Raw genomic sequence first — 115,343 nt, 5'->3', positions numbered from 1 at the left:
TAGCGCCATATTGTCAGGTATGGAGTGGTTAGGCTTAAACTGGGACGGCGCTGCTGTTAGCCAATTTGAGCGATCAAACCGTCACCGGACTGTTGCAGAAGAAATGCTGGCCAAAGGGAAGGCTTATAAATGTTTCGCTACTCCTGATGAACTGGCGGCCCTGCGCGAAGATGCACGTGCGAATGGAACACAGTTCCGCGGTGATATATGGCGCGACCGCCAAGATGAAGCACCTGTGGACACACCCTTCTCAATTCGGATAAAAATGCCGCGTGATGGTTCCGTTACTATTGAAGACCAAGTGCAAGGATCTGTCACAGTTCAAAATAATGAACTTGATGATATGATCCTCCTACGCTCTGACGGTAACCCAACCTATATGTTAGCAGTTGTTGTTGATGACTATGATATGGGTGTTACTCATGTTATTCGCGGCGACGATCACCTGAACAATGCTTTCCGGCAAATCCAAATATACAAGGCGATGGGCTGGCCTGAACCAATATACGCTCATATACCACTCATTCACGGCCCTGATGGTAAAAAGCTATCAAAGCGCCACGGTGCACTCGGTGTGGATGCATACGCAAATATGGGTTTTTTGCCTGAAGCTATGCGTAACTATTTACTACGCCTTGGCTGGAGTCATGGCGACGATGAAATTATCACTACAGAACAAGCTATTAGCTGGTTTAATCTTGAAAATATTGGTCAAAGTCCATCACGATTTGATTTTGACAAGATTGACCACCTAAATAATCATTATATGCGCCAGTTAAGAGGCGAGGATCTTTTGGCACTTATAAAAGATAATCTGGAAAATAGCTTGCAGCGCCCTATTAATACTGAGGAGGCTGCACGCATAGTTAAAGCTTTACCTGCTTTATCAGAGCGCGCCAAGCGTCTGGACGACCTTTTAGAAGGAGCTTCGCTTTTCTGTAACACTCGGCCGTTAACCATGACCGATAAAGCATCAGAACAGTTAACCAGTGATATCCGCGTGTCACTTGGAACTGTTGCAAAAAACTTGGCCGCCCTTCCTGTATGGAATGGAGCCGATATAAAATCAGCTATCATGAAATTTGCCGAGGCAAATGACATGAAAATTGGTAAAATAATGCAGCCAATAAGAGCTGCAGTAACCGGGGGCAAGCAATCCGGTGACCTTGTTGAAACTCTGGAAATTCTAGGCCAGAGTGAAGCCGTTGAAAGACTGCAAGACCAGGCCACTGCTTGACGCGACAATTCACGAAAGTGAATTGATTTTAATATAAGGAGTAAGGACCATGTCAAATGACACTCTCAAACTGACCGGTAACGGGCTAGATTTAGATCTGCCGATAATGAACGGCTCAGTTGGTCCGCAGGTAGTTGATATACGCAGGCTGTATGCTGAATCAGACATGTTTACGTTTGATCCAGGCTTCACTTCTACAGCCAGCTGTGAATCCAAAATCACCTATATTGATGGTGGCAAGGGCGAACTTCAGTACCGCGGGTACCCTATCGAACAACTTGCTGAAAAAAGCGACTATATGGAAGTATGTTACCTACTTCTTTATGGAGAACTGCCTAATAAAGCTGAACGAGCGAAATTTTCTCATGATATTACCCATCACACGATGGTACATGAGCAACTGCATCGCTTTTTCACAGGTTTCCGCCGGGATGCTCACCCAATGGCCATTATGGTGGGTGTTGTTGGGGCACTAGCGGCCTTCTATCATGATAGTACAGATATTAATGACCCGCACCAGCGTATGGTTGCGAGTTATCGCCTGATTGCAAAAATTCCTACAATCGCAGCAATGGCTTACAAATACTCTGTTGGCCAGCCTTTTGTTTATCCTCGGAATGATCTTTCATATGCGGGCAATTTTCTCAGTATGATGTTCTCTGTTCCGGCAGCACATTATGAAGTAAGCCCAACACTTGAAAAAGCGATGGACCTTATTTTCATTCTGCATGCAGATCATGAGCAAAATGCATCAACGTCAACCGTTCGCCTTGCAGGCTCATCTGGGGCTAACCCGTTTGCTTGTATCGCAGCTGGTATTGCATGCCTTTGGGGCCCCGCACACGGCGGCGCTAACGAAGCATGCCTCAATATGCTTGAGGAAATTGGAACAGTTGACCGTATTCCTGAGTTTGTTGCGCGTGCAAAAGATAAAAATGACCCGTTCCGCTTAATGGGCTTTGGTCACAGAGTTTACAAAAACTTTGACCCAAGAGCCACAGTTATGCGCAAAACTGCCCATAAAGTTCTTGCGGAACTTGGTGTGGATGATCCACTTTTTGATGTTGCCATGGAACTTGAAAAAATCGCCCTTGAGGACGAATATTTCGTGTCCAAAAAGCTGTATCCAAACGTGGATTTCTATTCAGGTATTATCCTGAAAGCCATGGGCTTCCCAACATCCATGTTTACAGTACTATTTGCACTGGCACGAACATCTGGCTGGATATCTCAGTGGAAAGAAATGATCGAGGACCCAACCCAGCGTATTGGCCGCCCTCGTCAGCTTTACACAGGCTCACCAGCACGAGATTATGTCCCTGTTGAAGACAGATAAAACCATAAATGACAGATTAAAAACAAAGCTGGCGAGATATTTCGCCAGCTTTTTCTATAAGTAACAATAAAGCCCGCAAGTTATTCCTGCGGGCTTTATTGTTTATTCTGTACTTAGAAGTTTATTCTGCCGCCATCATTGCTGTAAGTTTTGCTTCAGCAACAACCTGTTCGTCCACTTTCGCCACTGCTTGAAACTTCCACACAGCACCCCGCCCACGAATAGTGGTGATATGCATACGTAATTGATCACCAGGCACAACCGGCTTTCTAAACTTAGCCTCATCGATCGCCATAAAATAGACGACCTTACCTTCAGCATCAGCACCTAGCTTGCTTATAGCAAGGATACCCGCAGCTTGCGCCATAGCTTCAAGTATAAGCACACCGGGCATAACCGGTTTTTGCGGAAAATGCCCCGGGAAAAATGGCTCATTAATAGTTACATTCTTAATACCAATAGCACTTTCGCCTGGTACTAAATCAACAACTTTATCAATAAGCAGAAAGGGATACCGGTGCGGTATCGCCTTCATTATATCTGCAATATTATATTCCATAACGGCTAAACAACCAGATTACTGGCCGCCTTCACTGCCTTCTGGAGCTTGCTGTTGCACGCGCTGTGGCAACGTAAGCTTAACTGATGGTAGTTCAGCATCCAGAAGTTCGATAAACTCAGTTGTAACGTCAAGGCCTGGAGCACTATCCATTACAAGGCGTTTTGGCAAAATAACCTGTGCTTTACGTTCCGTCAGGATTTTTTTCAATACCGGCTGACGGGCACGTTCTACCTGAACAAGCGCCTCTTTACGAATTTTATCGAAAGCATATTCCAAAGCCTGCAAAGACTGATTGATCTGCATATAATTTTCCTGAAGCTTTTTCGCTTCAGCTTCGTATTTATCATTCCCGATAATAGACTTTTGCTTTTCAAGTTCTGCCAGTTTTTGCTCAAGCAGGCCGCCACGACCAATATAATTACGATACTGCAAAATTTGGTCACGAATGTCAGCCGTTTGAAGGTTGAAATCCTTGTGAGCTGCTGCCTCGTTTTCTACACGGTCGTTATCAATAGTTAAAATTTGCTGTGCCGCGACAGTGAGTGTCAGCCCCATTGCTGCAACGATGCCTGTAGCCATCAGGCGAAGTTTTTTACGTAACGTCATTATATTATCCCGTTCCCTATGTATAAATCTAGAATGTGGTTCCAACATTGAACTGCAACGTCTGAGACCTGTCGCCCAACTGCTTTTTAACTGTTTTAGCCAAATCAATCCTGAATGGACCAAATGGTGACTGCCAAGAGAAACCAATACCAACTGCAATCCTTGGTGATGGAGAGTTCCCAGATAGACAATCAGTATCATAACCAAATGTGGTTGTAGAATCATCTTCCAGTGCCAATTGATACGAATCATAGTCAGACTGACTAAATTGACACTCGGCAAGAGAATCATCTTTTGCACGGAACAAGGAGCCAACATCAACAAAGGTTGAAGCGCTGATCCCGCTTTCGAGTGCCATATCCCCAAGTGGGAAGAATAGTTCCGCACGGCCAATATAGAAGGCTGTACCCCCAAGTGAGCCACTATTACTGGTTGAACCACCGTTAAAGTCACGAGGGCCAATACCTGAAGTATCAAAACCACGCATACGCGGTCCACCAATATAGAATTTATCGTTCAAACGAACATCCTGACCCAGACCCATAATCATGCCAGCTTCACCGCCCAAACGGAAAGTCCAACCAGACCAAGGTGTCCAGTAGTTATCAAAGTTAATCCGGTTTCTAAGGTAGCGTACATCGCCGCCAAGGCCAGCAAAGTCTTGGTGGAAGTAAAAGCTGCTGCCCCGCGTTGGCCTAATATAGCTATTACGTGTATCAAAACCAACAGAATATCCAAGAATTGACTGATAGCGCTTACCAAGAGATTCCACGAACGAACGACTAAGGCTAACGCGCTCCATTTCACTGATGCTTGTATCGCCGTCATTATTGATATCAAAGTCATCAAGGTCGATATCACCGTCGCCGTCAAGATCATATTTGTCAAAGGCTGCCTGATCATTATTGGGATTATCATCCGTCAACAAGGATTGTGCATTTGTTAAATAGCGATCGAAAACACCTGAACCCAAAGAGTTTGTAATAACACTATCAGGAATTGTTACGTCGTCCTGACGCAGCGTGTAGCGTGTGGACAGTGTCCAGAACTCATTCAGTGCCATCCCTGCCCTCAACGAGAAGCCGATAGACTTGGTATCAAAGAGTGAACCATAGCTTGAGCTATCAACCCGACGGGCAAACAGATCAAAGCCTGCAGCAATGCGGCGGCCCATGAAGTAAGGCTCTGTAAAGCCAAGGTCAATTTCCTGACGCGTGCCAGACATCCGAAGGCCAAGGCGCAAGTCCTGTCCTTTCCCCATGAAATTGCGTTCTCTGATCGAGAAATCGAAAATAAAGTTCTCTAAGCTCGAGAAACCAGCACCAAGGTTAAGTTCACCCGTTGCTTGTTCTTCAACCGTTACATCCAGTACCATGCGGTCAGGTTCTGAACCTTGAACACGCTCAATCTCCGCTTCACGGAAGAAACTAAGGCGTTTAACACGATCTTCAGAGCGTGTTACCAGCGCCGAGTTAAAAGCATCACCTTCCTGCAAGCGGAATTCACGGCGAATAACCCGATCAAGGGTGCGCACGTTTCCTTTAATGTTGATGCGCTCTACATATACGCGCGGGGCATCAAGCACTTTAAACGTGATATCAATTTTACGCGTTTCACGGTCGCGTTTGATCTGAGGACGTACATCCACAAACGCATATCCCAATAGGCCAGCTGCATTTGTCAGGGATTCGATCGTCTTCTCAATTGCTTCGGCGTTGTATGTCATGCCTTCACGCATTAACAAAAATGCCTTTAACAGAGACGGCTCAACATCACGAATTTCGCTTTCAACATCAATTTTGCCAAACTCATATATCTCACCCTCCTCAACAGAGAATGTGATAAAAAAATCTTCCCTGTCTGGGGTAAGCTCAGATACCGCAGAGACAATTCGGAAGTCTGCATAGCCTTCGTTTAGGTAATGATTGCGCAGAACCTGCTGATCATAAGCAAGGCGATCGGGATCAAAAGTGTCGTTTGATGTAAAGATTTTCCACCAACGCGCTTCTTTAGTAGCGAGAACATCCCGCAAATCACCGTCACTATATACCTTGTTCCCCATAAAGTTAATGCTGCTAACCTTGGTTTTTGGACCTTCTTGAATTTCAAAAATCACATCAACGCGGTTTTGCTCAAGCTGTACAACTTTTGGTTCAATAATCGCAGCAAAACGGCCCGACCGACGATAAAGCTCCATTATACGCTTAACGTCTGACCTGATTTTTGCGCGCGTAAAGACCATACGAGGACGAATACGCACTTCCTCAAACATATCATCCCGGTCAAGTTTCTTGTTACCTTCAAAAACAATCCGGTTGATAATGGGGTTTTCAACAACTTTAACAACAAGCCCGCCGTTGTTTTCAATAAACTCAACATCCGAAAACAAACCGGTTGCAAAAAGATTCTTCAAACTTTGGTCAAGTTGCGTCGGATCAAAGGGATCTCCTGCCGTTACCGTCAGGTAAGATGCAATGGTTTCAGGTTCTACCCGCTCATTACCGCTGATGCTGATTTGCCGAATTACCGGCATTTGACGCCCATCTGGAACTTGTTGTGCGGCCACAACACCAGAAAGAACGGTTCCCCCAACAACAAGCGTTACAAATGAACGCACTATCAAACGCAATATAAATAAACGCAACTTTTCAGCCCAATCTTATAAACAATAAAAGGCACTTTGGCGGTGAAATTGACCTAGAGTGCCATAGATTGCAAGTCATTCAGTGTTACAAACACCATAAAAATTATCATTAACGCCGCTCCAGCGACAAATCCGGCCTCTTTTGCCTTCACACTTAATGGTGATCCTTTAATACCTTCAAGCGCATAAAACACAAGGTGTCCACCATCTAAAACAGGAATTGGCAAAAGATTTACAATTCCTAAATTCAAGGACAAAAGTGCCAGCATCCAAAGAAAGCTTTGAAAGCTGACATGAGCCGCTTCACCAACCATATTGGCGATACGAACCGGTCCACCCAACTCTTTAACGGAGCGAATCCCTAATATCATCTGCCCAAGTGTTGTAAACATGGTTTTACCCATTTGCACCGTTTGGCGGGTGCCTTCAGACAGCGCACCAAAAACACCAAGGCTTTCTTTTTTAGTCGGAGGGGAGCCAATCCCTAAAAAACCATAAGGGTACTGGTTACCAAATCTGTCTTCCATATACTTTGTGCCAAGCCGAACAGGTATCATTAAAGCTTCCCCTGCACGTACAAGCTCAACATCCACTTCTTTACCGGGATAGAGACGAACAACAGCACCGATATCAGTAAACCTATCGATAGATGTACCATTAACTGAAATGATCCTGTCGCCGATGTTGAGCCCGGCCATGTCAGCAGCAGACTGCTCGCTGATAGATTCTACAATCGGCTCTGATACAGAAAGGCCATATGAAAAATAAAATCCAGCAAAAACCAATGACGCCGCAATAAGGTTCACAGCAGGCCCAGCAAACACAACAAGCGAGCGTTGCCAAAGTGGCTTGAAATGAAAACATTCTGCCTTTTCCTGCTCCGAAAGCCCTTCCGGAATTTCACCCGGATTGCTCGCTGCAGAAGCATCGCCAAAAAACTTCACATACCCACCAAGTGGAATAGCGCTCACACGCCAGCGCGTACCGGATTTTGCTGTCCAGCCAAAAATTTCCTTGCCCATACCGATTGAAAAGGTATCGACACGTATCTTAAAAAACCTTGCAACAGAATAATGTCCAAGTTCATGAATGAAGACCAGAATGCTAAACCCGCCAATAAAAGCAGCCAAAGTAAACAGTAGTCCGGGGCCCGCTGCTTCCATAAATCACTCCATGTCGTTCATAGATACGATCAAGGCTTGCGCTGTGCGGCGCGCCTCCTGATCAATTTCAAACACATTTGCCAGCGATTGTGGCGCTTTCATGTCGGATTTTGCAAGTGTTTGCTCAACAACCGCCGGAATCGCATCAAAGTTTATATTTTCCTTCAAAAAGGCCTCTACGGCAACCTCATTTGCAGCATTTAACACGGCAGGTGCTGCACCGCCTGTTAGCAAGGCATCTCTCGCAAGTTTCAAACACCGGAATTTTTCATAGTCAGGCTGCTCGAATGTTAGAGTGCCAATTTGCGCAAGATCAAGTGGTGTCGCCGGTGTTGGCATCCGTTCAGGCCATGCAAGGCAGGAGGCAATTGGAATACGCATATCGGGGCTACCAAGCTGGGCCAATGTACTACCATCCACATAATCAACCATTGAGTGAATTACAGATTGAGGATGCACCAAAACATCAATTTGAGTAGCTTCTATAGGAAAAAGATGAAAAGCTTCAATAACCTCTAACCCTTTGTTCATCATAGTTGCAGAATCTACCGATATTTTTGCTCCCATATCCCAGTTGGGATGGGCCACAGCCTCAGCGGGCGTAATTGCATTAAACCGGCTTTGGCACAGCCCTAAAAACGGCCCTCCTGATGCTGTAAGAACAATGCGGCGAATTGCTTTTTCTGCATGGGTTTCTAACACCTGAAAAATAGCATTATGTTCGGAATCAACAGGTAAAATACGTGCATGGTGCTTATGCACCTCTTCCATCATCAAGTCACCTGCACAAACAAGGCATTCCTTGTTCGCAAGAGCAATAGTTGCGCCGCGCCGCGCCGCAGCTAGTGTCGGCATCAAACCTGCAGCCCCAACAATAGCCGCCATAACCATATCAGAAGGTATTTCAGCAGCATCAACCAGAGCACTTTCCCCTGCGCCACACTTTATGCCCGTACCATTAAGGCCATCTTTTAAGGCTGTAAAACATGAAGGATCAGAGATAGCAACAAAGTCAGGCATAAATTCTTTTGCCAAAGCCACCAGTTTTTTAACACTGCTATGAGCTGTGAGTGCAGTTACCTTGAACATGTCAGGGTTTCGCCTGATCAAATCTAGCGTGCTATGCCCTATCGACCCTGTAGCCCCAAGAATGGATATTGTCTTATAGTTCATAAGGTCTCTATCCTGCCCCAAGAAGTAAGGGAAAATTATTTACAAGGAGTGCAACAGCAGGGGCCACAAATACAAGCCCGTCGACCCTATCAAGAAGGCCGCCATGACCAGGAATAAGACCGCCAGAGTCTTTGACACCAAATGACCTTTTAATACCGCTTTCTACAAGGTCCCCAATTTGAGCCCAAACCGCCAGCCCTGCAGCAGCAACTACCACCGGTATAGCGTAAGGTAAAAAAGGGTAAAGAAGCCACAAAACAAAAGAAGCCAACGCCGCAAGCGACATCCCCCCCAACAGACCTGCCCATGTTTTTTTTGGGCTAATTCTGGGAGCAAGCTTTGGTCCACCTATAGATTTTCCAGCAAAATAACCGCCAATATCAGTGCCCCAAACAATCAAAAACACCCAAAGAACCAGCAAAGGGTTAACTGTATGGAGCCACCACATAGCCATCACAGGCAAACTAACGTAGGCAACACCAAGTAACCACCATCCCAGCGTTTTTGCAATGCCTGTACGAATGACAGCATACGACACCAGCGCCACAAGAAGCCCAGCAATGATAAAATCATGCGCTTCAATGGCATACTCCTTTATCACAACCAAGGCACCAATAACAACGAATCCTAAAAGACTTCCAACCATTATTGAGGGTGAAATTACGAGTTTCGACCATTCAGCCGCCATCAGAAAAGCACCTAGCGCCAACAGGCCAATAAACCACCAGCCGCCAAAGTAAACTGTTGCCAATACAGGTGGTAGCAACAGGACAGCAGACACAATACGCTGCAACAGGTTATTTGACATATTCAACAGCATGGATAAATGCTTTACCTTCTGGCTACTTGCGCCAATATCTTGCGCTTAGGGCCGCGCACCGAAGCGCCTATCTCTATCAAGATATATATCGACGGCGTCAATAAAGTGCTGACGCGAAAAGTCGGGCCACAATACATCAAGGAACAGAAATTCTGAATAAGCAGCCTGCCATAGTAAAAAGTTTGACAGGCGCTGTTCACCACTGGTTCGTATAATAAGGTCTGGATCAGGGATATCGTGGGTATATAGCGCATTATTTATGCGGCTTTCCGTAATATCAGCTAACCTTTCTCGACCAGCGGCAACACTTTCTGCGATAGTCCGCACCGCTTCGACCATTTCATCACGAGACCCATAACTTAACGCAATGATCAGTGTTAGCCGGCTATTATTTTCTGTCATTTTTTCCGCCCACTCAATACGTGAACGGATATCAGAGGCCAACTTAGTTCTATCACCAATTACCCGAAGTCTAATACCTTGTTTGTGCAAGGTCTCAACTTCTTTATTCAGGTAATTTTTAAGAAGGCCCATCAGGTCCTTCACTTCTTCCACAGGCCTATTCCAGTTTTCACTGGAAAAGGCATAGAGTGTCAAAAAATCAACCCCAGTTTCAACGGCCCCTTCAATGGCCGCTTTTACAGCCTCAGCACCACGCTTATGTCCCATTGAACGGCTTATTAGGCGTCTCTCAGCCCACCGGCCGTTACCATCCATAATAATGGCGACATGGCGTGGGCCGGAAACACCTTCGGCTGTTTCAGTGGTTGGGGCTGACAAAACCATCCTATACCTGCATGATTTCTTTTTCTTTACCGTCCAAAGTTTGGTCGATAAGGCCCACAAATTTATCTGTTAGTTCCTGCACTTCATCAGCATACATTTTATGATCATCTTCGCTGATGGATTTATCTTTTTCCATACGCTTAAGCTGATCCATACCACCCTTGCGAACATTGCGGATAGCAATACGTGCTGTCTCAGCGTATTTTGCTGCAATACGGGCCAGTTCCGCACGACGCTCTTCATTAAGCTCAGGTATTGGAATGCGTACAAGCTGACCGTCCATCATAGGATTAAGACCAAGACCCGCCGTTCTGATCGCTTTTTCAACGGCAGAGGCATTTGCCTTATCCCACACTTGAACAGAAAGCATCCTTGGTTCAGGAACAGAAACAGTACCAACTTGATTAAGCGGCATGTTCGAGCCATACACCTCTACGGTAACAGTATCTAAAAGGCTTGTTGAGGCACGGCCTGAACGTAGGCCAGAGAACTCATGCTTAAGGGCATCAACAGCGCCTTTCATGCGCCTCTCAATATCACCCAGATCAATATCTTCATCACTACTCATTATATTTACTCCTCTCCCACTACGGTACAAGTTCCATTACCTTGCAGAACTTGCACTAATTCGTTTTGGGTATGTATTGAGAAAACAACAATTGGAATGTTATTTTCCCGGCTCAAGGATATAGCCGAGGCATCCATAACCTTAAGGTCTTGCCTCAACACATCCATGTAACTTAATGAAGTATAACGTTTTGCTGAAAGGTTTGTTTTAGGGTCAGAATCGTACACGCCATCAACTTGCGTCCCCTTAAGAAGCGCATCACAGTTCATTTCAGCAGCTCTTAAAGCCGCAGCCGTATCTGTTGTAAAAAACGGATTACCAGTACCTGCTGCAAAAATAACAACACGGCCTTTCTCAAGATGGCGAATAGCCCTGCGCCGTATATAAGGCTCGCTAACACTTGCCATCGGAATAGCGGACAAAACACGCGTGTCAACGCCAACCTTTTCCAGTGCATTTTGAAGAGCAAGCGCATTCATAACTGTTGCTAGCATGCCCATGTAGTCAGCCGTAGAGCGGTCTAACCCCTCAGCAGCCCCTTTAAGACCACGAAAGATGTTACCGCCGCCCACAACAACACATACTTCAGTGCCAATTTCACGGGCATCTTTTATTTCCAGAGAAACACGGTTAGCCGTTTCAGGATCAATTCCATATGACCCACTACCCATAAGGGCTTCACCAGATAACTTTAAGAGCACTCTTTTATATTTAGGCCCAGATGACATGCTCTAATTTCTCCCCCTGAGACAGTATAAGCTGCTGCAGCTTATAGTCTTCAAATTCATATTACCAGCTAGTTTTAGCTAAATATTCTACATCATAGTTTTAACCAGATAACAGACAACAAAAAACCCAGAGGAAGTGCCTCTGGGTTTATTTGTTTAATGCTATCAGAACTTAAGAACCTGCAACCGCAGCAACTTCGGCAGCGAAGTCTTCTTCTTTTTTCTCAAGACCTTCACCGATTTCCATGCGAACATAAGAAACTAGCTCAATTGAAGTGCCTGCGGCTTTAGCTGCTGCTTCAATAACCTTAGATATTTTAGTTTCGCCGTCGATCACAAAAATCTGGTGCAATAGAACAACCTCTTCCAGATACTTGCGCATACGGCCAACAATCATTTTTTCAATGATTTCTTCCGGCTTACCAGATTCACGAGCTTTATCCATCTGAACCTGTTTTTCACGCTCAACAAGTTCAGGATCAAGCTCTTCCTCTGTCAGTGATGCAGGGTTTGCAGCAGCAATGTGCATAGCAAGTTGTTTACCAAGTGGCAATAACACGTCAGCACTTGCAGAAGACTTCAGCCCAACAAGAACAACAATTTTACCCATGTTGTCAGAAACAGCACTGTGAATGTAAGAAGCAACAACACCCTCTTCCACTTCAACAACAGCTGCGCGGCGAATGCTCATGTTTTCACCGATTGTCGCAATATTGTCTGTAAGAACATCAGCAACAGACTTACTGCCACCTGGGTATGTTGCAGCCTTAACTGTTTCAATATCTGTACCGTTATCAAATACAACAGTTGCTACATCAGAAACAAATTTTTGGAATTTTTCGTTACGCGCCACAAAATCTGTTTCAGAGTTAACCTCAACAACAGCAGCTTTTTTAGCATCACCTTTAAGGGCCACCAAACCTTCAACCGCGACACGGCCAGATTTTTTTGCAGCAGCAGCAAGACCTTTTGTACGGAGCCAATCAACTGCAGCCGCAACATCACCATCAGTTTCAGCAAGGGCTTTTTTACAGTCCATCATACCTGCGCCAGATTGATCACGCAGGGATTTAACGAGAGCGGCAGTAATTTGTGCCATAGGATTTCTCCTGAAAAACTTTTAAAATCAAGCAAATAACTATCGAGTAGATAAAATCCACCCGATAGCATTACTCGCTAATTGTTACTCTGATTTTGCAGTTGCAGCTTCTTCTGCAACTTCCGCAGGTGCTTCTTCAGCCACAACTTCTTCAACCGGAGCTTCAGCTACAGCGCCGAGATCAACACCCTGTGCAGTAAGATCTGCTTGAATGCCATCAAGAACGGCATCTACAACCAGATCACAGTAAAGACGGATAGCACGTGTTGCATCGTCATTACCAGGAACTGGGAAATCAAGGCCATCAGGTGATGAGTTGGTATCAATAACACCAACAACAGGAATACCAAGGCGCTGTGCTTCAGCAATTGCCAAATCATCGCGGTTAGTATCAACCACAATAATAATATCTGGCAGACCGCCCATATCCTGAATACCACCAAGCGACAGTTCAAGTTTGTCGCGTTGACGAGTCATTTGAAGAGTTTCTTTTTTGGTCAGGCCAGTGTGCTCTTTACCCAAAACTTCATTCAGCTCTTTCAGGCGCTTGATTGACTGGCTAATAGTCTGCCAGTTTGTCATCATGCCGCCAAGCCAACGGTGGTTTACATAATACTGACCACAGCGTTTTGCAGCTTCCGCAATTACAGGAGAAGCCTGACGCTTTGTACCAACAAAAAGAACACGCCCGCCGCCTGCAACAATATCGCGGATAGCTTGCAATGCCCGTGTCAGATACGGAACTGTTTGTGAAAGATCAATAATGTGAATCCCATTACGTGCACCAAAGATATAAGGTGCCATTTTAGGATTCCAACGGTGGGTCTGGTGACCAAAGTGCACGCCTGCTTCTAAAAGCGCACGCATATCTACAACTGGCATAGCCATAATACTACTCCTTTTCCGGTTAAGCCTCCGCGGGGGTGCGTATAACCAACCATTGGTTAAACACCGGATGGCGGCAAGCCATGATCAGCAAGCAACCTTCCCCACGTGTGAAGTCGCGCATGCTATAGGCGTTAACGAAAGCGATATCAAGTAAAATATGGCTGTAAATCAACAGAAATGGACAATTTGGAAGAGCCGATCAAAAAATCATCGCTCATTCAACAGTTTTACACCAGTTTCAAGGCTTAGGGTTTACCTGTAACATCATCATATCCGTGGAACTCCGCAGCCTCTTTCGAAATACTAACACGGCCATCTTTCCAAACAGGCATTGTTCTTACAACCGGGTCTTTTGTCGCAAATTCAATTGCCTCCTCAACCGAATTTGCTCTTGAAAGCTTAATCAGGTTAAGCCGTGTGGGAAACATTAGAAAAACATCATCAGCCTCAGCTTCTTTCAAAACTTTCTTTGGCGAAACCCAGCAAAGGGAAACAGCTTCATTTCCATCATGCTGAAATGTGTCTCCATTATAGGCCGCCAAATAAAAGTGTGTATCAAACCGAAGCTTCATATTTTCAGGCGTAATCCAGTGTGCAAAGAATACAAGTGAGGAAACATTCAAGCGGTTTTCTGAAGTTAACACACATTCGCGGAAGCCAAGGCCTGATGTATTAGCCGGGCACAGGCCTTCTGTAAGTAAAACAGATGTTTCTTCATAAAGCTCGCGTATTGCTGCCATTTTATAGCTAAAATCACCAGTTTTAGTCTTTTCTGTTACATTTACATAATCGGCCCATAGAGCATAATTTGTATCGGCTTCTTCCACCTTGCCACCAGGAAAAACAAGCGCACTTGGCGCAAAAGCCATGCTTTTTGCGCGCTTGGTCATCAATACTTCAATGCCATTGCTACCATTCCGCACAAGAAGGATGGATGCCGCAGGCTTTGCAACAGGAATGTGCATATTTGGCTCGCCCGCCATCTTAAATTTCCTCGACCGAGAGTACACCCATCTCCGCAGCAATTGCCTGCCTCAGTTCTGGCGTTACCTTATAGCGCCCTGTCATACGAAACTCGACAAACCTTGCTCCCTCTGAAACGGGAAGTCGCACAGTTACTTTGCCTTTACCACCAGTGCGCCTGCTTAGCGCAGACTGTATCGACGGAAACGCATTCTCAGATTCCACCTCAATGAACAACCCCTTGGAAGACTGTGCAGCAACCTGTTCAAGTGATTCCATCCCTCGACAGCTCAAGCCAATCGTATCATCTTCATCGCGCTTGCGAATTTGTACAGAAACCACAAGGGGAGCGCCCTCTTCCACCAGAGTTCTCATATGTTCAAGATCATCATCAAAAACCATGACTTCAAAGGCATCCGTACGGTCAGACAAGGTCAGGCGCCCAAACCGTTTACCGCGCTTTGTGGTTCCCTCCCGCGTACCAAGAATAGCCCCCGCCATTCTTATAACCTGATTTACAAGCCCGCTATCTGCATAAACTTCCCGCGCTGGTACAATACGCTCGCGTTCAAGTACTGTTTCATAGCTATCAAGCGGATGAGCTGAAATATAAAAACCCACAGCTTTGCGTTCTTCGTCCAGCATTTCAGTGTCGGTCCATTGCTTGACGAGGGGGAGCGAAGGCCGGTCAACCGTTGTCGCCATATCTCCACCAAAAAAGCTTACCTGATCACTTTCGCGTTCTTTTGCCTGCATCTGCGCAACCCGCATAATAATTTCTGCGGCGGCATATACCTGCGCTCGGTCTTTCACTAAGCAGTCGAAGGCACCAGCCGCAGCCAAACGCTCTATTTGGCGCTTATTAAGATGGCGCGGCTCTACGCGCTCGGCAAAATCAAATAAATCCTTAAAAGGGCCATTCTTTTCACGTTCCGCAATGATAGATTCCATTGCCTTTTCACCAACACCTTTAATAGCCCCAAGCGCATACCGCACACCCCTGTTCTGGCGCGGATCATCAGGATTTTCACAATATTCCTCTGCAGTTCTCTCGACGGTAAAGGGCACAAATGACTTGTTAATATCTGGTAATAATAAAGGCACATCCATACGCTGCAGTTCCATTTTAAATGCTGCAAGCTTATCAGTATTCCCCATATCAAGCGTCATGATTGCCGCCATAAACTCAACTGGGTAATTCGCTTTCATATAGGCAGTATGGTATGCAACCAGTGCATAGGCAGCCGCGTGCGACTTATTAAAGCCGTAGGATGCAAACTTGGTTACAAGGTCAAATATATAGCTGGCTTTTTCGCTATTTATACCCCGTTCAACAGCACCATCACAAAAACGGCCACGCTGCTTGTCCATTTCTTCCTTGATCTTTTTACCCATCGCACGCCTAAGGATATCGGCTTCACCAAGGCTATAGCCAGACATAACCTGCGCAATCTGCATCACCTGTTCCTGGTAGATGATAACACCGTATGTTTCTTCCAAAATCTCTTTCAGAATTGGGTGGGGATATTCCACCACTTCGCGGGCGTGCTTACGGTTTACATAGGTCGGAATATTATCCATTGGGCCGGGACGATAGAGCGCCACAATCGCAATAATGTCTTCAAATTTATCAGGTTTCAGACCCTTTAGAACCGAGCGCATGCCCGTACTCTCAAGCTGAAAAACACCAGCAGATTCACCAGCTTGTAAAAGTTTATAACTTAACTGATCATCAAGAGGAAGCGCCGCCAGATCAATAGTAATATCACGCTCTTTTACATATTCTACAGCCCGGTCAAGCACAGTCAGAGTTTTAAGTCCCAAAAAGTCAAACTTAACAAGGCCCGCCTGCTCTACCCATTTCATGTTAAACTGGGTTACGGGCATCTCTGATTTAGGATCACGGTAAAGCGGCACCAGTTCATCCAGTGGCCTATCGCCAATTACAACCCCCGCCGCATGCGTTGAGGAATGCGCGTAAAAGCCCTCAAGCTTCAAAGCACGCTTCATAACACTAGCCGTTAGTTCATCCGTATCAATCTCGCGCTGCAACCTTGGCTCACTGTCAATTGCCTCTCTGAGCGTCATGGCATTACCCGGGTCATTCGGGATCATTTTTGACAAACGGTCAGTGGCGCCGTGGTGCTGCTGCAAAACACGCCCGCAAGCTTTTACCACGGCGCGCGCCTGCAATTTACCAAAGGTAATAATCTGGGCTACATGGTCATACCCATATTTATCCTGCACATATCGGATTACTTTTTCACGCTTATCTTGGCAAAAGTCGATATCAAAATCAGGCATAGAAACCCGTTCAGGGTTCAAAAAACGTTCAAAAAGCAGGGAAAAGCGCAGCGGATCAAGATCTGTAATTTTGAGCGCCCAAGCAACAACAGAGCCAGCACCCGAGCCACGACCCGGCCCTACCGGGATATTATGATCTTTCGCCCACTGGATAAAGTCAGCAACGATCAGAAAATAACCGGGAAAGCCCATTTGGTTAATAATACCAAGTTCATAATCAAGCCGGTCCCAATATTCCTTTTCCCATTCTTCTTCTCTGCCGGCTTTTCGGCTATTTTCTTTCGCGATAAAATCTAGCCGCTCTCTCAGGCCCAGCGCAGATTCGTCCTTAAGCATATCCGCTTCAGATACATCAAGGCCGCTCGTGAAATTAGGCAGCAGTGGGCCAATACTATCAACCTTCGTGCAGCATCTTTTTGAAATATTAATTGTATTTTCAATTGCTTCAGGAAGGTCCTTAAACCTATCTATCATTTCTTCCGCTGTTTTAAAACGATAGTCAGAATTAAGCCGCCTTCGCTCTTGCACCGCAACATAGGTGCTATCTGCCATACACATAAGGGCATCATGAGGTTCATACATGTCAGGCCCAACAAAATACGGCTGGTTTGTCGCGACAATAGGGAGAGAATGCTTATATGCAAGATCGAGAAAAGCTTCTTCTGTTGCCTGTTCTTGCGGTTCGTCGTGGCGCTGTATTTCAACATACAGCCTATCCCCAAAATAGTCTTTCAGGTCCAAAAGGCACTTTTCCGCTCCCTCCATGTTGCCATCCAGAATTAGCTGGCCAATAGGACCACGTGCGCCGCCAGTAAGGCAAATCAAGCCTTCTGAATACTGTGCAAGATCTTCAAAGGGGTACTTAACGCCAACTTGAACATCACTTTCAAGGTGTGCTTTTGACACAATCTTCATGAGATTGCGGTAACCCTTATCTGTCTGGGCAAGTAGAACAATAGCCTCAGGCCATTCAACCTTTTTGATTTTATCGCGTTTGCCCCGGTATGGGTTGTTCACAAAAAGCGTAACACCAACAATAGGCTGAATACCCGATGAAGCAGCCACGCTTGAAAACTCAAGAGCAGCAAACATGTTATTGTTATCCGTCATAGCAACGGCTGGCATTTTAAAACCAACACACTGCTTAACCAGATCCTTAACGTGTATAGCGCCTTCTGAAAGGGAATAAGCTGTGTGCACCCGTAAATGAACAAAATTTGCGTAGCCCATAAACTGTGTCACCAGCCTTTCTGGAGAAATAAATCGGAAGGTATATTATGTGTTAAGAGTAGCGCGAGCAGCTTTGATACTCAAGCATCAGAATCACAAAGTTAAGCTGTTACAAGCTTGCCGTCACGCAGAACATATTGGCGCTCAAGCTTGGCAGCAAGCGCACGGTCATGCGTTGCAATAATGGCAGAAAGCTTGTTTTCTTTCATAGTATTCAGAAAAAGATCAAACACTTTTGCGGCCGTTTCTTCATCCAGGTTTCCAGTTGGCTCATCGGCAAGCAACACCGATGGTTTGCCAACTACCGCGCGCGCAATAGCTACACGCTGCTGTTCACCACCAGAGAGCTTTGAGGGAACATGGTCCATTCGTTCTGCAAGGCCTAACTGATCAAGTGTTTCTGCGGCCCGCGTTCTCGCTTCTTTATCAGTAACACCTGCGATCTTTAAAGCGATCGATACATTTTCTAAAGCCGTGAAATCGGGCAATAAATGATGAAACTGGTAAACAAAACCTAATGCTTCACGGCGCACTTTGCTGCGCGCATCATCTTTCAGACCTGACATAGGTTTACCTGAAATTTTAATCTCGCCGTCAAAACCGCTATCCAAAAGTCCTGCGACCTGTAGAAGAGTAGACTTTCCTGAGCCAGATGAACCAATGAGCGCAACTAGTTCACCCGGTTCAACAGAAAGGCTAATGCCCTTCAAGATATCAAGGGTTTTAGAGCCTTGTTGAAAAGAGCGTTTAATATCAATTAGTTCCAATACTGGCATATCAACGCTTTCTATTCATGACGCAGTACAGCAACAGGGTCTAGCCTGCTGGCACGGATAGCAGGAATGACCGTTGCCAAAAAAGACATAACCACAGCCACAACAACAGTAAGCATCACCTCCACCCAGTCGACATCCGCTCTAATCTCAGAGATCCAGCGTGTTTCTGGGTCCCAAACGTTCAACCCAAAAGCCCACTCAATAAACACTTTTATTTCAACAATATAGGTAATGAACAAGCTGGAAAGAACACCTCCGGCGATAATACCTGTAAGACCAACACTTAAACCCACAATCAGGAAAACCCTTCTAATCGATCTTCGTGTAGCCCCCATTGTGCGCAGAATAGCAATATCCCCTGACTTATCTTTAACAAGCATAACTAGGCTGGAAGAAATGTTAAACACAGCCACAAGCACTATAAGGGACAGGATCATAAACATCGCCACACGCTCAGTTTGCAAAGCACCTATCAACGCAGGGTTATAGGACCGCCAGCCCTGAATAATCGCTTTTCCGTCTACAACATCTGTTAGTATCGGCAATACAGCATCAATATTTTCAGGGTCATCAAGAAAAATCTCTATATTGGAAATAGTATTTTCATCATAACGGAAGAAGGTTTGGGCTTGATCAAGCGGCATTCCAACAAAAGTTTCGTCAAACTGATAAAGCCCTAGTTCCACCACAGCCTGTACAGGAAAGGCAAGGTACCGAAGAGTGGAACCAAACGGCGTTGAAACACTATTTGGGCTAATGATTGTGACAGTATCCCCCACCCTTACACCAAGCTTCCGTGCCAGCATGTATCCCAAAACAATGCCACCTTCACCCCGCAGTATGTTAAGGGAACCATCAATAACTTTAGCATCCCCCATACTGGCTTCGGTTAAATGCTCATCTGGCAAACCACGCACAATAGCGCCGTAAGACCTGCCATTCTGAGTTACCATAACCTGTGCTTCAATATAGGGCCGCACCCGCTTAACATGTGGAAGAGAAGCAACCTTTTCAGCAAGCGGCTGGTAATTATCTATTTTCGCACTGTACCCATAAATAACAGCGTGCCCTTGGTGGCCAAGAATGCTTTCCATCAAGCCAGCCCTAAAGCCATTCATAACCGACATAACAGAGATCAGAGCTGCAACACCTAACATGATCGCAACAACAGAAAGGATAGTGTTCAGCGATATAAAGCCATCACTGGGAGGGCGTAGCAAATAACGCCGCGCAACAGTCCATTCAAAGCCCTGACCTGACAAATAAGCCCCCTATTACACTTTCAGCTTTGCAAGCGCATCTAGTGGGTTAAGTTCCACTTTTTCGCCTGTTGCCCGGTTTTTCAGCTCAACAACACCGTTTTGAAGGCCACGTGGTCCAACCGCAATTTGCCACGGCAATCCAATAAGGTCCATGTTGGCAAACTTTGCACCAGCCCCAGCACTGGTATCATCATACAGAACCTCAATGCCAGCTGCTTGCAGGTCATTATACAGTGTATCGCAAAAGCTTGTGCATTCTTCACTTTTTGTACCAAGATTAAGCAAGCCCACACGAAACGGCGCCACAGATTCTGGCCAAATAATGCCATTATCATCATGGCTCGCTTCAATAATTGCACCCACAAGCCGCGATACCCCAATACCATATGACCCCATTTGCACAGTAACCGTATCACCGTCAGGGCCTTGCACCGTTGCATTCATCGGGGCAGAATATTTTTCACCAAAGAAAAAGATATGCCCCACTTCAATACCGCGTCCTTTAATAAGCTTTTCACTTGATACAGGGCACGTTGCAGGGTCATATTTCTCTTCTGTCGCCGCATACGGTGTAGTCCAGCTATCAACAATAGCCTGCAAACCAGCACTGTCTGTATCCAGTGCTTCTGGTGCGCTCATTGTTGTAAAGCTTTCTTCAAAATACACTTCACTTTCGCCGGTATCCGCAATAACCAAAAACTCATGCGACAAATCACCGCCAATTGGTCCTGTATCGGCCTGCATCGGAATTGCCTTAAGGCCAAGGCGCGCGAATGTGCGCAAATAGGCTACAAACATGGCATTATAGGAATTTACGCCGTCTTCTGCTGTCAGGTCAAAACTGTAAGCATCTTTCATAAGAAATTCACGTCCGCGCATAACACCAAAGCGTGGCCTGATTTCATCCCGGAACTTCCACTGGATATGATAAAGGTTTTTCGGGAGATCGCGGTATGACCTTACTTCGCGCCGGAAAATATCTGTGATCATCTCCTCATTTGTCGGGCCATATAACATTGCCCTGCCATGCCGGTCTTCAATACGCAGCATTTCCTTGCCATAATCATCATAGCGGCCGCTTTCCATCCACAACTCAGCTGACTGGATTGTCGGCATCAGCACTTCAAGTGCCCCCGCACGGTCCTGTTCTTCGCGCACAATCTGCTCGATCTTTTTCAGCACACGCTGACCAAGAGGCAACCATGAATATATACCGGCCGCACCCTGGCGGATCATCCCTGCACGGAGCATAAGGCGGTGTGATGCAATCTGTGCCTCAGCAGGTGTTTCCTTCAAGGTAGGCAAAAAATAGCGACTTAAACGCATGGTAACTTCTCTTCCAGTAACAGCAATGATACAAAGCTTTCGCTTGCCATGTTTTGCAAGGCTGGCGCTTTATTAGCAATCTCTTTATGGTTTTCCTGTGTGTTTTTTTGAAAAAAAAACCGAAAAACATAGAGCATTCGCTACCCCAACCTCCATTATGTTGCATAGACGCAACAAATCACATTTTCGTGCACATGTAGGTAACATATCTGCACATTAGGCTAATGACATTTGCATTCATTGTAGCATACGGTTTTTCAGCGCAGAGCGAAAGCTGCAAGAGTGGCCCACGCTTAGGGAGGAACAGCACACAAAAAAATTCAGGCCCAAAAAAGAGGCCGACATAAATACAAAAAGCAGAGCCACCGTGCTCTGCTTTTTTTATTCGTCATTGTGTAAAAAGGGTATTCAAGTTTAGTCGATATGCTGTCTAAAGTTTACAAGGCCTGAATCCTGAAAGAAATAATAACCAACTGTAATGAAGGCAGCAATCACCGTTGTATAGAGCATCTTCTTCTTCAGGTTCGGATTTGTCGGCGCACCCGGCTCTGTACCATTAGTAACGCCCTCTTCACTTTCATGCTGCGACCGAACACCAACAGGCAGTGCCGCAAAAAACACCAGCCACCAGGAAACTACATATACTAATATAACTGTTGCAATATTCATGAGATCAAACCTGTTCTATTTCAACGAGTGTTCCACTGAAGTCTTTTGGGTGTAGAAATAAAACCGGTTTACCGTGCGCACCGGTTTTAGGCTCACCATTACCAAGTACACGTGCGCCTTCTGCTATCAATTTATCCCGCGCAACCAGAATATCATCCACCTCGTAACAAACATGGTGCATTCCACCACTTGGGTTATTCTCCAAAAACTTGGCAATAGGCGAGTTTTCCCCAAAAGGCAAAAGCAACTCAATCTTGGTATTAGGCAGATTCACAAATACTGTCGTCACACCGTGGTCTGGTAAATCAAGAGGGGAAGAGACATCAGCCCCCAGTACATCCCTATACTGTTTTACCGCAGCATCCAAATCTGGTACAACAATAGCAACATGGTTTAATCTACCAATCATTTTCTATCCTACTCTTAAATCGCCATATCTTCATAACGTGTAATAAGGGTTGCAACCCCGGGGTTTTTACCAATTTCTTTACGGCAAAACCGACGAGCCGCAATACGTACGACTTCTTCTACATTTGTATCATCTTGCCTGTCTCTTGCCCGCATTCTATCGATGCCAGTTTCCACCTCAGCCAGCAACCCGTCATAAAAAACATCATCATGACCCTGCGGCAAACCTAATATAGCAATAGCAGGCTCTGCTGCCAGCGCATCTTTCCGGTCAAACACCAAGCTAACAGTAATAAAGCCATTACTGGCTGCACGCCTGCGTTCCGTAATGGCCATATCATCAATATCTATTACCCTATTACCATCAAGCACTAGCCTACCAACAGGCACTTCATCTATCTTCAAAAGGCCTGATGTTGATATGTCTATAATATCACCATTTCTCGGTACTATTGTGTGTTTAATACCTTTTTCTTTTGCAAACTTTGCTTGGCGCATTAAATGCCGACCCTCACCGTGCACCGGAATAACAGCCATTGGCTTGGTCCATTCATACATCTGCGCTAGTTCAGGCTGCCCTGGGTGGCCAGAAACATGAATAAATTCATCTTTTTCTGTAATAATATTTATTTTCTTTTCCGCAAGCTGGTTAAACAGCTGTCCAAGCGATAAATCATTCCCCGGAATAATTTTCGATGAAAAAATCACATTATCACCAGCAGCAAGACGCACATTTCGGTGATCATCTTTTGCTATTCGCGCCAAGGCAGCTCTTGGTTCACCCTGACACCCAGTGCATGCAATTAAAACCTTATCAGCTGGCAGGTCGTCGATATATTCTTCGCCCACAAGATTAGGCATATCTTGCAGATACCCTGTAGCACGGCCTGCTTTTAATACACGCTGCATTGAGCGCCCCATAAGCGCCAGCGAGCGCCCTGTTGCCTTGGCAACCGCACCAATGGTATCCATCCGCGCCACATTAGAAGCAAAAGTCGTTATAACAACCCTGCCCTTCAGGCCAGAGACAAGCTCAATAAGGTTATCTCTGACCGTTGCTTCAGAGCCAGATTCACTTGTATTAAAAACATTAGTCGAATCGCAAATAAGGGCCAGCACACCATCAGTTCCTAAATCGGTCAACAAGTCTGATGGGCAAACAGGGCCTATAAGAGGGGTTTTATCAAGCTTCCAGTCGCCAGTATGAAATAGCGTCCCGACCTCGGTTTTAATTACCAAGCCATGGCCTTCAGCAATAGAATGCGCCAAAGGCACATACCGCACACTAAATGGCCCTACCTCTATATCAATATGAGGTTCAACAATTGTCAGGGGCACTTCATCTTCAATACCCGCTTCTTTTAGCTTATCAATAATAAGCTCTGCGGTAAAAGCTGTTGCGTAAAGTGGGCATTTAAATCGTTTCCAAAGATGAGGAATAGCGCCAATATGGTCTTCATGACCATGTGTCAGCATCATGCCTGCAAGCCTATTGCCTTCGCTCTCAATAAAACCGGGGTCAGGAAATACCAGATCAACACCTGGGCTATAACTGTCGGCAAACATCATACCGCAGTCAACCATCAGCCAGTAACCCTTGTGACCGTATAGATTAAGGTTCATGCCTATTTCACCGCAACCGCCTAGTGGCAGGAACAGCAAACGGTTGTCATTTTTTTTCATATAGGCCATGAGAAGCCGTTACTTGTTCTTTTCATAAATAATTCGAAGACCTTCAAGAGTTAATTCACTCGACACCACATCAATAGCGTCGGTTCTATCAGAAAAAATAGAGGCAAGGCCCCCTGTAGCAATTACCTTTAAATTGGGAGAGTGCTCTTTTTTCAAGCGTGTTATCAGCCCTTCAATCATCCCAATATAGCCCCAAAAAACACCAAACTGCATGGCTTCCAGTGTAGACTTCCCTGTTACACGATCGTCCGTTGGCGCGGCAACGGCGATGCGCGGCAATTTTGCCGCTGCCTGATGCAGAGCCGAAAGTGACAGGTTAATTCCCGGGCAAATCAGTCCGCCAAGATAAGCGCCGTCAGTACCAACCACATCAAAATTTGTTGCAGTACCAAAATCAACAACTACAAGAGGCCCACCGTATTTAGCGTTTGCGGCTACCGCATTCACAAGGCGGTCAGCACCCACTTCAAGAGGGTTATTGATCCTGATATCAATACCTAGATTAACCGTTTTACTACCGACAATTAACGGATCACACTTAAAATATTTTTTGCACAGTTCAACAAGTGGTCGGTCAACTTGTGGCACCACGCTTGCAATAATAGCCCCTGTTACATTTTCAGGCTTTCTTCCATGCAGCGTCATCAAATGACTTATCCAAACCATATATTCTTCAACAGTTCGCTGATCAACAGTCGACAGCCGCCAGTGCTCCTTAATTTTATCTCCATCAATCAAAGCAAAAACTGTATTTGTGTTACCTGCATCAATCGTCAGCAACATAGGAATATCCTTCTGCCTGTAACCGGGTTATTTGAATCCCGGAAAAATGTCCGCTGCATATATAGTGCGTTCCACACCATTCACCAACTTTACTTTAAGGCCACCATCCTCGGCTAAGTGGAGAAGCGTTGCACTGAAAGTCTCGTCAATAGACCGCACCTGCACCGGTTTGCCAATTCCCCAAGCGTGGTCTGTCCATTCTTGCTGTATTGGCTTAAAGTCACTTACACGCCACTTATCAAGGCGTTTTTTAACATTCGCAGCAAGCACTGTTAACGCTTCACGCGGATCAACTTTTTTGCCTATATGGGCAAAAAAGTTTGTTGCCGGGAACTGCGCCGTGTCAGGGCTATGCAACAAATTCATGCCAATACCAACGATAATATGCCCGACAGTATTACCAACTACACCGCTTGTTTCGATCAAAACACCTGCGGCTTTTTTACCATTGATTAATATATCGTTCGGCCACTTACACTGAATATCGCCGTCCAGCCCACCTAGGGTTACAAATGTTTCCCTGATAGCAAGAGAAATAATGAATGGTAACCCTGCAAGGTCAGAAAGCTTTAAGTCAGGAGCAAACAAAAGGCTGGTATATAAATTACCACTTCCTGAAACCCAGTTTCTACCACTTCTGCCTCGCCCCTTGCTTTGTTCACCCGCCACAATCCACATAGGCTGCGCAGACTTTATGCTAGCTAAACGTGCAGCTTCTTCGTTTGTGCTATCACAAACGGGAATAAATCGGGCCCCAACACCTTCCGGCATTGAGGCCCCCCAATCCTGATAAGAGACACTATCCACTAGAAAATAAGCGAACGTGCTGCCCAGCCTGCTGCAGCAACCAGTGGCATAATCAGCAGGAAATAACTTACTGGTGAATTGATAAGCGCCGCAACACCAATAACTACAGATATTGATTTACCGTGACCGCCATCAAAACCTTGTGCAGGCTCGTCAAAGAACATGATCTTAACGATCCGCAAGTAATAATAAGCACTCACGACACTAGATAGCAGACCGATAAGCGCAAGTGGCCATAGACCAGCCTGAACGGCAGCAAGGAAAACAAACCACTTACCCCAAAAACCAGCAAGTAACGGAATACCGGCAAGCGAGAACATGAAGATTGCAATAGCCAGTGCCATAGGCAAATTATTACGCGACAAACCTGCAAGATCTGTAATCTTCTCAACCATGCTTTCATTACGGCGCATAGTAAGAACAGCCGCAAATGTACCAAGTGTCATTGTCAGGTAGATCGCAATGTAAATTAAAAGTGCTTCAATGCCTTCTTGAGTACCGGCCGCCAAGCCCACAAGAGCATAACCGATATGACCAATGGACGAGTAAGCCAGCAGGCGTTTAATATTTGTTTGTACGATCGCTATAAACGCCCCAACCAGCATTGATGCGATGGAAATGAAGATAATAACCTGCTGCCATTCAACAACAAGTCCAGGAAATGCTGTTACCATTACCCGAACAAACAATGCTAGTGCGGCCACCTTTGGTGCTGCTGCAAAAAATGCTGTAACTGGTGTCGGCGAGCCTTCGTAAACATCTGGGGTCCACATATGGAAAGGCACAGCAGAAACCTTGAATGCCAGACCTGCCATTAGGAATACCATGCCAATAATAACACCTACATGGGCATCAGTACCTGTCCGTAGGCTATCTGCAAGGTAGGTAAAGTCTGTTGTACCCGCAAAACCATAAATCAAGGAAATGCCATACAGCAGCATACCCGAACTAAGCGCGCCCAGTACAAAATACTTGAGACCAGCTTCTGTTGAGCGAATACGGTCACGGTTCATGGCAGCCAGAACATAAAGCGATAGGCTCTGCAGCTCAAGGCCCACGTATAGGCTCATCAGGTTGCCGGCAGAAATCATAACAAGCATGCCAAGGGTTGCGAGCAGTACCAGCACCGGATATTCAAACCGGGCAATATTGTTATCTTTCATGTATGTGCCAGAAATCAGCAGCACAACCGCCGCCCCTGTAAACACCAGTGTTTTGGTGAAAACAGCAAAGGCATCGGTAACAAACATGCCACCAAATGTTTCCTGACGGTCACCGCCTACATAACTGATCATCACAAAAGCCGCGAGGATCAATACTACAACAGACAGATTTGTAATCTGGTTATAGCTTTTATCGCCTTGAAAAACACCTAGCATCAATAACGCCAAGGCACCAATTGCCAATATCAGTTCAGGCAATATAGGAAGAAGGCTCGGAAGTTCGCCGTTCATTGGTCTATGGCTCCTTATTCAACTGCGTCAGCCATGCCGCTTTCGGCATGGTCTGCAGCAGGTGAAGAAAAGTGTGTTTCAATCAGGCTGGATACAGAAGTGTGAATTGGCTCAAGGAAGCTGTTGGGGTAAATACCCATCCACAGCACAACTGCAACCAGTGGTGCAAATATCAGCTTTTCCCGTAAGCTTAGGTCAGGCATCGCTTTCACATCATCTTTATCAAGCTCACCGTATATAAGGCGGCGTACCAGATAGAGCATGTAAGCAGCACCAAGTATCACACCACTCGCCGCACCAAATGCAATCCAGCTATTATAGGTGTATGCACCGTTCAGCACGAGAAATTCGCCGATAAAACCGCTAGTGCCGGGCAGGCCAACAGAGGCCATAGAAAACAGCACAAACAGTACAGCATATATTTTCATGTTAGTTGCCAAGCCACCGTACCGGGAAATTTCCCGTGTGTGCAAGCGGTCATAAATAACACCAACACAAAGGAACAGTGCGCCAGACACAATACCATGACTAAGCATTGTGAAAATCGCACCTTCAACACCATTGGTGTTTACAAGGAAAATACCGATTGTCACAAAACCCATGTGAGCAACAGATGAATAAGCAATCAGCTTTTTAATATCTTCCTGCACAAGAGCAACCAGTGATGTATAAATAATTGCAACGACAGAAAGCGCAAAAACAAGCCATGCAAAGTGCACTGTTGCCTCTGGAAACATAGGCAAGCTGAAGCGCAGGAAGCCATAGCCTCCCATTTTCAACAGAACACCTGCCAGAATAACCGAGCCACCTGTTGGCGCTTGCACGTGCGCATCCGGCAACCATGTATGCACAGGCCACATCGGCATTTTCACAGCAAAGGAAGCAAAGAAAGCAAGCCATAACCAGTTTTGAACATTGGGATCAAAATGCTGGGTCATTAGTGCAGGAATATCAGTCGTGCCCGTTTCAATGTACATATAAAGTACAGCAACCAGCATTAAAACCGAGCCCAAGAGCGTGTATAGAAAGAATTTAAAGCTGGCATAAACCCGGTTAACACCACCCCAAATACCAATAAGCAGGTACATGGGAATAAGGCCGCCCTCAAAGAACACATAAAACAAGAAGATATCAAGGGCTGTAAACACGCCGATCATCAGTGTTTCAAGCACCAAAAACGCGATCATATATTCTGCGACCCGGTTCTCGATAGATTCCCAGCTAGACAGAATAACGATTGGCATCAAAAAGGCTGTCAGCACCACAAACAGAACCGAAATTCCGTCAACACCAACATAGTATTTTATGTCTTCACCAACCCAGTTGTACTGTTCAACAAACTGAAAGTCTGCCGTTGATCCATCAAACCCAGCCCACAATACCAGCGACATAATAAAGGTAACAATCGTAGCAAACAGAGCCACAGAGCGGATATTCCGCTTTTCAATTTCCTTATCTTGATGATGAATGAGCAAAATAATGCCCGCGCCGATAAGCGGCATGATCATCATGAAGGAAAGCAGGTGATTTTCTAGAAAAAACATATCTTGTGTCCCCTGCCCTTAGTGGCTGCCGCCGGTGTTGACCATAAACCAGGTCACAACAGCCGCCAAGCCAACTATCATGGCAAATGCGTAATGGTATACATAACCGGTCTGAAGTTTTCTTACCTTTGTGGCAATAACAGCAACCGCATGCGAAACACCGTTTGGCCCAAAGCCATCAATGGTTTGCTCATCACCCCGTTTCCAGAGTTGACGGCCCAACCAAAAGGCAGGACGCACAAAGATAAGGTTATACAGTTCGTCAAAGTACCACTTATTGAGAAGAAACTTGTAAAGACCGTCCCACGTTTCAGCTGTACGTTCAGCAATATCGCTTTTTCTGAGATAGAAGAAAGTCGCGAGTACAAAGCCAAGAACCATAGCGACAAACGGTGCAAACTTAACAGCTGCTGGCACATGGTGTGCTTCATCCATCACATCACCTGCTGCTACAACAAGAGCATTGTTCCAAAACTCTACCTTATCGTGACCAATGAACTCGCCTGCAAAAACACCCCCCGCGAACACAGCACCAACTGCCAGCAAAAACAGCGGAATACGCATAACCCAAGGGCCTTCATGAGCATGATCAAATGTATGATGGTCCGCCCGCGTTTTACCAAAGAAGGTCATATAAATCAGGCGCCAGCTATAAAAACTTGTCATTAGTGCCGCTGTCACACCCATCACAAAAGCAAACTCTGAGCCTGCACTGTGAGAAGCATAAGCAGCTTCAATAATCATGTCTTTCGAGAAATAGCCAGACAGGAACGGAAATCCTGTGATGGCCAGTGTGCCCACCAGCATAACCCCGAATGTGAAAGGTATCTTTTTGTAAAGACCGCCCATATTACGCATATCTTGCTCGTGGTGCATTGCGTGGATCACGGAACCCGCACCAAGGAACAGAAGCGCCTTAAAGAAAGCATGCGTAAACAGGTGGAAAATGGCGCCGCCGTAAGCTCCAACACCAAGTGCAAAGAACATATAGCCAAGCTGTGAACAGGTTGAGTAAGCAATTACCCGCTTAATATCGTTTTGTACGAGGCCTACACTCGCTGCAAAGAAAGCAGTCATGGCGCCAACAACAGTTACAACAGCAAGTGCATCAGGTGAATACTGGAATACCGGGCTAAACCGCGCCACAAGGAACACACCAGCCGTCACCATTGTTGCTGCGTGAATAAGAGCAGAAACAGGTGTTGGGCCTTCCATTGCGTCAGGTAGCCATGTGTGAAGGCCAAGCTGAGCAGATTTACCCATGGCACCAACAAACAGCAGCAAACAGATAACTGTCAAGGCGTGATAGTCATGCCCTAAGAAGTTAAGGGTCGCGTCCTGATAGTTCCCTGCATTTGCAAAAATCGTTTCAAACTCAACCGAGCCAAACAGCACAAACACCGCATAAATACCAAGAGCAAAGCCAAAATCACCAACACGGTTCACAACAAACGCTTTGATAGCCGCCGCATTAGCACTTGGTTTTTTATACCAGAAACCGATCAACAGATATGAAGCAAGGCCCACACCTTCCCAACCAAAGAACATCTGCACAAGGTTATCACTTGTTACCAGCATAAGCATGGCAAAGGTAAACAAGGACAGGTAAGCAAAAAAGCGTGGTTTATTAGGGTCTTCGCTCATATAGCCCATAGAATACCAGTGCACGAGTGCAGATACACTATTCACAACCACCAGCATAACAGCTGTAAGCGTGTCTATTTTCAAAGCCCAGTTAAAGGAAAGCGTTCCAGATGTAACCCAGTCAAGAATGTGGATATCATAGGTATTATGCACCATGGTGACATCCGCAAACACAACCCACGAGAAAACAGCCGCCACAGTTACAAGTGACGCTGTTATAATCTGGCTAAGCTTGTCACCTAGTTTACTACCCAGAATTCCGACGATCAAAAAGCCGATAAGCGGCAGGAAAACGATTGCCTTAGGTATCACTGTCCCTACCCTTTCATCTGGTTAATATCTTCAACGGCAATAGAACCTCTGCCGCGGAAGTAAATTACAAGGATGGCAAGACCAATCGCGGCTTCAGCAGCCGCGACAGTCAAGACGAACATGGCAAACACCTGCCCTACAAGATCATGCAGGAAGGTAGAAAACGCCACCAGATTGATATTGACAGCGAGTAGCATAAGCTCAACCGACATAAGAATAATTATGACGTTTTTCCTGTTAAGGAAAATCCCGAAAATCCCGAAGACAAACAGGATTGCCGCAACCGTCAGATAATGTCCTAACCCAATAACCATGGACTTGGCCCTATCCTTTCTTTGTTGGCATGGAAACACCTTTGCCAACTTCAACATCAACCAGTTCAAAAGCATCTTCCGGACGACGCGCAACCTGCGCTGCAATATTCTGACGTTTAACACCAGTACGCGTACGGTGTGTCAGAACGATTGCCCCAATCATTGCCACAAGCAAAATAAGGCCAGATGTCTGGAATATGAAAATATAATCAGTGTAAATTACACGGCCCAAAGCCACTGTGTTCTGAATCTCTGATCCCGCAACCGTTGGCGATGCAATATTTGCAGCTACATCAGGGCCAAACTGCCATGCAACACCAAGTGTCACAAGTTCAGCAAGAAGAATAAGGCCAATAAGGCCGCCAAGCGGTAAATACTGTAAAAAGCCCTGCCGAAGTTCGACAAAGTTAATGTCGAGCATCATCACAACAAACAGAAACAGAACCGCAACCGCACCCACATAGACAATAACAAGCAACATGGCGAGGAATTCAGCGCCGAGCAAAACAAAAAGCCCTGCTGCACTGAAGAAAGCAAGAATAAGCCACAGCACACTATGCACAGGGTTACGCGCAGAAATAACAAGCGCGCCAGATGCTACCGTCACAAAGGCAAAAATATAAAAAGCTACAACTGAAAGGCTAATCATTTTATTTACCCTTCCCTAGCGGTACGGCGCATCGGCAGCGATATTTTGCGCAATTTCGCGCTCCCATCGTTCGCCGTTCGCCAGTAGTTTATTTTTGTCATACATCAGCTCGGCCCGTGTCTCGGTTGCAAACTCAAAGTTAGGCCCCTCAACAATTGCATCAACAGGGCACGCTTCCTGACAAAACCCACAGTAAATACATTTTACCATGTCAATGTCATAGCGTGTTGTGCGGCGCGAACCGTCAGCGCGAGGCTCTGCCTCAATTGTAATAGCCTGTGCTGGGCATATCGCCTCGCACAGTTTACAGGCGATGCAGCGTTCCTCACCGTTCGGATAGCGGCGCAGGGCATGCTCTCCCCTAAACCGAGGGCTAAGCGGGCCTTTTTCATAAGGGTAATTAATAGTTACTTTAGGCCGAAAGAAGTATTTCAAAGACAGCCAGAAAGCAGCCAGAAACTCCTTTAAAAGAAGACTTTTAGCAGCTTGTACAAGTGCAGACATCATCAAGCCTTTCTAACCGTGTGTGGGCAACAGACCAGCATAAACCATGATGCCAGCGTATAAGACCACAAAGAATAAAGATAAAGGAAGGAAGACTTTCCAACCAAGGCGCATAAGCTGATCATAGCGGTAGCGCGGTACAAAAGCCTTTACCATGGCAAACATCCAAAAGCCGATAGCTGTTTTAATAAACAGCCAAATAGGACCAGGAATGAAATCAAGTGCAGGGATTGGCGCATACCAGCCACCAAAGAACAGCACTGCCATCACGGTCGACATCAGCAAAATGTTTGCATATTCACCAAGGAAAAACAGCGCAAATGCCATTGAGCTGTATTCCACCTGATACCCAGCCACAAGTTCGGCTTCTGCTTCTGGCAGGTCAAACGGGGGCCGGTTCGTCTCGGCAAGTGCCGAGATAAAAAAGATAACAAAGATGGGCAAAAACGGCCAAACATACCAGTTAAGGATACTACCCGCCTGTGCTTTCACCACATCTGTAAGGTTCAAGGAACCCGCGGCCATAAGAACACAGACCAACACAAAGCCAATCGAAACCTCGTAAGATACCATTTGAGCTGCAGACCGAAGACCACCAAGAAAAGCATACCGGCTGTTAGATGCCCAACCCGACATAATAATGCCGTACACCCCAAGCGATGAAATGGCGAGAATGTAGAGAATCCCCACATTGATATTGGCCAGAGCCATGTTTTCATCAAAAGGAATAACCGCCCATGCCAATAAAGCAAGGGTGAAGGTTATCATGGGTGCCAACAAAAAGATTACTGTGTTGGCACTGGATGGAATAATGGTTTCTTTAAGAAACAGCTTAATGCCATCTGCAAATGATTGTAGCAAACCAAATGGGCCAACCACATTCGGGCCACGGCGCATTTGCACAGCCGCCCAAATTTTACGATCAAAATAAACGGCAAAGGCAACGGCAATTGTAAGCGGTAAAACAACCACTAAAATCATTGCAACGATAGTAAAAAAATAAAACAGCGGCGACTGCTCAATTCCAAAGAACATCCCAATCCATGTTGTTGGGAACCAGCTAAAAAATGCCTCAACCATTGATCGCCCCCCCAACTTTCACGGTTTCATCTGCAACACTATCTCGCGCCGTAATACAAGCAGTCATCACACTACTTGCCCTCGCGATCGGGTTTGTTTGGTAAAAATTCTCAATAGCGGGTGCAATACCACCTGTTTCGATCGTGCCATCACTACCAAAATCACCCCAAGCCTCATTAGGCAGCGTATCAAGGGTTTTAACAGCAGGAACGGCAGCTTCAAGCGCAGACCTGAGTTCAAAGAAAGTGTTATAAGGTAAGGTTTCACCTACAACATCAGACAAAGCCCTTAATATTGTCCAGTCTTCACGTGCATCACCCGGCGCATGTGAGGCTTTTTCAGCCTGTTGCACCCGGCCTTCAGTATTGATGTAAGTGCCCGGTTTTTCAGTATAGGTAACGCTCGGCAAAATAACGTCAGCATTTTTCACGCCCTCATCACCGTGCGTACCAATATATACTGTGAAGGGTTTTGCCAGCGCACTGCTATCAAACTCATCAGCACCAAGAAGGAAAACAGCTTTCACCTTACCTGCTTCGGCATCATCCAGAATTTTATCAATACCGCCGTCTGCAACCAAACCAAGATCCAAGCCTCCAACACGGCTTGCTGCTGTGTGTAGTACATTAAAGCCGTTCCAGCCTTCTTTCACACAGTAACGATCAGCAATATCATGAGCAGCTTTCAGAATTGCTGCACCATCAGCACGAGCAAGCGCTGCTTGCCCCACCAGTATCATGGGTTTTTTCGCAGCTTTCATTGCCTTGGCAATATCATGGCGCCCTGACTTAACAGATTTCAGGATTGCTGCATCATCGCCGAATTCATCAACCTTATATGTCAGATCTTCTGCACTACCAATATTCGCAACTTTAAGGCCTTTTTTCAAAACTGTTTTTCGAATACGCGCATTAACAAGCGGCGCTTCAATCCGTGGATTTGTGCCAATCAGCAGCAAATAGTCTGCTTCTTCAATGCCCGCAATACCTGTGTTCATCAGGTAGGCCGCCCGCACCGATGTATCAAGCGCAGCACCGTCCTGGCGGCATTCAATACGCTTTGAGCCAAGGGAGGTTAGCAATCCTTTAAAAGCAAACATAGCTTCCATGTCGGCCATATCACCAACAAGGCCTGCAATCTCAGAACCTTTTAGGACCTTCATCTTTTTCTTGATCAGCGCAAAGGCATCGCCCCATGTGGCTTCTTCAAGTTTTTTATTCTTACGAATATAAGGCCGATCAAGACGACGCTTTTTAATGCCATCGTAAGCAAAGCGCGTTTTGTCAGAAATCCATTCTTCATTCACATCATCATGAATGCGCGGCAGAACGCGCATGACGGATCCATCTCGCGTATCGACTGTAATGTTGGAACCAACCGCATCCATCACATCAATCGAGGCTGTCTCACGAAGTTCCCAGCTACGCGCTGTAAACGCATACGGCTTTGATGTCAGCGCACCAACTGGGCAAAGATCAATAACGTTACCGGAAAGCTCACTATCCAGCAAATCATCAAGATACGTCACAACCTCAGTGTGTTCACCGCGCCCAAGTGCGCCCATGTCTGAAACGCCAGCAACCTCTTCACTGAAACGCACACAGCGCATACAGTGAATACAGCGGGTCATGGTTGTCGCAATTAGCGGGCCCATGTGCTTATCTTCAACAGCGCGTTTGTTTTCATCAAACCGACTAGAGTCTGTACCAAAAGCCATGGACTGGTCTTGCAGTTCACATTCGCCGCCCTGATCACAAATGGGGCAATCAAGCGGGTGGTTAATCAGCAAGAACTCCATCACCCCTTCGCGGGCTTTTTTCACGCGCTCAGTTGTGGTGTGGATAACCATGCCCTGCCCGGCAGGCATGGCACAGCTTGCAATAGGTTTGGGCGACTTTTCCATATCTACCAAACACATGCGGCAGTTACCCGCAATAGAAAGGCGCTCATGATAGCAAAAACGTGGCACAGTAACGCCAATTTGCTCGCAGGCCTGCAAAACGCTGGTACCCGGATCAACCGTTACTTCAATTCCATCAATCGTTAGCGTGGGCATTAATTTCTCCTGACCTCGCGTACGTTATTCAGCAGCTACGGCGTGATAGCTATCAATCCGGGCCTCTACTTCGTGCCTGAAATGACGCATCAAACCCTGAATTGGCCATGCAGCCGCATCACCAAGGGCGCAAATCGTGTGCCCCTCAATCTGTTTTGTAACCTGCAAAAGTGTATCTATCTCTGATTTTTCGGCTTTACCAATCACCAGACGTTCCATAACCCGCCACATCCAGCCGGTGCCTTCGCGGCACGGCGTACACTGGCCGCAACTTTCATGCTTGTAAAACTCTGAAAGACGCGCAATCGCCTTTACAATGTCGGTCGATTTATCCATCACGATAACAGCCGCCGTACCAAGGCCTGATTGCTGCTCGCGCAAGCTATCAAAGTCCATCAATACAGTATCGCAAATGCTTTTTGGCAGAACGGGAACAGATGAACCACCCGGAATAACCGCAAGTAGATTATCCCAACCGCCGCGCACACCACCAGCATGCTTTTCAATCAGCTCTTTCAGGGAAATACCCATTTCTTCTTCCACGTTACACGGATTGTTCACATGGCCAGAAATAGAGAAAACCTTGGTGCCGGTATTGTTTGGCCTGCCAAGGCCTGAAAACCAGCCCGCGCCGCGACGAAGAATGGTCGGCGCAACGGCAATTGATTCAACATTATTAACAGTAGTAGGGCAGCCCCAAACACCAACATTTGCTGGGAATGGCGGTTTCAAGCGTGGTTGGCCTTTTTTGCCTTCCAAACTTTCAATCAGTGCCGTTTCTTCACCGCAAATATAGGCACCTGCTCCGCGGTGAACAAATATATCGAAAGCATAGCCTGAACCGCAGGCGTTATCGCCCAGAAAACCTTTGGCACGTGCTTCATCAATTGCTTTATTCAGAACCTCGGCTTCGCGGTAAAATTCCCCGCGAATATAAATGTAGGCCGCTTTCGCGCGCATAGCAAAACCCGCAATAAGGCAGCCTTCCAGCAGCTTGTGTGGGTCATGGCGCATCAAATCCCGGTCTTTACAGGTGCCTGGTTCGCCCTCATCCGCATTAACAACAAGGTAAGATGGCCGACCATCTGATTCTTTTGGCATAAAAGACCATTTAAGGCCGGTTGGGAAGCCCGCACCGCCGCGCCCACGCAGGCCAGATTCTTTCATTTCACTGATGATCCAGTCTTGCCCTTTAGCAAGCAGCTCTTTTGTGCCATCCCAATCACCGCGCTTAAGCGCAGCTTCCAGATAGGGGCTTTCAAAACCATACAGGTTTGTAAAGATGCGATCCTTATCAGCAAGCATTATGCATCCTTCCCTTTTCCTGAAGCTTTTTTCAGTGTAGTTGGGCCACCAAATGGCGCACTATTCTGACGGTCAATTTGTGGACCCGGCTTTGCATCCTCACCCTTAGACAGCTTTTCAAGCAGTGCCACCATTGTTTCTGGTGTCAGATCTTCATAATAATCATCATTAATAGAAACAACCGGCGCATTAACACAAGCCCCGGCACACTCAACCTCACCCAGCGTAAAGACGCCGTCAGCAGTGGTTTGCCCCATATTAATGCCCAAATGCTTTTTACAGGCTGCCATTACATCATCAGCGCCCCTAAGCCAGCACGGCGTCGTACCACATACCTGCACATGGTATTTACCCACAGGCTTATGGTTATACATGGTATAAAATGTTGCCACTTCTTCCACGCGGATTGGAGCCATACCGAGGTAACCTGCGATATATTCCATAATTTCGCGTGTCACATGACCACCGTTCTGACGCTGGGCAATATCCAGAAGCGGCATTACAGCGCTTTGCTGTTTGCCTTCTGGGTATTTGGCAACATGCATTTCAGCAAGTGCTTCGTTCTCTGGTGTCCATTCAAATTTGGCTGCTACAGTCATCGATCTACCTCGCCAAACACTATATCCATTGCACCAAGTACTGCAGGCGCATCAGCGAGCATGTGCCCTTTACATAAAAAATCCATTGATTGCATGTGTACAAATCCGGGTGCCCGAATTTTACAGCGGTACGGACGATTACTGCCATCTGACACCAGATAAACACCAAACTCACCTTTAGGGGCCTCAACGGCTGCGTAAACTTCACCCTCTGGCACATGGAAACCTTCGGTATACAGTTTAAAGTGGTGAATAAGGGCTTCCATAGAGCGCTTCATGTCTGCGCGCTTCGGTGGTGCAATCTTTTTATCAAGTGACATGATCGGCCCGGATGGTATCTGCTCAATACACTGCTTGATCAGCTTTACAGACTCGCGCATTTCCGCAAGCCTCAACATAAACCGGTCATAGCAATCGCCTGCATTACCAATCGCAACCTTAAAATCTAGCTTGTCATACACTTCGTATGGCTGTGATTTCCGAAGGTCCCAGGCAAGGCCGGTGCTTCTCAGCATTGGCCCTGTCCAGCCCCATGCCAGTGCATCTTCAGCAGTTGCTGTTCCGATATCAACATTACGCTGTTTGAAAATACGGTTATCAATCAGCAATGTTTCCATATCTTCCTGCACTTGCGGGAAGGTTTCCGTCCATTTCATAATATCATCAAGCATGCCTGCAGGCAAATCTTGGTGAACACCACCCGGGCGGAAATAAGCTGCGTGTAACCGCGCGCCACAAACCCGCTCGTAAAATTCCATAAGTTTTTCGCGCTCTTCAAACATCCATAAAATCGGCGTAAGAGCCCCTACATCCATCGCATGCGTTGTAAGGTTCAAAATATGATTAAGTACACGACCAATTTCACTGAACAGCACTCGGATATACTGGGCACGCTCTGGCACCTCAGCACCAAGAAGTTTTTCAACCGCCAGAACAAAAGCATGTTCCTGATTCATCGGTGCTACATAATCAAGCCGGTCAAAATATGGCATCGCTTGCAGATACTGCTTTTGCTCGATCAGTTTTTCCGTACCACGGTGCAACAAGCCAATATGCGGATCAACCCGCTCGATCACTTCGCCGTCCAGCTCCATAACCATACGCAGAACACCGTGCGCCGCAGGGTGCTGCGGGCCAAAGTTCAGGCAATAGTTCTTGATATCTACTTCAGCCATTATTTGCCCTCCTTAGCGGCAGCATCTGCCTTTTCATCGCCAGGCAAAATATATTTGGCTGTTTCCCAAGGGCTTAAAAAATCAAAGTTGCGGTTTTCTTGTGGTAATTTAAGCGGCTCATAAACCACGCGCTTCTCTTCTTCAGAGTAACGCACCTCAACATAACCAGAAACAGGGAAATCTTTCCTAAGCGGGTGCCCCTGAAAGCCATAATCTGTCAACATACGGCGAAGATCTGGGTGACCTGAGAAGAAAATTCCATACATGTCCCATGCTTCACGCTCAAACCAGCCCGCGCTTGGGAACACATCAATAACACTTGGAACGGGTGTATCTTCATCAGTTTCCACTTTCACGCGGATACGCTGATTAAATTCAAGACTTAAAAGGTGATATACAACATCAAAGCGCTTTACGCGCTCTGGATAGTCAGCACCACACACATCAATGAGCTGCTTGAAAAAACAATCCGGGTCATCGCGCAGGAAGGTTAAAACCTTCTGGATATGCTCGGCTCTTGCAGTCAGCGTCAGCTCGCCAAAAGCCACATTACTGGAAGTCACCTCATTTTCGAGGCGCTCTGCAATAGAATTTCCCAAATCTTTTAAGGCTGTTTCTGTCATGCGCTTTCGCGCTCCTTTATTCAGGGCAGAATCTTGCTGCCATACTTCAGTCAGGCAACCCCGCCTGTTATTAACGAATCAGAGTTCCTGTGCGGCGAATTTTGCGCTGAAGCTGCAAAATACCATAGATTAAAGCCTCTGCTGTTGGCGGGCATCCCGGCACATATATATCCACAGGCACAATACGATCACAGCCACGCACCACAGAATAGCTATAGTGATAGTAACCGCCGCCGTTCGCGCAGCTTCCCATAGAGATAACGTAGCGAGGCTCTGGCATCTGATCATAAACCTTGCGCATCGCTGGTGCCATTTTGTTTGTGAGCGTACCAGCTACAATCATCACGTCACTTTGACGCGGTGATCCACGCGGCGCAAAACCAAAACGCTCCACATCATAGCGGGGCATACTTGAGTGCATCATTTCAACTGCACAGCAAGCCAGACCAAAAGTCATCCACCACAAAGAGCCGGTTCGCGCCCATGTGATAAGATCTTCAAGGTTTGCAACAACAAAACCCTTATCATTCAGATCTTCATTCAGACTCTGTAGATAGGGGCTTACTGCCACATCAGAGCCTGATGGATTGCTTGTTTGAACTACTCCCATTCCAATGCTCCTTTATTCCACTCATAAATAAACCCGACAGTTAAGACGCCAAGGAATATCATCATTGACCAGAAACCATATAAGCCGATATCCCCAAGGCTAATTGCCCAAGGAAAAAGGAAGGCTACCTCTAAATCAAAAATGATAAAGAGAATTGCAACCAAATAGAACCGCACATCAAACTGATGCCGCGAGTCCTCAAAGGCTTCAAAGCCACATTCATAAGCAGAAAGTTTTTCCTCGTCTGGATTTTGCCGTGCTATAAGCACCGCCGCCCCTACGAAGATGACTGAAAATGCAATTGCAATCCCTAAAAAAACAAGGATTGGAAGATATTGGATCAGTAACGACTCCATGGGAGTCCCTTTTTTGTTATTGGCCCGAAAACACAGCGCTCTTTTATCGACCGAAAAACAATCCGTAAAGGGTTAATTTTCCTCAAGAGCCGTTATGCATCTTATAGAGCCTTAATTAAGTAAAGAAAAGCTTACTGGCTTAAAAAATGAAGGTTTTTATTGTTTATGTCCAGAAATAATAAAAGCGTGTAACCAAAGAGGTTACACGCTTTTATAAGAGCAAGTGGCGCGAGTGACGGGACTCGAACCCGCGACCTTCGGCGTGACAGGCCGACACTCTAACCAACTGAGCTACACCCGCGCATCGCTTGCGTGAGGGGTGTTTAAGATTTAAGGCTCCTTCTGTCAATCACAGAATACAGATTTTTTGCATTTTTTATTCACCACACATAAAACCCCGCAGAAACACCAGCGGAACTGCGGTGCCTGACCTTATTCAATATACAAAAAAAATGTGATAAGCCCGATAATTACCCCCCATAACAGCAGCGCACGCACCCAACCCATTTGTTTAAAGGAATCAAAAACCAAAACGGGAATGTTCATAACAGGGTGAAATGAGGCAATGATCCTGTAAAGTGACATAGACTTTTCACTATGCGTTGCAGAATCATCAAATAATTTATCGCGAGGATCTTGGGGCGCCCAACTTGCTTCAATAACAAGCGGCTTGTCTTCATTATCCTGGTTACTGGATGTCATGCGTGTAACCACTTGTAAAAGGAAGGGTATGGTGGGCGATGACAGGCTCGAACTGCCGACCCTCTCGGTGTAAACGAGATGCTCTACCAACTGAGCTAATCGCCCACATCATATTCTAACCGCTCTAACCTGTGTAAAGGAAAGAATGGTGGGCGATGACAGGCTCGAACTGCCGACCCTCTCGGTGTAAACGAGATGCTCTACCAACTGAGCTAATCGCCCACGAACTTTGTGGTGGAGGCGCTTTTAGCCTCATATGACAGCCCCTGTCTAGCCCTATTTTGAGAATTTTTTTACGAACAGCCACATCCACTCAAGAAAGACCTTTTTACAAGGCTGAAAAATTAGCTCATTGCTAAACGCTTTACCTTAAAGGAACTAAGATTTTATAATATAGCATCCGTTTCAGTTCACCTGCTCCACCAACGTGAAAACAGGATTCGCTCAAGCCCGGCTTACATTAAGCGCTCATAGTGTTTATTTGATTTATATGTGCAGGATTATCAATGAAGGCCTAACAAAACAGCCCTTCTCAATATTTTTTAAGAATTTATAGTATATTCTGTATGCCTAATCGATAACGCTAAGAAGATCATCTAGTGCAAGTATATTTTACTATAGCAGTATTATTTTAAATAAGACCTGATCACAGTAATAACTTGGTCCATATCCTCCTTACGCTGTTCAGGGCTTACATTATCAGCCCCTAAATGTTCTCTCATGTGCTCCTCCATAAGTTCTGCCATCAAGCCTGTTACAGCCCCACGAATGGCAGCAACTTGCTGTAATACAGCAATACAATCAGTGTTTGTCTCTAGTGCGCTTTCAAGAGCAGACGCCTGCCCCTTAATACGTCTAATTCTGGTTAATAGCTTTTTCTGACTCTTCATAACATGGGACATGGCTTGCTCTCTTCTGAATTATACTATACTGGAGTATAGTATATAAGTAGAAGGAGTATCATACATGAACACCTCTGTGTCTATAAAGAAATGGCAGCATAGCCATGTTTTTGACGAAGGTAATCCGCTAGCAGAACGCAATACCCGTTGGGCTGTAGCCATAACTTTCATAACCATGATTGCTGAAATTGCAGGTGGTTGGGCTTATAACTCCATGGCGCTTTTAGCTGATGGCTGGCATATGAGCTCACATACCCTAGCTTTGGGGCTATCCGTTTTAGCTTATAGCGCAGCGCGGCATTACGCGAATGATATCAGGTTTACATTCGGTACATGGAAGATCGAAATACTAGGAGGCTATACAAGCTCTATATTTCTTGTAGGTGTCGCGGCCCTTATGGTTTTTCAATCGATTGACCGCCTTTTATCCCCAAGCCCCATACACTATCAACAAGCCATTATGCTTGCTATACTGGGCCTACTGGTAAATCTTGCATGTGCGTGGTTGCTAAAAGATGACCACCACCATGGTCATGACCATTCGCATTCGCATCATGACCTTAATTTACGTTCAGCGTATTTACATGTCATAACAGATGCTGCAACTTCTGTTCTGGCGATTATTGCCTTAATCGGAGGTATGCTATGGGGCGCAAATTGGCTTGACCCAGCTATGGGCATACTTGGAGCTTGTCTCGTTTCACTATGGGCATATGGTTTACTGCGTGATACCTCTAAAGTATTACTGGCAGCAGAAATGGACATGCCATTAACGACAAAAGTTCAGCAAGACATCAAATCGTTCCCCAATATTTTAGCCATCACCGACTTACATATCTGGCAAGTAGGGAAAGGTAAATATGCAGCTATCATCTCTGTGGTATCCAATAGCCCCCTCACCCCTGACAATGTGAGACAGCATCTATCACGCTACCCTGAGCTTGTTCACATTACAGTCGAGGTCAATAAACCAGATATTATACACACTTAAACCAGTGATTGGATTCATCGTTCCTTACCGCCTATGGCTTTTTACCAATTATAACTAGACATATAAAAATGCAGATATATAAAGCTGCCATGTCATTGGGGAGTAGCCTCCTAGCGAATACGACTGGGGTTTACGTCAACATACTTAGCCTAACAGCTATGGCGTAAACATGCTCTTGAGCTTGGCGAGACCATTGACTATGCCGCACCGGACGGGCCGGGGCGCGGTATAGTCATTGGATTCTACCGGCCCAAAGGACAAAACTATGGAAGCTTTCTTCATTTCAACCAGCGTTGTAGCCTTAGCTGAGATTGGTGACAAAACCCAACTACTTGCTTTCCTTCTTGCTGCGAAGTTCCGCAAACCCATACCGGTCATTCTTGGTATTTTTGTAGCAACCCTTGCAAATCATGGCTTGGCTAGTGCTATTGGGGCATGGGCCACAGATTACATCAGCCCTGATACAGCCCGGTGGGTTTTAGGCATATCATTTCTAGCTATGGCGCTATGGGTATTAGTACCAGATACAATTGACCAAGAAGAAGCTACCATTGGCAAATACAATGCTTTCATTTCCACTCTCATAGTATTCTTTCTTGCAGAGATGGGCGACAAAACACAGGTAGCAACCGTTATTCTCGCTGCAAAGTATACGCCTATTGTTGCCGTGATAGCCGGAACAACCCTTGGCATGATGATTGCCAATGTGCCAGCTGTGTGCCTTAGCGATCAGATTATACAGCGCGTTTCAGTGCGATTAATGAACAAACTAGTTGCAGCTATATTTGCCATACTGGGTATCCTTACCCTCGTTGGCATAGATACTTTCTTTACTGTTTAAACGATAATATCGCACGGCAGCCCCATAAAAAAACGGCCGAGGAATTATCCCCGGCCGAATTCCTATAGGTACAAAACCGTCTATTAGCTGTTAACAGCGTCTTTAAGACCCTTGCCCGCCTTGAATTTTGGCTGCTTGGATGCAGGAATATCAATTTCCTCACCAGTGCGTGGGTTACGGCCTTTGGTAGCAGCACGCGCTGCTACAGCAAAAGTACCAAAACCAACGAGACGAACTTCGCCGCCGCCAGCTAGAGCACCAGAGATAGAATCGAATACAGCGTCTACTGCTTTACCAGCATCTGCTTTTGAGAGATCAGCTGCTTCCGCAACTTTCGCGATCAGATCGTTTTTGTTCAAGGTTTCCCCCTCTAAGTTGAAGAGCTTCTTTCGGACTAGTTCCGAAATGCGCTCGCAGTTTAAGCGTCAAAAAAACATAATGTCAAAGTAAAAAACCCCAGAATACTGCGGTTTTTTTGTTTTTTTTACTTGAAATTACTAGAAATTTCCCCAAGGGCCTAATGAGTCGTTATTTCTGCACTGTCAGAACTGTCATCTTTAGACACTTCTGCAAGCTCCTGCTCCTCATCCCACTCAAGTGGCTCAAGCTTACCAACAAGAGCATGCTGCAAAACCTCATCAACAGTAGAAACTGCAATGATTTCAAGGTCTTTCTTAACATTCTCTGGAATTTCAGCCAGATCTTTTTCGTTATCCTTGGGTATCAAAACCTTGGTTATTCCACCTCTGTGAGCCGCCAAAAGTTTTTCTTTCAGGCCGCCGATTGGTAAAACCCGACCCCGCAATGTCACCTCACCTGTCATCGCAATATCTTTACTCACTGCAATGCCTGTAAGCACAGAAACGATAGAAGTACACATCGCAACCCCCGCAGATGGACCATCTTTTGGTGTTGCACCCTCTGGAACGTGAATGTGAATGTCCTTTTTATCAAAAGAACGCGGATGGATTCCGTAATCAAGGCACCGGGAATGCACATAAGAGCGCGCAGCCTGAATTGATTCTTTCATTACGTCACCAAGCTTACCAGTTGTTTTAATAATACCCTTACCCGGCACCATAACAGCCTCAATAGCCAGCAGTTCCCCACCCACTTGTGTCCAAGCAAGGCCTGTTGTCAGACCGATCTGGTCTTCTTCTTCTGCCAAACCGTAGCGATATTTTTTAACGCCTGCATATTGGCCTAGATTGCGTGATGTAACCGCAATTTTCTCTTTCGAGCCTTCAACAATCTCTTTCACGGCTTTCCGAATCAGCTTTGCCAGCTCGCGCTCCAGCGAGCGCACGCCAGCTTCCCGTGTATAATAGCGGATAACATCCTTGATAGCGCCGTCGGAGATCGACCACTCATCGTCTTTCAGGCCGTGGTCTGTTATCAATTTCTGGATCAGGTGATGTTTGGCAATTTCCAGTTTTTCATCTTCCGTATAACCAGAAAGCTGAATAATCTCCATCCGATCAAGAAGAGGCCTCGGCATATTCAAAGAATTTGCTGTTGTCACAAACATCACATTTGACAGATCGTAATCTGCTTCAAGATAATGGTCATTAAACTTGCTGTTTTGCTCAGGATCCAGCACCTCGAGAAGTGCAGATGCCGGATCGCCCCTGAAATCTTGGCCCATCTTGTCAATTTCGTCAAACAGGAACAATGGGTTAACAGTTCCAGCCTTTTTCATGGACTGCATTATCTTACCGGGCATAGAGCCAATATAGGTGCGCCTATGGCCCCTGATTTCGGCTTCATCACGAACACCACCAAGTGAAAAGCGGATAAACTCGCGGCCCGTTGATTTTGCAATCGACTTACCAAGTGATGTTTTACCAACGCCTGGAGGGCCAACAAGGCAGAGAATCGGGCCTTTAAGCTTTCTTGTCCGCTGCTGAACAGCTAAATATTCAATGATCCGCTCTTTAACTTTTTCAAGCCCGTAATGGTCCATATCCAGCACTTGCTGCGCCAGCTTTATATCTTTTTTAACCTTGCTTTTTTTGCTCCACGGCACAGAAAGCATCCAGTCAAGATAGTTCCGCACGACAGTAGCCTCGGCTGACATCGGGCTCATAGACTTTAATTTCTTAAGCTCACCAAGGCATTTTTCGCGCGCTTCCTTCGTGAATTTCGTTTTAGCAATACGATCTTCAAGCTCCTGAATTTCTTCGCGGCCATCATCACCCTCGCCCAGCTCTTTCTGAATCGCTTTAAGCTGTTCATTCAAATAATATTCGCGCTGGGTCTTTTCCATCTGTCGCTTAACGCGACCACGGATTTTCTTTTCGACCTGCAACACACCAATTTCGCTTTCCATAAAGCCAAATATACGCTCAAGCCGATCCACAACAGATACAGTTGCAAGCAGTTCCTGTTTATCATCAATTTTGAGAGCCAAATGGGAAGAAACCGTATCAGCAAGCTTACCAGCATCATCTATTTGATTAACAGTAACAACGACTTCCGCCGGTATCTTCTTGTTTAACTTTACATATTGGTCAAACTGCGTAACCACAGAGCGCATCAGCGCTTCAAGTTCTGATAGATCACCTTCTGTCCCAGCAATAAGCGTTGCACGGGCAGCAAAAAAGTCATCCTCTTTCACAAACTCATCAATCACAGCGCGGTTAAACCCTTCGACCAGCACCTTTACAGTGCCATCTGGCAACTTCAAAAGCTGTAGAACAGAGGCAACCGTTCCTACATCAAACACGTCTTTGGTTGTGGGCTCGTCTTCACTTGCATCCTTCTGGGCAACCAACAGGATTTGCTTGTCTTTACCCATCACTTCCTCAAGGGCGCGGACAGATTTTTCACGGCCAACAAAAAGTGGCACAATCATGTGCGGAAACACAACAATATCACGCAGCGGCAAAACCGGCAGAATGATACTATTGTCGTTATCGTCTGTAAAATCGGACATAAAACAGGCCCTATCTGGTAAAGGATGAGTATTTAACCGCTAGATTACGGCAAACTCACCTAATTAAGAAATGAAAAGCGTCGTTTCAGGCTATTAAAGCCAAAAATTGCTGCTTTACTATAAAAAATAAGGGCTGAACCATCAGATTCAACCCCTATACATCTATTTATTAACGAATTCAGGCTGGCTGGTCAGCTTCTTCCCGCTTTTCAGCGTATATCTGCAAAGGAGTCGATTTACCATTCACGACATCAGCATTGATCACGATCTCTTCAACACCGTCAAGAGTTGGCAAATCAAACATCGTATCGAGAAGCGTATCTTCCATAATCGAACGAAGACCGCGTGCGCCGGTTTTACGCTCGATAGCCTTTTTCGCAACAGCAAACAATGCGTCTTCTGTATATGTAAGCTTCACGTCTTCCATATCGAACAAGGTCTGATACTGTTTCAGAAGTGCATTTTTCGGCGTTGAAAGAATTTCAATCAAGGCCCCTTCGTCCAGATCTTCAAGTGTTGCAATAACAGGCAAGCGCCCAACAAACTCTGGAATCAGGCCAAACTTTAGCAAATCTTCTGGCTCAGTTTCCTTGAAAAGCTGCCCAACACCGCGCTCATCAGGGCCTGCAACAGAGGCACCAAAACCAATGGATTTCCCCTGAAGTCGGTGTGTAATAACTTTATCAAGCCCGGCAAAGGCACCGCCACAAATAAACAGAATATTTGTTGTATCAACCTGCAAAAATTCCTGCTGCGGGTGTTTCCGCCCGCCTTGTGGTGGCACACTTGCAACCGTGCCTTCCATAATTTTAAGAAGCGCCTGCTGAACGCCCTCGCCCGATACATCGCGCGTAATAGAAGGATTATCAGACTTGCGACTGATTTTATCGACCTCGTCGATATAAACAATGCCGCGCTGCGCCCGCTCAACATTATAGTCAGCAGACTGCAAAAGCTTCAGGATGATATTTTCAACATCTTCACCCACATAACCCGCTTCTGTAAGCGTCGTGGCATCGGCCATTGTGAAAGGCACATCAAGAATACGTGCCAAAGTCTGTGCAAGAAGCGTTTTACCGCACCCTGTTGGCCCAATAAGCAAAATGTTCGATTTAGCAAGCTCAACATCTGATTTGCCGCTCGACGCATGGTTAAGGCGTTTATAGTGGTTATGAACCGCAACAGACAAAACTTTCTTTGCTGCAGCCTGGCCAATCACATAATCATCAAGCACTTCACGAATATGAAGCGGAGAAGGCACACCGTCGCCGCCCTTCGAGAGCGCGCTCTTGCTTTCTTCCTTGATAATGTCGTTGCATAGCTCAACACACTCATCACAGATGAAGACCGTAGGGCCAGCAATCAGCTTCCTCACTTCGTGCTGGCTTTTGCCGCAGAAGGAGCAATAGAGCGTATTTTTAGAATCAGTATTACTCAAATTTGTCACCGCTTGGTTCTTTTATTTCTTTATCGTAACCCTGTTCTTCAGAAGCACAACAAAAAAACTATAATTACAGTTCCTTTTAACTTTATTAACAAGCCTTACGCTTCTACCTCTTCGCGCGATGTATAGACATTGTCAATCAGGCCAAATTCTTTTGCTTCGTCGGGACTCATAAACTTATCCCGGTCCATAGCAGCCTCAATCGCAGTTAGGTCTTGCCCTGTATGTTTTGCATATATTGCATTCAGGCGCTCCCTAATCTTCAGAATCTCTTTTGCCTGAATTTCAATATCAACAGCCTGACCCTGCGCGCCACCTGATGGCTGATGCACCATAATGCGGGCATTAGGCAGTGCATAGCGCATGCCCGGCTCGCCAGCTGCTAAAAGCAGCGATCCCATAGAGCATGCCTGCCCTATGCAGATTGTAGCGACCTTTGGTTTTATATATTGCATCGTGTCATACATGGCGAGGCCACTTGTAACAGCACCGCCCGGAGAATTAATATAAAAGGACACATCCTTTTTTGGATTTTCTGCCTCAAGAAACAAAAGCTGCGCCACTATCACACTGGACACATAATCATTCACCGGCCCTGTCAGAAAAATGATCCGTTCTTTCAAAAGCCGGGAATAAATATCATATGAGCGTTCACCCCGGTTTGTCTGTTCCACAACCATTGGCACCAGGGTGCTTGCGTATGTATCCATAATATCGCTCATGCAGTGCTCCAAATAATCTCAAACAAGTGACCCAAATACTCTCTGGGCGTAATTTCCACAAAGCTGTAGCAAAGTCTTACTGCCTGCGGCAAGGGAATATCCGCCTTTTCCTCAAATAGATAAGCCTTATTTGCCGAATGTGAAGGGCAATGGCAAAAAAGGCTGTATCAACATGATTAAAATCACATCATTGTTACCCTGACTATACCCATATCAAGGTAATAGAGGATTTATTAGTGATGAGCATCACTCATGAAGCTAGGATTCGCAATTTCCAGCATAGGTGCAGGCTTAGAAACACTATGCCAAGCCTTCCCTGGTTCAGGTATCATATCCCATCGCACTTCCTTATCGCCACATTTTTGCACAACAGGAAAATAAAGAGTTTGAGCTTCCTGCGGTAACTTTACCTGCACCCCAAACTGGTCAAACATACTGTCGTCCAACACTCCGCCCTCCCATGTAAGGCTGGCAACCCGCTTTGTTTGGGTTTTACCGTGGGGTCCTGCTACTGGCTCCGGCAGTGCCTGCCATTCGATGATAGTTTCCCATCCAGCTTTTGGCTGGGGCTTTGCTGCATAAATGCCTTCCGGTATCTGCACCGTAACGGCAGTAGTTGCAGCGCCTTCACAGCCATGCCCAACCCTTAGAAAGCCAAAATAATAAGCACCCGTTTTTGCGGTTGTCTCTGCAAACACCACATGGGCATTTACAGACGGGGCATAAACAAAAGCACCCAGTGCGGCATAGATAAAGGCAATTTTTTTTAGATGAATCATTTTTCTACTTCTCAAAAAGTGGGCAGCCCATCACAAGCTGCCCTATTCTGCTAAAAACGGTATAACACACCCGCATAAACCGAACGCCCCTCACCGGGGTAGAAAACGGCAGTATTGGCAGCCACAGCACTTGCGTCTGTAATTGCCCCAAACTCTGGCACATAAGCTTTATCAAACAGGTTTCTGGCATCGACAAACAGCGTGATACCATTCTCCATTTCCCATCCTGTATTCACGGAAACAATGGCATACCCTGGAGCTTTCAATGTGTTTGCATAATCCACATAAACATCCGCTGGGCGCCACTCTAGCTGCGGTGACAAGAAAAGTCCTGACGCATGTTCATAATTTAAACCAAGTCGTATCTGGTGCTTCGGCACCACAGGAATTTGGTTATCACCATAGAGAATATCCCCGTCAAACTTGAAGTCTGAATAGGTATAGCTTGTCTGTACAGCAAGGCTGCCATCCGCAACCCCTTCTGACGCCACTTGCCAGTTAAAGGCAGCCTCCAAGCCTTTGTGGGTAGTATCCTCAGCCCCGGCAACCGCACTTGGCAACCCAAAAGTATTAGAGAATGACAGTAATTCGTGCTGCAGCCATGCCTGATACAGCGTTATATCCCACGTAAGAGCATTTACACGGCCTCGCGTACCAACCTCGGCTGTTACAGCCTCTTGCGGTTTATTCGGTACAAAACCGGGGTACGGTGCCTGTACCAGCGCCCCAAAATGCGGTGGTTCAACTGAGCGCGTGACATTGGCATAAACCTGCGTGCCAGTTTCTGACTGCCACAAAAGCCCCACTCGCGGCGCAAACCAGTCAAATGTTTTCTCTGCATTGTTCACGGATGCCAGATTATTGACATAGTCACGTGTCGCGCGGCCATAAGATGCCCCAGCAACAAATGCCAAACTGTCTGTTACAAAGAAACGCCCTTCAGAGAACACATCAAGCGCTGTTGCTTTTTGCCGGCTATCCCCAAACTGAAAGCCATTTTCACCCGCGTTATTACCGTAAAGCTGTTGGTCTAACTGGCCTTGCCGGTAAGAAACACCCCAGAACAGGTCAGCCTTATGACCCAACAAGGTTCCGGCCCAATCAAACCTGCCAAACGCACCCTGATTATCTGCCTGCTGATCAATCACAATAGATATCGGGTGGTGCAGGTCTGTTGTAGTGGCATAAATACCTCCTTCAAACACCAGATTACCGTTCAAACGCCAATGTGTTTGCAGCGATACCCGGCCTATTTCCTGATCTCGTGCCCACTTACCTGCCTTAACAGTATCGGTTGATAATTCTGGTGTTGTAAGAGCTGTATCAAGATCTAGTGTACCTGGTACTTGCTGATTAATGTCTGCACCGTATACAATGAGGCGCACTTCACGTTCTTCACCGAATCTATAGCCAAGGTTTAGTGTGCCGCGCACTTGGTCTTGCTCTGCATACTCCCTAAAGCCATCAGCCTGCATAGCATTTACAGAGGCATAAACATCCCAGTTACCCATAACTTTTGCCACAGCAGCACTTATACGCTGTGTATCGAACGAGCCACCCTCAAGCCTAAGCATATAATCAGATTCTGCCGTGTAGCCTGTGGGTGTTACGAGGTTAATAGCGCCGCCAAGCTGTGCGCCGCCAAAGCGTAGCGCATTGCCGCCTTTGTAAACCTCAATAAAACGGGCACTCAACGGATCTATCTTCTGAAAATCGGAAAAACCGTCTGCATCAGCAAATGGCACGCCGTCCTGTGCAAACATAACACCGCGTTGGTGATAAGATTGCCCAATACCTGAGCCACGAATAGACAGGCGCGATTCTTCGCCGTAGCGTTTTTGCGCCATAACGCCCGGCACGCCTTGTAACATATCTGAAAAACCCTGCGCTGTTCGCTTTTCGTAAGCTTCGCTCGCCACAATAGCGACAGAACCAGGTGTGCGAGACAGGCGTGCACGGTTTTCTGCAATAACCGGGGGTTCGTTAGGGTCACGTGTTGCCGTTACAATGATTGTTTCTACAAAATCACTATCTACCGATTCGCCCGCAAAAGCAGGAACGGCTACCATCAGCGCAGCAACAGAGCATGCACCTTTCAATATAGATTTCATTCTATTTCTCCAGAATATAGGTAAAGAAGCGTCAAAACGAATCGAACGCTTTAGATGTCTTTAGGCTGGAGAAAAAAAGGCGGGGCACGGCTACCAACAGCCCCCACAGATGTGCCTTTCGAAGCATTGAGTACTGACAGTATGGTAAAGGGGGCCTGTGACACAGAAAAAGCCACCACACTCAAAACAGAGGTCCCCGCAGGATGTGCAGCAACGGCGCAGCCAACAACACAGTCACAGGCATGACCTGTATGGCTATCTGTATCCGATGCTGTGTGCTTATCAAGCGGGGCAATCGAACACCATGTATCATCAGTAAGGCTAAAATTATCAGAATCTTGAGGAATACAGCACGCAAACGCGAGCCAAAATTGTGCCAGCACCGCAAAAAAAGCGATATCATGGGCAATTGACGTAGGTTTGCGAAATAATCTCATGCCCGTCACCTACAGGCCCTAGCAGACGTTGGCAAGGGCATTATTGTCGCAGCATAAACCAAATATTAAAGGCTGTAAAAGCATGAAAAAAGGGGCCATTAAGGCCCCTTATCCAATATTCAAAAGAATATAATATCTTATTTTTTAGCAGCCGCTTTTTTGGCAGGTGCTTTTTTAGCCGCAGGCTTTTTAGCTGGTGCTTTTTCAGCCGTATCCGCTTTTTTCGCTGCGGGCTTTTTAGCCGCTGCTTTTTTAGCTGGCTTCTTCACCGGGTTTGCATCTTCTTCATCAATAGCACGGACAGCAGCATCCAACTCTTCGCGGGTTACTGTCTTATCAGTGACTTTTGATTGCTCAATCACAAAGTCTACAACTTTTTCTTCAAAAATGGGCGCACGGAGCTGTGCACGAGCTTCCTCATTCTTTTGGTAGAACTCAAAAACCTGTGCTTCCTGACCAGGATACCGGCGGGCTTCTTCGATAATGCGGCGGTTCACTTCTTCCTGTGTAACCTGCACTTCGTTTTTCACACCAATTTCAGAAAGCAGTAGACCAAGACGCACACGGCGCTCTGCAATCGAACGGAATTCTTCTGCTTCGGCAGCATCTTCAGGCCCATCTTTGCCTTCAAAGTCTTCAGGTTTTGCTTCACCAGACATCAACGCATCGCGTTTAATCTGTTCCCAAATCTGCTTATACTCAAGGTCAACCATACCGGCCGGCACTTCGAAAGAATATTCATCAGCAAGAGCATCAAGCAGTGCACGCTTCATGTGTGCGCGCGTTAGGCCATTGTTGTCATTTTCCAACTGGCTTTTGATAGTCTCTTTCAGTGCAGCAAGGTCATCAAGGCCAAGGTTTTTAGCCATTTCATCGTCAACTTTAGCTTCAGTAGCCGTACGAACTTCCTGTACTGTCACTGTAAACTCAGCTTCTTTACCGGCCAGATCAGCAGACTGATACTGCGCAGGGAAGGTCACTTTTACGATTTTTTCTTCGCCAGCTTTAGCGCCAATCAACTGATCTTCAAATCCCGGAATAAACGTACCAGAACCAAGTTCAAGCTGGTGGCCTTCTGCAGTGCCGCCGCTAAAAGCTTCGCCGTCAATACGACCGACATAATCAATCAGCACAGCATCGCCGCTTTTCGCCTTTGCTGTTTTGGCAGCCGCTTTGAAGGATTTTTGCTGTGAAGCAATACGCTCAAGCGTTGTCTCAATATCAGCATCACTCACTTCTGCGATCCAGCGCTCAAGGGCCGGGGCTTTGAATTTCTCAACGTCTACTTCTGGCAGAAGTTCAACTTTCAGAGTGTACTCAAGGTCGCTACCGTCTTTATAGTCGCCCATTTCAACTTCTGGGCGCAGCGCTGGGCGCAAAGATTTTTCCTCAAAAAGCTTGGTTGATGTTTCCTGCATAGTTTCAGAAATCACCTGACCTTTAGCGCGCTCGCCGTGCATCTTGCGAAGCAGCGAAATCGGCGCTTTACCCGGACGGAAACCCTTAATACGAGCTGTCGCACGGAATTCTTCCAGAATTTTATCAAGACGGGCATCAAGGTCGGATGCAGCAACGGTTACTTTAAATTCGCGCTTCAGACCTTTGTTCAGCAGTTCTTCGATCTGCATGGCTTTTCCACTCTCTTTATATTTTATCTTATTTTTGTCTTATCAAAACTGTTTCACTTTTTGAGTGGTACGGGCGGAGGGACTTGAACCCCCACGTCCTAGGACACCAGAACCTAAATCTGGCGCGTCTACCAATTTCGCCACGCCCGCATACCATTCAAAACAGCTGATACCATAAAGGTAACAAAAAGCCGTTATACATACCTTGTGAAACAGTCGGCTATATCAGCCTCATATGACTGTTCGTGGCGCTTATAGCAGGCGTAAACAGGAGTACAAGTATTTTTGTGCCTCATAGGGCTAAAAAAATGACATACTATATAAAAATCATACAGGAAGGCGCAAAATGGCACAGATTTGGCTCAATGGCACAAAACCGGGTGCACAGTGTGCCAAGCATGATATTAGTGCTACAATATGGCTGTTAGCCGGGTAAAATGGAAGGAATGGCATTTACCAGATCAGAGGCTATCATGCCCCTACCTGCTTTCATTCCTGCCTCGCCGTGCATCCACACCGCCGCTGAAGCAGCCTCAAAAGCGGGCATCCCCTGTACCAATAGGCTGCCTATAATGCCGGAAAGTACATCACCTGTCCCGCCCACAGCCAGCCATGACGGCGCGTTTGTAGCAATAGATACCCTTCCCGTTTCATCAGCCACCACCGTTGAAACACCCTTTAGTACCACTGTTGCACACGCCCGCTTGGCAGCAGCCCGAACAGCAGCAAGCCTGTCTTTTTTATAATCAAGATCAGGGAAAAGCCTTATAAATTCGCCCTCATGCGGCGTTAGAACAACCGCGCAGTTTTTAATGTCAGATATAATTTCGATCCGGCCAATCATGCTGGACAGCACATCAGCATCCAACACCATGTTACGCTCTTTCCTGCCTGCTTGCTGAACCATGTCCACCGTTTTTTCACTGATTCCCGAGCCCGGCCCCAGAATCACTGTTCCAATTCTGTGATCCGCCATGATGCCAATAAAACCAAATACAGAATCAAAGCGCCTAACCATTACATCAGTGAGCGCTGCCGCCTGTACCCCATATGTTTCGCTAGGTGCCGCAAGTGTAACGAGGCCAGCGCCAGCCCTTAGCGCTGCCATGCTTGCAAGCCTTGACGCTCCTAAGGTTGGCTCTTTACCGCCTAATACCAGCAGGTGCCCTCTGTCATATTTATGAGTCTCAGGCCCCTGAAACGGAAAACACCAGCCCCACAAAGAAGGCTCATTGGAAAAATATTGCGGATCAAGTTCACTCAGTGATTCTTCCGGTAAACCAATATCTGCCACATGCACATGGTCAGCGCCGCCACAGTAAAACCGACCCGGTGCAATAAGGTGGGCAGGCTTTCTATATGAAAAAGTAACGGTAGCATCGGCTTGAAAGCACGCACCAGTTGGTAGTCCGGTTACACCATCAAGCCCGCTCGGCAGATCAACAGCCAGTTTGAAAGCATCAAGCGCATTCACTTTATTGATCAGGTCTGCGATAGGCTCCTCAATCGGACGTGAAAGGCCTGTACCAAACAAGCAATCCACAACAACAGATACGTTTTTTAAGCGAGCCGCGTCTATTTTATCAGTCTGTCCGCGCCAAATTTCAGCCATTTCCGCCGCGTCTGATGTCATTTCATCTAAGGACGAAACAGCAATTACACGGACAGGATAACCCCAATCATCAAGATACCGCGCGGTGACAAAGCCATCACCGCCGTTGTTCCCTGGGCCACAAAGAACGATAATTTCGCCACCCGTTTCAAGGGGCGTCCCGATGTATTCTACCAGCATTTCTGCGGTTGCGCGGCCGGCGCTCTCCATTAAATCGAGGCCAGACACACCACTGTTAATTGCCCATGCATCAGCAGCACTCGCTTCTGCAGGTGTTAGTAAAACGTGTTCATTACTTGACCAAGAAACCGCCATCAACTCCCCCTATGGAATCGGCGCAGTGTAGCAAAAGAAAAAAGCCCCGAAAGGGGCTTATTCAAAAAAATGCAAAATGGGGCGAGTGACCGGACTTGAACCGGCGGCCTCCAGAATCACAATCTGGCGTTCTAACCAACTGAACTACACCCGCCACAAGCATTTATGGTGGGCCTGTTTATGCGCATGCAGCCTCATTCGTCAAGCGCGAATTTAAGGATATTGAGGATTACTTTAAACAAATATAAAACAGCGCTTCCCTGAAGAATTGAAAACATCTATAAATTACACCCCTTATCAGGCCATCACTTGTCTTTATCTGCTTACACCATACTATCACCATAAGCATTTATTTAGCCCGGTCTGTGCAGTGATAAGGCAATTGCCTATTTTTTAAGCAATCTACTGAAGCACCAAAACGGAGTAAATTGAAAAAAATATACCAATCACTTGATATATATAACCTTTTAATTTTGCAGACTAACTGGCATGTTCTATGCAGTACGCGCTGCATCACCTTAATAGCGGTAAAAAAGTATGAAAAAAATTGAAGCAATAATAAAACCTTTCAAACTCGATGAAGTTAAAGAAGCACTTCACGATATCGGCATTTCCGGCATAACCGTTACCGAAGCCAAAGGTTTTGGCCGCCAAAAGGGCCATACTGAATTATACCGCGGCGCAGAATATGTTGTAGATTTTGTGCCAAAAGTAAAAATTGAGGTGGTGATTGAAGCATCACAAGCAGAACGTGCCGTTGAAGCAATCAAAAATGCAGCACATACAGGCCGCATCGGCGATGGCAAAATATTTGTCAGCCCTGTTGAAGATGCCATACGGATTCGCACAGGCGAAACTGGGCCAGACGCCATATAATCATAACGGAAACATTATTAGTGTTTCACAAACAATTGTCAAAAAAGGGAATTTGAAATGGCTAAGTATACCAACCTCAGCGTCGAGGACTTTCTTGCTCTTGTAAAAGAAGCAAAAGCCGAATGGATCGATCTTAGGTTTACAGATCCAAAAGGTAAATGGCAGCACCTTACTATGTGCGCTGATGTTGTGGATGACGACATGCTTTCAGATGGCATCATGTTTGATGGCTCATCTATCGCTGGCTGGAAAGCAATTAACGAATCAGACATGGTTTTAAAACCTGACCTGAACTCTGTAACAATTGATCCCTTTACTGCCGATGTAACAATCGTTGTTTTCTGTGACATTCTAGACCCGATCACGGGCCAACCTTACGAGCGTGACCCACGCGGTACAGCTAAAAAAGCCGAGGAATTCCTGAAGTTTTCCGGCCTTGGCGACACAGCCTTCTTTGGTCCTGAGCCTGAGTTCTTTGTATTTGACGATGTAAAATTCAAAGTAGACTATAGCGGCGCAATGTACGAAATTGACGACATTGAAGGCCCTTATAATACTGCCAAATCATACGACGAAGGCAACTATGCCCACCGTCCACGCGCTAAAGGCGGTTACTTTCCAGTAGCTCCTGTGGATAGCTGTGTTGATCTGCGCGGCGAAATGGTCAAGGTCATGAAAGAAATGGGCCTGCCAATGGACAAGCATCACCACGAAGTGGCTGCTTCTCAGCATGAGCTAGGTGTTACCTACTCAACACTTGTAGATACAGCTGATAATGTTCAGATCTACAAATTTGTAACGCACCAAGTAGCACACACATACGGTAAAACAGCTACGTTCATGCCAAAACCCGTTGCTGCGGATAACGGCTCAGGTATGCATACGCACATGTCTATCTGGAAAGATGGCCAGCCAACATTTGCAGGCTCTGGTTATGCAGGCCTTTCTGAAACTGCCCTATACTACATTGGCGGTATCATTAAGCACGCAAAAGCAATTAATGCTTTCACTAACCCAAGTACAAATAGCTACAAGCGTTTGACACCTGGTTTTGAAGCACCTGTTCTGCTGGCATACTCTGCTCGCAACCGTTCTGCATCATGCCGTATTCCTTTTGGTGCCGGTCCTAAAGCGAAACGTGTTGAAGTTCGCTTCCCAGACCCAACAGCAAACCCATACCTTGCTTTTGCAGCTATGTTGATGGCTGGCATTGATGGCATTAAAAACAAAATTCACCCTGGCGAAGCTATGGACAAAGATCTTTATGCTCTGCCGCCAGAAGAACTTGCAAATGTTCCAACTGTTGCTGGTTCACTGCGTGAAGCACTTGCTAGCCTTGATGCAGACCGTGAATTCCTGAAACAGGGTGACGTATTCTCTGATGATCAGATTGATGCTTATATCGAGCTAAAAATGGAAGATGTGATCCGTATGGAACTCGCACCTCATCCTGTTGAGTTTGATATGTACTACAGCTCATAAGCTTTATTTTACATACAATTGAAGGGGCCTTTGTTATTTTAACAGAGGCCTCTTTTGTATTTATGGTTATTTACTTTTTAACAACTAACAAAATATATAGTGTCTAAACTGGATTAATAATTAGGTCATAAAGGTGCATGTGGGCGGCAACTATGCAGATTGAGTACACAAATGAACAGAAGGCTTTACAGCCAAAGTTAGCCGATGCCAATATTAACCCTGAGAGCTTTTTAGCGACCGACTATTTGAATCACTTTAATGAAATTGTCATGTTGCTGGAGATGATTCCCGACATGCCCGAGCTTGTGGAAGACGCTTCAGACTGGCAGCCTAAAAGCTACAATCAACACTTTGAAGACAGCGGCTTTCAAGCTAAACATCTTGCTATCGACGCCTTCAATATCGCGCCAGAATCTATAAGATCTGCTTTTAATGCCTTATGCACTGATTTAAACGAACTCATTAGCACCACCCTTTTAGGTCTTTTACAGCTAAATGTAGTTGAAAGAGGCTTATCACAAGCTGCACGTGGGCTGGTAAAACAGCGTGTTGGGCAGATACAAGGCATGCTATTGAAATTAAATCAGGTGATTCACGGTAAAATTGATGAGAAGCCTGTTATAGAAAAAATAGTTAATAACGAAAAATCTTCCGCAACAGAGAATCTTCAAACACAAGAAGATATTGATAAACTCTTCGACTAGGAATGCACTGCCTACATTAAGGCCAATAAATTCTCGTTTATTGAAGAGTAGTGGGCCTAAAATCCTGACCTTCTTCTAGCACAGATAATGATAAAATCTTTTTCAAGTCAGGCCGGCCTTCTCTTACAAGGCTTATAAGAGGAAAGCTGCTCATGCTAACCTTGCTAATACGCTCCACAACCCAGATAGAGACACCCTGCCCCATATGTTCATAACGATCACCAACAGCAATATTGCTCATAGGTGGTGGCACCTCAATGCCGCCAACCATACGCCTAAAAACGCTCATGGGACGAAAACTGGTCATCGGTTTCCCTTTCTGGTGAATGCTAACTAGCTAATATTAAAAACAAATCAGTTAACAGAACGTCTACTGTAGAAAATCAAGCCCTCAAGAACTCTTATATATACAATATATGCATTAACGGCGCAATACTAATACTATATATTGATCGTATTGACGAATCCTCAACACTAGTTTACCCCCTGATATAGTGATATTTTATGAAGGTAACCCAATGACCGATCTGTTTGAGGTTCAGCAAACAAAAACTGACTATTCTGCAAAAGATATTGAGGTTCTTGAAGGCCTCGAGCCTGTTAGACAGCGGCCTGGCATGTACATTGGCGGCACTGATGAACGGGCACTCCATCATCTGGTTGCAGAAATCCTTGATAACTCGATGGATGAGGCAGTGGCTGGGCATGCAAATATTATTCATGTTTCCCTAAGTGCAGACGGTTATATAACAATTAGCGATAATGGACGGGGTATACCAACAGACCCTCATCCGAAATATCCCGGCAAATCTGCCCTTGAAGTGATTATGACAACGTTGCACTCAGGTGGAAAGTTTAACTCAGATGCTTACGCAACATCAGGTGGCCTTCACGGTGTAGGGATTTCTGTTGTAAATGCTTTAAGCGAATCGATGACAATTGAAGTTGCACGAGACCGCAACCTTTGGCGCCAATCTTATTCACGCGGCAAAACAACGAGCCCTCTCGAAGACCTTGGCCCTGTTCAAAATAGGCGTGGCACTAAGGTGACCTTTTTCCCAGATCATCAAATTTTTGGTAAAAAAGCGACATTCAAGCCTTCACGACTCTATAAGATGGCAAGGTCAAAGGCTTACCTGTTTAGAGGCGTTGAAATCCGGTTCAAATGTGATCCGTCACTCATTGAAGCTGACGATAAAACACCAGCAGAGATCAGCCTTCACTTTCCCGGTGGCCTTGCTGATTATTTAACAGAAACCATGAAAAATCGTACCTGTGTTACAACAGAACCATTTTCAGGGTTTGTGAAGTTTCCTGATTCTGCCGGCCAAGTTGAGTGGGCTGTGCAGTGGCCTGAGTTCGGCGATGGCTCCTCCAGCAGTTACTGTAATACCATTCCAACACCTCAAGGCGGCACCCACGAAAATGGTTTTAGAAGTGCCTTAATGCGCGGATTAAAAGCATATGCTGACCTAACGAATAACAAAAAGGCAGCACAGCTAACATCTGATGATATATGTGGTTCTGCGTGCACTATGCTCTCTGTATTCATTCGCGATCCACAGTTTCAAGGCCAGACAAAAGATAAACTCTCAACGCTGGATGCTCACAGGCTAACAGAAAATGCGATTAGAGATGCCTTTGACCACTGGCTTGCAGACCACCCTGACCGCGCAAATGGCCTGCTGACATGGGCGCTTGAGCGCTTGGAAGACAGACTCCGCAGAAAGCAAGAACGTGAGATAAAAAGGGCAACAGCCGTTGGTAAACGAAAGTTGCGCTTGCCCGGAAAGCTTACTGATTGTTCAAGCGAAGATTCTGAAAATACAGAAATTTATATTGTGGAAGGTGATTCTGCCGGTGGCTCTGCCAAACAAGCACGCGACAGAAAAACGCAGGCTATCTTGCCAATTCGCGGTAAAATTCTGAATGTTGCCTCTGCAACCCGCGATAAAATTGCGGGTAATCAGGAAATAAAAGACCTTACGCAAGCACTTGGATGCGGTGTACGTGATGGCTATGACGGCGCAGCACTCCGGTATGAAAAAGTTGTTATCATGACCGATGCCGACGTGGATGGTGCCCATATTGCTACCCTTCTCATGACATTCTTCTTTCAGGAAATGCCGCAACTTGTTCGGGATGGGCATCTATTTCTGGCACAGCCCCCACTTTACCGCCTCGCAAAAGGCGGCAAAGTTTTTTATGCCCGTGATGATGCCCATAAAGACGAACTGATGAAAACAGAGTTTTCTGGTAGTGGTAAAGTAGAGGTTAGCCGTTTTAAAGGCCTTGGTGAGATGCCTCCGGCACAGCTGAAAGAAACCACAATGGCCCGTGCTAACAGAACTCTTTTACGGGTGACACTGCCACAAGAATATGCCGCCCGTGCCGACGTAAACAGACTGGTTGATGACCTAATGGGCAAAAAACCAGAAAAGCGGTTTGATTTCATCCGCGACAATGCCGCAAATATTGACCAGTTGGACATTTAAACAACACATATCAGATGAAAAAACCCGGATTTCCAATCCTTCATTGACATTCAACATTTGGGACCTATTCTGCGCCCATTGAATTTTGTCGAAAAGTGGTAGTAATTGAATGGGTTTTGACCAACTGGGACTAAGCGAAAAGCTGTTATCCGCTGTCAGCGATGCTGGCTACAGTGAACCTACCCCCATTCAGGCTCAGGCCATACCGCAGTGCCTTATGGGCAGAGATATCCTTGGCATTGCCCAAACGGGCACAGGTAAAACAGCATCCTTTACCTTACCAATGATCGATATTCTATCGGAAGGCCGTGCTAGAGCACGTATGCCGAGGTCCCTTATTCTAGAGCCAACCCGTGAGCTCGCAGCACAAGTTGCAGACAGCTTTGAAAAATATGGTAAAAACCATAAACTTACGATGGCCCTGCTTATTGGCGGCGTAAATTTTAGCGATCAGGAAAAGGCACTGGAACGAGGCGCCGATGTTCTCATCGCAACACCAGGCCGCCTTTTAGACCATTTTGAGCGCGGCAAGCTGCTGCTCAATGGCATTGAGATACTTGTTGTCGATGAAGCTGATCGCATGCTCGATATGGGGTTTATCCCTGATGTTGAAAAAATTTGCGAACGCATCACTAAAAAACACCAAACCCTGTTTTTCTCGGCAACCATGCCGCCTGTCATACAGCGGCTCACAAAACAATTCCTCGATGATCCTAAAAAGATCGAAGTGGCACGCCCGGCGACTACCGCAGATACTATTGAACAGTTTCTTGTAGAGGTTGGCCCTCGGGAAAAAAGACACGCCCTAAGGCAGCTTTTGCGAACCGAAGAGATTAAGAACGGTATTATTTTCTGTAATCGCAAACGCGATGTGAATGAAGTTTACCTATCATTAGATCGTCACGGCTTTAGCGTCGGTCAATTACACGGTGATATGGAACAATCTGAGCGTATGGACGTTTTAAAGCAATTTAAAGAAAATAAAATACAGCTGCTCTGCGCTTCTGATGTAGCTGCGCGCGGACTTGATGTGCCTGATGTGAGCCATGTTTTTAACTTTGATGTACCGGGCCATGCCGACGATTATGTGCACCGCATTGGCAGAACAGGCCGCGCAGGTAGAAAAGGTAAAGCTTTTACTATTGCCACAAAATCAAAGATCGACAACAAACTGCTTGAGACTATTGAAAAACTAACAAAAAGTCCTCTAAAGAAGATTGATAATCTCAAATTAGAGCCCGAAAGCAGAGCTGGGCAACAAGCAGAAAAATCTTCAGAGCCAGAACCCAAAGCTGAGACACGCAGTGCAAACCCAAGGTCACAGCGCAGCAGTACTCCGCGTGAAAACACACGGCAACCGCGCCAACGTGCAGATTCGTCCCCACGCAGGAATGAACCCACACAGCGCAGGAACGATGACAAGCTTAACTTTGCCCCAGATGACATGCCTAAAGAACCTTTTGTTGGCTTGGGCCCGCATGTTCCTGCATTTTTGAAGCGTGAAATTAAACCTAGCAAATAATTACGCTGTGCCAGCCTTGCTTGCACTCAACTTTGCTCTAGTCTCATGTACCTGAACGGCAAGCTCAGACAGGTAGGTTATGATGACAAATTTCAAGGCTATTACATTCGAGAAAACGAATAATCTGGCTATTATTGCTTTAAACAGGCCGGAATGCCTAAATGCCCTTAATGCAACAATGAAGCTTGAGCTGCTAGAAGCCATCCGGCATGTAGGTGCTAAACACTCAGGCATCAGAGGCTTGCTGATAACTGGCACTGGCCGTGGTTTCTGTGCAGGCGCGGACCTGATAGAAACACCTGAAAACAAAGATGCGGGCAGTGACTTAATAGATACCTTCCATCCCTTTTTACAGGAGCTAATGGCGCTTGATATCCCTGTTGTTACCGCCGTTAATGGCATCGCGGCAGGAGCTGGTATGAGCATTGCCCTTTCTGCTGATATTGTGTTTGCCTCAGAATCAGCAGAATTTTTGCAAGCTTTTGTGAAAATAGGCCTCGTACCTGACGCTGGTAGTAGCTATATTTTACCCCGCCTTATTGGCGAAGCCCGCGCAAAAGCCATGATGATGCTGGGAGAGCAGCTTCCCGCACAAACGGCCTATGATTGGGGTATGGTCCATAAAGTAGTATCTGCCGAAAACCTTATGACAGAGGCTTTGGATACTGCACAAAAGCTGGCATGTGGCCCAAGTATTGCGCTTGCAGGTATTCGTACCCTTTTGAAGGAAAGCTGGAGAAACAGTTATAGCGAGCAACTACAGCTGGAAGCTCTCATACAGCGCACCTCCAGCCAAACAAAAGATTGTGTTGAAGGGGTGACAGCTTTCGCCCAAAAAAGGGTGCCACATTTCAGCGGTCAATAAATTGACACTTTTTATGTTGACAAACAGGGCCTGTCAGTGTGTTTAACTGATGGAACATATAGGAAACAAACAGGCATTTTTTGTGTATAATCCTCTTGCTATTACAGGCCGGGTATTTCTGGCTGCTCTTGCCGAGATAGGTAGGTTAGCTCTTTTTGCGGGTCACGCCCTACGGCACCTTGTAAGCCCACCTATATACTGGCGCCTTATTGCCCAGCAAATGTGGCTCATTGGCTACAATAGTTTGCCTGTTGTTGGTCTAACCGCCCTCTTTACTGGTGCCGCCCTTGCCCAGCAGATATTTGTAGGTGGCAGCAGATTTAATGCAGAATCGGTAGTGCCGGGCGTTGTTGTAATCGCAATTGTTCGGGAACTAGGGCCTGTTCTTGGCGGCCTTATGGTGGCAGGCCGTGTTTCTAGTGCGATGGCAGCAGAACTTGGCACCATGCGTGTTACCGAGCAAATAGACGCTCTTTACACACTTTCAACCGATCCTTTTAAATATCTGGTAGCACCACGCCTTTTAGCATCTGTCCTTACACTACCGCTTTTAGTGTTGGTCGCTAATATTATTGGCGTACTGGGCGGTTTTCTCATTGGCACAGAACGGCTAGGCCTCAACGGCTCTACCTATTTGCAAGTTACAGCTGACTTTCTGGAACAAACCGATATTGTTTCGTCTCTGGTTAAAGCTGCTGTTTTTGGCTTTTTCATTGCACTGATGGGCAGCTATCATGGCTATAACAGTAGTGGTGGTGCCCAAGGTGTAGGGAAAGCAACAACAAACGCTGTCGTATCAGCCTTCATTGCTATCTTGATGGCAAACCTGATTATCACCGTGATTGTATTTGGGGGTAAAGCATGACTTCCACCCCAATGATAGAACTATCTGACGTTCAAAAATCTTTCGGTTCTAAAACCGTATTAAATGGAGTTGATCTCTCAATTCCTAAAGGCCAATCCCTTGTCATCATTGGAGGCTCTGGTACTGGAAAATCCGTTACGCTTAAGTGCATCTTAGGCCTTTTGAAGCCTGATAGCGGTGTTATTACAGTTGATGGGCAAGATGCCACCAAACTTGGTAGCCGCGACCGTAAAGCGCTTTTACAAAAGTTTGGTATGCTTTTTCAGGGTGCTGCCCTTTTTGATAGCTTGCCCGTTTGGCAAAATGTTGCTTTTGGTTTGATCCAAGGGCAAGGCATGAACAAAAAAGATGCACGGGAAATCGCTACCGAGAAATTGCGCCGCGTAGGCTTATCGCCCGATGTGGGGCTGCTTTCCCCTTCCGAGCTTTCTGGCGGCATGCAAAAGCGTGTTGGTCTTGCCCGTGCCATAGCCGCAGAACCGGAAATAATCTTTTTTGATGAGCCCACAACCGGCCTAGACCCGATCATGGCAGATGTTATCAATGATTTGATTGTAGAGTGTGTGCAGGATTTAGGGGCAACAACACTGTCAATCACCCACGACATGGCAAGTGCACGCAAAATTGCTGATCGAATTGCCATGTTGTATCAGGGTAAAATTATTTGGGAAGGCCCAAAAGCGGATATTGACCGCTCAGGAAATGACTATGTTACCCAGTTCATATCAGGAAGTGCGACAGGTCCCATTCAAATGGAGCTGTTGAAAAACTGATGGCTAAGCCCCCTAAATCCTACGTTTGCAACAATTGCGGTACTGCATATCGCCGCTGGCAGGGCAAATGTGAAGAATGCAACGAATGGAATACCATCTCTCTTGAAGATGCCGTTGTTTCAGGCGCCCCAAAAGGCCTTAGCGGCAAAAAAGGCCAAACTGTCGCCCTTGTATCCCTTGATGAACCAATACCGGATGCTCCGCGCCTCATGACAGGTATTAGCGAACTTGACCGCGCTTTGGGTGGTGGCTTGGTACCCGGTAGTGCCATTCTAATTGGCGGCGATCCGGGCATAGGGAAATCAACCCTTTTACTGCAGGCAATGGGCGCACTAGCCTTAAAAGGCGAAGACTGTGTTTACTTCTCAGGGGAAGAAGCGACCGCACAAGTACAAATGCGGGCAAACAGGCTCGGCCTCAGAGGTGCTCCCTTAAAGCTTGGCTGTGAAACCAGCCTACGCGATATCCTGACAACACTAGATAGCAGCAAGCCACCCAAAGCCGTGGTTATTGATTCTATTCAAACCCTCTATGCGGACCATGTTGAATCTGCCCCCGGCACAGTTAGTCAGGTTCGTGTATGTGCTCATGAATTGATCAGCTATGCCAAACGGCGCGGCACTATTGTTTTGCTTGTTGGTCATGTTACAAAAGACGGCCAGATTGCCGGGCCTCGTGTTCTTGAACATATGGTTGATACTGTGCTTTATTTTGAAGGCGATAGGGGCCATCAATTCAGGATTTTACGGGCTGTCAAAAACCGTTTTGGCGGCACAGATGAAATCGGCGTTTTTGAAATGACCGGCATTGGCCTTGAGGAAGTGCCAAATCCCTCTGCCCTCTTCCTTGCAGGCCATAACGCCCGTGAACCCGGCAGTGCCGTTTTTGCTGGCATTGAAGGAACACGCCCAGTTCTTGTTGAAATACAGGCCCTTGTTGCACGATCCAGTGCCGCTAACCCACGCCGCGCAGTTGTAGGCTGGGATAGTGGTAGGTTAGCCATGGTTCTTGCAGTGCTTGATGCCCGCGCAGGCCTTGGTCTTGCAGGCTGTGACGTATATCTTAATGTGGCAGGCGGGCTTAAAATATCAGAGCCCGCAGCCGATATTGCTGTTGCCGCCGCCCTTGTTTCAAGCCTTTCTCAAATCCCTCTGCCTGATGAAACGGTGGTCTTTGGCGAACTAAGCCTATCTGGTGATATTAGAAGTGTTGCCCAAACAGAAGCACGCCTGAAAGAGGCCGCAAAACTTGGCTTTGTAAAAGCGATGACCCCACCTTCACAAAAAAAGACAGACAAGGACATAGGCATCGAACAGCAGACCCTCGCACGCGTTAGCGATCTGGTTGCTCACTTTTTTCCTGAAGGCATTAACTAATATAGGTAGTGGAAACACACCGTAATAGCGCTTATATAGATAAAAACACTAAACCGGGATACCTAAAAATGGATGCAGGAAGTCTAACAGCATTTGATATTGGCGTGCTGATTATTGTGGCACTTTCAACCCTCCTTGCCTTTGGCAAAGGCTTTGCCACTGTTGCTCTTAGTTTGGCAGCATGGGTTGGGGCCATTCTCGCTGTAGTGTTTGGTTTCACGGCTGTTCAACCTTATGGCCGTGACCTTATATCACCCAATGAACTTGCTGATATTATTACCCTGCTTGTTGTGTTCTTTGTTTCACTTTTTATTTTAAAGCAACTGGCGGGCTTTATCGGCGGTATGATCAAAAATGGTCCTGCTGGTTTTCTTGACCGTTCGCTTGGTGCCTTATTTGGCTTACTGCGCGGCATGGTCATTGTTTCCCTGCTTTATTTTGGCTTTGTTAAACTTTTCCCCGGTAAAGAACAACCTGACTGGATGCAGGAAGCCCGGCTAAAACCGCTCGTTGCGTGGGGGGCGGAAATGCTTGAAGGCTACGCGTCAGAAGCTTTAGGCCGCGATCCCAAAGATGTTGGCAGCGAATATCTGCAAAAAGCAGCTGATGCTGTACCAAGCCAGTTTATCGAAGAAGAACTTGAAAAACAGGCTGCTAAGTACATAGAACAAAATCAGGAAAAGCTAGATGACCTGATAAATCAGGTTACGGATGACGTTAAGAAATCCAAGAGCGGTTCCTGATGGCTTTTGAAATAAATCTGCAAATAATCAAAATCGCGCTTTTCAGACAGGCATCAAGGCTATATACGGTGGGGCAGCGGGCCACTCCGTGGACGAAGGTAACAGCAGGACTGAATTAATATGGCAGACAAGCTCCCCCTCTCCACCAATCCATTTGACGATGACAAGCTGCACGAAGAGTGCGGCGTTTTCGGCATTTTTGGTACACCGGATGCATCGGCACACTGTGCCCTAGGGCTTCATGCCCTGCAGCACCGGGGACAGGAAGCAGCGGGCATCACAGCCCTCAAAGGCGACGAATTTTTTACAAAGCGTGTGCTTGGGCAAGTTGCTGATAACTTTACAAGCCAAGATGTGATAGATAGCTTGCCGGGCAATGCAGCCATTGGCCATGTGCGCTATTCCACAACAGGTGATACCGTTCTTAGGAACTGTCAGCCGTTATTTGCCGAATTTGCATCAGGCGGCTTTGCTATTGCCCATAATGGCAATATTACCAACGCAGCTCACCTCAGAAAATCACTTGTTCAGCGTGGCTCTATTTTCCAGTCAACAAGTGATACCGAAGTTATTTTGCATTTAATTGCAACCAGTAAATACCGCACATTGATGGACCGCTATGTGGATGCTGTAGGCCAACTTGAAGGTGCTTACGCTCTTGTATCGCTTACTCGTGAAGGCCTTATTGGCTTCCGTGATCCACTTGGTGTTAGACCTTTGGTGTTGGGCCAATTGGAAAAGAGCTATATCCTTTGCTCTGAAACATGCGCACTAGACATTATTGGTGCTGAATATGTACGGGACATTGAACCCGGTGAATTGATCGTTATTTCGGATACAGGCATGCACTCGGTGAAACCATTTCCAGAGGAAAAACCACGCCCCTGTATTTTTGAACATGTTTATTTTGCTCGCCCTGACAGCTACATGAACAGCATGAGCGTTTACGAAGTTCGGAAACGTATTGGCGCAGAACTTGCTCGCGAAAAACATGTCGATGCAGATCTTGTTATACCAGTACCTGATTCGGGCACACCTGCCGCGATTGGCTATGCACAAGAATCCGGCATTCCTTTTGAGCTTGGTATCATTCGCAATCACTATGTTGGCCGCACGTTTATCGAGCCAAGCGACCAGATCAGGCACTTTGGTGTTAAATTGAAGCACAATGCAAACCGCTGGCACATTAAAGGTAAACGAATCATTCTGGTTGACGATTCGATTGTGCGTGGCACAACATCCTTGAAAATTGTAAACATGATGCGCGAAGCTGGCGCAACGGAAGTTCACATGCGCATTGCATCACCGCCAACAGCTCACAGCTGTTTTTACGGCGTGGACACACCTGAACGCGGTAAATTGCTGGCAGCTCGTATGGATCTTGAAGCCATGCGCGACTATATTAATGCAGACTCACTGGCTTTCCTGACCATTGATGGCCTTTACCGCGCAGTGAACCAGCCTAAAGGCCGTGATAACAAAGCCCCTGCTTACTGTGATGCTTGCTTCACTGGTGATTACCCCACATTCCTTACAGACCAATCAGCACAAGATCAGAACGAGCGCCAGCTTGATATGATTGCTAACTCTGGGGCTTAAGGATGGCAGGTAAACTGAAAGGCAAGCTTGCCCTTGTAACTGGGGCATCCCGCGGTATTGGCCGGGCTGTTGCTTTAAGGCTAGCTGAAGAAGGCGCAGATATTATTGCTGTTGCCAGAAACCGTTCACAAGGCGCGCTTGAGCAACTTGATGATGAGATCACAAAGCTTGGTAGGAACTGCACTATCACCCCCTTTGACCTGCGAGACAGTGATGCTATTGACCGTCTAGGCGGCGCCATCTATGAACGCTGGGGTAAGCTTGACATTCTCGTTGCTAATGCCGCCATATTAGGCCCTATTACGCCGCTTGGGCATATGGCGCCTAAAGATTGGTCGGAACTGCTTGACATTAACCTCACAGCTAACTGGCGGCTTATCAGGTCTATGGATCCGCTTTTAAAGCTTGCAGAACAGGGACGGGCAATTTTTGTAACATCAGGAGCCGCGCATAGTGCAAAGGCTTACTGGGGTGGCTATGCAGTTACCAAAGCCGCCCTTGATGCACTTGTGCAGACCTATGCAAAAGAAACATGTAATACTCCCCTTAAGGTAAACCTGATAGACCCTGGCCCAATTCGCACACATATGCGGTCAAAAGCAGTGCCCGGTGAAGATCCTTCATCTCTTCCAACACCAGATGATATTGCCCCCCTGTTTCTGGAATTAGCGTCTGATAGCTACACTGAAACCGGTGCTATTATAAAGTTTTATGACTGGGCTGGCATTAAGCGTTCGTAAAATTTAATGTACTGTCAGTATGAGCCGAAGTGTTGCCAAAACCAAAAATGACCCAAAGAGGATACTGAGTATTTTTCGTGGGATAGCGTGAGCTGCTTTTGCCCCCAGCGGCGCAAAAAATACAGCCACAGATGCCACAACAATCACAGATGGGATATGGATAAAACCTGCCATGCCTTCCGGCAGGCCTTCAACATCCCTACCCTCAATAAAATACCCTAAACCGCCAAATGTGCTTATAAACAAACCAGCAAGTGAAGATGTACCAACCGCTCGGTGAATAGGCACACCGTAAAGCGTCATGTAAGGCACTGAAAAGCTTCCGCCGCCAATCCCTTTAATAGCAGACAAGAAACCGATAATGCCGGGGTTTAAAAAACGAAAAACTCCACCGGGTAGCTTGTCACCAAGCTTTATTTTATCAAGCGGCAACAGCATTTTAAGCCCCACTAAAGTGGCAAACGCAGCAAATATATAAACCAGTGTTTCGGTTTTCAGCGTTTTTGCAAAGAAGCTACCTGCTAGCGCTCCCAACATAATAGGCCACCACCAATCTTTCATAATAGACCAGTCGACGCCGCCTTTTTTATTATGAGCATGAACACTGGAAATACTCGTTGCTATAATGATGGTGAGTGATGTCGCTATCGCACAGTGCATCCGCCATTCAATTGGTATACCAATGCCTTCAAACACAATAAAAAGCGCGGGTATCGTCACAATACCGCCGCCAATACCAAGAAGCCCCGCCAAAAACCCAGCCCCAGCCCCCGCAACTATCAAGGGAAAAGCATCAATCAAAATTTCAATCACACGATTACCTTCCAAAAACGGGGTATGCCATCACCATATTTTCTCAGCATCTGCCAAGCCATGTAAAAGAAAAACCGTCACACCAAAGTGTAACGGTTTTATTTTATTGGTCGGAGAGACAGGATTTGAACCTGCGACCCCTACACCCCCAGTGTAGTGCGCTACCAGGCTGCGCTACTCCCCGACAGAGATAATAGATGCATAAAACATCCTGTCTGGTTGGCGCGGACTATAGCTTTGCCATTTTAATCGTGCAAGCAAGCATTTACACTTTTTTATCATTTGCATAAATGAGGGTAAATTCTATCAATGCCACAGAGTAGGTAAAAGCCTGTCTGATCTTATGCGTATATCTTCACATTCATAATAGTGACTGTTTTTTAATTAAGTCTAGTTGAGTGCCTTACTCACTAAACATAACCGAACATTTTCTACAAAAGAGAGGAAATAATTTGCCCTGCTAGCTGAGACTTGCGCGCAGTAGTTTCAACCGGCCAATAATATCATGCAGTTTATATGTATTATCCATACTGGAAACACCCATATCATCGACTAACTCTTCACTAATATCAGCTTCATCAGCTTGCTGCTCGGTAAGTAGAGCTTCCGCTATAGCAGCGGTAGTTTGGTCGTCTTCCCCCATTGCCTGCACAATAGTTGCCTTAACACCCTGAGCCTTGAAGAGCTTTTGGACACCACGAATGGTGTAGCCATCGGAATGGAGCAGTTTCTTTATAGAGGTTAAAAGGGCAACGTCATCGGGGCGATAATAGCGTCTGTTACCGCCACGTTTAAGGGGTTTTATTTGTGCAAATTTACTTTCCCAAAAGCGAAGAACATGCTGGGGTAAATCCAGATACTCTGCTACTTCCGAAATTGTTCTGAAGGCTTCTCTGCTTTTCCTGTCATTTGGTAAAGCAGATGAATCAACATCAACCATTCAGGCATACTCCAGGTCAGGAATTGATTTTATCCTTCATCACCTGGCTCGGCCTAAAGACAAGAACACGGCGAGGGTCAATCGGCACCTCTTCACCAGTCTTAGGGTTACGCCCTACGCGGCCATTTTTCTGGCGCACAAGAAAGCTACCGAAAGAAGATATTTTCACATTATCCCCGGCAACAAGGCAATCAGAAATTTCGTCAAGAACAGCTTCAACCAAGTCAGCGGATTCATTACGGGATAAACCAACTTCTTCATAAACAGACTCAGTCAGATCAGCTCTGGTTAATGTAGTCGCCATCATGGCACCCCTTAAGTTATCTAGGAAATCAGAAAAAGGCTAACGCAAGCTCCTACAAGAGTCAATTCAGCAGGATAGGAAACACTGCAATTAAAAGGGTTTAAAGCGTTTATTTGATAAAACTATCGAAGAAAACTGCTATATTGCGCCTCTTTGGTCATCTGCATGTGTAATTTCATTCAGGTCATCAGCGATTAAACGCGTAATATCGTTTTGTGCCATATCAATCGCTGAAGCAACAGCAGAAGCGAAACCATGTGCATTTGCACCGCCATGACTTTTCATCACCAGACCATTAAGACCAAGGAACACACCGCCATTATGATTATTCGGATCCATGTGGTCACGTAGAGAACTAAGCCCGTGCCGTGCTAATAGATATCCAAGTTTTGTGCTGAGTGACGATTGGAAGGCCCGTTTGAGCAGGTCTGTTACCAATCGCGCTGTACCTTCTGCTGTTTTAAGCGCCACATTGCCTGTAAAACCATCGGTCACCACCACATCAACCTCACCCGTTGCAATATTATTGCCTTCTACAAAGCCAACAAAATCAAGAGGTAAATGGCGGGATTCTCGGAGAATATCCGCCGCAGCCCTAATACTGTCTTTGCCCTTCAGCTCTTCGACGCCAACATTTAACAAAGCAACAGTTGGCCTACTTAAGCCAAATACCGTGCGAACATACGCGGCACCCATTATGGCAAATTGCACTAGGTTATTGCTATCGCACTCAACATTTGCACCCAGGTCCAGCATGACGCTTTCGCCGCGCAGTGTAGGGAGTGGTGATATAAGCGCAGGTCTATCGATTCCCGGCATGGTACGCAGCATAAATTTGGCAAGGGCCATTAAAGCACCCGTATTACCTGCTGATAAAGCGACATCAGCAGCACCATCTTTGACCGATTGTATAGCAAGCCCCATAGAAGATTGGCGGCCTTTACGCAGCGCTTGTGATGGTTGCATGTCAGATGACACATAATCTGTTGTATGAATAATCTCGCTGGCTGAAGTCAACTCAGGGAAGCCCGCTATCAAGGGTTTTATTTGGGCTTCATCTCCAAAAACAAGAAATTTGGTGTTTGGAAAAAGTGTCCGCGCCTGAGCGATACCTTCAATCACCATATGAGGGGCACGATCACCGCCCATAGCGTCAACCGCAATGGTTATATTTTTGGCCACAAACTAATCCCATTTTTGCGCCAACGCGCCTTAGTTACACTAAAAAAGGCAGTTATTTATTTCTGCTTTTACATCAATATTTAACAATGACCATAGCGTATAAAATCTTTTGTTCAAGATTCGTCCTTAAGTTTTGACAGAACATCAAATGGATTTTTACGCTCTACATCCGGTTCACCAAAGCTAATATTAGGGTTTTTCCCCAAATCAGGCACGGCCGCATCTGCACGTGGGTATGGATTCATTGAAACAGCAACTGTCTGCGCAACAATTTCACCAACCTCCACTCTATCACCATCAAAGGAATCATAATCTGGCGCATCATCATCAAGATATGTTTCATCAGCATCCATTTGGTCTGCGGTTTCTGGATCAACCAACAAAAGTGTAAAAGGAACATCCAACTGCTCTGGAACATCTTGCAGCGAAACAATACAGCGCTGCACAAGTGCGGTCTTCACTGTGCCTGTAACCAAAATACGGTCTTTGTCACCTACCGCTTTAACTGTTACGGCAGCATCGAGGAAAGAAACTGAAACTAGGTCAAATCTTTCTGCAAGCGTTTTCAGCTGTTCGCTGGTAGCTGTCACTTTATAGCTTAAAGGATCTCTGCCTATAGTGTTCTTTTGAACAACAAAATCCAAATCATGCTGAACAGTCATGCCCATATCTCACTTTCTAGTCGTTGGGTTATTCTGCGGGTGACGGAAAAACAAATTTACAATCTTTAACAGACAAGGTGCTGGTTAATGATAAAAGCTTTTTAACGTGCCTCACATAAGTACCCATCATAAGAAGTGGCGCTTCACTTTCTATATCATACAGGTTTTTTGCCAGCACGTCATGTAACATGTCTTCACTTGCACCATCTTCAAGTGCCGCTTTATAGGCAGCCCTGCGGCCAAGCCACGCTGCGCCCACTTTTTTCATTTCCTTACCGACACTCATGTCACCGATACCCATCTCGCGGAATGACCGGTCCATGTCACTCACCATAGCTTCCTGCAAATAGCGCCTAAGTGGTATAAATTGATCGCCTTCAGCAGAAAGCCGGTCATCGACCAAAAAAAGATGCAAAAGGATCATATCAAACCGACCCTCAATGCTGTCTTGAACACCATACTGTGTATAAAACTCTGGCCTACGCGCCTGATTTACAAGGTCACTGTAAAGTTCATATGCCTTTGTCCGTGCTTTGCGGCGCTCAAAAAAATACCGGAACAATAGCTACACCTTTTTGTTGCCTAAATTGCATATTAGGCGTGTTTATCAACTTTTATAGCGCACGCTCTAACATGGAGCCTTGCACCGCGCAATGGGGACGGCTATTAAAGCTATATAAAACTGTATGCATAAATATGCACAAGTGCCAAGGATGATGATTGTATGACCCAAAAACCGTTCAAACGTAACAGTAAGTTTATCCCTCTTGCTGTTTGTCTTGCAGCCAGCCTTTTAACAACTGCATGCGGTAATACACGTTCAGTGCGGGGGTATGTTTTTGATAATGACCTCGCAAATGCAATCCTTCCCGGAGTGGATAACAGACAATCTGTAAGATCTACACTCGGAACACCAACAGTTTCTGCCGCCTTTAAAGACGATACTTGGTATTATGTTTCAACAACAGTACGTATCAGACCAGTGTTTTGGCCAGACCCAAAAGAACACCGTGTTATGGCTGTTCGTTTTAATGATAGCGGCATTGTTGAAAGTATTGATAATTATGATATCAACGCCATGCAGCCGATTAATCCTGTTGATGACAAGACACCAACACGCGGGCGCACTCTTAATCTGTTTCAGCAAATCTTTGGAAACGTAGGCCGCTTCTCTGGGCAAGCCCCTGTTGGTTCAGACACGGGCCGTGGTCCAAACGGTTAATTTTGTAGACCCTACCTTTCAAGACAAAATAAAAGCCCCGGCAACACCGGGGCTTTTTCTATTTATTCTTTAATTTTAATCAATGCGCCAACATTGCCAGTAAGAGCAAAGCAACAATATTGGTTATCTTGATCATCGGGTTGATAGCAGGCCCAGCAGTATCTTTATATGGATCGCCTACGGTATCCCCTGTTACTGCAGCTTTATGGGCTTCTGAACCCTTACCACCGTGGTGACCATCTTCAATATACTTTTTGGCATTATCCCATGCGCCACCGCCTGCTGTCATTGAAATTGCCACAAACAGGCCGCCAACAATAACACCAACTAACAGGGCCCCAAGAGCAGCAAAGCCTGCCGCCTGCCCAGCAACAGCAGTTATAATGAAGTAGAGTGCTACAGGTGCCACAATAGGCAACAAACTCGGGATAATCATTTCCCTAATCGCAGCTTTAGTCAGAAGGTCAACAGATCGGGCATAGTCAGGCTTTGAAGTGCCAGCCATAATGCCCGGGTTTTCCTTAAACTGTGCTCGCACCTCTTCCACAACAGCGCCGCCGGCACGGCCCACAGCTGTCATCCCCATCGCAGCAAACAGATAAGGCAGCATGGCACCAACAAACAGCCCAACAATGACATAAGGATTGGAAAGGCTGAAATCGACAATAACATCACTGAAATACTCTTTCAGGTCAGCTGTGTAAGCACCAAATAAGACGAGTGCCGCCAGCCCGGCAGAACCAATTGCATAGCCTTTTGTGACTGCCTTTGTGGTATTGCCAACAGCATCCAGAGCATCAGTGCGGCCTCGAACATCATCATCAAGCCCGGCCATTTCCGCGATACCACCAGCATTATCTGTCACTGGGCCGTATGCATCGAGCGCAACAACCATACCGGCAAGAGCAAGCATTGCTGTCGCGGCAAAACCAAGGCCAAGAATGCCAGCAAGTTTAAAAGCAATTATAATACCTGCACAGATCACAATAGTCGGTAAAGCCGTTGACTCAAGAGAGATAGCAAGCCCTTGAATAACGTTTGTGCCATGCCCGGTTTCTGATGATTTAGCAATAGACCGCACAGGTCGGAACTCTGTACTGGTATAGTATTCAGTAAGCCAAATAATAATACCTGTTACAACAAGCCCTACAAGCCCACAATAATATAAAGTGCGGCCTGAAAAAACAGTTGTGCCAGCAGTAAAGGCTTTGTTCATATCACCGCCAAGTGCCCACTGCATCGCAAACCACATAATAATCGCAGATAAAATTGCTGTTACAATGAAGCCTTTATATAACGCGCCCATAATATTATTGGACTTGCCAAGCTTGACAAAGAAGGTGCCAATAATAGACGTAAGTATGCAGCTTCCACCAATGATCAGGGGCAACTGCATAATTTCTGCAGCCCCAACTTTGATAAACAAGGCAGATAGCACCATTGTTGCGCCTATGGTTACAACATAGGTTTCAAAAAGGTCTGCCGCCATACCTGCGCAGTCACCCACGTTATCGCCCACATTATCTGCAATAACCGCAGGGTTACGCGGGTCATCCTCGGGAATACCAGCCTCAACCTTGCCAACAAGGTCAGCCCCCACATCAGCACCTTTAGTAAAAATACCGCCCCCAAGCCGGGCAAATATGGAAATCAAAGAGGCTCCAAAGCCAAGAGAAACAAGGCTATCAATCACCAAACGGTTTGTAGGCGCAATTCCCATTGGCCCGGTCAAAAGATAATAAAACCCAGCAACAGCAAGAAGTGCAAGCCCTGCTACAAGCATACCTGTTACAGCACCAGCCTTAAAGGCCATCGTTAAGCCAGCTTGTAAACTGGTTCTTGCCGCTTCCGTTGTACGAACATTAGCCCGCACCGAAATCAACATACCAATATAACCAGCCACACCGGATAAAACGGCGCCAATCACAAACCCTAGGGCGGATAATTGACCTATCGTGAGAAAGAGAATAATAGCAACCACAACACCAACAAATGCAATGGTTCTATACTGCCTGTTCAGGTAAGCTTGAGCGCCTTCTTGAATAGCCAGTGCAATTTCCTGCATTTTTTCATTGCCAGCGTTCGCTGATAAAATCGAATTACGCGTAAAAATGCCATATAACACGGCAATACCACCGCAAAGCATGGCAGCGTATAATACTTCCATGGGATGTCCTCCCCCTTAAAAACCCAACAAATGGGCAATGGGACGGTAATACTCCCAACAAAATCCGCCCACGGACGGCGATACTCCCCTAACAATCCATCCGGCCCGCATTCAGTAGGTGTGCAGTTTGCACACTCACTATTTAACCTTAGGAAGCAAAAACAAAACTAGCAACAAAGAAAACGGCATGAAAAAGATTCATGCCGTACATTTGACTCACAATTAAACTAATTATCGAGGCATTCTAATGGCTTCAGTGATTGTAACACTTTCTACAATACCATTGCCCATTATACTGTCTGCCTTCTGCTTTAAGATAGTAGCAGCTTTATCCATATCCAGCTCAGTACGATTTTCCTCATCCATCAGGTCTGATTTACTAATGGCCGAGATAAAACCATGTGTAAGCTGAGAGACAGACCGTTTAATCGCAATTTGCCGGGTTTCCCCGCGCACCTGAACATTCACGTTTACAAAGTAGTTGCCAACAAAAATGCGCTTGCTGTTCCGTGTTGCATAAATCGGTACAGCCATGTTCTCAAACGGGATGGAAATTATTGGTTCTTTTTTCTTTTCTTCTTTTTCGTGGATAGCCTCAGCCGAATTGTCATCTTCGCTTTTTGAAGCCGACAGGTAATAGCCTGCGCCGCCGCCCAAACCAACGCCCAAGATCAAGCCTAAAACCAGAAATACCTTACTGGAGCCACCTTCTGGCTCAACTGTTGTCTCTTCTGCCATACCCTACCTGTAATTCTTATCTAAAATGTTGAAACCCTTTATGCTTAACATGCACCAGATTCCCTTTTGGATCAACCAGCCTGACCTCACCCGTATTGTCAATCATACCAATATGCGTAGCGCTAATACCTATTTCTTCTGCAACAGCAAAAATAGATGCCATATCGTTCAAGTTCGCAGTGAAAACCAGCTCGTAATCATCACCCCCGGCCCAAATCATACAAGGTTCTGCAAAACCTGCTGTGATCATCTGACTAACACTATCAGAAATCGGCAACAATTGCTGCTGTATAGTAGCGCCCTTTTCTGAAGCACTGCATATATGCCCAAGGTCTGCGATAAGACCGTCTGAAATATCCGCCATCGCTGTAATATAGCGCGCAGCAGCCACACCAAACTTCAATCTGGGCTGCGGCAAATAATACCGCTCTCTTAAGAAATCAAACCCTGTAAGCTTATTTTCTATAACTTTTAAGCCACCAGCCGCATCCCCTAAGGTTCCGGTCACAAAAACACCGTCTCCTGCCTTAGCACCTGACCGTTTGGTCATGCAGCCTTCATTAGCATGCCCTATCATTGTTATGCTAATAACAAGAGGCCCTTTTATAGATGTCGTATCGCCGCCCGCTAAAGTAAACTCATATTCTTGCTGTAGCTCTAACAAGCCGGATGAAAAAGAATGCAGCCATTGTTCGCTTACACTGTCAGGTAAACACAGCCCCAAAAAGTAAAACTGCGGAACCGCACCCTTTGCCGCAATATCTGACAAATTAACACCAAGTGCCTTTTGAGCCAGCAAAAATGGATCATCATCAGGGAAAAAGTGCACACCAGAAACCAGTACATCTTTGGTTATAACCAAATCTATACCAGCTTTAGGATGGTAACAAGCTGCGTCGTCCTTTAAGCCCAGCCCCTCAGGGCCGGCAAGCGGGGCAAAGTACCGGGCAATCAAATTGAATTCATCCGTCATGATGCCCTGTCACTTTTTATTTGGGGCGGGTAGTTTTAGCCAGTTTATCAAGAACGCCGTTAACAAATGAAATTTCACTACGATCGTAAAATGCGTGTGCAACATCAATATATTCATTGATAATCACGGCCGTTGGCACATCTGGACGCGCAACCAGTTCATAACACCCTGCCCGAAAGATAGCCCGAACGATCGCTTCGATACGATCAAGCGTCCAGCCTTTTGCAAGGCACGGCACAATCATGGCATCCCATTCATCCTTACGGCCCCATGCTCCATCGGTAATGTCAGCGAACAGGTTTGGGTCAGCCTCAATATACTGATCACCCTCAAGTTCAGCTCCAAGCCGGTGTTTTTTATATTCATTTATAACACGGTCAACGTTTGGCTCGTCAGACATATCAAGTTGGTAAAGCGCTTGCACACATCCAAGCCTTGCTGCACTGCGCGGGCCACCCATTTTTTGTTTAGGGCTTTCAGACGCCATTAGGAAACACCATATTTCTTTTTAATCGACACCATTGCAATAGCAGCATTTGCTGCATCAGCGCCTTTGTTTTTCTTACTACGGTTAGCACGCGCCCAAGCCTGATCATCATTTTCAACAGTCAGGATACCATTGCCTACTGCTAGATTGTGCTGAAGTGCAAGGTCTTGCAAACCACGAGCGCTTTCACCACACACATAATCATAGTGAGTGGTTTCACCCCGTATTACACATCCAAGCGCAACAAAGCCATCAAATTTGCCAGATAAAGCCGCAAACTTGATAGCAGCCGGAATTTCAAGAGCACCCGGCACATCAAGGCGTTCATAGGTACACCCGGCAGCTTCTGTGGCCTCAATGGCACCTGCGGCTAGCTCATCTGCCAAATCGGCATAAAATCGCGCTTCAACAATAAGAAGATGCGTCTTAGACATAAGTATTCCTTCATAGGATAGAGCGGCCTTGGTATAAGCACCAAAGCTTATGGGATTTTCCGCTGTTCTACGACATCTAAGCCATATCCATCAAGACCAATAATGTTACTTGTCGTGTTTGAGTATAAAACCATATGCCTTACACCAATATCGCGCAGGATTTGTGCACCAATACCGTAATCACGCAGCGATGACTGTTCCTTATTCTTGCTATCATGGCCATTAATAACATCAGAAGGGCGCTTGCTTATCAGGGCAAGGAACAAAACCACAACCCCCTTGCCTTCCTTCTCTATCTCAGCCATTGCACGCGCCAACTGACCACTTCGAGGGTGGTCCATATCCAGCATATCCTCAAACGGGTTAATCGTATGCATCCGAACAGGAACCGGGTCATCTTCCCGAATATCACCAAGAACAAGGGCTACAGTTTCGCTGTGATCATCATTGGAGCGGTAAACAGCAACACGCCACTCTTTACCGCTTTTGCGCCTAAAGGGAACGTCTGATACCCGCTCAACCAAGCGATCATTTTTAAGGCGGTAAGCTATCAGATCCCGGATGGTTGCAACTTTCAAACTATGTTTTTTCGCAAACTCAACAAGATCAGGCAACCGGGCCATGGTGCCATCCTCATTCATGATTTCGCATATAACAGCCGATGGATTAAGGCCCGCCAATCGCGATATATCGACCGCAGCTTCAGTATGACCTGCCCGAACAAGAACACCACCGTCACGAGCGATCAGAGGAAATACATGGCCAGGCGTTGCAATATCTTCTTTGCTCATTGCTGGGTCAATTGCAACCTCAATAGTACGAGCCCTATCAGCCGCCGATATACCAGTAGTGACACCTGTTTTAGCTTCAATGGATGTAGTAAAAGCGGTTTCGTGGCGGCTTTGATTATTCTTGCTCATAAGATCAAGCCCAAGCTCTTCCACACGCGATCTTGAAAGTGGTAAACAAATAAGACCACGCCCATGCATTGCCATAAAGTTCACGGCCTCAGGGGTTGCCATTTCAGCGGGGATAATGAGGTCGCCTTCATTTTCACGATCTTCATCGTCAACAAGAATATACATTCTGCCACTGCGGGCATCTTCAATGACATCTTCAATTGGGGAGAGGAATGAATGGGGCATTTCAAGCCTTTACATTATTGTTTTTGCAAGCGCGCGACGTACCGCGCCAATATATCAAACTCAAGGTTTACAGCATCACCGGCCTTTGTTGTTCTGAATGCTGTTACTTCCTGAGTGTGTGGAATTAAATTAATCGAGAACCGCGTTTCTGTGTCTGTATCTGTCACAGTATTAACAGTTAGGGAGACCCCGTCTATAGCAACACTTCCCTTTTGCGCAATGAAGGTACCAAACCGGGTAGGAAAAGACACTTCCATATAAATCGAATCATCTATCGAATCAAATTTTTCGATTCGACCACTACAGTCAACATGCCCCGTTACAATATGCCCGCCCAGTTCATCACCAACTTTTAACGAACGTTCAAGATTAACAAGGCTGCCCGGTTTCCAACCACTTAAACTGGTAACGGACAGTGTTTCCCGCGATACATCTGCTTCAAACCAGTCGGCACCTTTATCAACAACAGTAAGGCAAACACCCGAGCACGCGATAGATGCACCAATAGCAATTCCCGACGTATCATACGAGGTTCTTATCGCAACACGAATATCACCATCCCCTTCAAGGGACAGTACACTACCAACATCTGTGACAATTCCAGTAAACATAATGTTCAGTTACTCTGTCTGAATATAGGTTGCAAGTAAATCATCGCCTATAATTTGGGTCCGCACTTGTTTTAAATGGGGCGCATGTGCCAGATCGGCAAGGGATAAATTACCTATGGCATTAATTCCTTCAGCACCGATGGCTTTACCTGCTGTAAAATGATAAAGTACATCAACCAAGCCTTCCCTGAAAAATGACGCATATACCTGTGCTCCGCCTTCTATAAGGCAGCGTGTAATGCCTTTTGCGGCTAAGATAGTAGCCACCATTTTTAAATCATATGTATTGGCCACTGTAACAAGTTCTACACCGTCTATTTTTGCAACTGCCGTTACTTTGCTGGGGCTACACTTATCTTCAGTAGAAATAATCATGACAGGGTGCATGGCACTTGCCGTTTTGAATAAGGCGGAATCTATTGGTGTTTGAAGGGAACTATCCAAGACAATACGAATTGGCGACCCCTTCTCAAGGCCAGTTATCCTACACCTTAAATCAGGGTTATCAGCAAGCACCGTATTAACACCCACCAAAATAGCATCATGCTGGTATCGTAGCATATGACCATAACGGCGGGCTTGAATGCCTGTAATCCATTTGCTTTCCCCAGTTGCAGTGGCAATTTTACCGTCAAGGCTTGATGCAATTTTCAGGGAAAACAAAGGCCGATCTTTTATTACAGTATTAAAAAAACCTGCGTTTACAGCGCGGGCCTCTGCCTCCAAAACACCAGTGGTAACCTCAACCCCAGCGGCACGTAGCTTACGAATACCCGCACCGTTCACCCTACTGTCTATGTCTTCCACCGCCACAACAACTCGCGATAAGCGAGCTTTGATCAAGGCATCGACACAAGGGGGCGTTTTTCCAAAATGGGAGCAAGGCTCAAGAGTAACAAAAGCAGTAGCACCAGCAGTATTTTCTCCAGCCTGATCAAGCGCTACGGTTTCGGCGTGGGGTCTGCCGCCGGGCTGGGTCCAGCCACGGCCTATAATAACACCACCTTTAACAAGAAGGCACCCAACCGCAGGGTTAGGTGCCACATTGCCCAGACCGCGCGCGGCAAGAGCAAGCGCATGTCGCATCCATTTAATATCATCTACGAATGCCAAAGCTCATCCTATCAGTCTTCAACAAACCCTTCATCTTCTTCCACACCTGTCATTTTCCCCAAAAACTTCTCAAAGTCAGAAGCTTCCCGGAAATTACGGTAAACAGAGGCATAGCGCACGTAAGCAACCTGATCGAGGCTCTCTAGTCCTTCCATAACAAGCTTGCCAATTGTCTCTGAATCAATGTCACTTTCACCCATCGATTCAAGACGGCGTACAATTCCATTGATCATTCGTTCTATACGATCAAGCTCAACAGGTCTTTTCCGTAGGGCAATATCAAGTGACCGCTCAAGTTTATTCCGCTCAAAGGGAACGCGCCTGCCATTTTTCTTCAAAACAGTCAGCTCACGTAGTTGAACCCGTTCAAAGGTTGTAAACCGTGCACCACACGCAGGGCAATAACGCCTCCTTCGAATAGCAGACTTATCATCCGATGGCCGTGAATCCTTAACCTGAGTATCTTCGTTCTGACAAAATGGACAGCGCATAACGCCCTACCCCCCTAGGTAAAATTGGTTTTGGGTGCAGCCACTACTCTGCACCCTTCATTTCTATTTACCCAATCTTTAATAAATTGGGAAGCGAGTACAAAGTTCAGCCACTTTTACACGAACGGCAGCTTCAGCAGCTTCATTATTATCAGGATTTGCAGCCAAACCATCCAGAACTTCTGTAATCATATCTGCAATCTGAACAAATTCTTCAACAGCAAAACCGCGCGTTGTGCCAGCAGGTGTGCCAAGGCGAATGCCTGATGTTATAAAAGGTTTTTCTGGGTCAAATGGCACACCGTTTTTGTTACAGGTCATTAATGCGCGCTCAAGCGCTTCGTCAGCAGACTTGCCTGTTAAGCCTTTTGGGCGCAAATCCACTAAAACCACATGCGTATCTGTACCACCAGAAACAATATCAAATCCATTTTCTTTCAAACGAGCTGCCAGAGCCTTAGCGTTTTCAATAACCTGAGCAGCATACTTTTGGAACTCAGGTCGTAAGGCTTCACCAAAAGCAACGGCTTTTGCCGCGATAACGTGCATCAATGGGCCACCTTGAAGACCCGGAAAAACAGCAGAGTTAATCTTCTTAGCAATGGCTTCATCGTTTGTCAGGATCATACCCCCACGTGGACCGCGCAGTGTTTTGTGCGTAGTTGTCGTTACAACATGGGCATATTCAAGAGGGTTCGGGTGTTCTTTACCTGCTACCAGTCCAGCAAAGTGGGCCATATCAACCATTAAAAGAGCACCAACACTGTCTGCAATCTCGCGGAATTTTTTAAAATCAATCACACGTGGGTATGCAGAACCACCTGCAATAATGATAGTCGGCTTATGCTCTTTAGCGAGCGCGGCCACTTCATCAAAATCAATAAGGGCATCTTCGCGGCGAACACCGTACTGAACAGCATTAAACCACTTGCCAGAAAGCGCAGGTGCCGCACCGTGTGTAAGGTGGCCACCAGCATCAAGGGACATACCAAGGATCGTATCACCAGGCTTTGCGAGTGCCAGCATAACCGCACCATTCGCCTGAGCACCAGAATGAGGCTGAACATTTACATAACCAGCATTAAACAGCTTTTTAGCGCGCTCTACTGCAAGGTCTTCCGCTATGTCAACATGGTGACAGCCCTGATAGTAACGGCGTCCAGAATAGCCTTCTGCATATTTATTAGTAAGAACAGAACCTTGCGCTTCAAGAACTGCTTTGCTTACAATATTTTCAGAGGCAATCAATTCAATCTGGGTTTGCTGGCGCAGTAATTCACCATCAATAGATTTAAGAAGTTCACTGTCAGTATCAGCTAAACTGGAAGTAAAAAAACCATCTTGTCTAAAACTGGTCATATTCAATAGTCCTTAAAGTACACAAAATTAATGGAATCAACTAATAGCTTAAACAGCTGGTACACATCATAATACTACTTCAGCTTCCCAGCTTATCCACGCGCCGCTGATGGCGCCCTCCTTCAAAATCTGTCGTTAAAAAGGCATTCACACAGTCAAGCGCTGTTTCAATGCCGATCAAACGGGCGCCAAGCGCCAAAACATTTGCATCATTGTGCTGACGAGAAAGTCGGGCAGACAGGCCTGACTCACACAGCGCTGCACGAACTGCGGGATTTCTGTTTGCTGCAATGGAAATACCAATTCCTGAACCACAAATAAGAATACCACGGCTAGCCTTATCAGAGGCAATCGCGTCGCCCATAGCGCGGCCGAAATCTGGGTAGTCTACTGATTCAGAACCATTTGTTCCCAAGTCAAGTACCTGATAGCCCTGACTAGCCAAGTGAGACTTTATGTCTTCTTTGAGAGAAAAGCCCGCATGGTCACAGGCGACTGCAATAATATTATCGCTCATTTCATGGCCTCTAAAGATATGAGCTTAAGCTCTATTCAACACCTAGTAGCGGTCAATATCACAGATAAAGTCATAACCCAAGAAAAGCTTCCTCTAGATATTGACTTTATGAAGTTCTCATAAAAACAAGCACGCAATACTTGCATACACCAATTTATTAACACTTTGTTAACAATAAAAACTTTGTTTATTTAACTATTTAATGTTGTATTTCTACTAAAAATACGGCAAAAACATAAACTAGATAAGAGGAAATTGGAGCGTCTATTTAATGTCGGACAATTCACTTGACTTAATACCTTCAAATGACATGCTTGGACTTGCTGCTGATATTGTTACTGCTTACGTTAGTAATAATACAGTTACGTCAGATGAATTACCTGAAGTCATCAAAACTGTGTATTCTACACTTTATACTTTAGGTACCGTGACAAATGTCCCGGAAACCTTGAAGCCTGCCATTCCGATTAAAAAATCATATACAGATGATTATATTATCTGCCTCGAAGATGGTAAAAAGCTTAAAATGCTGAAACGCTATCTGCGCACGCATTATGATATGACCCCAGAAGAATACCGCGCAAGGTGGGATTTACCACCAGATTACCCAATGGTCGCCCCTTCATACGCAACAAAAAGATCAGAGTTTGCCAAGAAAATTGGGCTTGGTAAAAAGCGTTAGCCCATTAAGCCAATAAACCACTTTTAGAATTAGTCATATTTTTCGCATCCCGTTCCATAACGTATCGCAGCTTTTGCACAGCGATACGTTCAAGTTCTGCACGAGGTGCTTTAGGGTCACCCACTATGCTAACTTCACGGCCTGTACGCTCGCAAATGGCACAGACCTTTAAGGTGTTACCAATGGTTATAAACTCTACAATGATATTACCGGGCTTTGCCATTCAGTAAAACCTTACATAGCAACAGAACGCGTCAACTCCATCCGCTTCCACACATCTCTTAAGGCTTCAACAAGGCTATCCATAGCTTTGTCGTCGTGTAGAGGCCCGGGTGTAAAGCGCAGGCGCTCTGTGCCCCGTGGGACAGTCGGGTAATTGATAGGTTGCACATAAATACCATATTCGTTCAGAAGCATATCAGAGACTTCTTTACAGAGAACGGGATCCCCAACAAAAACAGGGACAATGTGACTAACAGAATCCATAACAGGTAAGTTGGCTGCAGCAAGGCGCTTTTTCAGCACTGCAGCACGTTCCTGTTGTGCTTCCCGCTCTACAGAGCTGCCTTTAAGGTGCCTGATACTTGCCAATGCACCGGCTGCCAATACAGGGCTTAAGGCTGTTGTAAAAATAAAGCCGGCGGCCTGACTGCGTACCACATCAACAATTGCTTTTGATGAGGTAATATAACCACCCATAACACCAAAGGCTTTACCAAGTGTACCTTCAATAATGGTCACTCTATCGGCAACGCCGTCACGTTCAGAAACACCGCCACCATGAGCGCCGTACATACCAACCGCATGCACTTCATCAAGGTATGTAATAGCACCGTATTTGTCAGCTAGATCACAAATCTCTGCGATAGGCGCAATATCACCGTCCATAGAATAAACCGATTCAAACGCAATAAGCTTCGGCACAGACGGGTCTGTTGCTTTCAACAGTTCCTCAAGATGGGCCACATCATTATGGCGGAAGATATGACGCTTTGCACCGCTGTTACGAATACCCTGTATCATTGAAGCATGATTAAGTGCGTCAGAGAAAATAACACAGCCCGGCAATAGTTTTGCAATTGTTGAAAGCGTAGCCTCGTTTGAAATATATCCTGACGTAAATAACAAAGCTGTTTCTTTACCGTGCAGATCTGCCAGCTCTTTCTCGAGAAGAACGTGATAATGGTTTGTGCCTGCAATATTACGGGTGCCACCTGCCCCTGCCCCTGTTTCATCAAGGGCAGTATGCATTGCTTCAAGCACTTTGGGATGCTGGCCCATGCCAAGATAGTCGTTAGAGCACCATACCGTGATAGTGCGTGCATTATCACCAGCATCGTGGCGTACCGCACGAGGAAAGTTTCCACGTTCGCGCGATATATCAGCAAATACCCGGTACCGGCCTTCTGACCGAATAACCTCTATTGCATCAGCGAATATCTTTTCATAATCCATCACGTCATTCCGTTACTTTACACAGAACCTGAGTTTCCTGCTTGTTACAGCATCAAATCCCAGACGTCCAGCGTCGAAAATGTCGCAGGCCCTGTTACACGTCTTCATTCTAAACGAATATGACCCTTTTCTAAAGACCAAAATGGATTTTGTCTGACCAAAAACGCTCAAGGTTCCTAAGGTTTTTACGCAGACTTTTCAATTCATCATGGTTTATCAGGTCATCCTGCATAAGTTCGTCAAGATGTCTTTGATAAAGCTCGTCCATTACCTTTCTAATTTCATACCCTTTATCAGTTAACGAAATACGAACAGCACGACGATCATAATCTGAACGTTCATGGCGCAGATACCCCATTTCAACAAGTTGTTTAAGATTATAGGAAACATTCGATCCCTGATAATAGCCACGGCTTTTAAGCTCACCCGCCGTCATTTCATTTTCGCCGATATTATATAAAAGTAATGCCTGCACGGGGTTTAGCTCGTTCAAACCAATATTTTCTAAATGGCTTTTCAAAACGTCAAGAAGCCGCCTGTGCAGTCGCTCAACCAGCGACAAAATATCCAAAAACAAATATTTTGGATCATTAAAGTCATATCCACTCATTTTTCAAACCCGCCTGATTATTATACACCTGAGTTAAACTTTAGACCAAATATCAATAGTCTATAACATTTGATTCGATTTTTCATCGAATCTGCACGATTACACTGCGTCAATAAGTCCTAACTCTTTATTAAAGATAAAATTCTACTTAAATTGTGTCTATATGCTGTCTTTTCGTGACACATGAAAACCATTTAGCTAGGTTGCTATGGTTCAATTTCACGAGGTAAATATGTCTGCCAAATTTCCATCCACACGCTTACGCCGCCCCCGCTCATCTGATTGGTCAAGGCGTATGATTCAGGAACATATTCTAACACCCAATGATTTGATCTGGCCGCTTTTCATTAGTGAAGGCAGCAATGTGAAAGACCCAGTAACCTCCATGCCCGGTGTCTTCCGGTTTTCGGTTGATAATCTCATAGCCGAGGTAAAACATGCCAAAGCACTTGGCATTCCCTGTATTGCTCTATTTCCAAACACACCTGCAAGCTTGCGATCAGAGCGTGGGGATGAAGCTCTAAACCCTGACAATCTAATTAATACCGCAATGCGGGCTATAAAAGATGCGGTGCCTGACATCGGCGTTTTAGCTGATGTTGCCCTTGACCCCTACACAAGCCACGGCCAAGACGGCCTACTTGAAAATGGGCATGTTTTAAATGACGAAACAATCGGCGTACTGGTTCAGCAGGCTGTTGTGCAGGCAGAAGCTGGCGCAGACATTGTTGCCCCTTCTGATATGATGGATGGCCGAATAGGCGCGATTAGGGGTGAACTAGACAAAGCCGGATATGCCCATGTTCAAATTATGGCCTACAGCGCAAAATACGCTTCAGCATTTTACGGCCCATTCAGGGATGCTGTTGGCAGCACAGGTGTATTAAGCGGCGATAAAAAAACCTACCAAATGGACCCAGCAAATAGGCTTGAAGCCTTAAGAGAAGTTGAACTTGATATTGCAGAAGGTGCTGACAGCGTTATGGTAAAGCCCGGCATGCCGTATCTTGATATTATCCGCGAGATTAAAGACGCCTTCAAAGTGCCGACATTCGCCTATCAGGTATCAGGCGAATATGCCATGCTTGTTGCAGCGGCCAATAATGGCTGGCTAGACCGCGATAAAGTAATAGCTGAAGCACTGCTTTCTTTTAAACGCGCTGGTGCTGACGGCATATTAACCTATTTTGCCCGTGAGATCGCAGAAAAAATGAACGATTAAAGAGCGAAAACAAAACGCTGTCACGGCTTTGCTGTATCAGTCTTTTCTTGCTCTGCTTCAGTCGGCACAGGAAACTCTACCATCATATACTTCATATTAGCTTTTTCTTGTGCCACTTCCCACCGCACACCAAGTTCATGCGCCTGATAAAATACCGGTAGTATCATACCGCTTTCTTTATGTTCGCGGCAGGTACGGCTAATATTTTTGGGTGTCCCGTCATTCCATGCCCTGAACGATTGCTCAGAAAGGCTACTTCCATCCTGCCATTTAATCTCGGCAGTTTCGTTACATTCAACATGAAGGCCAATCCACATAGGATTTGTTCTGATATCTGGAAAATTAACCAGTAAAAAATAATGGGTATTACCTGATTTTACTTCTGCTAATCGTCCTTCTCGCCCTTGGTAGTGATACCCTTTCACCATACGGTTAGCATGCTCCCATGTGTACGGGGGCCTACCATAAAACTCAAAAACCTGATAATAACTGCCAGTGTCCGGTTCCAAAATAGCATTGCCCATCGGGCGCGCAACGGCCGTCCCAGTATCATCAATATCTGTTTGAAACATCATGGCCGCAGCAATTAGCAGTCCCGAGAAAAACATAGCTTCTCCTGTGTTAGGTGGCTCAGTCTATATAGTTTACTATAACAATGCATATAATCTCTGCAAAGTGCCTCTATTCAGGCTTTCGCCGCGATAATGATTTTACAATACCCCGCATAGTCTGAACTTCCTGTGAACAGAAACCCGCATTTTGGATTAAGTTTCTGATGGTTCGACGCATACTATCCTGTCTGTCTTTACTTCTAAAAAAACCAGACTTTGTTAATTCAGCCTCAAGGTGCTCCATAAGTCCGACCACTTCTGCTTTTGTGGCCAGTCCTTCTGGGTGTGCAGGCTGATGCACAGGTGTAGTATCATGTGTTTTAAAGAGCTCATATGCAACCAGTATCACGGCCTGCGCCAAGTTCAAGCTACCATATTCAGAATTAACTGGCACCGTTAAAACCGTATCTGCAAGAGCAACATCATCATTTGTCATGCCAGACCGCTCTGGCCCAAACAGTATAGCGGTCTGATTGCCCATTTTCTGAAGGCCGTGGATTTGTGCAGCGGCCTCAGACGGCGTCACAACCGGCTTAGGCATATCCCTGTCTCTCACTGTTGTAGCATAAACGTGCGTGCAATCAGCAATGGCCTGTTCAACAGTTTCAAATACACGCGCCGCCTCAATCACACGCCCCGCGCCAGCTGCAGACGGGCCTGCATCAGGGTTTGGCCAACCATCTCTCGGGGCTACAAGCCGAAGGTCAGTTAAACCAAAATTCAACATAGCCCGTGCTGTCTTACCAATATTTTCGCCCAGTTGTGGCCTTACAAGTACGATAGCGGGCAAGAAACCTTTGCTCATTTAGTCAGCCTTACGCCAAAGAGTGCCTTCTGGCGTATCTTCCAGTGCAATGCCAAGGCCGAGCAGCTCATCACGGATTCTATCAGACTCTGCAAAGTCCCTCTCACGGCGGGCTTGATTACGAGCATCAATCATCGCATCAATAGCAAGCGGTGAAATATCGCCTGCAATACCGGCCTGAAACCACTCAGCAGCACTGCGTGTTATAAAGCCAAGGAACTGAGCGCCAGCTTTCAGCTCTGAAGCCGTTTCATCCGCTGCAAGCTCGTCAAGAGCTGCGATTGCTTTTGGGGTGTTAATGTCATCTTTCAAAGCATTCACTACTGTTTCTGGCACGGTAGATGCTGCCTCAACATTGTCTGTTATCCTGTACCAGCGATCAAGGCGACGTTTTTGCTCGTTAACACTTTCAATAGAAAAATCAATCGGTTGCCTATAGTGCGCCGTTAAAAGCGAAAGCCGCAAAGCCTCTCCTTCATGATCTTTAAGAAGATCATCTACTGTGTGAAAGTTGCCGAGTGATTTGGACATTTTCTCGCCGTCAACAGTCAAATAACCGTTATGCATCCAATACTTAACAAACTGTTTACCGTGTGCGCACTCACTTTGAGCAATTTCATTCTCATGGTGTGGAAATATTAAATCTTGACCACCGCCGTGAATATCAATGGTTTCACCCAAATGCTTTTCAATCATGCAGGAACATTCAAGGTGCCATCCTGGCCTTCCACGACCCCAAGGGCTACCCCAACCAACCTGATTTTTTGTTGACGGCTTCCACAGTACAAAATCTGCAGGATCGCGCTTATAAGGAGCGATTTCAACTCTGGCACCCGCAATCAGTTCATCTCGCCCGTGTTTTGAAAGAGCACCATATGTTTCCATTGAAGGCACATTAAACATAACATGCCCTTCCGCCTCATAAGCATGGCCCTGTTCAATAAGGCTCTGCACCATCTTAATCATCTCAGGTAAATGCTCGGTTGCCTTAGGCGTAACAGATGGTGTCAAGGCCCCAAGGGACGCCATATTCGCCGTATATGCCTCAGCATATCGGCGTGTGATAGCTTTAATGCCCACACCTTCAGCATCGGCTGCAGCCATTATCTTATCATCAATATCCGTAATATTACGGGCATACTTAACATGTTCCGTGCCGTAGAGGTGCCGTAATAAACGAAACAACACATCAAAGACAACAACAGGTCTCGCATTACCAATATGGGCGTAATTATAAACCGTAGGGCCACAAACGTACATCCGTACATTTAAAGGGTCTATCGGCTTAAAAACCTGCTTCTCACGCGCCAGCGTATTATATAGCCTTACCTCTGTCACGCGGCCTTACCTTCCAGCCGTGCCACCACTTTTTCACGGCCTATTAAGGGCAGCAACATGCCCATATCAGGGCCGTGATCCTGGCCTGTAAGGGCCTGACGCAGCGGCATGAAAAGCGCCCTGCCCTTAATGCCGGTTTGTTCTTTTATAGCCGTTGTCCATTCTGACCAGCTATCCGCTGTCAGTTTGCCCTCAGGCAATAACGCAAGTGCCTTAGCCATATGGTCAGAATCTTCAATAACTGGGGTTACTGGGCCATTAATAATAGTTTGCCACTCACTAACATCAGAAATCTTTTTGAGGTTTGGTTGTATAATCGCCCAAAACTCGGCATCAAGACCCGGTAATCTGTCTTTCACTGCATCATATGGCAGCATATGCAGTATTTTTGTATTCAACAGCTCTAGGTCAGCAAGGTCGAGCTTAGCCGTAGAACGACCAAACTTTGCAAAGTCAAAGCCCTCTATAAGTCCTTTGGGTTCTATGAAAGCTTCGATTGGCTCACTTGTGCCAACCCGCGCCAAAAGAGATACTATAGACATAGGCTCTAGACCGGCTTCATCCCGGTATTCTGCGATAGACATAGCGCCGTGTCGTTTTGAAAGGCCCTCACCGCCCTTACCCGTTAAGAGAGCAAAATGTGCCATCTCTGGCACAGTGCCACCGATAGCTTCAAAAATCTGTGCCTGTACGGCAGAGTTGGTTACATGATCTTCACCGCGTACAATGTGTGTTATACCGTAATCCACATCATCAACCACGCTTGGTAGCGTATAGAGATAGCTGCCATCTTCCCGAATAAGTATAGGGTCTGATACAGAAGCCATATCGATAGATACAGTACCTCTAATCAAGTCATTCCATTCAACCCTGGAGGGAACCTCAAGCTTAAAACGCCAATGCGGCTGGCGGCCTTCAGCTTCATATGCAGCTATCTGTTCCAAAGTCAGACTTAAGGCAGCCTTGTCGTACACAGGCGGCATCCCTCGGCCCATCTGTATCTTACGCTTCATTTCCAGCTCGTCAGCGGTTTCAAAGCATGGATAAAGACGACCATCTGCTTTTAACTGTGCAACAATAGCGTCATAGCGCTCGAAGCGATCGCTTTGGCGAAAAGTTTCTGCCCACAAAAGCCCAAGCCATGTGAGATCAGCCTTAATTGCTTCTTCGTTCTCAACTGTTGAGCGCTCACGGTCTGTATCATCAATACGCAAAACAAACTGCCCACCCTGTTGCTGAGCAAAAAGCCAGTTAACAAGAGCAGCTCTGATATTACCCACATGCAGTTTACCGGTTGGTGATGGTGCGAAGCGTACTTTAACAGTCATAATATTTATCCTGGCACTTATTGCCTGATGATGTGTTGTCTATTGTTTAGGTCTTTCGGGCGCTTCGATACCCATTGGTGATTGGGTATCTTCTGTCCCTGCCAAAGTTCTTACGTGTAATCTTTACGCCCGGCGGCGCTTGCCGTCTTTTGTATTCTGCGATGTACAGCAGGTGTTCTATGCGCGCAACCTCTGATCTTTCATGCCCGCGCGCAACAATTTCATCAACTGACATTTCCCTGTCTACAAGGCACGATAGCATATCATCGAGCGCTTCATAAGGCGGCAAACTATCTGCATCTTTCTGGTCATCCCGCAATTCCGCAGAAGGTGGTTTTGTAATAATGTTCGCTGGTATCACTTCACCTACTGGGCCTAAGGCCCCGGCAGGGACAGAACTATTACGCCAGCTAGACAAGGCAAAAACATCTGTTTTATATACATCTTTCAGCACATTATAACCGCCACACATATCACCGTAGAGGGTTGCATACCCTACAGACATCTCTGACTTGTTGCCTGTTGTTACAACCATATGGCCAAACTTGTTAGAAAGAGCCATCAGGATAAGGCCGCGAAGACGTGACTGAATATTTTCTTCCGTTGTATCAGGCTTTAAACCTGTGAAAGCGTTCGATAGCATATCATCAAATGCATCAACACCGGGTTTTATAGCAATTGTATCATAGCGTACCCCAAGGGCTTTCGCGCATTTTTCAGCGTCAGAGAGGCTTTCCCCAGACGTATAGCGTGACGGCATCATAACACAGTGAACTTTATCAGCCCCCAGTGCATCAACAGCTACTGCTGCGGTTAAAGCACTATCAATACCGCCTGAAAGGCCAATAAGAACACCCGGAAAGCGGTTTTTGAGTACATAATCCCGCAGCCCCAGCATCATCGCTTGGTAAATGGTTTCCATTCTATCTGGCCGAGGTGCGTTATAGCTACTAAGGAGAGCAAGAACATGTCCCTGCCGTTCCCACCGCACAACAAAAGCTTCTTCTGCCCAGCTTTTCATTTGCACAGCAACATTGCAATCTGATGCTATTACAAAGCTGCTACCATCAAAAACAAGTTCATCTTGCCCACATATCTGGTTACAGAAAACAAGGGGCAAACCACTTTCTTCAACACGCTTTAAAGCATGTTTTTGACGCTCTATTTGTTTATCCATTTCAAACGGGCTACAGGTTGGGACGAGCAAAACTTCTGCCCCTGCTTTCTTCAAGGCTAAAGTGCAGCCATCAAACCACATGTCCTCGCAGATCATAACCCCCAGCTTAAAGCCTTTAAAAACTATAGGTTCAGGTAGTGGGCCAGCAGCGAAAACTCGCTTTTCATCAAAAACACCATAGTTTGGCAGTTCGTGCTTATATCGGACTTGTTGAACAATCCCGCCCGCGAGTAAAAGAATAGCATTTCTTAAAGTGCCATTATCATCCCAAGGACACCCCACAATTAAGCCCGGTTCATTTTCACCTTCCGTGATGGAAGCAAGAGCATGAATGGCACGCATCGCCTCTTGCACAAAGTGTGGCTTTAATACTAAGTCCTCAAGCGGGTACCCTGTAATTGAAAGCTCTGGCGTTAGTACAAGGTCTACATTCTCTGCAGACGCCAAACCGTAGTATGCCGCTATCTTTTCACAGTTCCCGGCAACAGCCCCCAGACTAGGGTTAAATTGCACCAGATATATGGACAAATCATTTTTCATAACGGACTTTTACCCCGCAAACACAATGTGAACAAGACAAAGAAAAGGGCGACACAAGCCGCCCTTACAATCTTATATCACCTTGCTTTAGGCAGCTGCATTTTTAACAAGGGATTCACGCTCATCTTTCAGGCTTTCCGCTAACTGGAACGCTAGCTCAATTGCCTGGCTTGCATTCAAACGCGGGTCGCAGTGTGTATGATACCGCGATGCTAAAGTATCTTCCGTCACAGCAATTGCACCGCCTGTACATTCCGTTACATTCTGGCCAGTTAGCTCAAGGTGAATACCGCCCGCATAAGTACCTTCTGCTTTATGGCAGGCAAATACTTGTTTCACTTCGGCAAGAATGCGCTCAAACGGCCGTGTTTTCAGGTCGCCAGACGCCTTAACAGTGTTACCGTGCATTGGATCGCATGACCAAACAACTTTACGGCCCTCTTCTTTTACCCGCCGCAACAAGCGAGGCAGATAGTCTTCGACCTTGTCTGCACCAAAACGAGAGATAAGCGTTAAACGACCAGCTTCGTTTTTCGGGTTCAAAATATCGATCAACCGAATGAGGTCATCAGGGTCTGTTGACGGACCAACTTTTGATGCAACAGGGTTACCAATCCCGCGCAGAAACTCAAGATGAGCACCATCAGTTTGCCGGGTACGATCTCCTACCCACAGCATATGAGCCGAAGTATCATACCACTGACCTGAAGTAGAATCCACGCGAGTAAGCGCCTGTTCATAACCTAGCAACAACGCTTCGTGCGATGTAAAAAAGTCTGTACCTTGCAACTGAGGTACAGCGTTCGCATTAATACCGCATGCTTCCATAAAGTTCAGAGCTTCGCCAATACGGTCAGCCAGTGCTTGATACTGTTCCCCTGCACCACTTTTTTCAACAAAATCAAGGTTCCAGCGGTGCACAGACATAAGGTTTGCATAACCACCCTGTGCAAAGGCACGCAGCAGGTTCAATGTTGCAGCAGACTGGCTGTAAGCTTTCAGCATTCTGGTTGGGTCAGGTATCCGTGAGGCAGCATCAAAATTAATGCTGTTGATAATATCGCCTCTATAACTAGGTAGCTCAACACCATCAATAACTTCTGTGTTAGAAGAACGTGGCTTAGCAAACTGACCCGCAAGCCTACCCACCTTAACAACAGGACAACTGGCCGCATATGTCAGCACAACCGCCATCTGCAGAATAACACGGAATGTATCGCGTATATTGTTTGGATGAAACTCAGCAAAGCTTTCAGCGCAGTCACCGCCCTGCAATAAAAATGCGCGGCCCTCAGCAACCTCAGCCAATTTGGCTTTAAGGTTTCGTGCTTCACCTGCAAAAACCAGCGGAGGATAGCTTGAAAGCTCTTCCTCAACTTGCTTTACAATATTTTGGTCAGGATACTCTGGCACCTGTATTACAGGTTTGCTTTTCCAACTATCGGGGCGCCATTCACTCATCACAGTTCCTCAATCTAGTTCCATCACATACCTAAACATGATCTTTTTTGGTCTGTAGCCTTACGGCGGACCCTTAAATCATGCAAAAATGTCAGACGCAAGTTATATCAACAGAAAATGCCCTATTACTGCTACTAAAATTTAAATAAACTTGCTTTTCAAACAGTGACCGATAATAGGTATGGGCGCTTTTGTGAGCTTCAAGGATACAGCTGCTTTATGACTAAATTTCCTGCCAAAATAGTGGTTTTTGATTTGGATGGTACCTTAATTGACACAGCAGTTGATCTGCATGCCGCAACAAACCATGTTTTAAAAAGCCTGAACATTGCTCCGGCTACACTTGAGCAGGTTAGGCCTTATGTAGGCTTTGGTGCTATTAAGCTTATTGAAACAGGTTTGGAACTCTCCGGCAACACAACTAAGTATAACGCACATGACTATAAAGACATGTTTCTAAGCTATTACAGCAACCACATCTCTGTACATTCCCGCTTGTTTTCGGGCGGTTCGGAAATGCTTAATACCCTTCAAGGTGCAGGGGTTAAAATGGCTATATGCACAAATAAACCTTTAGGTTTGGCACAGCAACTGCTGGGGGACTTAGGCCTTTCCTCTTATTTTGAAGCAATCACTGGGGGCGATAGTTTCCCTTATAAAAAACCTGACCCTAGGCATTTGCAGGAAACCATTAAACTGATGGGTATAAAGGGGCCTGCCGTGATGGTTGGTGATAGCTCACCGGATATTTTATGCGCTAAGGCAGCTGGTATACCGGTTATTGCCGCAAATTATGGCTACCCAGACCAGCCTATTTTATCTCTTGGGCCTGATGCTTGTATTACGTCTTTGTCTGATCTTGTTGGTCTATTAGACCTTTAAGACGCCGAAATAGCTTTACTGCTAAATGACCGACCAATTTGCCCATAGGCATTCGCATATAGTGGCTGCGAATATACAAAACCAGCTTTGCAAAATATGCTTGATCAGGCTTTTCCAGCTTTTGCCTGAAACACCATCTCACCAACACTGAAAGCTTAACCGAACTTCTCGTTAAAAGAGCATTGGCTCGTTCCTCATCAAGAAAAGCACCAACCGCCCATAAAGCATAGCTCACAGGCTTTTCTGCGCCCGTTGCTTGTGCACGGTGCCATAACGCTTCATCTTTGGTCTCTGGAATATCTTGCAATAGATACCATAGCTCCAAAACGCTGCGTGCTGGTGTATCAAAGGAGCCATCGGCAAATGAATGAATAGCCGAATGGATAAATGTATCTAATTCATCAAAAGTATAAAGGCCAGTATTGGCAAATGGCTTTATAGTATCAAAAAACAACTCGGATCTTATTTTAACACGAGCAGTTTTAGGCAACAAACAATGATGTACATCTAATATAGTGCGCCTTTTAGTGTGCCTTAAAGGTGGTAACTCATGCATATTTTCTCGGTAATACTGCTGATCATACGGATTAGCAGTTGTCTCATCAAAAGCCCATTCAGCTTCCAGTAATAGCTTTTCGGTTTTTTTAATATCAGCTTCTACAACAAGAATATCCAGGTCACTAACGCGCCTGCCACGGCCAGCCTTTAAGTCGGAAGCTACATAGGCACCGCCTTTAAGCAGAACCGCCTTTATATCACTCCCCAACAAAGCTCTTTGCAGGCGGTTTATTTCAAACTGCAGCATATTGTGATCAAAGCGAGCCCTATAAAGAGCATTTTCCATTACGTCATGGGTTTTGCCCGTTGCTTCATTCAACCAAACTGTAGCCATTTGGCCTAAAACATGATGACCATCAGCATAATTTAACAGCTTTGATCGTTCTAGCATATCATCAGGTAAAGGCATTTTACCGGCAATAACCCTTAACCACTGCGCGCTCATACCATCACCTTTGCAGCCAAGTCTTTCACCATTACCAAACTATCCCGCGTATTACCGTACACAAGTTCATAGGCTTCAGCACCAGCAACCATATTAGCAAGGGCAGTAAAGGCCTCTTCCCCAAGCAGGTGATAATTTGTCGAGCTTGGAATAAGTCGCATAATAGCTTCTGATTTAGCCATTTTACGAGCTGCGGGGCGTGCGCCTTCCTGAAAACGTGGAAAAAATATTAACCGAGTAACCGCAACCGGGTTTTCATTCAAAATATCTTCCGGCCTTGGCCGGCGGTATGCAATCTGCCCCTTTGGAGTGCCTGTTAAGGCAGGTGTCATCCAGTCAGGCCCAGACATATCCCGCACAATTGGGATGGAACTCCCTTTTAGGGAAATTGGTCGCGGGTAAGCATGCAGTTTTGCCGTTTGCAAATTCAGGAGGCCAAATTCATCAGAATATAACCTGTATCCTTCCTCCATTAATGCAGACACAAGAGTGCTTTTACCACCGCCAGATGCAGCACACATTAAGATAGCCCCTTTAGGCCCTGCAACAACACCTGCATGAAAGGTTACATAGCGGCAACACTTTAAAGCTACAGCAAGATTTAAGCCCATTTCAAAAGATAAGGCAGCCATACTTTCCGGCAGCGGAATAGCGGGCACCTGAAAGCCTGGGTCAGGGATAATTTGCTTACGAATATACCGCCGCACTATAGTGGGCGCACGCATCTCAAGCGTTATATCTGTAACATCCTGCATCACCAGCCGAACAGGTACATCACGGTATGCATCGTAAAAAAACTCAAGCAGTGACGGACTGTTTGCTTTAACAAGTGTCGTAAAAGGACCAAGCGACATTTCAAGCGTGCCTTGCTTCATAGCACCGAGAATTTCATCACGAGAAAAATCGCGTGCTCGCCGAAACTCAATCATCGCGCGCTCCAGTTACAGGTGTAACCAGCCCCGTTGTGTCTAACTCTGCAAGTGTAGTTTCAATCAGGCTTACAGGACAGTCCTCTTGGTCAAGCTCTAATTCCAACCAAATACGGGCAGCCAGATCAGCTACCTGCATTTTCTCATCACTTAAAAAATCAAGTATAGCGGCGGATAAGAAGTTCAAAATGTGAGTATCGCCAGACAGTTTATTAAAAACCAGAAAAACATCTTCAAACTGCCGGTTAGAAATATGGGCCGCATCTGCGACCCATAAAAAACTGGAATCAACTGGTCCTGCTGCCATAGCTTATGCTGGCCCCTTGCTGCTAGTTACCAGTTTTACTGCCCTAGGTATGTAAGAACAGAAACGATACAGGATATTCCCGGCCACGATCCAGCACCACCATAGCTGTCTGCATAAATCATGGAAAGTGTAAGAAAGAGACCATCGTCACCAGAAAGTGTCCAGTTACCTTGGTCATTCACATAGTCAGCAACCGAAATAGAGTGATTGGACCCATAAGTATAAAGCGTATAACCGCAGTCTACCCACTCACTTTCACCACAATCGTCATCTCCAGAACCATGGCCACTATCATCATCATCGTCACCGCTATTGCCATTGCCGTGGCCATTGCCGTTTCCGTTTCCGTGACTACCGCCATATGTACGCCCCATATTATCAGCAGCATAATAGCCGTGCTCATCACTACCAGATGCGGCATATTCATAGGTTAATGAATTACTGCCATGACCATGTCCGTGACCGTTACTACCACCATCATCGTCATCGTCACCCCAACCCCAGCCATCGTCATCGCCGCATTGATTACTGTTACTGGAGCAAGCATCAGGACGGTAACTTTCAGGAACACTGCCCGCAGGGAACACATAATCTGCACCATCTTTGAAAGACTGCACATCTGACACAAACATGCCATTTGCGCCTTGCTGGATACTGGCATCGCCCACCCAAGCCTGGCCTTCACTATCTACCAAAATCTTCAGATTACTAGGGATAGTAAACATACAGCGTAGCTGAGATATAATAGCTTCAGAGGCACTAGCGCGAAGCGTCAGCACCATAGGCATACCTGCCGCGCCCATTCGCAGCAATTGGCGTCGTTTAGCTCTAAACGCCCTATTATGGTCATGTGGCTGCTGTATTGGGTCTTGCATATGGCCTCACTAAGACACTGGAATAATAATAAGCATAGAGTAGATCATCTACTTTACACTATATGTATAAACATATTTATTCCAATTTTACAGATTATTATGCTTTAGGTCTAGGATCTTTTATCCAGTAATCGTTTTTGGCACACTTTTGTATTGAATTAAGCCTGAATTGATTGGTGACATATATAATTCATAAAAATGAAACATTTTTCATCTTAAATGACAGCGCTACTATTAAAGCTTGAGTTCTATACAGTAGTTTCTACTTCACCACATTTTCAACAGTAATATTATACGCAGTTTAACCCTATGAGTTCACCTTTAAAAGACTATAAAACCCTTGTAACAGAAAAAGGTATTCTCATAGTTATCATTGCTGTGATTGCAGTGCTATGGTCGGTTAACCAACTGACATTTATAAGCTTTTTTGTTATAGCAGGTAGTGCCGCCGCTCTTTTATTACAGTTAGAAGTTAATAACCGCATTGAGGAACTAAAAATCAGACGGTCTGTCGCTCAAGAACGTCGTATTACTAATGAACAAGGGGTTCAGTCCTTACGCGCTAATGCCTTAAACGGCTTACCCTCCCCTATAGTATTGGTTGATGACAACCATACTATTACCTTTGCTAACGATGCCGCACTAACCCTCCTTGGTCATGAAATTGTAACAAATGACGTTTTCCTTTATTTGCGCCAGTCAAGTTTTGTTACAGCTCTGGACAAAGTCCTTGCTGGAGATCCAGCCCATAATGGTACAATTCGTTACACCAACAGCCATGGTCGTAGCTTTGATTTAACACTGGGACCTGTCACAAACACGGAAGCAAACGCCGCTGAACCAATACAGGCACTGGTGTTCTTTTATGAAGTCACAAGCTTGTTACGTACAGAGCAAATGCGGGTAGATTTTGTAGCCAATGCCAGCCATGAGCTAAGAACCCCCCTTACATCCATTACCGGCTTCATAGAAACCCTTCAAGGGCCAGCACGCGACGACATTGAGGCGCAGCAGCGTTTTCTGGACATTATGTCAAGTGAAGCCGATAGAATGATACGCCTGATTGATGATTTATTATCATTGTCACAAATTGAAATGACACGCCACATCACGCCAGAAAGCACTATTGATGTACAAACTGTTATTAACAGTACAATAACAACCTTTTCAACACGCGCTAGCAAACGTGGTATTAAATTTATCTCAAATATGGAAGATAATTTGCCCCGCGTTGTCGCTGACAGTGACCAAATCACACAGGTTTTTGTCAACCTCATTGGGAATGCTGCAAAGTATGCAGATCAAGACACCAATATTCATGTGAGCGCCACTCTTGCACATACCGGTAAAAGCGTCATTCTTTCTGTGCGTGATGAAGGCCCTGGAATAGCGATGGAACATTTAGGCAGACTCACAGAACGCTTTTACCGTGTGGATACTGCCCGGTCGCGAAAAATGGGGGGTACAGGGCTTGGACTTGCTATTGTAAAACACATACTTTTGCGACATGGTTCACAGCTAGACATCAAAAGTAAAATCGGCCAAGGTACCGTCTTCAGCTTCAAATTGCCGGTTTCACGAAACACGGCCCCCAGTGATGTCACGAAAGTGAAATAATTAACACTAAGCGACTGTCATTAACTTGTAACATTCAAGCTGTATCGGTCACATGAAGATCACATATATAAAATCTAATTTTAGATGTGTTTCTTGATAACGAACCAAATCTTCCGCAAAAAATGCGGGTTGGAGAGGACCAGAATGAAAAAGTTAGCACTTCTTGCTGCCCTTATAGGCACAGTATCCTTCACTTCACAAAACGCTGAAGCACAATCACGCGATCAAATCCGCATTGTTGGCTCTTCTACTGTATTCCCATTTTCCACAGCCGTGGCAGAAGAGTTTGGGCGCACATCATCTTTTAAAACGCCAATTGTTGAATCAACAGGTTCCGGCGGCGGCCTGAAACTTTTTTGCGCAGGCATCGGCACGAGCCACCCAGATATTACCAACTCTTCGCGCCGAATTAAAAAATCTGAAGTAGAGCTATGCGCGAGTAATGGTGTATCAGACATCATAGAAGTAAAAATTGGATATGACGGTATTGTTATTGCCGCATCAAAAAATGCGGAGCCAATGACATTAACCTTAAAAGACCTGTATTTGGCTCTTGCCGCTAAGGTGCCTGAAAAAGGCACAGAGGGTGGTCTTGATCACATTATAGACAACCCATACAAAAACTGGAATGAAGTTAACCCTTCCCTTCCAAATAAACCCATTGTTGTGCTTGGCCCTCCTCCAACATCAGGGACCCGCGATGCCTTTAATGAGCTAGCAATTGAAGCAGGCTGTGATTCATTCTCAGGTAATGCAGCCCTCAAGAAAACTGAGCCTAAAACATATAAAGCTGTTTGCCTCAGCATTCGTGAAGACGGTGCTTATGTTGAAGCTGGTGAAAACGACAACCTTATTGTTCAAAAGCTACAAGCCGATGATAAAGCAGTTGGTGTCTTTGGTTTCAGCTTTCTTGACCAAAATGCTGACGTGATTATTGCTTTCCCTGTTGCTAAACATGTTGGTGACGAACCACAAGAGCCGACTTTTGAAGCGATTTCCGATGGTGCATACCCAATATCACGCTCTCTATTCTTCTATGTTAAGAAAGCTCACATTGGTGTTATTCCAGGCATTGAAGAATATCTTGCAGAGTTCACCAGTGATAAAGCAATCGGTGACCTAGGGTATTTATCGGATCGCGGCCTTATCCCTCTTTCCAGTGAAGAACAGGAAGAAGTAAAGCACGCAGCTGAAACGTTGAAGCCTCTGACTCTCGACTAATAAATACATGCTAGGGGTAAACACAAACTACCCCTAGCACCTGTACTAAAAAACACTGTTAGTGATAATTGTAACATATAGGCCGCCATGACTAGCTCCGTAATATTTGTTATTGTTTCTGTACTGGCCCTGCTGGCCTTCGCAATTGTCCGGCAGAAAGCACTTGCTTCTGTTGACGGTGATACATCCAAGCTACATTCACTTCCAAGGCACTATGGATATTTTGCAGCTAGCTGTGTGCTTTTGCCTTCTTTATTGGTGTTCATCCTCTGGATTATATTTGGCCAGGACATTCTTGAAAGCATCATGATTGCAGGTTTGCCGGAAGGGATAACCGAGCAATATAGAGAGCATGCAACACTCATTATTAACCGTATACGGCTGGTAATAGAGAATGGTGCTAATCTAGAATCAAACCCTGACATTTTAGCCGCTGCATCCCATTACCATGCGCTTTACTTGAAAGGTATATGGGCGGCGTTTAGTTTATCTCTTGCTGCTGGCTTACTAGGTTTGTTCTTTGCACTGAATAGAGCGCACGCTGACTTTCGTGCAAGAAATCGCTTTGAAAAAGTAATGACTGCCTTCCTGATTGCTAGTTCTGCCATCGCTATTTTCACTACACTCGGCATTATCATTTCATTGTTTTTTGAAAGCGTGCGCTTCTTTAAAGAAGTTCCTCTTACAGAATTTCTATTTGGTCTTAAATGGAGCCCACAGATTGCCCTACGCGCTGACCAAGTGGGATCTTCCGGTGCCTTTGGTGCTGTGCCCCTATTTGCCGGCACGTTTTTAATCAGTCTTCTCGCTATGCTTATAGCTGGGCCTGTAGGGCTGTTTTCAGCAATTTATATGACACAGTATGCAAGTGAAAGGGTACGCAAAATTGTAAAGCCTATGCTTGAAATTCTCGCTGGTGTGCCAACAGTGGTTTATGGTTTTTTTGCAGCCCTCACCATTGCACCACTTTTTAGAGATACAGGCGATTTTTTCGGCATTCACATCGCCAGTGAAAGCGCACTTGCTGCAGGTTTCGTGATGGGTATAATGATTATTCCATTTGTTTCATCATTATCAGATGATGCAATTACAGCAGTACCGAACTCCCTCAAAGACGGGTCTTTAGCACTAGGCGCCACAAAATCAGAGACAATTATAAAGGTGCTTTTACCCGCAGCACTACCCGGCATTGTCGGTGCCTTCCTACTTGCAATCAGTCGTGCCGTAGGTGAGACGATGATTGTTGTTATGGCAGCGGGCATGCAGCCAAACCTTACTGCTAACCCCTTTGAAGCAGTAACAACAGTTACAGTGCAAATTGTAGCGCTTTTAACAGGTGACCAAGAGTTTGACAGTGCCAAAACGCTCTCAGCATTTGCACTTGGTCTAACCCTGTTTGTTATCACAATGTGCCTTAATATCTTTGCCCTACGCGTTGTTAGAAAATACCGCGAAGCATACGAGTAATAAAACCATGTCTGAAACAGAAAAATTTCAACCGACTGACTGGACATCACCAGAGATGGCGAAGCGTATTAAACGTCGGTACAAACGGGAAAAAACATTCCGTATTTGTGGTCTGTCTGCCGTTATTATAGCGGGTTTATTTCTGGTTACCCTTTTAGGTAATATTGTCACAGATGGCATGAAAGGTTTTCTCCAAACCAGCATTGTTCTGGATATAACCTTTGATGAGAAAACACTTGGTAACCCGCGTGAAATTGGTATTGAAGCTTTTCAGGAACGTGTCAAGAAAACGAATATGCTTCTGCTTGTTCAAGCTGCAATGTCTCATCACTTTCCTGAAGTCACAAACAAACGCGATAAAAGAAAGCTGCTGAAACTGATTAGTACAGGCGCACGCGAACAACTGCGCAACGAAATTTTGGAAAACCCCAATTATATTGGCACCACTAGGCAGGTTTCTTTGCTTGCGTCTGATGATGTAGATCAGGTGGTTAAAGGAAATACTGACACCACTATTGTTGAGGCGAACCGTAAAGTTAAAGATGATGAGATAATCTGGCTAGACAAATTGGATTCTGAAGGCCGGGTGTCACTGAATTTCCATACTCGCTTTTTCACTCAGGGTGATTCTCGGGAACCTGAGCTTGCAGGAATTTGGGGGGCCGCTGTTGGTTCAGCCCTTACCCTCCTTGTAACACTTGCTATTGCTTTCCCTGTCGGTGTTTTAAGCGCTATATATCTAGAAGAGTTTGCCCCTAAAAACCGGTTAACTGATTTAATTGAAGTGAATATCAATAACTTGGCTGCAGTACCTTCGATTGTGTTTGGTTTATTAGGGCTAGCAGTTTTCCTCGGCTTCATGAACCTTCCTCGCTCTGCTCCACTTGTTGGTGGACTTACACTGGCTTTAATGACGTTGCCAACTATCATTATTGCTGCAAGGGCATCGATCAAAGCCGTTCCGCCCTCCATTCGCGACGCAGCCCGCGGTCTTGGGGCTTCACCAATGCAAGTTGTCTTTCATAATGTTGTGCCACTGGCCATGCCTGGCATTCTAACCGGAACCATTATTGGTATGGCACAAGCACTCGGTGAAACAGCACCGCTATTGATGATAGGCATGGTAGCTTTCATTGTTGATATACCCGGCGGAATAACCGATGCTGCAACCGCCTTGCCCGTTCAAATATACCTATGGGCAGATAGCCCTGAACGGGCTTTTGTTGAGAAAACTTCAGCAGCTATTATGGTGTTGCTGGCTTTCCTTATTGCAATGAACGGCCTAGCCATCTGGTTACGGCAAAAATTTGAGCAACAGTGGTAGAAATGTTTAAATCCTCACCTGAGTATGATTCAATGACAGAACAACGCACCCCTAAAATGTCTGCTAAGGGCGTAAATGTTTATTATGGCGATAATCACGCGATCCATAATATCTCTCTGGATTTATTTAGAGATGAAGTTACAGCTCTAATTGGCCCATCCGGATGCGGTAAATCAACCTTCTTGCGGTGCTTGAACCGTATGAACGATACTGTCGCCAGTTGCCGTGTAGAAGGCTCAATATCTCTTGACGGCGATGACATTTACGCATCAAAGATTGATGTTGTTCAGCTTCGCGCAAGAGTTGGTATGGTATTTCAGAAGCCAAATCCCTTCCCTAAATCTATATATGATAATATTGCTTACGGGCCTCGCATTCACGGCCTGTCAAACAATAGAACTGATCTTGATGAAATTGTTACCACAGCGCTTGAAAAAGCAGGCCTATGGAATGAAGTTAAAGACCGGCTCGATGCACCAGGAACTGCCCTTTCTGGCGGCCAACAGCAGCGGTTATGTATTGCGCGCGCTATTGCCGTTAACCCTGAGGTTATCTTAATGGATGAACCCTGTTCTGCGCTTGACCCAATCGCAACAGCAAAAGTTGAAAACCTGATTGATGAACTTAAAGGTAGGTATGCTATTATAATTGTGACACACAGTATGCAGCAAGCAGCCCGTATTTCACAAAAGACAGCATTCTTTCACATGGGTGATCTTGTTGAGCATGGCGACACAACAGAGATTTTTACATCCCCTAAAAAAGAACGGACCCGTGACTATATCACTGGCCGGTTTGGGTAAAGGAAAAGAATAGCATGTCAGAACATACTTTATCCGCGTATGACGACGAACTAAAGGAACTCCGCAGCATTGTTAGCCGCATGGGCGGCATGGCTGCTGATCAGTTAATCGCTGCCATGACAGCATTAAAAGAGCTTGATCGTGCTGAATCCAATAGGGTTCGGGAAGCAGACAAGGAACTGGACAAGCTTGAAATTACTGCTGAACGAGCAGCTATAGGTGTTTTTGCCCGCAGGGCACCTGTTGCTGACGACCTTAGGGAAGTAGTATCAGCGCTTAAAATGACTACCCTTATTGAACGTATGGGCGATTACGCCAAAAACATTGCCAAACGTACTCTTGCTATAACTGACGGCAAGCCGGTTGTTATGCCGCAAACGCTCGATGCCATGGCTGAAGCCGCACATCATATGATACAAGATGTAATGGACGCCTATGTTCACCGCGATGCTGACGCCGCCATGGAAGTATGGGAGCGCGACGAAACTTTGGACAATATGCATAATGCTGCTTTTCGGCAAATTCTCGCACGTATGATGGAAATGCCTGAGTATATTAACGCTTATACGCACTACCTCATGATTGCCAAAAACCTTGAACGCATTGGGGATCAGGCCACAAATATTGCAGAACAAATTTACTATACAATAACTGGCATCATGCTAGAGGATGCAAGGCGTCCGAAGAATGATAAAACCAGTACAGAAGTTATTCAGTAGCTGTATAAAACGCCTTTCGAGCAAAGGATATAAAAGTGAAGACTCGAATTTTACTTGTTGAAGATGATGAAAACATCACCGAACTGGTTCGATATAACCTTGAACGTGCAGGCTATCTTGTTGACTGCATCGCAGATGGAGAAGAAGGCCTCTATCACGCAACATCAGAAACACCAGATGTCATATTATTGGATTGGATGCTTCCAAACCTGTCAGGCTTAGAGATTTGCCGTCAACTTCGTCGCAATTCAAGCACACAGAATGTACCCATTATTATGCTAACTGCCCGGGCTGATGAACCAGACCGCATTAGAGGCCTAGAAACTGGTGCAGATGATTACATTGTAAAACCTTTCTCTCCTAAAGAGCTTGTTGTGCGTATACAAGCTGTACTACGCCGTGTTCGCCCTGCCCTTGCAGGACACGAACTGACGTTTGAGGACATAAGCCTTGATAACGTATCGCACCGTGTAAGTCGCGGTGACGCAGTGATCCACTTGGGCCCAACGGAATATAGGCTTTTGAGGCACTTCATGGAGAACCCCGGCCGGGTGTTTTCTCGCGAACAGCTTTTAGATGCAGTATGGGGCCGCGATGTTTATGTCGAACCTAGAACTGTTGATGTTCATATTCGCCGGCTTAGGAAAGCTATCAACGAAGGCGATATGAGTGATTATATCCGCACTGTGCGCTCTGCGGGCTACGCGCTTGATAACAAAAAGTAAAATCTCATTGTTAAGTCTGCAGTACCTTCCGCTACAGACTTAACTGAAGGTTTTCAAGGGATGCATTTAACATCAACAATGACCATAATGTCATATGATGATCTCTTCTACCGCTGACATGCTCATCAATGAGTATACAAACATTTTGTTGGTCAATAAGGCCTGTATCAAACAGAATTTCACTCGCTTTTAATTTTTCCAACTCGGGTATAAGTTCATTACGAAGCCAGTTAACCACGGGTACAATAAAGCCCTTTTTCTGACGGTATAATATTTCATCCGGCAAAAAACCTTCAAGAGCTTTCTTGAAAACTGCCTTGCCTTCACCGTCCATTATCCTGTCTGAAGCCGGTAGGCGTAAGCCATACTCAATAAACTTATGATCCAGGATCGGCACACGAACCTCAAGTGAATGAGCCATACTTGCCCGATCAACTTTCGTAAGAATATCACCGGGTAAATAGGTTTTTAAATCAATATACTGAATAGTTGATAAAGGATCCGCTCCCTCGACCTCCTTCGCTAACTCCTTAAACCGCTCGTGTGGATGATAACCATCTAAATAACCACGCATTTTTTCTGTATGCAGTCTCACTCTGTCACGGTCAGGTGTTTTACTCACTGTTTGAAAGTAAGCTTCGGCAGATGAACGGGATAAGGCTTCAAACGTTGACTTCGCTCGCAAAAACTGCGGTGCATAATCAAGCTTAGGGTAAAGCTTTGCAAGCGGCCCAAAAATGATGCGGCGCAGACTAAGAGGTATAGTTTTCCGCAGCTTTTCTTCCATCATATGAAACTTGTATCGGCGGTATCCTGCAAATAGCTCGTCACCACCATCACCAGATAATGCCACTATCACCTTTTCACGCGCCAACGCGCAAACCTTATAAGTAGGAAAGGCTGAAAGATCAGCAAATGGGTCATCATATACTTTGGCCATTGTGCGTATTAAGCCGCCGTCCTCCGCCGAGGAAAACCTTAATCTGTGATGGGTTTTAAAATGGTTAGCGACCCTCTCGGCATAACCACTTTCATCATATTCAATATCCTCAGAGCCAATAGCACATGTTTCCACCGGAGATGTGCTGTTTTTGCTCATGAGACCCACAACAGCTGAAGAATCTACCCCTCCAGAGAGAAATGCGCCTAAAGGCACGTCCGCTATCATCCGTAATTTAACGGCTTCCTCCAACCGGCCAAGTAATTCCGATGCATCAGTAACAACCCCAGACCCCCCTGTAATATCTGGTGACCAGTATTCTCTAATATCATCCTTCGTTTGGCCTTGACGCTTGATCATTGTACATGCTGGCGGCAACGTACAAACACCTGCAACCAATGACTTGGGGTCAGGTACATAGCCAAGTGCCAAATAATCTTCAAGGGCGTCTATACGCAATTTTCTACGGCAGGCAGGGTGCTCAAGTATTGCCTTTAATTCAGAACCAAAGACAAAAGTCCCATCGGATACTGTTGTATAATACAAAGGCTTAATACCAAGCCGATCGCGTGCTAAAAATAACTCCTGCTTACGGTTATCCCAAATACCAAAAGCAAACATCCCACGCAGACGTGTAACACAATCTCGGTCCCATTCCAGATAGGCTTGTAATAAGACCTCCGTATCAGACTTGCTTGTAAAATGATGGCCAAGACTTTCCAATTCACGCCTTAATGCCTGATAATTATATATTTCACCGTTAAAACTGATAATAACTTGCCCATCAGCCGAATACATAGGCTGGGCACCGCCTTCAAGATCAATGATACTCAGTCTTCGGTGACCTAAGCCAACTGTCTTGCCATAATAAAAACCATCTCCGTCAGGGCCTCGGTGGCTAATGGCATTAGTCATGGTCCTCAGCACCTGCTGAGGTAGTTCCATAGTCTCAGGTACCATCATGCCAGCTATGCCACACATAAAATTTTTCCTGTTTCTGAGGGCTTAATTTCATTCCAGAGAAAGTCTTCCGGCGCAAATGTTGACAAGAACCTTTTCAGCAAAACCTCGGCAGGGGGTGCACCCTCATATACCGGGATGGTAATTGTCAGCAAAGCACCTGCGGTTTTTCCGTACAGCAGTTTTTCTTTTGCAGATGCAAGCTTAATATTAAGGCCGGAGTTCATACCTTTACCTGCAATATAATAACTGGTCCAGAGCACTTTGTTAGCACGAAAGCCGGTATAATGTCTTTCTTCAAAGTCCCACCCTGCAACTGAAAAATTACCAGGCCCAACCCCGGGCAAACTTGTCCAGTTATCTTCTGTGCGCGGCAGCTTAAACAGCATAGGCTTTTCTGTTCGCACAGGGCAATAAAGAGCCGTATCTATAAAAACGTAATCAGCACCAATTCGGTAGCGCGCTGAAAAAGTTTCATCAGCATTCTCAAAAGGTGCTTTTTCCCCTTTTGTATCAATATCTAAAAGGCGAATACCACAATCATCACATGTTGGTGCCTGAAGCATACCCACATCCAAAGCACTCAGATACCGTTTTGGGGAAATAGTCCAGAAAAACAATGGTAACAAACACACTGTCACAGCAACGGCAATACCCTGTTTTCTGGATATATGATGCACTGATACAGGCTCGACAGCCATGTCATTTTCAAACGCTTTTTTATCTGAAAATTTATAAGCAACAGCAATCAGTATCAATAATACAAAGGACAAAAAGCCCCAGCCATAAACGATATGATCGATGCCACGCGCAAAAGACTGATCTGTAGCTTCCGCAATTAATAAAATCCCTAACACTCTAAAAGCATTAGCAAAAATCGGTATCGCCGCAGAAGCTAGAACCAACAAAACACGCTTAAACCAGCTGTCGTATGCAAGATGGGCCAATAAAACGCCAGTAACCATACTGGTAAACAGAAATTTGATACCCGCACACGCCTGTGCAACTTCATACAAACCGCTTGATAAAGTTATCAAAACACCATCAGAGGAATTTGCCACCCCCATTACAGACAGCATGTTTATAACCATATCTGCGGTGATGTACTGCATGACAGGCACAAGGGCACTGCCAAAAGGCACAATCAATATAAGAAACGCAACAGGAAAAAGGATCGCCCTAAATACATAAGGCCCAAAAACGGTGAGAATAATGGCTTGTATGCATAGAATATAGCTAACATGTTGCAAAATCTTAATATCAATTGCCACAGCAAGGAACTGGACCACCATAACGGACGCTGTGATAATCAGGCCGGGCCACCAGTAAAACGCCGGAACGCTTTTTAAGATATCGCGTCTACTCCACACCAAGGCCATAGAAACGAAGGGAATTACCTGCCCATGAGAAAATATGTCAACATTGGTAATCAGATAAAAAAGGTGTTGAACAGGGTCAAACCAAACATAAGTGACCAGTGTTAGAGCAATAAGTGTTACAAACAATTTGCCTAGAATATGGTAGGAGAACATTTTCATAATATTTCCTGCACATACCCATCAAGTTCTTTACAACTGCTTTCCCAAGAAAAGTTTTTTGTAACAAATTCCCGAGCTGCAGTACCTATCTTTTTGGCAAGAGCTTTATCGTTAAGGAGTGCAATTAAACGCGTTGAAAACTCCGATGGATCATCCGTAACCCATATGGTATTGCCTTCATCAGCCTCTATGCCCTCATTCGCACATGATGTTGCCACAACACTTTTGGCCATCGCCATTGCTTCTAATACTTTATTTTGCACACCCCGTGCCGTTTGTAACGGCGCCACAGCAACACAGGCCTTTGCTATTTCAGATGCCATGTCATCAACATATCCTGTAACCTCAACCCCATTGATGGTGGCAAGTGCATCAACCCTTTTATGATGAGGCCCCCCAGCAATCCGAAATTTGGCCGTCGGTATAGCATCCTGAACGAGCGGCCAAACATCATTGCAAAACCATTCAACCGCTTCAATATTAGGCTGATAGTTCATTGCCCCACTAAATATGATCAGGTTTTCATCAGGGTTTGAAGTATATTTGGATGGGTCAAACTGCGAGAGATCCACACCATTTTTGAGGGCAATTACCTTCTCTTTATGAACACCTGCAACAGGGCGAAGCATATTTGCCTCTTGCTCACTCACCAAAAAAGTGCGCTCAGAACGTTGAATTAGTTTCAGTTCATAGGCCCCCAAGGTTTTAGCCTCTCTCGAGTATATATAGGATAAAGGCCATTTAGCCTTATCAGCATAAGCAGCCCATTTTTCAGAATCCGCATCCACCAGATCAGTAAGAACAGGAAATGAACATTTCTGAGGTATAAACTGCCCAACGGCTGCAGAAAAAACAAAAGCTGCATCAAGAGATTTTTTAGCTATGAGGCTATCCACATATCGCTGCATATGACTATGTGGATAAGCAGCTAGTGTTAGAGGTTGCCCGGTTAACATGCCTGACAAACTCAATATTTTTTGATGCAGGGGTGAAACATATTGGAAACACAAAGATTGAGTAATGTTTTCCAACATAGAAATATGCTCAAGGTCTTTTTTATCATCAACAAAAAAGCCAAGGTGTACTTTATGCTTCTTTGTTAAATGATGCAGAAAGTTCCAAGACCGTATTTTATCGCCCTTATTAGGGGGATATGGAATTCTGTGAGCTAAAAAAAGGATCTCCGCCATAGTATTTACCCTAAATGCCTTGCAAGCATTGGCCCTATTGTATTTGCAATTGGTAAAGGTAACCTTTTCCAAGCTGCAACCAGCATCCTATATTTACTGCTACTAGGGTTCAAATCTGGCAGCGTTCCCCCTTCGGCTAAACGAGTTTCATATTGAAGTAAAACAGGTTCAAAGCCCCAATTCTTTTTAAACCTGTAAGGCCCGGTGTCCATTTTGCTACGGCCAAAATCAAAATGTGTTTTACCTTTTTCTGAAGCTTTAATCATTAGCTGATAATACATAAAATCATGCGCACCATATTGGCGAGCAAACTGGTTCCCGCCCGCATAATAAGGAAGAACTGCCTTATCTGCATAAAAGCTCATAAGGCTAGCAATAGCTTGCCCCTTTGGAGACCGTATGATTTGCACCTGAATTTTTTCACCAAAGCTTTCATAGAGCGCGGTAAAAAGCTTTTTAGGGAAAACCGGTGTGCCAAGCCCCCGTACACTCTCAGCATAAAGCTTATAGAAATTTTCAATATCAGAGTCAAAACTACAGCTAAGGCCTGCATCCAGTGTTTTCCTGACGACGGCTCTTTGTTTTCTGGGTATATCAAGAAGGATAGCTTCAGGGGTGTTTTGTAAAGGCTTTTGAAAAGTAGCGGCGTTTGCAACTGGTATAGACCATTCGTTATCCCCTACATGTCGCGCTTTAACAGTACGATATTCAAGGACCTTGATACCATTTTGGCAGGCAAGCTCCCAAGCTGCGGCATCAAGCTCATCATACACCCCAGAATTAATAGCTAAGGGGCCACCATAAACACAGAACATATTGGATATAAGGGCATTACCAAAAAGCTTACTTTTACGCAGTGTTAGCGGCATAATGCCAACAATCTTGGCATTATCCTCAGCTACCAAAAACGGACATTCATGGTTTGCGCCGTTTTCAATAACCGTTTTCCACTCAGCATAATGACAAAAGGTCCCATCAACGTGTCTATCGACAAAAGCATTCCATGATGCAATATCTGATGAGGTCATTTTCCTGATAGAAACAGCCATACTATTTTCCAACTTTGACTTCTGTGAGGATATTTTCATATATATCCTGCATGCGCCCCCATGAAAAATCTTTTGCTAAACGCGTTAATTTTGCTGGCAGCCTAGCCTGCCCTTGGTAATGCCTAAACCTTGATAAAAGGGGGGCTTCCTTCACATAAGGCTGATCTGTATCCATTTCCCAGGGGTGCATATAAAAAATTGCTGGGGCAGACGATTGCTTCGCACCGTTACGAAGTAAATACCGTGACAGCCAATAAGGCATTAACCTAAAATATCCTCCACCCGATGCTGGTAACCGCCTGAAAGGCACATCACAAACTGTCATAGGTATTTCTACTATTGAAGAATTTGCAGGGTAAAAAGGCGCTCTAGGCGCGGACTCCATACCATAATGATCTGTTTTCACAGGATAGAGGCTGGATGAATATTTAAATCCCTCTGAATCCAAAAGATCATAAACCCACCATACGTTTGGTGTCAGAGAAAAACTCGGTGCTCTGTAGCCAATAACTGTTACACCTGTAACATCTTCAATCGCGCCCTTGGAGCGCTGAATATCTGCTTTAAAGTCAGCCTTGCTCATCGTAAACAAACGATCATGATCAAGGCCGTGGCAGGCAATTTCATGGCCATCATTCACTATAGCTTTTAAAAGAGACGGATACTTTTCAGCAACCCAACCAAGGCAAAAAAAAGTGCCTTTGATAGATGCGCCGCGCATAAAGTCCAAAAGCTTTAATGTTTGAAGCTCTACACGGCTTTCAAGACTTGGCCAGTCTGCTTTTGTAAAGGTCGTCTCAAAAGCGCCAACCTGAAACCACTCTTCCACATCAACAGTAAAGGCAAACGTACCGGAAAGTGCATTTGCCTTCACTATGGGCGCTTTAAAAGACGAAGCAGACAGTGTCTTAGCTTTCATTGCCCTTTGAACCACCACCCGCTAGCTGTGCCATAATATTTGTCAGTTTTTGAAGAGTTTCGTCTTGGGATTTCATCATGTTTTCAAGCTTCCCTAAACGATTTTCCATTTCATCAACTTCTTTTTTATCAGCCGCTTCAAGAGGAATAGTTGAATCATTCTGCCGGTTAACAGGTGAAAGCCTCACAGGTCGCGCTGAAGAAGTGGCAACAACGGGTCGTTGATCGCTGGACATATCTGCTACCACAGCAGCAATAACCTCACCATCAATATCATGAACTTCTTCAAGTGCACCATATAGAAGCACACGAGAGCAAAGTGTATTCAACCTACGAGGTACACCTTGGCATTGCTCGTAAATTGCTTCTACCGCATCAGCTGTAAAGCATGGATCATTATCCCACCCAACAAGCTTCAAACGGTGTTCAATATACAGGGCCAGCTCTTCCTTTTCCATAGGCTCAAGGTGATGGGTGGCAATAACACGTTGTCGCAATTGCTCAAGCTCCGGTGCCGCGAAAATCCGCTCTCTAAACTCTGGCTGCCCGACTAAGAAGCTTTGAATAAGCGCTTTGTCACCTTCTTGAAAGTTAGATAACATCCGCATTTCTTCAAGAGCTGCGTTGGATAGGTTTTGAGCCTCATCAACAACAAGCAAGGCCCTCCGCCCGAGCTTAAATTGCTCTCGCAAGTATCTTTCAAGCCGAGCTAAAAGCTGACCTTTATCATCTGCCTGCGCATCAAGGCCAAAAGCTGCAACAACACTTCGAAGCAAATCCTCAGCGCTTAACTGCGTACTTACGATCATTGCTGCAATATATTCATTGCGATCAAGTGTATCAAACAAATGCCTGACCAATGTAGTTTTACCCGTACCAATATCACCTGTTACAATAATAAAACCCTCACCCTGATTAAGACCATAGGTGAGATAAGCCATAGCTTTTTTATGAGTACGGGAACTATAATAAAAA

The 115,343-nt window shown here is 45.7% G+C and carries 110 protein-coding genes, 6 tRNA genes and 1 riboswitch (2 of these 117 cut by a window edge); of the genes, 27 read left to right on the top strand and 89 right to left on the bottom strand.

Annotated features, from left to right (window positions below):
* Both gltX (ICL80_RS10540) and ICL80_RS10535 read left to right on the top strand, forming a co-directional pair.
* Window positions 1-1,237, top strand: partial view of a glutamate--tRNA ligase gene (gltX, locus tag ICL80_RS10540; protein ID WP_194212053.1) — the 3' portion only. Its footprint begins 164 nt before the window's first position; only the last 1,237 of its 1,401 coding nucleotides appear in the window; the start codon falls outside the window, past its left edge; its stop codon occupies window positions 1,235-1,237.
* A 49-nt stretch (window positions 1,238-1,286) separates the two neighbouring features.
* On the top strand, window positions 1,287-2,573 hold the full coding sequence (locus ICL80_RS10535) for a citrate synthase (protein WP_194212052.1): 1,287 nt from the start codon (window positions 1,287-1,289) through the stop codon (window positions 2,571-2,573).
* A gap of 121 nt (window positions 2,574-2,694) precedes the next feature.
* On the opposite strand, the gene fabZ is transcribed toward ICL80_RS10535, so the two are convergent.
* The 40 genes from fabZ to ICL80_RS10335 all read right to left on the bottom strand — a co-directional run bounded on the left by fabZ (window position 2,695) and on the right by ICL80_RS10335 (window position 41,659).
* The gene (fabZ, locus tag ICL80_RS10530) at window positions 2,695-3,132 is read right to left on the bottom strand and encodes a 3-hydroxyacyl-ACP dehydratase FabZ (RefSeq protein WP_194212045.1); all 438 of its coding nucleotides are present in this window, start codon (window positions 3,130-3,132) and stop codon (window positions 2,695-2,697) included.
* Window positions 3,133-3,150: 18 nt separating this feature from the next.
* Window positions 3,151-3,741: an OmpH family outer membrane protein gene (locus ICL80_RS10525; RefSeq protein ID WP_194212043.1), complete on the bottom strand. Its 591-nt coding sequence runs from the start codon at window positions 3,739-3,741 to the stop codon at window positions 3,151-3,153.
* Window positions 3,742-3,769: 28 nt separating this feature from the next.
* Window positions 3,770-6,358: an outer membrane protein assembly factor BamA gene (bamA, locus tag ICL80_RS10520; protein WP_194212041.1), complete on the bottom strand. Its 2,589-nt coding sequence runs from the start codon at window positions 6,356-6,358 to the stop codon at window positions 3,770-3,772.
* 80 nt (window positions 6,359-6,438) lie between these two features.
* Complete coding sequence (gene rseP / locus ICL80_RS10515; RefSeq protein ID WP_194212039.1) at window positions 6,439-7,548, bottom strand: RIP metalloprotease RseP; 1,110 nt, start codon at window positions 7,546-7,548, stop codon at window positions 6,439-6,441.
* Between the two features lie 3 nt (window positions 7,549-7,551).
* A complete protein-coding gene (locus tag ICL80_RS10510) occupies window positions 7,552-8,721 on the bottom strand; it encodes a 1-deoxy-D-xylulose-5-phosphate reductoisomerase (RefSeq protein ID WP_194212036.1) in 1,170 nt (389 codons plus the stop codon).
* A 7-nt stretch (window positions 8,722-8,728) separates the two neighbouring features.
* Window positions 8,729-9,541, bottom strand: a complete 813-nt coding sequence (locus ICL80_RS10505) for a phosphatidate cytidylyltransferase (protein WP_228073425.1) — start codon at window positions 9,539-9,541, stop codon at window positions 8,729-8,731.
* Window positions 9,542-9,586: 45 nt separating this feature from the next.
* On the bottom strand, window positions 9,587-10,327 hold the full coding sequence (locus ICL80_RS10500; RefSeq protein ID WP_194212032.1) for an isoprenyl transferase: 741 nt from the start codon (window positions 10,325-10,327) through the stop codon (window positions 9,587-9,589).
* Window position 10,328: 1 nt separating this feature from the next.
* Complete coding sequence (frr, locus tag ICL80_RS10495) at window positions 10,329-10,895, bottom strand: ribosome recycling factor (protein ID WP_194212030.1); 567 nt, start codon at window positions 10,893-10,895, stop codon at window positions 10,329-10,331.
* A gap of 5 nt (window positions 10,896-10,900) precedes the next feature.
* Window positions 10,901-11,623, bottom strand: coding sequence for a UMP kinase (pyrH, locus tag ICL80_RS10490; protein WP_194212029.1), 723 nt, complete (start codon window positions 11,621-11,623; stop codon window positions 10,901-10,903).
* A gap of 172 nt (window positions 11,624-11,795) precedes the next feature.
* Window positions 11,796-12,722, bottom strand: coding sequence for a translation elongation factor Ts (gene tsf, locus ICL80_RS10485; RefSeq protein ID WP_194212026.1), 927 nt, complete (start codon window positions 12,720-12,722; stop codon window positions 11,796-11,798).
* Between the two features lie 84 nt (window positions 12,723-12,806).
* Window positions 12,807-13,610: a 30S ribosomal protein S2 gene (gene rpsB / locus ICL80_RS10480; protein ID WP_194212024.1), complete on the bottom strand. Its 804-nt coding sequence runs from the start codon at window positions 13,608-13,610 to the stop codon at window positions 12,807-12,809.
* A gap of 245 nt (window positions 13,611-13,855) precedes the next feature.
* The gene (locus ICL80_RS10475) at window positions 13,856-14,593 is read right to left on the bottom strand and encodes an NUDIX hydrolase (protein WP_194212023.1); all 738 of its coding nucleotides are present in this window, start codon (window positions 14,591-14,593) and stop codon (window positions 13,856-13,858) included.
* 1 nt (window position 14,594) lies between these two features.
* On the bottom strand, window positions 14,595-18,119 hold the full coding sequence (gene dnaE, locus ICL80_RS10470) for a DNA polymerase III subunit alpha (RefSeq protein WP_228073424.1): 3,525 nt from the start codon (window positions 18,117-18,119) through the stop codon (window positions 14,595-14,597).
* An 89-nt stretch (window positions 18,120-18,208) separates the two neighbouring features.
* Entirely contained in the window at window positions 18,209-18,883 is a 675-nt protein-coding gene (locus ICL80_RS10465; RefSeq protein ID WP_194212020.1) for an ABC transporter ATP-binding protein, read from the bottom strand.
* 11 nt (window positions 18,884-18,894) lie between these two features.
* A complete protein-coding gene (locus tag ICL80_RS10460; RefSeq protein WP_194212018.1) occupies window positions 18,895-20,145 on the bottom strand; it encodes a lipoprotein-releasing ABC transporter permease subunit in 1,251 nt (416 codons plus the stop codon).
* 12 nt (window positions 20,146-20,157) lie between these two features.
* Window positions 20,158-21,471 (bottom strand): proline--tRNA ligase, encoded by a 1,314-nt coding sequence (proS, locus tag ICL80_RS10455; RefSeq protein WP_194212016.1) that lies wholly within the window; start codon window positions 21,469-21,471, stop codon window positions 20,158-20,160.
* A 414-nt stretch (window positions 21,472-21,885) separates the two neighbouring features.
* Window positions 21,886-22,140, bottom strand: a complete 255-nt coding sequence (locus ICL80_RS10450) for a DUF1467 family protein (RefSeq protein ID WP_194212014.1) — start codon at window positions 22,138-22,140, stop codon at window positions 21,886-21,888.
* Window positions 22,141-22,144: 4 nt separating this feature from the next.
* Window positions 22,145-22,549 (bottom strand): methylmalonyl-CoA epimerase, encoded by a 405-nt coding sequence (gene mce / locus ICL80_RS10445; protein WP_194212012.1) that lies wholly within the window; start codon window positions 22,547-22,549, stop codon window positions 22,145-22,147.
* 14 nt (window positions 22,550-22,563) lie between these two features.
* On the bottom strand, window positions 22,564-24,231 hold the full coding sequence (locus ICL80_RS10440) for a ribonuclease J (RefSeq protein ID WP_228073423.1): 1,668 nt from the start codon (window positions 24,229-24,231) through the stop codon (window positions 22,564-22,566).
* An 18-nt stretch (window positions 24,232-24,249) separates the two neighbouring features.
* Window positions 24,250-25,023 carry a type III pantothenate kinase gene (locus tag ICL80_RS10435; protein ID WP_194212008.1) on the bottom strand — a complete coding sequence of 258 codons (774 nt, stop codon included), beginning with the start codon at window positions 25,021-25,023 and terminating at the stop codon, window positions 24,250-24,252.
* Between the two features lie 27 nt (window positions 25,024-25,050).
* Entirely contained in the window at window positions 25,051-25,794 is a 744-nt protein-coding gene (locus tag ICL80_RS10430; protein WP_194212006.1) for a biotin--[acetyl-CoA-carboxylase] ligase, read from the bottom strand.
* Between the two features lie 35 nt (window positions 25,795-25,829).
* Window positions 25,830-27,284: an NADH-quinone oxidoreductase subunit NuoN gene (gene nuoN, locus ICL80_RS10425; RefSeq protein ID WP_194212004.1), complete on the bottom strand. Its 1,455-nt coding sequence runs from the start codon at window positions 27,282-27,284 to the stop codon at window positions 25,830-25,832.
* Between the two features lie 14 nt (window positions 27,285-27,298).
* The gene (locus tag ICL80_RS10420) at window positions 27,299-28,828 is read right to left on the bottom strand and encodes an NADH-quinone oxidoreductase subunit M (protein ID WP_194212001.1); all 1,530 of its coding nucleotides are present in this window, start codon (window positions 28,826-28,828) and stop codon (window positions 27,299-27,301) included.
* An 18-nt stretch (window positions 28,829-28,846) separates the two neighbouring features.
* Window positions 28,847-30,784 (bottom strand): NADH-quinone oxidoreductase subunit L, encoded by a 1,938-nt coding sequence (gene nuoL / locus ICL80_RS10415; RefSeq protein ID WP_194211999.1) that lies wholly within the window; start codon window positions 30,782-30,784, stop codon window positions 28,847-28,849.
* Window positions 30,785-30,789: 5 nt separating this feature from the next.
* Complete coding sequence (gene nuoK, locus ICL80_RS10410; protein ID WP_194211997.1) at window positions 30,790-31,098, bottom strand: NADH-quinone oxidoreductase subunit NuoK; 309 nt, start codon at window positions 31,096-31,098, stop codon at window positions 30,790-30,792.
* Between the two features lie 10 nt (window positions 31,099-31,108).
* Window positions 31,109-31,747: an NADH-quinone oxidoreductase subunit J gene (locus ICL80_RS10405; RefSeq protein WP_194211995.1), complete on the bottom strand. Its 639-nt coding sequence runs from the start codon at window positions 31,745-31,747 to the stop codon at window positions 31,109-31,111.
* A gap of 15 nt (window positions 31,748-31,762) precedes the next feature.
* The gene (gene nuoI / locus ICL80_RS10400; RefSeq protein ID WP_194215833.1) at window positions 31,763-32,251 is read right to left on the bottom strand and encodes an NADH-quinone oxidoreductase subunit NuoI; all 489 of its coding nucleotides are present in this window, start codon (window positions 32,249-32,251) and stop codon (window positions 31,763-31,765) included.
* Between the two features lie 12 nt (window positions 32,252-32,263).
* A complete protein-coding gene (gene nuoH, locus ICL80_RS10395) occupies window positions 32,264-33,286 on the bottom strand; it encodes an NADH-quinone oxidoreductase subunit NuoH (protein ID WP_194215832.1) in 1,023 nt (340 codons plus the stop codon).
* A 37-nt stretch (window positions 33,287-33,323) separates the two neighbouring features.
* On the bottom strand, window positions 33,324-35,387 hold the full coding sequence (nuoG, locus tag ICL80_RS10390; RefSeq protein WP_194211993.1) for an NADH-quinone oxidoreductase subunit NuoG: 2,064 nt from the start codon (window positions 35,385-35,387) through the stop codon (window positions 33,324-33,326).
* 24 nt (window positions 35,388-35,411) lie between these two features.
* Complete coding sequence (gene nuoF / locus ICL80_RS10385) at window positions 35,412-36,692, bottom strand: NADH-quinone oxidoreductase subunit NuoF (RefSeq protein WP_194211991.1); 1,281 nt, start codon at window positions 36,690-36,692, stop codon at window positions 35,412-35,414.
* Entirely contained in the window at window positions 36,692-37,291 is a 600-nt protein-coding gene (gene nuoE / locus ICL80_RS10380) for an NADH-quinone oxidoreductase subunit NuoE (protein WP_194211989.1), read from the bottom strand. Before nuoE ends, nuoF begins: the two co-directional genes overlap by 1 nt.
* Window positions 37,288-38,466: an NADH-quinone oxidoreductase subunit D gene (locus ICL80_RS10375; protein ID WP_194211988.1), complete on the bottom strand. Its 1,179-nt coding sequence runs from the start codon at window positions 38,464-38,466 to the stop codon at window positions 37,288-37,290. The genes nuoE and ICL80_RS10375 overlap by 4 nt, the downstream gene beginning before the upstream one ends.
* Window positions 38,466-39,089, bottom strand: a complete 624-nt coding sequence (locus ICL80_RS10370) for an NADH-quinone oxidoreductase subunit C (protein ID WP_194211987.1) — start codon at window positions 39,087-39,089, stop codon at window positions 38,466-38,468. Before ICL80_RS10370 ends, ICL80_RS10375 begins: the two co-directional genes overlap by 1 nt.
* Before the next feature lie 70 nt (window positions 39,090-39,159).
* On the bottom strand, window positions 39,160-39,699 hold the full coding sequence (locus ICL80_RS10365; RefSeq protein WP_194211986.1) for a NuoB/complex I 20 kDa subunit family protein: 540 nt from the start codon (window positions 39,697-39,699) through the stop codon (window positions 39,160-39,162).
* Complete coding sequence (locus ICL80_RS10360) at window positions 39,690-40,055, bottom strand: NADH-quinone oxidoreductase subunit A (RefSeq protein WP_194211985.1); 366 nt, start codon at window positions 40,053-40,055, stop codon at window positions 39,690-39,692. Before ICL80_RS10360 ends, ICL80_RS10365 begins: the two co-directional genes overlap by 10 nt.
* A 224-nt stretch (window positions 40,056-40,279) precedes the next feature.
* A tRNA-Asp gene (locus ICL80_RS10355) sits at window positions 40,280-40,356 on the bottom strand.
* 131 nt (window positions 40,357-40,487) lie between these two features.
* Complete coding sequence (locus ICL80_RS10350) at window positions 40,488-40,757, bottom strand: hypothetical protein (protein ID WP_194211984.1); 270 nt, start codon at window positions 40,755-40,757, stop codon at window positions 40,488-40,490.
* Window positions 40,758-40,786: 29 nt separating this feature from the next.
* Window positions 40,787-40,862, bottom strand: a tRNA-Val gene (locus ICL80_RS10345).
* A gap of 41 nt (window positions 40,863-40,903) precedes the next feature.
* Window positions 40,904-40,979, bottom strand: a tRNA-Val gene (locus ICL80_RS10340).
* Window positions 40,980-41,383: 404 nt separating this feature from the next.
* Window positions 41,384-41,659, bottom strand: a complete 276-nt coding sequence (locus tag ICL80_RS10335; protein WP_194211983.1) for a metal/formaldehyde-sensitive transcriptional repressor — start codon at window positions 41,657-41,659, stop codon at window positions 41,384-41,386.
* A gap of 64 nt (window positions 41,660-41,723) precedes the next feature.
* Here ICL80_RS10335 and dmeF point away from each other — a divergent pair, with 64 nt between their 5' ends.
* Window positions 41,724-42,650 carry a CDF family Co(II)/Ni(II) efflux transporter DmeF gene (gene dmeF, locus ICL80_RS10330; protein WP_194211982.1) on the top strand — a complete coding sequence of 309 codons (927 nt, stop codon included), beginning with the start codon at window positions 41,724-41,726 and terminating at the stop codon, window positions 42,648-42,650.
* Window positions 42,651-42,734: 84 nt separating this feature from the next.
* Window positions 42,735-42,910, top strand: a riboswitch (yybP-ykoY riboswitch).
* Window positions 42,911-42,915: 5 nt separating this feature from the next.
* The gene (locus ICL80_RS10325) at window positions 42,916-43,491 is read left to right on the top strand and encodes a TMEM165/GDT1 family protein (RefSeq protein WP_194211965.1); all 576 of its coding nucleotides are present in this window, start codon (window positions 42,916-42,918) and stop codon (window positions 43,489-43,491) included.
* An 83-nt stretch (window positions 43,492-43,574) separates the two neighbouring features.
* Here ICL80_RS10325 and ICL80_RS10320 read toward each other — a convergent pair whose 3' ends face one another.
* From ICL80_RS10320 to ICL80_RS10270, 11 genes are all read right to left on the bottom strand, one after another.
* On the bottom strand, window positions 43,575-43,850 hold the full coding sequence (locus ICL80_RS10320) for an HU family DNA-binding protein (RefSeq protein ID WP_194211963.1): 276 nt from the start codon (window positions 43,848-43,850) through the stop codon (window positions 43,575-43,577).
* A gap of 158 nt (window positions 43,851-44,008) precedes the next feature.
* Window positions 44,009-46,426, bottom strand: a complete 2,418-nt coding sequence (gene lon, locus ICL80_RS10315; protein WP_194211961.1) for an endopeptidase La — start codon at window positions 46,424-46,426, stop codon at window positions 44,009-44,011.
* Window positions 46,427-46,604: 178 nt separating this feature from the next.
* Complete coding sequence (gene clpX, locus ICL80_RS10310; protein WP_194211959.1) at window positions 46,605-47,873, bottom strand: ATP-dependent Clp protease ATP-binding subunit ClpX; 1,269 nt, start codon at window positions 47,871-47,873, stop codon at window positions 46,605-46,607.
* Between the two features lie 95 nt (window positions 47,874-47,968).
* Entirely contained in the window at window positions 47,969-48,592 is a 624-nt protein-coding gene (gene clpP / locus ICL80_RS10305; protein ID WP_194211957.1) for an ATP-dependent Clp endopeptidase proteolytic subunit ClpP, read from the bottom strand.
* A gap of 233 nt (window positions 48,593-48,825) precedes the next feature.
* Window positions 48,826-49,371, bottom strand: a complete 546-nt coding sequence (locus ICL80_RS10300; protein WP_194211955.1) for a YcnI family copper-binding membrane protein — start codon at window positions 49,369-49,371, stop codon at window positions 48,826-48,828.
* Between the two features lie 50 nt (window positions 49,372-49,421).
* Window positions 49,422-51,482, bottom strand: a complete 2,061-nt coding sequence (locus ICL80_RS10295; RefSeq protein WP_194211952.1) for a TonB-dependent receptor family protein — start codon at window positions 51,480-51,482, stop codon at window positions 49,422-49,424.
* Between the two features lie 50 nt (window positions 51,483-51,532).
* Entirely contained in the window at window positions 51,533-51,919 is a 387-nt protein-coding gene (locus ICL80_RS10290; RefSeq protein ID WP_194211950.1) for a DUF2946 family protein, read from the bottom strand.
* A gap of 137 nt (window positions 51,920-52,056) precedes the next feature.
* Complete coding sequence (gene tig / locus ICL80_RS10285) at window positions 52,057-53,547, bottom strand: trigger factor (protein WP_194211948.1); 1,491 nt, start codon at window positions 53,545-53,547, stop codon at window positions 52,057-52,059.
* A gap of 65 nt (window positions 53,548-53,612) precedes the next feature.
* Window positions 53,613-53,697, bottom strand: a tRNA-Leu gene (locus ICL80_RS10280).
* 274 nt (window positions 53,698-53,971) lie between these two features.
* The gene (locus tag ICL80_RS10275; RefSeq protein WP_194211946.1) at window positions 53,972-55,474 is read right to left on the bottom strand and encodes an NAD(P)H-hydrate dehydratase; all 1,503 of its coding nucleotides are present in this window, start codon (window positions 55,472-55,474) and stop codon (window positions 53,972-53,974) included.
* Between the two features lie 77 nt (window positions 55,475-55,551).
* Window positions 55,552-55,628 (bottom strand) — tRNA-His (locus ICL80_RS10270).
* 383 nt (window positions 55,629-56,011) lie between these two features.
* On the opposite strand from ICL80_RS10270, the gene ICL80_RS10265 reads away from it, so the two are divergent.
* The 3 genes from ICL80_RS10265 to ICL80_RS10255 all read left to right on the top strand — a co-directional run bounded on the left by ICL80_RS10265 (window position 56,012) and on the right by ICL80_RS10255 (window position 58,536).
* Window positions 56,012-56,350: a P-II family nitrogen regulator gene (locus tag ICL80_RS10265; RefSeq protein ID WP_194211944.1), complete on the top strand. Its 339-nt coding sequence runs from the start codon at window positions 56,012-56,014 to the stop codon at window positions 56,348-56,350.
* Between the two features lie 57 nt (window positions 56,351-56,407).
* Window positions 56,408-57,832, top strand: a complete 1,425-nt coding sequence (glnA, locus tag ICL80_RS10260) for a type I glutamate--ammonia ligase (RefSeq protein WP_194211942.1) — start codon at window positions 56,408-56,410, stop codon at window positions 57,830-57,832.
* Window positions 57,833-57,984: 152 nt separating this feature from the next.
* Window positions 57,985-58,536, top strand: a complete 552-nt coding sequence (locus ICL80_RS10255) for a hypothetical protein (RefSeq protein WP_194211940.1) — start codon at window positions 57,985-57,987, stop codon at window positions 58,534-58,536.
* Between the two features lie 37 nt (window positions 58,537-58,573).
* Here ICL80_RS10255 and ICL80_RS10250 read toward each other — a convergent pair whose 3' ends face one another.
* Window positions 58,574-58,843 carry a hypothetical protein gene (locus tag ICL80_RS10250; protein WP_194211938.1) on the bottom strand — a complete coding sequence of 90 codons (270 nt, stop codon included), beginning with the start codon at window positions 58,841-58,843 and terminating at the stop codon, window positions 58,574-58,576.
* Window positions 58,844-59,054: 211 nt separating this feature from the next.
* Here ICL80_RS10250 and parE point away from each other — a divergent pair, with 211 nt between their 5' ends.
* The 9 genes from parE to ICL80_RS10205 all read left to right on the top strand — a co-directional run bounded on the left by parE (window position 59,055) and on the right by ICL80_RS10205 (window position 69,514).
* Window positions 59,055-61,031 carry a DNA topoisomerase IV subunit B gene (parE, locus tag ICL80_RS10245; protein ID WP_194211937.1) on the top strand — a complete coding sequence of 659 codons (1,977 nt, stop codon included), beginning with the start codon at window positions 59,055-59,057 and terminating at the stop codon, window positions 61,029-61,031.
* A gap of 109 nt (window positions 61,032-61,140) precedes the next feature.
* Window positions 61,141-62,553, top strand: coding sequence for a DEAD/DEAH box helicase (locus ICL80_RS10240; RefSeq protein ID WP_194211936.1), 1,413 nt, complete (start codon window positions 61,141-61,143; stop codon window positions 62,551-62,553).
* 79 nt (window positions 62,554-62,632) lie between these two features.
* Window positions 62,633-63,418 carry an enoyl-CoA hydratase-related protein gene (locus ICL80_RS10235; protein ID WP_228073415.1) on the top strand — a complete coding sequence of 262 codons (786 nt, stop codon included), beginning with the start codon at window positions 62,633-62,635 and terminating at the stop codon, window positions 63,416-63,418.
* An 82-nt stretch (window positions 63,419-63,500) separates the two neighbouring features.
* Entirely contained in the window at window positions 63,501-64,283 is a 783-nt protein-coding gene (locus tag ICL80_RS10230; protein ID WP_228073413.1) for an MlaE family ABC transporter permease, read from the top strand.
* Window positions 64,280-65,056: an ABC transporter ATP-binding protein gene (locus tag ICL80_RS10225; RefSeq protein ID WP_194211934.1), complete on the top strand. Its 777-nt coding sequence runs from the start codon at window positions 64,280-64,282 to the stop codon at window positions 65,054-65,056. The genes ICL80_RS10230 and ICL80_RS10225 overlap by 4 nt, the downstream gene beginning before the upstream one ends.
* The gene (gene radA, locus ICL80_RS10220; protein ID WP_194211933.1) at window positions 65,056-66,432 is read left to right on the top strand and encodes a DNA repair protein RadA; all 1,377 of its coding nucleotides are present in this window, start codon (window positions 65,056-65,058) and stop codon (window positions 66,430-66,432) included. The genes ICL80_RS10225 and radA overlap by 1 nt, the downstream gene beginning before the upstream one ends.
* A gap of 68 nt (window positions 66,433-66,500) precedes the next feature.
* Window positions 66,501-67,175 (top strand): CvpA family protein, encoded by a 675-nt coding sequence (locus ICL80_RS10215; RefSeq protein ID WP_194211932.1) that lies wholly within the window; start codon window positions 66,501-66,503, stop codon window positions 67,173-67,175.
* A gap of 120 nt (window positions 67,176-67,295) precedes the next feature.
* On the top strand, window positions 67,296-68,774 hold the full coding sequence (gene purF / locus ICL80_RS10210) for an amidophosphoribosyltransferase (protein WP_194211931.1): 1,479 nt from the start codon (window positions 67,296-67,298) through the stop codon (window positions 68,772-68,774).
* A 2-nt stretch (window positions 68,775-68,776) separates the two neighbouring features.
* A complete protein-coding gene (locus tag ICL80_RS10205; protein WP_194211930.1) occupies window positions 68,777-69,514 on the top strand; it encodes an SDR family NAD(P)-dependent oxidoreductase in 738 nt (245 codons plus the stop codon).
* A gap of 3 nt (window positions 69,515-69,517) precedes the next feature.
* On the opposite strand, the gene ICL80_RS10200 is transcribed toward ICL80_RS10205, so the two are convergent.
* From ICL80_RS10200 to ICL80_RS10170, 7 genes are all read right to left on the bottom strand, one after another.
* Window positions 69,518-70,327 carry a sulfite exporter TauE/SafE family protein gene (locus tag ICL80_RS10200; protein WP_194211928.1) on the bottom strand — a complete coding sequence of 270 codons (810 nt, stop codon included), beginning with the start codon at window positions 70,325-70,327 and terminating at the stop codon, window positions 69,518-69,520.
* A gap of 107 nt (window positions 70,328-70,434) precedes the next feature.
* Window positions 70,435-70,511: transfer RNA gene (locus ICL80_RS10195), tRNA-Pro, on the bottom strand.
* Between the two features lie 276 nt (window positions 70,512-70,787).
* Window positions 70,788-71,267 carry a MerR family transcriptional regulator gene (locus ICL80_RS10190; protein ID WP_194211926.1) on the bottom strand — a complete coding sequence of 160 codons (480 nt, stop codon included), beginning with the start codon at window positions 71,265-71,267 and terminating at the stop codon, window positions 70,788-70,790.
* A gap of 16 nt (window positions 71,268-71,283) precedes the next feature.
* Complete coding sequence (locus ICL80_RS10185) at window positions 71,284-71,574, bottom strand: integration host factor subunit alpha (protein ID WP_194211924.1); 291 nt, start codon at window positions 71,572-71,574, stop codon at window positions 71,284-71,286.
* A gap of 135 nt (window positions 71,575-71,709) precedes the next feature.
* Window positions 71,710-72,753, bottom strand: coding sequence for a phosphate acyltransferase PlsX (gene plsX / locus ICL80_RS10180; RefSeq protein WP_194211921.1), 1,044 nt, complete (start codon window positions 72,751-72,753; stop codon window positions 71,710-71,712).
* Between the two features lie 113 nt (window positions 72,754-72,866).
* Complete coding sequence (locus ICL80_RS10175; RefSeq protein ID WP_194211919.1) at window positions 72,867-73,415, bottom strand: YceD family protein; 549 nt, start codon at window positions 73,413-73,415, stop codon at window positions 72,867-72,869.
* Between the two features lie 28 nt (window positions 73,416-73,443).
* Complete coding sequence (locus ICL80_RS10170; protein WP_194211918.1) at window positions 73,444-73,977, bottom strand: ubiquinol-cytochrome C chaperone family protein; 534 nt, start codon at window positions 73,975-73,977, stop codon at window positions 73,444-73,446.
* Window positions 73,978-74,139: 162 nt separating this feature from the next.
* Between ICL80_RS10170 and ICL80_RS10165 the strand changes: the two genes are divergently transcribed.
* Window positions 74,140-74,637 (top strand): outer membrane protein assembly factor BamE, encoded by a 498-nt coding sequence (locus ICL80_RS10165; RefSeq protein ID WP_194211916.1) that lies wholly within the window; start codon window positions 74,140-74,142, stop codon window positions 74,635-74,637.
* A 79-nt stretch (window positions 74,638-74,716) separates the two neighbouring features.
* Here the strand turns inward: ICL80_RS10165 and ICL80_RS10160 are convergent, their stop codons facing one another.
* The 11 genes from ICL80_RS10160 to rpiB form a co-directional block, all read right to left on the bottom strand.
* Window positions 74,717-76,804, bottom strand: coding sequence for a sodium-translocating pyrophosphatase (locus tag ICL80_RS10160; protein WP_194211914.1), 2,088 nt, complete (start codon window positions 76,802-76,804; stop codon window positions 74,717-74,719).
* Window positions 76,805-77,035: 231 nt separating this feature from the next.
* Complete coding sequence (locus tag ICL80_RS10155; RefSeq protein ID WP_194211912.1) at window positions 77,036-77,542, bottom strand: hypothetical protein; 507 nt, start codon at window positions 77,540-77,542, stop codon at window positions 77,036-77,038.
* A gap of 16 nt (window positions 77,543-77,558) precedes the next feature.
* A complete protein-coding gene (thiL, locus tag ICL80_RS10150) occupies window positions 77,559-78,515 on the bottom strand; it encodes a thiamine-phosphate kinase (protein ID WP_194211910.1) in 957 nt (318 codons plus the stop codon).
* Window positions 78,516-78,531: 16 nt separating this feature from the next.
* Complete coding sequence (gene nusB, locus ICL80_RS10145; protein WP_228073412.1) at window positions 78,532-79,002, bottom strand: transcription antitermination factor NusB; 471 nt, start codon at window positions 79,000-79,002, stop codon at window positions 78,532-78,534.
* A complete protein-coding gene (locus ICL80_RS10140) occupies window positions 79,002-79,436 on the bottom strand; it encodes a 6,7-dimethyl-8-ribityllumazine synthase (protein ID WP_194211908.1) in 435 nt (144 codons plus the stop codon). The genes nusB and ICL80_RS10140 overlap by 1 nt, the downstream gene beginning before the upstream one ends.
* Window positions 79,437-79,483: 47 nt before the next feature.
* A complete protein-coding gene (gene ribB / locus ICL80_RS10135; protein ID WP_194211907.1) occupies window positions 79,484-80,581 on the bottom strand; it encodes a 3,4-dihydroxy-2-butanone-4-phosphate synthase in 1,098 nt (365 codons plus the stop codon).
* Window positions 80,582-80,595: 14 nt separating this feature from the next.
* Window positions 80,596-81,192, bottom strand: coding sequence for a riboflavin synthase (locus ICL80_RS10130; RefSeq protein ID WP_194211905.1), 597 nt, complete (start codon window positions 81,190-81,192; stop codon window positions 80,596-80,598).
* A 9-nt stretch (window positions 81,193-81,201) separates the two neighbouring features.
* Window positions 81,202-82,305 (bottom strand): bifunctional diaminohydroxyphosphoribosylaminopyrimidine deaminase/5-amino-6-(5-phosphoribosylamino)uracil reductase RibD, encoded by a 1,104-nt coding sequence (gene ribD, locus ICL80_RS10125; RefSeq protein WP_228073410.1) that lies wholly within the window; start codon window positions 82,303-82,305, stop codon window positions 81,202-81,204.
* A gap of 11 nt (window positions 82,306-82,316) precedes the next feature.
* Entirely contained in the window at window positions 82,317-82,796 is a 480-nt protein-coding gene (nrdR, locus tag ICL80_RS10120) for a transcriptional regulator NrdR (protein WP_194211903.1), read from the bottom strand.
* A gap of 78 nt (window positions 82,797-82,874) precedes the next feature.
* A complete protein-coding gene (gene glyA, locus ICL80_RS10115; RefSeq protein ID WP_194211902.1) occupies window positions 82,875-84,155 on the bottom strand; it encodes a serine hydroxymethyltransferase in 1,281 nt (426 codons plus the stop codon).
* A gap of 79 nt (window positions 84,156-84,234) precedes the next feature.
* The gene (gene rpiB / locus ICL80_RS10110; protein ID WP_194211900.1) at window positions 84,235-84,672 is read right to left on the bottom strand and encodes a ribose 5-phosphate isomerase B; all 438 of its coding nucleotides are present in this window, start codon (window positions 84,670-84,672) and stop codon (window positions 84,235-84,237) included.
* Between the two features lie 271 nt (window positions 84,673-84,943).
* Between rpiB and ICL80_RS10105 the strand changes: the two genes are divergently transcribed.
* Entirely contained in the window at window positions 84,944-85,354 is a 411-nt protein-coding gene (locus ICL80_RS10105; protein WP_194211898.1) for a MucR family transcriptional regulator, read from the top strand.
* A gap of 4 nt (window positions 85,355-85,358) precedes the next feature.
* On the opposite strand, the gene ICL80_RS10100 is transcribed toward ICL80_RS10105, so the two are convergent.
* The 3 genes from ICL80_RS10100 to ICL80_RS10090 form a co-directional block, all read right to left on the bottom strand.
* Window positions 85,359-85,577, bottom strand: a complete 219-nt coding sequence (locus ICL80_RS10100; RefSeq protein WP_194211896.1) for a DUF6898 family protein — start codon at window positions 85,575-85,577, stop codon at window positions 85,359-85,361.
* Between the two features lie 11 nt (window positions 85,578-85,588).
* On the bottom strand, window positions 85,589-86,809 hold the full coding sequence (hemA, locus tag ICL80_RS10095) for a 5-aminolevulinate synthase (RefSeq protein WP_194211894.1): 1,221 nt from the start codon (window positions 86,807-86,809) through the stop codon (window positions 85,589-85,591).
* A gap of 130 nt (window positions 86,810-86,939) precedes the next feature.
* Window positions 86,940-87,419 (bottom strand): MarR family winged helix-turn-helix transcriptional regulator, encoded by a 480-nt coding sequence (locus ICL80_RS10090; protein WP_194211892.1) that lies wholly within the window; start codon window positions 87,417-87,419, stop codon window positions 86,940-86,942.
* A gap of 232 nt (window positions 87,420-87,651) precedes the next feature.
* On the opposite strand from ICL80_RS10090, the gene hemB reads away from it, so the two are divergent.
* A complete protein-coding gene (gene hemB, locus ICL80_RS10085) occupies window positions 87,652-88,641 on the top strand; it encodes a porphobilinogen synthase (protein ID WP_194211890.1) in 990 nt (329 codons plus the stop codon).
* A gap of 20 nt (window positions 88,642-88,661) precedes the next feature.
* On the opposite strand, the gene ICL80_RS10080 is transcribed toward hemB, so the two are convergent.
* The 6 genes from ICL80_RS10080 to ICL80_RS10055 all read right to left on the bottom strand — a co-directional run bounded on the left by ICL80_RS10080 (window position 88,662) and on the right by ICL80_RS10055 (window position 95,901).
* Window positions 88,662-89,249 carry a C-type lectin domain-containing protein gene (locus ICL80_RS10080; protein ID WP_194211887.1) on the bottom strand — a complete coding sequence of 196 codons (588 nt, stop codon included), beginning with the start codon at window positions 89,247-89,249 and terminating at the stop codon, window positions 88,662-88,664.
* A gap of 73 nt (window positions 89,250-89,322) precedes the next feature.
* On the bottom strand, window positions 89,323-90,057 hold the full coding sequence (locus tag ICL80_RS10075) for an RNA methyltransferase (RefSeq protein ID WP_194211885.1): 735 nt from the start codon (window positions 90,055-90,057) through the stop codon (window positions 89,323-89,325).
* A complete protein-coding gene (gene cysS, locus ICL80_RS10070) occupies window positions 90,058-91,395 on the bottom strand; it encodes a cysteine--tRNA ligase (protein ID WP_194211883.1) in 1,338 nt (445 codons plus the stop codon).
* Entirely contained in the window at window positions 91,392-92,723 is a 1,332-nt protein-coding gene (gltX, locus tag ICL80_RS10065) for a glutamate--tRNA ligase (RefSeq protein ID WP_194211881.1), read from the bottom strand. The genes cysS and gltX (ICL80_RS10065) overlap by 4 nt, the downstream gene beginning before the upstream one ends.
* A 46-nt stretch (window positions 92,724-92,769) precedes the next feature.
* On the bottom strand, window positions 92,770-94,440 hold the full coding sequence (locus tag ICL80_RS10060; RefSeq protein ID WP_194211879.1) for an NAD+ synthase: 1,671 nt from the start codon (window positions 94,438-94,440) through the stop codon (window positions 92,770-92,772).
* A gap of 87 nt (window positions 94,441-94,527) precedes the next feature.
* On the bottom strand, window positions 94,528-95,901 hold the full coding sequence (locus ICL80_RS10055; RefSeq protein WP_194211876.1) for a class II 3-deoxy-7-phosphoheptulonate synthase: 1,374 nt from the start codon (window positions 95,899-95,901) through the stop codon (window positions 94,528-94,530).
* 219 nt (window positions 95,902-96,120) lie between these two features.
* Here ICL80_RS10055 and gph point away from each other — a divergent pair, with 219 nt between their 5' ends.
* Complete coding sequence (gene gph, locus ICL80_RS10050) at window positions 96,121-96,783, top strand: phosphoglycolate phosphatase (protein ID WP_194211874.1); 663 nt, start codon at window positions 96,121-96,123, stop codon at window positions 96,781-96,783.
* Here the strand turns inward: gph and ICL80_RS10045 are convergent.
* From ICL80_RS10045 to ICL80_RS10030, 4 genes are read right to left on the bottom strand one after another with little or no spacing between them, the layout of a single operon-like run.
* Window positions 96,743-97,786, bottom strand: coding sequence for a nucleotidyltransferase family protein (locus ICL80_RS10045; RefSeq protein WP_194211872.1), 1,044 nt, complete (start codon window positions 97,784-97,786; stop codon window positions 96,743-96,745). The two genes, gph and ICL80_RS10045, sit on opposite strands and share 41 nt — an antisense overlap.
* Window positions 97,783-98,715 (bottom strand): HprK-related kinase A, encoded by a 933-nt coding sequence (locus tag ICL80_RS10040; protein ID WP_194211870.1) that lies wholly within the window; start codon window positions 98,713-98,715, stop codon window positions 97,783-97,785. The genes ICL80_RS10045 and ICL80_RS10040 overlap by 4 nt, the downstream gene beginning before the upstream one ends.
* The gene (locus ICL80_RS10035; RefSeq protein WP_194211868.1) at window positions 98,708-99,022 is read right to left on the bottom strand and encodes an HPr-rel-A system PqqD family peptide chaperone; all 315 of its coding nucleotides are present in this window, start codon (window positions 99,020-99,022) and stop codon (window positions 98,708-98,710) included. The genes ICL80_RS10040 and ICL80_RS10035 overlap by 8 nt, the downstream gene beginning before the upstream one ends.
* Before the next feature lie 35 nt (window positions 99,023-99,057).
* Window positions 99,058-99,897 (bottom strand): hypothetical protein, encoded by an 840-nt coding sequence (locus tag ICL80_RS10030; protein WP_194211866.1) that lies wholly within the window; start codon window positions 99,895-99,897, stop codon window positions 99,058-99,060.
* Between the two features lie 309 nt (window positions 99,898-100,206).
* Between ICL80_RS10030 and ICL80_RS10025 the strand changes: the two genes are divergently transcribed.
* The 7 genes from ICL80_RS10025 to phoB all read left to right on the top strand — a co-directional run bounded on the left by ICL80_RS10025 (window position 100,207) and on the right by phoB (window position 107,773).
* The gene (locus ICL80_RS10025) at window positions 100,207-101,514 is read left to right on the top strand and encodes a sensor histidine kinase (protein WP_194211864.1); all 1,308 of its coding nucleotides are present in this window, start codon (window positions 100,207-100,209) and stop codon (window positions 101,512-101,514) included.
* 144 nt (window positions 101,515-101,658) lie between these two features.
* Complete coding sequence (locus ICL80_RS10020; protein ID WP_194211862.1) at window positions 101,659-102,735, top strand: PstS family phosphate ABC transporter substrate-binding protein; 1,077 nt, start codon at window positions 101,659-101,661, stop codon at window positions 102,733-102,735.
* An 87-nt stretch (window positions 102,736-102,822) separates the two neighbouring features.
* A complete protein-coding gene (pstC, locus tag ICL80_RS10015) occupies window positions 102,823-104,202 on the top strand; it encodes a phosphate ABC transporter permease subunit PstC (protein WP_194211860.1) in 1,380 nt (459 codons plus the stop codon).
* Window positions 104,203-104,209: 7 nt separating this feature from the next.
* On the top strand, window positions 104,210-105,526 hold the full coding sequence (pstA, locus tag ICL80_RS10010; RefSeq protein WP_194211858.1) for a phosphate ABC transporter permease PstA: 1,317 nt from the start codon (window positions 104,210-104,212) through the stop codon (window positions 105,524-105,526).
* Between the two features lie 2 nt (window positions 105,527-105,528).
* Complete coding sequence (pstB, locus tag ICL80_RS10005) at window positions 105,529-106,329, top strand: phosphate ABC transporter ATP-binding protein PstB (RefSeq protein WP_316242964.1); 801 nt, start codon at window positions 105,529-105,531, stop codon at window positions 106,327-106,329.
* A gap of 14 nt (window positions 106,330-106,343) precedes the next feature.
* Window positions 106,344-107,048: a phosphate signaling complex protein PhoU gene (phoU, locus tag ICL80_RS10000; RefSeq protein WP_194211856.1), complete on the top strand. Its 705-nt coding sequence runs from the start codon at window positions 106,344-106,346 to the stop codon at window positions 107,046-107,048.
* Between the two features lie 35 nt (window positions 107,049-107,083).
* Window positions 107,084-107,773 (top strand): phosphate regulon transcriptional regulator PhoB, encoded by a 690-nt coding sequence (phoB, locus tag ICL80_RS09995; RefSeq protein WP_194211854.1) that lies wholly within the window; start codon window positions 107,084-107,086, stop codon window positions 107,771-107,773.
* Between the two features lie 31 nt (window positions 107,774-107,804).
* Here phoB and ICL80_RS09990 read toward each other — a convergent pair whose 3' ends face one another.
* The 6 genes in view from ICL80_RS09990 to ICL80_RS09965 are tightly spaced (at most 5 nt apart) and all read right to left on the bottom strand, a layout consistent with a single transcriptional unit that may run on beyond the window.
* Window positions 107,805-109,694 carry an XrtA/PEP-CTERM system amidotransferase gene (locus tag ICL80_RS09990; RefSeq protein ID WP_194211852.1) on the bottom strand — a complete coding sequence of 630 codons (1,890 nt, stop codon included), beginning with the start codon at window positions 109,692-109,694 and terminating at the stop codon, window positions 107,805-107,807.
* Window positions 109,682-111,211, bottom strand: coding sequence for an exosortase A (xrtA, locus tag ICL80_RS09985; RefSeq protein ID WP_194211850.1), 1,530 nt, complete (start codon window positions 111,209-111,211; stop codon window positions 109,682-109,684). Before xrtA ends, ICL80_RS09990 begins: the two co-directional genes overlap by 13 nt.
* Window positions 111,208-112,401 carry a TIGR03087 family PEP-CTERM/XrtA system glycosyltransferase gene (locus ICL80_RS09980; protein ID WP_194211848.1) on the bottom strand — a complete coding sequence of 398 codons (1,194 nt, stop codon included), beginning with the start codon at window positions 112,399-112,401 and terminating at the stop codon, window positions 111,208-111,210. Before ICL80_RS09980 ends, xrtA begins: the two co-directional genes overlap by 4 nt.
* Before the next feature lie 5 nt (window positions 112,402-112,406).
* Window positions 112,407-113,450 carry a FemAB family XrtA/PEP-CTERM system-associated protein gene (locus ICL80_RS09975; RefSeq protein ID WP_194211846.1) on the bottom strand — a complete coding sequence of 348 codons (1,044 nt, stop codon included), beginning with the start codon at window positions 113,448-113,450 and terminating at the stop codon, window positions 112,407-112,409.
* Window position 113,451: 1 nt separating this feature from the next.
* Window positions 113,452-114,369, bottom strand: a complete 918-nt coding sequence (locus ICL80_RS09970) for an XrtA system polysaccharide deacetylase (RefSeq protein ID WP_194211845.1) — start codon at window positions 114,367-114,369, stop codon at window positions 113,452-113,454.
* A protein-coding gene (locus ICL80_RS09965) for an XrtA/PEP-CTERM system-associated ATPase (RefSeq protein ID WP_194211844.1) crosses the window boundary here: on the bottom strand, window positions 114,359-115,343 show its 3' portion. The gene runs 59 nt beyond the window's last position; 985 of the gene's 1,044 nt are visible here — the last part of the coding sequence; its start codon lies beyond the right edge, outside the window; its stop codon occupies window positions 114,359-114,361. The genes ICL80_RS09970 and ICL80_RS09965 overlap by 11 nt, the downstream gene beginning before the upstream one ends.

The organism is Kordiimonas pumila (genome assembly GCF_015240255.1).
In the GTDB taxonomy this organism is placed as follows: Bacteria; Pseudomonadota; Alphaproteobacteria; order Sphingomonadales; family Kordiimonadaceae; genus Kordiimonas; species Kordiimonas pumila.
The sequence above is the reverse complement of the archived record's forward strand: the minus strand, read 5'-3'. Positions and strand labels throughout refer to the sequence as shown.

Coding starts and splice junctions, on each gene's coding strand:
- ICL80_RS10535 (WP_194212052.1), top strand. CDS start 1,287: ATGTCAAATGACACTCTCAAACTGACCGGTAACGGGCTAGATTTAGAT.
- fabZ (WP_194212045.1), bottom strand. CDS start 3,132: ATGGAATATAATATTGCAGATATAATGAAGGCGATACCGCACCGGTAT.
- ICL80_RS10525 (WP_194212043.1), bottom strand. CDS start 3,741: ATGACGTTACGTAAAAAACTTCGCCTGATGGCTACAGGCATCGTTGCA.
- rseP (WP_194212039.1), bottom strand. CDS start 7,548: ATGGAAGCAGCGGGCCCCGGACTACTGTTTACTTTGGCTGCTTTTATT.
- ICL80_RS10510 (WP_194212036.1), bottom strand. CDS start 8,721: ATGAACTATAAGACAATATCCATTCTTGGGGCTACAGGGTCGATAGGG.
- ICL80_RS10505 (WP_228073425.1), bottom strand. CDS start 9,541: ATGCTGTTGAATATGTCAAATAACCTGTTGCAGCGTATTGTGTCTGCT.
- ICL80_RS10500 (WP_194212032.1), bottom strand. CDS start 10,327: ATGGTTTTGTCAGCCCCAACCACTGAAACAGCCGAAGGTGTTTCCGGC.
- frr (WP_194212030.1), bottom strand. CDS start 10,895: ATGAGTAGTGATGAAGATATTGATCTGGGTGATATTGAGAGGCGCATG.
- pyrH (WP_194212029.1), bottom strand. CDS start 11,623: ATGTCATCTGGGCCTAAATATAAAAGAGTGCTCTTAAAGTTATCTGGT.
- tsf (WP_194212026.1), bottom strand. CDS start 12,722: ATGGCACAAATTACTGCCGCTCTCGTTAAATCCCTGCGTGATCAATCT.
- rpsB (WP_194212024.1), bottom strand. CDS start 13,610: ATGGCTATGCCAGTTGTAGATATGCGTGCGCTTTTAGAAGCAGGCGTG.
- ICL80_RS10475 (WP_194212023.1), bottom strand. CDS start 14,593: ATGGCGGGCGAGCCAAATATGCACATTCCTGTTGCAAAGCCTGCGGCA.
- ICL80_RS10465 (WP_194212020.1), bottom strand. CDS start 18,883: ATGCCAGTATTGGAACTAATTGATATTAAACGCTCTTTTCAACAAGGC.
- proS (WP_194212016.1), bottom strand. CDS start 21,471: ATGCGTTTAAGTCGCTATTTTTTGCCTACCTTGAAGGAAACACCTGCT.
- ICL80_RS10450 (WP_194212014.1), bottom strand. CDS start 22,140: ATGAATATTGCAACAGTTATATTAGTATATGTAGTTTCCTGGTGGCTG.
- mce (WP_194212012.1), bottom strand. CDS start 22,549: ATGATTGGTAGATTAAACCATGTTGCTATTGTTGTACCAGATTTGGAT.
- ICL80_RS10440 (WP_228073423.1), bottom strand. CDS start 24,231: ATGAAAAAAAATGACAACCGTTTGCTGTTCCTGCCACTAGGCGGTTGC.
- ICL80_RS10435 (WP_194212008.1), bottom strand. CDS start 25,023: ATGTTGCTGACGATTGATGCAGGTAACACAAATACAGTTTTTGCTTTG.
- ICL80_RS10430 (WP_194212006.1), bottom strand. CDS start 25,794: ATGCCGGAAGGTGTTGGGGCCCGATTTATTCCCGTTTGTGATAGCACA.
- nuoN (WP_194212004.1), bottom strand. CDS start 27,284: ATGAACGGCGAACTTCCGAGCCTTCTTCCTATATTGCCTGAACTGATA.
- ICL80_RS10420 (WP_194212001.1), bottom strand. CDS start 28,828: ATGTTTTTTCTAGAAAATCACCTGCTTTCCTTCATGATGATCATGCCG.
- nuoK (WP_194211997.1), bottom strand. CDS start 31,098: ATGGTTATTGGGTTAGGACATTATCTGACGGTTGCGGCAATCCTGTTT.
- ICL80_RS10405 (WP_194211995.1), bottom strand. CDS start 31,747: ATGATTAGCCTTTCAGTTGTAGCTTTTTATATTTTTGCCTTTGTGACG.
- nuoI (WP_194215833.1), bottom strand. CDS start 32,251: ATGTCTGCACTTGTACAAGCTGCTAAAAGTCTTCTTTTAAAGGAGTTT.
- nuoH (WP_194215832.1), bottom strand. CDS start 33,286: ATGTTCTTTGGAATTGAGCAGTCGCCGCTGTTTTATTTTTTTACTATC.
- nuoG (WP_194211993.1), bottom strand. CDS start 35,387: ATGCCCACGCTAACGATTGATGGAATTGAAGTAACGGTTGATCCGGGT.
- nuoF (WP_194211991.1), bottom strand. CDS start 36,692: ATGCTTGCTGATAAGGATCGCATCTTTACAAACCTGTATGGTTTTGAA.
- nuoE (WP_194211989.1), bottom strand. CDS start 37,291: ATGACTGTAGCAGCCAAATTTGAATGGACACCAGAGAACGAAGCACTT.
- ICL80_RS10375 (WP_194211988.1), bottom strand. CDS start 38,466: ATGGCTGAAGTAGATATCAAGAACTATTGCCTGAACTTTGGCCCGCAG.
- ICL80_RS10370 (WP_194211987.1), bottom strand. CDS start 39,089: ATGACAGAAACAGCCTTAAAAGATTTGGGAAATTCTATTGCAGAGCGC.
- ICL80_RS10365 (WP_194211986.1), bottom strand. CDS start 39,699: ATGGGAGTAGTTCAAACAAGCAATCCATCAGGCTCTGATGTGGCAGTA.
- ICL80_RS10360 (WP_194211985.1), bottom strand. CDS start 40,055: ATGGAGTCGTTACTGATCCAATATCTTCCAATCCTTGTTTTTTTAGGG.
- ICL80_RS10350 (WP_194211984.1), bottom strand. CDS start 40,757: ATGACATCCAGTAACCAGGATAATGAAGACAAGCCGCTTGTTATTGAA.
- ICL80_RS10335 (WP_194211983.1), bottom strand. CDS start 41,659: ATGTCCCATGTTATGAAGAGTCAGAAAAAGCTATTAACCAGAATTAGA.
- dmeF (WP_194211982.1), top strand. CDS start 41,724: ATGAACACCTCTGTGTCTATAAAGAAATGGCAGCATAGCCATGTTTTT.
- ICL80_RS10325 (WP_194211965.1), top strand. CDS start 42,916: ATGGAAGCTTTCTTCATTTCAACCAGCGTTGTAGCCTTAGCTGAGATT.
- lon (WP_194211961.1), bottom strand. CDS start 46,426: ATGTCCGATTTTACAGACGATAACGACAATAGTATCATTCTGCCGGTT.
- clpP (WP_194211957.1), bottom strand. CDS start 48,592: ATGAGCGATATTATGGATACATACGCAAGCACCCTGGTGCCAATGGTT.
- ICL80_RS10300 (WP_194211955.1), bottom strand. CDS start 49,371: ATGATTCATCTAAAAAAAATTGCCTTTATCTATGCCGCACTGGGTGCT.
- ICL80_RS10295 (WP_194211952.1), bottom strand. CDS start 51,482: ATGAAATCTATATTGAAAGGTGCATGCTCTGTTGCTGCGCTGATGGTA.
- ICL80_RS10290 (WP_194211950.1), bottom strand. CDS start 51,919: ATGAGATTATTTCGCAAACCTACGTCAATTGCCCATGATATCGCTTTT.
- tig (WP_194211948.1), bottom strand. CDS start 53,547: ATGCAGATCGAAGAACTGCTGAACAAAGGTCTGAAGCGCGAATTTAAA.
- ICL80_RS10275 (WP_194211946.1), bottom strand. CDS start 55,474: ATGGCGGTTTCTTGGTCAAGTAATGAACACGTTTTACTAACACCTGCA.
- ICL80_RS10265 (WP_194211944.1), top strand. CDS start 56,012: ATGAAAAAAATTGAAGCAATAATAAAACCTTTCAAACTCGATGAAGTT.
- glnA (WP_194211942.1), top strand. CDS start 56,408: ATGGCTAAGTATACCAACCTCAGCGTCGAGGACTTTCTTGCTCTTGTA.
- ICL80_RS10255 (WP_194211940.1), top strand. CDS start 57,985: ATGCAGATTGAGTACACAAATGAACAGAAGGCTTTACAGCCAAAGTTA.
- ICL80_RS10250 (WP_194211938.1), bottom strand. CDS start 58,843: ATGACCAGTTTTCGTCCCATGAGCGTTTTTAGGCGTATGGTTGGCGGC.
- parE (WP_194211937.1), top strand. CDS start 59,055: ATGACCGATCTGTTTGAGGTTCAGCAAACAAAAACTGACTATTCTGCA.
- ICL80_RS10240 (WP_194211936.1), top strand. CDS start 61,141: ATGGGTTTTGACCAACTGGGACTAAGCGAAAAGCTGTTATCCGCTGTC.
- ICL80_RS10235 (WP_228073415.1), top strand. CDS start 62,633: ATGATGACAAATTTCAAGGCTATTACATTCGAGAAAACGAATAATCTG.
- ICL80_RS10225 (WP_194211934.1), top strand. CDS start 64,280: ATGACTTCCACCCCAATGATAGAACTATCTGACGTTCAAAAATCTTTC.
- radA (WP_194211933.1), top strand. CDS start 65,056: ATGGCTAAGCCCCCTAAATCCTACGTTTGCAACAATTGCGGTACTGCA.
- ICL80_RS10215 (WP_194211932.1), top strand. CDS start 66,501: ATGGATGCAGGAAGTCTAACAGCATTTGATATTGGCGTGCTGATTATT.
- purF (WP_194211931.1), top strand. CDS start 67,296: ATGGCAGACAAGCTCCCCCTCTCCACCAATCCATTTGACGATGACAAG.
- ICL80_RS10205 (WP_194211930.1), top strand. CDS start 68,777: ATGGCAGGTAAACTGAAAGGCAAGCTTGCCCTTGTAACTGGGGCATCC.
- ICL80_RS10190 (WP_194211926.1), bottom strand. CDS start 71,267: ATGGTTGATGTTGATTCATCTGCTTTACCAAATGACAGGAAAAGCAGA.
- ICL80_RS10185 (WP_194211924.1), bottom strand. CDS start 71,574: ATGATGGCGACTACATTAACCAGAGCTGATCTGACTGAGTCTGTTTAT.
- ICL80_RS10175 (WP_194211919.1), bottom strand. CDS start 73,415: ATGACTGTTCAGCATGATTTGGATTTTGTTGTTCAAAAGAACACTATA.
- ICL80_RS10165 (WP_194211916.1), top strand. CDS start 74,140: ATGACCCAAAAACCGTTCAAACGTAACAGTAAGTTTATCCCTCTTGCT.
- ICL80_RS10160 (WP_194211914.1), bottom strand. CDS start 76,804: ATGGAAGTATTATACGCTGCCATGCTTTGCGGTGGTATTGCCGTGTTA.
- ICL80_RS10155 (WP_194211912.1), bottom strand. CDS start 77,542: ATGGCAGAAGAGACAACAGTTGAGCCAGAAGGTGGCTCCAGTAAGGTA.
- thiL (WP_194211910.1), bottom strand. CDS start 78,515: ATGACGGATGAATTCAATTTGATTGCCCGGTACTTTGCCCCGCTTGCC.
- nusB (WP_228073412.1), bottom strand. CDS start 79,002: ATGGCGTCTGAAAGCCCTAAACAAAAAATGGGTGGCCCGCGCAGTGCA.
- ICL80_RS10140 (WP_194211908.1), bottom strand. CDS start 79,436: ATGTCTAAGACGCATCTTCTTATTGTTGAAGCGCGATTTTATGCCGAT.
- ribB (WP_194211907.1), bottom strand. CDS start 80,581: ATGCCCCATTCATTCCTCTCCCCAATTGAAGATGTCATTGAAGATGCC.
- ICL80_RS10130 (WP_194211905.1), bottom strand. CDS start 81,192: ATGTTTACTGGAATTGTCACAGATGTTGGTAGTGTACTGTCCCTTGAA.
- nrdR (WP_194211903.1), bottom strand. CDS start 82,796: ATGCGCTGTCCATTTTGTCAGAACGAAGATACTCAGGTTAAGGATTCA.
- glyA (WP_194211902.1), bottom strand. CDS start 84,155: ATGACCAGTTTTAGACAAGATGGTTTTTTTACTTCCAGTTTAGCTGAT.
- rpiB (WP_194211900.1), bottom strand. CDS start 84,672: ATGAGCGATAATATTATTGCAGTCGCCTGTGACCATGCGGGCTTTTCT.
- ICL80_RS10105 (WP_194211898.1), top strand. CDS start 84,944: ATGTCGGACAATTCACTTGACTTAATACCTTCAAATGACATGCTTGGA.
- ICL80_RS10100 (WP_194211896.1), bottom strand. CDS start 85,577: ATGGCAAAGCCCGGTAATATCATTGTAGAGTTTATAACCATTGGTAAC.
- hemA (WP_194211894.1), bottom strand. CDS start 86,809: ATGGATTATGAAAAGATATTCGCTGATGCAATAGAGGTTATTCGGTCA.
- ICL80_RS10090 (WP_194211892.1), bottom strand. CDS start 87,419: ATGAGTGGATATGACTTTAATGATCCAAAATATTTGTTTTTGGATATT.
- hemB (WP_194211890.1), top strand. CDS start 87,652: ATGTCTGCCAAATTTCCATCCACACGCTTACGCCGCCCCCGCTCATCT.
- ICL80_RS10080 (WP_194211887.1), bottom strand. CDS start 89,249: ATGTTTTTCTCGGGACTGCTAATTGCTGCGGCCATGATGTTTCAAACA.
- ICL80_RS10075 (WP_194211885.1), bottom strand. CDS start 90,057: ATGAGCAAAGGTTTCTTGCCCGCTATCGTACTTGTAAGGCCACAACTG.
- gltX (WP_194211881.1), bottom strand. CDS start 92,723: ATGACTGTTAAAGTACGCTTCGCACCATCACCAACCGGTAAACTGCAT.
- ICL80_RS10060 (WP_194211879.1), bottom strand. CDS start 94,440: ATGAAAAATGATTTGTCCATATATCTGGTGCAATTTAACCCTAGTCTG.
- ICL80_RS10055 (WP_194211876.1), bottom strand. CDS start 95,901: ATGAGTGAATGGCGCCCCGATAGTTGGAAAAGCAAACCTGTAATACAG.
- gph (WP_194211874.1), top strand. CDS start 96,121: ATGACTAAATTTCCTGCCAAAATAGTGGTTTTTGATTTGGATGGTACC.
- ICL80_RS10045 (WP_194211872.1), bottom strand. CDS start 97,786: ATGAGCGCGCAGTGGTTAAGGGTTATTGCCGGTAAAATGCCTTTACCT.
- ICL80_RS10040 (WP_194211870.1), bottom strand. CDS start 98,715: ATGATTGAGTTTCGGCGAGCACGCGATTTTTCTCGTGATGAAATTCTC.
- ICL80_RS10035 (WP_194211868.1), bottom strand. CDS start 99,022: ATGGCAGCAGGACCAGTTGATTCCAGTTTTTTATGGGTCGCAGATGCG.
- ICL80_RS10030 (WP_194211866.1), bottom strand. CDS start 99,897: ATGCAAGACCCAATACAGCAGCCACATGACCATAATAGGGCGTTTAGA.
- ICL80_RS10025 (WP_194211864.1), top strand. CDS start 100,207: ATGAGTTCACCTTTAAAAGACTATAAAACCCTTGTAACAGAAAAAGGT.
- ICL80_RS10020 (WP_194211862.1), top strand. CDS start 101,659: ATGAAAAAGTTAGCACTTCTTGCTGCCCTTATAGGCACAGTATCCTTC.
- pstC (WP_194211860.1), top strand. CDS start 102,823: ATGACTAGCTCCGTAATATTTGTTATTGTTTCTGTACTGGCCCTGCTG.
- pstA (WP_194211858.1), top strand. CDS start 104,210: ATGTCTGAAACAGAAAAATTTCAACCGACTGACTGGACATCACCAGAG.
- pstB (WP_316242964.1), top strand. CDS start 105,529: ATGTTTAAATCCTCACCTGAGTATGATTCAATGACAGAACAACGCACC.
- phoU (WP_194211856.1), top strand. CDS start 106,344: ATGTCAGAACATACTTTATCCGCGTATGACGACGAACTAAAGGAACTC.
- ICL80_RS09990 (WP_194211852.1), bottom strand. CDS start 109,694: ATGTGTGGCATAGCTGGCATGATGGTACCTGAGACTATGGAACTACCT.
- xrtA (WP_194211850.1), bottom strand. CDS start 111,211: ATGAAAATGTTCTCCTACCATATTCTAGGCAAATTGTTTGTAACACTT.
- ICL80_RS09980 (WP_194211848.1), bottom strand. CDS start 112,401: ATGGCGGAGATCCTTTTTTTAGCTCACAGAATTCCATATCCCCCTAAT.
- ICL80_RS09975 (WP_194211846.1), bottom strand. CDS start 113,450: ATGGCTGTTTCTATCAGGAAAATGACCTCATCAGATATTGCATCATGG.
- ICL80_RS09970 (WP_194211845.1), bottom strand. CDS start 114,369: ATGAAAGCTAAGACACTGTCTGCTTCGTCTTTTAAAGCGCCCATAGTG.